Below are 97,950 nucleotides of genomic sequence, written 5' to 3'. Positions count from 1 at the left end.
GAAAATCTCACATATGGAACCTATTATGTGAAAGAACTCACAGCACCGGAAGGTTATCAGTTATCTAAAGAAATTAGAACAATTGAAGTGAATGGAGATATTGAGCTAACAGAGGGATTTGAAAACGAAGCAATCAAAGAGTCAACAGGATCCATTCAATTTACCAAAACTGATAAGGATACAGGTAATGGATTGCAGGGAGCGATATTTGGTCTTTACGATAACAAAAATTGTGAGGGAGAGCCGAAGGCTAAAGCGACATCTGATGAAAAAGGTCTAGTAAAATTCGAGCAACTCACATATGGCACATATTATGTGAAGGAACTCACAGCACCGGAAGACTATCAGCTATCTGGGGAAATCAGAGCTGTTACAGTAGATAAAGAACTTGTAACTACAGGTAAGTTTACCAATGAACGAATTAAGGAATTGGTAGGAACGATCGAATTCACCAAAGTGGATAAAGAAACAGGTGAAGGCTTAGAAGGAGCAGTCTTTGCTCTCTACGATAATGCGGAATGTCAGGGAGAGGCAAAGTATAAAGCAACGTCTAACGGCAATGGGTTGGTAAGATTTGCAGATGTCCGATATGGCACATATTATGTGAAGGAAATTAAAGCACCTGAAGGCTATCAGGCTTCCGATACAATATTGCCAATTGAAGTGAATAGTAGCCATCTAAATTTAGGTAAAATTGAAGACGAAGCACTAACTGGAGCGATCGAGTTCACCAAAGTTGATAAAGAAACAGGTGATGGGTTAGAAGGAGCAGTCTTTGCTCTCTACGATAATGCGGAATGTAAGGGAGAGGCAAAGTATAAAGCAACGTCTAACGGCGATGGTTTGGTAAGATTTGCAGATGTCCGATATGGAACATACTATTTGAAGGAAATTAAAGCACCAGAAGGCTTTCAGGCCTCCGATAAAATCTGGCCAATCGAAGTGAATAGTAGCTATCAAAATCTAGGTAAAATTGAAGATGAAGCAATCAAGGATCCAACAGGATCTATCGAACTCAAAAAAATCGATTCCAAAGATAAAAAAGTTCTTGAAGGAGCAGAGTTTGAACTCTATCAGGATGGAAAGGTCATTAAGACAGGAAAAACAGATAAAAATGGTAGTCTGAACTTTGAGAACTTATCATATGGAACCTACGAGATTAAAGAAACGAAAGCTCCAAAAGGATACCAGCTTTCAGATGAAGTGAAACATGTTGAAATTAAGAGCGATAAAAAAGTAGTTATTGAATTTGAAAATACGCTCATTAATCAATCTATAATGCCTGAATCACCAAGTGATAGTGAATCACCTAATCAACTAGTTGATTCAGATTCCAATGCAATTTCTTCTGATGAAGTTATGACTGGATCAGACAGTAAACAGCAGACAAGTGAGGGCATGTTCCTTAATGGGCTACCGCAAACAGGTGATGCTCTTACAAGGACTTTAATTGTACTTGGTCTTATTTTAGTATTCGCGGGAATTATATTCTTGACTAAACGCGCGAAGAACTGATTGAGTCCATATGAAAAAAATTGGTGGTTTGTTATTACTGGTTGGTATTGGTTGCTTGCTGTATTCTTTTTACATTGAAGAAAAGCAAAAAGAAGATATTAATCAATTACAATCAGCATTAGAAGCAATTCAAAATACGGATAACTTGGCTGATTCAGAGTCAATCAAAGAAGAAGTGAGCACATCTTTAAATATCGATGAAACAGATCTTTCAGATGTTCTCACGCTTACTATCCCATCCATTAATTTGGAGGCACCTGTGTTGCCGGAAACAACACAGGAAAGCCTGGATGTTGCCTTAACCCAGATTAAAACGAACCAAGTACCTGGACATGATAATTTCACTATTGCTGGCCATAATAGTGCGGTATATGGAAGACATTTTAATCGTCTGAATGAAGTAGGAAAGGGGGATGTAATCTATTTAATAGATGGAAAGAATGAATTCGTTTATCAAGTTAAATCAAAAAATATTATAGATCCTCAAGAAGTAGAAGTATTAAATGATACCCCGGGAAAAAGGGAGATAACGTTAATTACTTGTACATTAAGTGGAACTAAACGAATTGCGGTAAAAGGACAATTAATTTCAAGCAAATAAACATAAAATAAAGACTTCTATCTCTTAGACAGATAGAAGTCTTTATTTTGTATACACCCTTTTGAGTAAAAAAACAGACACAAAGTAAAGGAGTACACCAGGTTTGTGTCTGTCTTATATTAAATTAAACAAAATTTTCGATTTGTTTCGTTTGAATTGATTCTTTATTATCTTTCGGAACAAATCGCTCCGTAAGTGCTGAGATAGCGCCATCACCTGTTACATTGCATGCTGTTCCAAAGCTATCCTGAGCAAGGTATAACGCAATCATGAGGGAAAGCATATTGTCAGAGAAGCCGAGCATGGATTCTAATAAACCAAGTGCAGCCATAACAGCTCCTCCTGGAACTCCCGGTGCCGCTATCATTGTGACACCAAGCATTAATATAAATGGTAGCATTTGTGTAAAGCTGGAATCCGTCCCCTGTAACAGCATGACTGCCATCGCACAGCTAACGAGAGTAATGGTACTACCGGATAAGTGGATAGTTGCTAATAGTGGAACCGTGAAGTTTGCTATCTTTTCTTTAACGCCCATTTTTTTAGTCCGATCCACAGTAACAGGAATCGTTGATGCGGAAGACTGCGTTCCTAAAGCTGTAAAGTACGCCGGTAACATAGTCTTAAGCATTTTAAATGGATTTTTCTTAGAGGCTGCTCCCGCAACTGTATACTGTATGACTAACATAAACAAATGTAAAGCAATGATCATCACAAATACTTTAGCAAATACGCTTAGGATAGACGCAATTTGACCGCCCTGAGTCATGTTTGCGAATATACCAAAGATATGAAAAGGTAGAAGAGGGATAATAATCGTATTAATTACCTTTACGACAATCTCTTTGAATTCTTCCATTACATTCAGAAGTGCCTCTCCTTTGATAGAAGCCATCCCCACACCAATTGTAAAGGCTACAAGCAAAGCCGTCATAACACCCATTACAGCAGGCATTTCAATTGTAAAATATGGAGTGAGTAAAGCTTCCTCAGGATTTGCAAAGCTTTGAGCAGTCTGGTTTTTTAATATAATTGGATACAATGCTTTGGCAACGAAAAAAGCTATTAAGCCAGCCATTATTGTAGAAGCATAGGCTAAGCCAGTTGTGATACCAAGCATTTTACCGGCACCTTTCCCCATCATTCCAATTCCTGAAGCAATAAAACCGATGATAATAAAGGGAATGATAAATTCTAAAAAGCTGCTAAAAAGCCCGTTGAAAGTAGTGAAAATACGAAGCATCCAGGCTGGGGCAATCATTCCTATACCAATACCGAGAAAAATAGCCAATATAATCTTGGGTAATATACCGAATCGTTTCATGGTGTCCTCCTTGTAAATACAGTTGTACTCTATATGTGGATTATACAGAAAAATGAATTAAAAAGTAACCTTTATGCTTAAAAAGAATAAAATAATATTTTTGGTTGGTGGTTGAAGTTAAATCTCTTAAATTTGGGATATACATATTGGTTAAATAATATAAATGAAAAAGCTATAGGGGGAGCAGAGATAACGTTTTTTAAATTCAATATATTTCCATATAATGATATAATTGATTGGAGATATATAATCATTCTCTATTCCTTCATCTGTTTTTGCACTTTAAATAGTGAGTGATTGTGTGTATGAAAGGAGGAGAAAAATGCTAGGGATTCTGGAGTTTCAGTTAATCAAAATTATAGTTAATATCTTCGTTATTCTCGCTATCTTTTGTTTTGCCCTCCTTTTTACGAAGCAAGCTGAGTATGTTGAAAGCATAAAAAGAAGTGCGATTACCTCTGAAGAAAAGAGAAGTTCCCTTATTAAAAGAATGGCTTATGGCGCAGTTTTAGCTATCATTACTATTTTAATTGAGTATATCTTGGTTTATTATCTGTCGGGTTATTTTGAAGTAGAGATTAACGAATTTAGTTTTATATTCAGTATCTTTGTTTTGTGTTTTTTCTTAATGATAGGAGTGGGCCCACAGGAATATACTGAACCAACCACTAATAATTATTGGGTTAGACAAGAGTTATACTGGACTCTCAGCAATAAAGAATTTGATATATTGGGAAAACCATTTTTAATAGGGGCTGTAACTTTTTTTCTCATCCATTTAGTTTACTTCATCGCCTAGCTCCTCATTGTTTGATCTAATTATGATATTCTATCCGCCTCCATCTAGTCTTCTTAAATGGTAAATAGTCATTTCTTGTATAAATCCGTTCCAATGACCTATGGAGAATCTTAATTATTTTTGGTAAAAATATATAATTATATATAGATAGAATGGTTTATTTAGGTTTTAAAGGTATAAAAAGTTAATTGTATATATTGCTAATTTTTTCATAAACTGATAATATTAGGACGTTGTTATTTTGGAAAGCAAATATTCAAATAGTTAGAGTCTTTCCAAGCAGATAAAAATTGACCACTATCCCACGGGAAGTTAAGGCCATACGGACAGCCGGGTCAAATGCCGACAGGCAACATTAGTTGCCCTATTGATTGAGTTAGAAGCTCAAATTTTATAAGTTGGTTACTTTATAACCAGTACGACATAAATCGTGCAAAACTTGTGAAACGGTCAATAAGAGTGGTAAAAGTATTTATTTGCTATTTAGACTCTGATCTCCTTTTTAGGTATGTTGAATATTAAAAAGCTTTTCAGACATAAAATTCATTGGATTTTATGTGTGGCAATATGTCTGTTTTTATATATGCTTTTTAATAGGATAATAATATCTACAAGCAAGTGATGTGCAATGAAATGCGCGTACACTTGCTTTTTTGTTGTCTTTTAACTTTTTTAATTAATATAAATCCCCCCATAAAGTAAAACCAAAGGGAAGTGTGGAGAATTTTCAGCGAGAGGAAGTTTTGTGATGAATGAACAAGGAAGATTATTTCGTCTTTCGCAGGGGCGGGCGCCTATTTATGAAGCATTGGAAGAGTTCAAGAAAAAGCGGATTGTTCCTTTTGATGTACCCGGTCATAAACGCGGGAGAGGTAATCCTGAATTGACAGCTTTTTTGGGTGAGCAAGCGGTTAGCGTGGATGTAAACTCGATGAAGCCGCTTGATAATCTCTGTCACCCGGTGTCCGTCATTAAAGAAGCAGAAGAATTAGCAGCTGAAGCATTTGGTGCTGCACATGCATTTTTTATGGTGAATGGAACGACATCTGCCGTACAGGGGATGGTCCTGACAGCTTGTAAAGCGGGAGATAAGATTATTCTTCCCCGAAATGTTCATCGCAGTGTCATCAACGCACTTGTTCTATGTGGTGCCGTGCCGGTCTATGTAAATCCGGAAATGGATAAAAATCTAGGAATCGCGCTTGGTATGTCTCTCAGCCAGGTGGAAAAAGCGATTAAAGAAAACCCAGAGGCTAAAGCTATCTTGGTCAATAACCCAACCTATTATGGAATCTGCTCAGATTTACGAGGGATTGTGAAGCTTGCCCATCAGCATAATATGCTTGTTCTTGCAGATGAAGCACACGGAGCACATTTGTACTTTGGAAAAAACCTACCCGTGAGTGCCATGGCTGCTGGTGCAGATATGGCTTCAGTCAGCATGCATAAATCCGGGGGGAGTTTGACGCAAAGCTCATTTATGCTAATGGGACCCTCTGTGAATGTCGGTTATGCAAGGCAAATTGTTAATCTGACACAAACGACTAGCGGATCGTATTTGTTACTTTCAAGCTTAGATCTTTCCCGAAGAAATCTAGCGTTAAATGGAGAGCGGATTTTCGATGATGTTATTAATCTTGCAGAATATGTGCGGAATGAAATCAATCAAATTGGTGACTATTATGCCTTTTCGAGAGAATTAGTGAATGGAGATAGCATATTTGATTTTGATGTAACTAAGCTCTCGGTACATACATTAGATATCGGACTAGCGGGAATTGAGGTATATGACTTATTGCGAGATGAGTATGATATCCAGATTGAATTTGGAGATATAGGCAATATTTTGGCCTATGTATCTGTTGGTGATCGGAAAAGGGACGTTGAACGTCTGATCAGTGCCCTTTCAGAAATACGCCGCCGCTATTCAACTGATAAATCAGGTCTGATTACACAAGAATATATTGATCCGGAGGTTGTGATTACACCGCAGGAAGCATTCTATGCGGATAAAGAATCATTGACTCTGTGTGATACAGAGGGACGGGTGTGCAGTGAGTTTGTGATGTGCTATCCTCCAGGAATTCCAATCCTTGCACCAGGTGAAAGAATTACGAAAGAAATTATTGAGTATATTGACTATGCAAAAGCGAAAGGCTGTTCCATGACAGGACCGGAAGACCTTGCTATTGAACGTCTGAATGTACTGAAGGGAGTGTGACAGCATGGAATTATGGTTTCATGAACGTAGCACGGCAGAAGTAAAACTTTCCATCAAGGTGGACAAACATTTATACAGTGAACAGAGTGAATTTCAGCGGATTGATATTTTTGAATCGAACGAGTTTGGGAGATTTTTGACCCTGGATGGTTATATGATGATGACTGAAAAAGATGAGTTTATCTATCATGAGATGATTACCCATGTACCAATGGCTGTTCATCCAAATCCTCGGAAGGTTTTGGTCATTGGTGCGGGAGATGGCGGTGTTGTGCGTGAGCTAACCCGTTATCAACAGATTGAACATATTGACATGGTGGAAATTGACGAAAAGGTAGTAGAAGCCTGTAAAAATTATTTGCCGTTAACAGCTTCCAAGCTTGATGACGAACGGGTTCATATTCATTATGAGGATGGGCTGAAATTTGTTCGATCCTGTGAAAATCAATATGATTTGATCATCGTGGATTCAACCGACCCATTCGGACCGGGTGAAGGCTTGTTTACGAAAGAATTTTACGGTAATTGCTACAAGGCCTTACATGAAGACGGAATTATGGTGAATCAGCATGAGAGTCCGTTTTATGCAGAAGACAGGGCAGCGATGCAAAGGGCGCACCAACGGATTATCGACTGTTTTCCAATTAGCAGGGTATACCAGGCACATATCCCTTCCTACCCATCCGGCCACTGGTTGTTTGGATTTGCATCCAAAAAATATCAACCTCTTTCAGATTTAAATCAAGAGGCTTGGAAACAGTTGGGTATTAAAACACGCTATTACAATCCTAATTTACACCGTGGTTCCTTTGCTTTGCCAACGTATGTAGAGGAGCTGCTGAAGGATGTGGAAGATATTCCATGAAAATCTTCTAGTGTTTAAAACAAGTAGAAAGAAGTTTATTAGATAAATAAATAATAGATTGGAGATATGAAAAATGGGAAAAGCACTGATTATTGGTTGTGGCGGAGTAGCCTCTGTGGCGATAAACAAATGTGTACAAAACAGTGAGGTCTTTGAAGAGATTTGTATTGCAAGCCGTACTAAGTCCAAATGTGATGATTTAAAAGCTAAGCTTGACGGCGGTAAGACAAAAATTACAACGGCTCAGGTGGATGCGAATAATGTGGATGAGCTAATTGCTTTAATAGAAGAAGTAAAACCGGATATAGTTATGAACCTTGCCTTACCATATCAGGATTTAACGATTATGGATGCCTGTCTTGCAACTAAAACTCATTATATGGATACAGCTAATTATGAGCCTGAAGATACAGCGAAGTTTGAATATAAATGGCAATGGGATTACCGTGAGCGCTTTGAAGAAGCGGGTATTACTGCACTGTTAGGTAGCGGATTTGATCCGGGCGTTACAGGTGTATTCTCAGCCCATGCCTTAAAACATCATTTTGATGAAATTGAATACATTGATATCTTGGACTGTAATGCAGGTGACCATGGATATCCTTTTGCAACAAACTTTAATCCTGAAATAAATATCCGTGAAGTAACAGCAAACGGGTCCTATTGGGAAAATGGCCAATGGGTAGAAACAGAGCCGATGGAAATTAAACGTACGTACAATTTCCCTGAGATTGGTGACAAAGATATGTATCTATTACATCATGAAGAAATTGAATCCCTTGCGTTAAATATTCCTGGCATTAAGCGGATTCGTTTCTTTATGACATTTGGGCAAAGTTATCTCACTCATTTAAAATGTCTTGAAAATGTCGGGATGACATCTATTGAGCCAATCGTATTTGAAGGGAAAGAAATCATACCTCTTCAATTTTTAAAAGCAGTACTTCCAGACCCTTCTTCACTTGGTCCGCGTACAAAAGGAAAAACGAATATTGGCTGTATTTTCCGCGGTAAAAAAGATGGGAAAGATAAAACGTATTATGTGTACAATGTTTGTGATCATGAAGCATGTTACAAAGAAGTCGGATCACAGGCCGTTGCTTATACAACAGGAGTTCCAGCAATGATTGGTGCGATGATGGTTATGAACGGGACTTGGAACAAGCCTGGTGTTTACAATATTGAGGAATTTGATCCAGATCCATTTATGGAAGCATTGAATAAATGGGGACTTCCTTGGCAAGAAAGCTTTGATCCGGAGTTAGTAGACTAAGATGCGCTTTGAACAATTACCAACACCATCTTATGTGGTAGATGAAGGTCTACTCGAGAAAAACCTGAGAATTTTAAAGGGTGTAATGGATCGGACCGGATGTAAAATTATCCTGGCACAAAAAGCATTTTCTATGCATGCAATGTATCCGTTAATCGGTCAATATTTGAGTGGGACTGCTGCGAGCGGATTGTATGAAGCAAAGCTTGGCTATGAGGAGATGGGAAAGGAAAATCATGTGTTTTCCCCAGCCTACCGTGAGGATGAGATAGATGAAATTATCTCTATTTGTGATCATATTATCTTCAATTCCTTTTCACAGCTTGAGAGATTTGGGGATAAAGTAATCCAGGCAGGTAAAAGCATAGGCCTCCGTATTAATCCAGAATGTTCGACTCAAGAGGGCCATGAAATCTATGATCCATGCACTAGAGGATCCAGATTTGGGATAACGGCTGAGGAATTTCGTCCAGATTTGCTGGAAGGGGTATCGGGATTACATTTCCATACGCTCTGTGAACAGGATTCGGATGCCTTGGCACAAACCCTGGATGCTGTCGAAGAGAAATTTGGGAAATGGCTGCCGCAAATGGAATGGATTAATTTTGGCGGGGGCCACCATATTACAAGGGATGGGTATAATATCGGCCTGCTGGAGGACTGTATTACCCGTATGCAAAAGAAATATGATTTGGAGGTTTATCTTGAACCGGGTGAAGCAATTGCTCTTAATGCCGGATTTCTTGTGACAACGGTTCTAGATACATTAAAGAATGATGTGGAAATTGCGATCCTCGATACTTCAGCGTCCTGCCATATGCCGGATGTGCTAGAAATGCCATATCGCCCTCCGCTTCTCGGTAGTGGTGAACCCGGTGAAAAGACATATACGTACAGATTAGGCGGTCCAACCTGCTTAACTGGAGATGTTATTGGAGATTATTCTTTCGATCAGCCGTTAAAAAGTAATGACCGATTGGTTTTTGGGGATATGGCGATTTATTCGATGGTTAAAAACAATACATTTAACGGAATGGCCTTGCCGACAATTGCTGTACAGGACAAGAATGGTGAATGCCGCATTTTGCATAAATTTAATTATATGGATTTTAAAAATAGACTATCTTGAATTGAAAAAGCCAGATTCCAATGTGAATCTGGCTTTCTTCTATAGAAAAATATTATATAGAAGAAACTCGTATATAAGTTTTCTACAATTCGATTAAAGAGGGATATGTTTGAATGTAAAGGTGTTTTTAATACTTTTGTAGAATTACTTTAAATGAAGAAAACTGAAAACTAGTAAGGGGTTGAGGCAAAATGGATAACAATGAGGTTATCATGATTGAGGAACGAAGTAATAGTAAAATGAATTTTCCATTTATCTTAAAGAGTGTTGGGATTATTGCATTATTAATTACCGTTATTTCCTTAGGTGCAGGGTTGTATAAATTATATGTGTATGAAAGTCCCTATAGTAAAGAGAAAATGATCGACCAAGGATATGAAGAAATTTTCAATGAGAAGAAGGCTGTTAATGCATATAATTTATATGATGTGCAGAATTTATCGGTGAATGCCGGAATGGCTACAGCGTATTTTACATTAGCAATTTTGTTTAGGAGCTTTTGTAATGGCTGAAATGATTAAACGTAATGCAAGATTGACAGTAAATAAATCGGTTTTATAAAAGATAATATATTTTTGATTTTAATACATAGGTGATACAAAGGTGTATTCAAGGTGCTATCTCAAGCCTATCATACACCTATGTCATAGCTATCCCAGGTTAAAGGTGTTGAATAGAAGTTCCATAGTCTCCACGGAGGCTATTTTTTATTTGATTATCGTATATTCATAGATTAATTGAGCGAAAAACGAAGTGGATTGAGCGAATTACAAAATTATTGAGCTTACTCATCAGAATATGAGCGAAAATGAAGATTATTGAGCGAAACAAAGATTTTATGAGCGAATATTTATTGTAATGAGCGGAAATTTTAGGCTATGTGCTATTTAAAATATAAATGAGCGAAACTTATAATCTTTGAGCGAATTATAAGTAATAGGGTATTAAGCAAATACTGGATAAGTCTATGTGAAAAGGGTAATGGAATAGTGTCCAGTTATTTTGGAACTAGATTTTTGTGACTATCAAAGGAGGATATACATGTTTAGAAAATCAGGTTTCATTTCCTTAGTGGCTGCTCTATTTTTAGTATTGGGAGCTTGCTCTCAATCTAATGAGGAAAATAAGCCACAGGAGAATAATAAAGAATTAAATAATGATACACAACCACAGGATGAAGAAGTAGATCATCATGACGGTATGGACCATTCAGGTTCTGGTGAGGTTCCGGAAGATTTAAAAGTGGCTGAAAATCCCACTTTTAAAGTTGGAAGCCATGCAATCCTTAAAGATGGACATATGGAAGGTATGAAAAGTGCTGAAGCCACCATCATTGGAGCTTATGACACAACCGCATACAGCATTTCTTACAATCCGGCTACAGGTGGGGAAAGGGTGAAAAATCATAAGTGGATTATTCATGAAGAAATAAAAGATAGTGGAGAGGAACCTTTGCAGCCTGGTGCAGAAGCCATTACGACTGCCTCTCATATGGAGGGAATGAAGGGTACTACTGTAAAAATTGAATCAGCTCAAGATACGACTGTTTATATGATTGATTACAAACCAACAACAGGTGGGGAAAAAGTAACTAATCACAAATGGGTGACGGACGACGAATTGGTGCCTGTTGAATAATTGCTCGCGTTATCCGTGCCAAACGTTTAGTCTGTTAAACCTTAAAAGGCACCTATCATACTGGTAGGTGCCTAAAATAATATCCTCTATTTAAACTCTTTAATAGCTTTATCTTTTCATAGGTAAACGAAACATAAACGTGCTTCCATTATCTAATTCACTTGATACATCGATGGTTCCGCAGTGCAGACTGACAATCCATTTTACAATCGACAAGCCAAGACCTGTATTGCCGTTAGAAGTTGAGGTCCGAGAAGAATCGATGCGATAAAAACGATCCCATATTTTATTGATATGCTCTGGACTAATGCCAATTCCATTGTCCGAAACCTCACCTATCACATGATTATCCTGCTGATATAATTTAATCTTTACATATCCGCCAGGCTTTCCATAGGCAACCGCATTCGTAATCAGGTTCATAAGTAATCTCATGATTAACGTTTGATCTGCTTTTATGAGTAGATTATCCTCTAGGTCTGTATTTATCTCAATATCAGCTTTATCAGCCATATAGGTTAATTCTTCAGCTACCATTTCTGTTAGCTCACTAATATTAAGCCTTTCAAATAGAAAATGGTCCATATTCTGCTGATCGACTCTGGCCAGTAAAAGTAATTGCGAAATGAGAGAGGACATTTTTTTGGATTGTTTTAGAATGACCTCAAGGGATTCCTTTACTTCTTTTGAATCATTAATTTGAGATAAGGCGTATTCAGATTGAGAGATGATGACAGAAGTTGGTGTTCTTAATTCATGAGAGGCATCAGAAGTGAATTGTTTTTCATTCTCAAATGAAGATTGCAATCTATCGAACATTCGATCAAAGGTCTGTGCCAAAGCATTAATTTCATCATTTGATTCCTTAAGGTTAATACGTTTTGATAAATCTTGTCCATCGTTAATTTCGCTGACTGTATCAATCATTTTTTGTACGGGACGAAAGGCTCTTTTCGTAATAGAATATCCGCCGGCAGCTGCTACAATAATAAGGAATGGAAAAGCAATTAGCGTCACTAGTAAAATAGTGTTCATGGCAGACGATAATTGATCTAATTGATAAACGCCACGAATCCATATCTCATCATTAAATTTTTTATATGGGTGATCATATAATAGCCATTCCTGTCCATTCTGTTCAATGGTTTGAAGTCCATCCTTCTTCATTGGTGTGTCCCCGTTAAATCCAGATGGAACATTCCCTTCCAGTAAAGTACCGTTTTTATCGTAAATTAAAAGAGTAACCCCATCATCATAATACTCAAAATCATGATCTACCTCTAAATGTCCGTTTTCGTAATCTATATCTCTAAAACCTTCTTTTACAGATTCCTCGAGTTGGTCCTGGATATTTAACAGAAGAATTTTATCGGAAGAGGCCAAAATAATACTTAATACCATTGCCATAATAATTACAATCAGGCCGGTATACCAAAGCGTGATCTTCATTTTAATAGATAGTTTTCTCATGACTCTATCCTCAATACGTAGCCAGATCCTCTAATGGTATGGATAAGCTTGACCTCAAAATCCTTATCTATTTTCTTTCTTAAATAACGAATATAAACATCAACGATATTCGAACCGCCTTCATAATCATAATTCCACACATGCTGTTCAATATTATCTCTAGACAATACAATATCTTTATTGCGAATCATATATTCCAAAATCGCAAACTCCTTGCTGGAAAGGTCAATATTTTTACCCTGCCGCGTTACCTTATGGGTATTGCAGTCCACTACTAAATCGCCCATTTCATAAACGTTGGATGTGTTGCCTGATTGCCGGCGCATTAACACCCGTATTCTGGCCAGTAATTCATCGAAGGCAAAAGGTTTAATTAAATAATCATCCGCGCCTAAATCCAGTCCTTTGACTCGATCTTCAATCGTATCTTTTGCGGTTAATAATAAAACAGGAGTACGATTTCCTTCATCTCTTATATGCTGCAAAACTTCCAGCCCATTTACTTCTGGAATCATAATATCCAACACAATCAAATCATAAGAAGCCATGGAAATATAATCGAGTGCATCAGCTCCATTTCCACATGCGTCTACACTGTAATTTTCCACTTTCAAACGGTTTGCGAGAACGTTTTGTAAATCTTTTTCATCTTCGACTATGAGAATCCGCATGTTTTTTCTCCTTTTCTTCTATTTAATATATTTTACTATAATTCACGTTTATTAAAAAAAGATGAGAAACCATTCTTTATTTATTAATGTTCCTTTAATGTTTACCCATTATGATGAAGTCAAGATCAAGGAAAAGAATAAAAGACAGGAGGGGAGTCGACATAATTAATGGAATGAAAATAAGTGCCTGTTTTGGTCAAATGGTCTCATGTTCTTCGTAAATTAAAAATCTTAATCAATTTTATTGACCAATTAGACCAGTTTGAAGATTAACTAGAAAAGGAAATTGAATATAAACGATAAAAAGGAGAGATAGACATGCTAACAAAATACAAAAACATGGTAGTAGAAAATAAAAAGAAAATAATAGGCAGCTTTATTGCAATCGTTATCCTAGGAATTGCGATAGTAGGTGGGTATGTTGGTATGGGTTATTACTACGCAAATAAGAACGATAACTATACAGAAGCACAGATTAAAGAAATTGCTTTGGAGCAAATTGATGGAGAAGTCATCAGCGTTCAAAAAGAATTCGATTTGGAAGATGAGCGTATTACCCGTTCTGAATACGTATACGATGTTGAAATTAAAACTTCAGAAAATCTTTTGAAAACAATCACTGTAAAAGGTAGAACAGGTACTATAGAGATTGAAGATGATTTTGACGATGATCATATTTCTCGTTCCGAATATGATAATAAAAATTAAATTCATGAAAATTTCGTAAATACAACCAACGTAAGAGGAAGAAAAGGTCTAATTGAATTAAATAGATTTAGAAATCAGGAGACTCCACCAAAAGAATTATCTATTTGGGAGTCTCTTTTTTTGAAATGAATAAGTAAAATTCTGGTATTATGATATAAAAGATATTTGGATACAGGGGGAGAGGCTATGTACCAATATTTTAATGGCTTAGTCATCCGGGAGGGGACAGAAGGAGTCCCGGCTGAAAGTGTAGAAACTCTTTTTATAGATGCAGGCTGGGCGAGAAACACACCGGATTGGCAGAAAGAAAAATTCTCATTAATATTTGAAAACTCCACCTGGGCTTATACGGTATGGGATTCCAACCGAATGATTGGAATGGTTCGGGTTATTTCGGACAAAATAATGGTCGCTACTATAATGGATTTAGCCGTTTTAACTGAATATCGTGGAAAGGGTATTGGTAAAAAATTAGTTGAACTATGTGTTCAAAAGCTTCCTCATGGAGATTGGTTCGCGCATACGTCTGCTGATAATTTCAGTTTCTATGAAAAGTGTGGATTTGAAGTCAAAGACCTATCCCAAAATGGAACGTGCGTTTATTATGGATATATACAAGCCCGAAAAGAGGGGCATAGATAAATAAAAACAAAGCTAACACCAACTAGAATCACAGAGGATTTAGGGTGTTAGCTTTATTTAGTTGATTCTATTTGGTCCCGTTTCTCTGAATCATTCCAGTTTACTGTGTTTTTTTCAAGAAGAATGAAAGAACGACATTTATGATAGCTAAAATTAAACTGATCTTAAATACAAATGATGAACCAGTAGCTGCAGCAGTTGTTAAATCATTGGCTGCACCGGATAAGTAATCAGCTTGTTTCATAGAGAATAGAGATACCATTACCGCAATACCAATAGCTCCGGCTACTTGCTGAGACGTTTGTGTAATGGCAATACCATCTGGATAATATTGTCTAGGCAATGCGTTTAGTGTGTTTGTTTGTACGGAAGCTAAGACCATACCAACACCTAACATCATCACAATATGTGTCAATACCATTATCCAAAGAGCAGTATCTGTTCCATACGATGCATACAGTCCATATCCAATGACAACAAGGATTGTACCTGGAGTAATTACGGCACGCGGTCCGTATTTGTCGAATAATTTACCAATTAACGGTGCAAGTACACAGTTGATTAAACTGCCGGGAAGCATCATTAAGCCTGTTACAAATGCTGAAACGATAAGGGCCATTTGCATATACATCGGTAAAACAACAAGCATGGATAGCATGTTAAGGAAGGTAATAATATTCATTACAAGACCTAATACGAACATTGGATACTTAAATGCTTTCATGTTTAACATTGGGTGTTCCATCTTAGTTTGACGGATGCAGAAGAATACCAGTGCAATTAAGCCAACAATGATGCTCCCTAATACGGTTGAACTTGTCCAACCAAGATCTCCGCCGACACTCACACCGTATACAACACCGCCAAAACCAATTGTCGATAATACGACGGATAAAATATCAATGGATACATTGCGAATTTCGTTGACGTTCGGAATAAATTTATAGCCAAAGATTAAAGAAAATAATAAGAATGGAATCGTAAACCAGAAAATCCAATTCCAAGATAAGGTGTCTAAAATCATACCGGCTAGCGTTGGTCCAAAAGCAGGGCCTGCTAAAATAACTAATCCCATTGTTCCCATGGCCGCTCCACGTTTATTTGGAGCGAATATAGTGAAAATAACACTTTGTGTTAACGGTAGAATAATAGCTAATCCTGCTGCTTGTATGACACGGGCTGTTAGAAGCACGCTAAATACCGGTGCCAATGCAGCTAAAACTGTTCCGATAAGGGAGAAAAATAAAGACGCCATGAACATTTGGCGTGTTGTGAATTTTTGCATTAGAATACCTGTAACTGGTACTAAAATACCAAGTGTTAAAAAGTAGCCTGTTGCCAACCACTGAATGGTTGTTGCATCCACACTAAAAATCTGGCTTAATTCTCCTAATGCTATATTTAAAGCTGTTTCACTAAAAAGTCCGACAAATCCTGCTACCAAGAGGGCAGCCATTATCGGTCCCGTTTTGATTTGTTTATTCACTTGTTATAACTCCTCTAAAAATAAATTATTCGTAATTTCGAGATTGCTCTCAGAGAGAAACGCATTTGTAGAGCAAAAATCCCCCTTCATTGGAAGCCTCATCACTAAAGAAACAGGAGAATCCAGAATCTTCCGAAAAAAGATTCGATAAAACCTTTGATTATAAAATTTTCTCAATTAAAATCAGACTCTTACAAACATACATACTTAAACTATATTAGGGTGAATCTTCACTCACCTATATTTGCTAACTGTAAAGCAAGTCATTGTCTCTATGTTTTTTAGTCATTGATTCGTTGTTAATCACTCCACTTGGGCATTAATTATTGATAATTTGAGATAAATCCAGTATTCGCAAGTAGAATCATACTTCTTTCAAATGGTGAGAGAACGAAACTTTTTCTATATTTCGTAGGATCCAACACCTGTATATCCTTTTGGCGGGATAGTCCATTGCATTCGAAATAATCAGCAGTTTTGTATCCCTCCTGTTAGTACACCTCCACCATACTAACCAGTCAGTCTGTTTTTCACTATAACAAAATATTTCTTCTTGTGTAAGTAATTTGTTTTTTTTGTGACAATATTTTTTATAATTGATCTTTTTATGGATTAGGAGTGTTATGCATGAGGGTAAAAAAGAAACCTTTCTATACCAAGGATGAATCAGTATATAAATCTATTTGAAATGTATCCTCTTACATGTATAGCAGGGTAAACACGCACTAAATTAGGAAGTGGATTGTATTTTTAGGTAATTCATATACTGAATAATATTATTTCAAAATAATAAAAAGCGATGGCTAGATTAACTGGTTAGTAGTGATGGTTTCATACAGGGGGAAGTTTATTCTATCTAAATTAAACTATTGAAAAATATTCATTGATAGGCAGTTCCCAATTTATTATCCTTTGAATACCTATTTCAATACTGACCACCAAGAAAATATTAAATAAAATCATCCTGTGATACATTATTATTTAAGATGTAAAATATTTGAAATTGTAGTGATAATGAGGATATTTCCAAATAGATAATTCTACTTACCTGACCAGTGGATCCCTCATTGTACTTTGGCAAATAAAGTGTCGACAGATAAGTTAACTGAAGCATTTCACTATTGTCTGAATAGCCATCAAACCATAGTAGGCGAGATGAGAGAAGTTGCTCTTATTCAATTGGCTGATGAGGGTATAGCCAGTGTTCATGTACCGATTATATTCTCGAAAAAACTAGGTTTGTCAGGTCAAAGATATTAGGTGTATTGCATGCATTAACGCAAATAGATACAGATAGTATTCGTTCAACGTTTTAAGAAAGGTATACATAAATAAGCGAATTGTAAAAAAGGGGATGTAATGACCGAATGGCTCAATGGGAAACAAGAATAATTGAAACATCTCGAGGTGATTTTGAGATTTTTGTTAAAGGTGAAGGGTTTCCACTTTGTGTTACTCATCATTACTCAGAGTTTAATGATACAGGGGATTACTTTGCCGAGGCCTTTACTAAAACAAATAAAGTATTTCTAATAAACTTAAGAGAAGCTGGTAATTCAGAGAAAGCTTATGAGCCTTATCAGCTAAGTATGTTGGAAACGATATTTGATTTAGAGGCCATTCGTGAAGAATTAGGATTTTCTAAGTGGGGGTTTGCAGGGCATTCAACAGGAGGTATGTTAGGGATTATTTATGGGATTTACTATTCAGAACATCTTGCCTTTACTATAATCGTTGGTGCAGCAGCGAGAGAGTATATGACGTTTTCTGAGGATTGCATTTATAATCCCAAGCATCCTAGCTTTAAGAGGATGCAGGAATTAAACGAATTCTTAAAGCGTAAGGATATTCCATCAGGTGAGAGAAATAAACTTAAAATAGAAAGGACAAAACTATCCTTACTTGTATCTGAAAATTATAGTAAATATTTTTCACAAACTATTTACAAAGGGATATCTGCAAGTAGAATGAACTATTTTAATAGAGAAGTTCAAGTTTATGATGTTACGAGAAAATTGGCATTCATACATACTCCGACGTTAATAATTTGTGGAAGATATGACGTACAATGTCCAATCATGTATTCTATGGAACTTAGGGACTCTATACCAAATTCAAAATTAGTTATTATGGAAGAAAGTAATCACTATCCATTCCTAGAGGAAGCTCAAAAATTTAATAAGGAATATCATGTATTTATAAACGAAAAGGTTCTGCTTTCTGATTAAATAAAGTACATCTTTAAAAACTGTATAGAATAAAAAAAGGATTAACGGCATTAGGAGTCGAAAAGCTATAGTAATAGGTTGTTACTAGGACATAAGGAGTATGGAATCATGCTGAAAACTTTGCGTTATGTTTTTTCAACGTTAGTTTTAATATTTGTATTATACGGATTTATTACAAGAAGCTTTGCGTACCAACCATTTATGATTTTCTTCTTAGGGTTAATGATGTTAATCATTGGATTAGAAGAATATCAAAAAGGACGAAAACTGATTAGTTGGGTGGGGGTAGGTGGTTTTTTATTTGCTATGTATGTAGCTATTGAAGGTTTTATATTGAATCAACAATCTGAGGTACTGCAGTAGTACTTTTTGGAGCTTTCAGATTTATGATCAATATGTGTTCACTTCTTACATTTCAGATTATATTGTGAGTAATCATATTGTTTAGAGATCTGTCATAAACTGATCCATATCCGAATTAGTAAAAACCCCTAAAATAAATTGACAAGAAAATGTACTCGTGTTAAATTTATCCTTAATTAAAGAATTTTGAATTCAAGATAAATGTATTCGAATTAAAATCTCGAATTCAAAATAAAAATATATTGGAGGAATAAAAATGGCGAAATATATAGTTGACCAGTCTCATTCAACAATTGGCTTTGCAGTGAAACATATGATGGTATCAAAGGTAAAAGGAAAATTTGATTCGTATACAGCAGATATTGAAGCCACGGATTTGACAGATTTGACAACAGCTCAAATTGCATTTCAATTTGATCCAGCAAGTATTAACACTTTTTCAGAGGATCGTGATACACACTTGAAATCTGCTGAATTTTTTGATGTGGAAGCATATCCGACAATCGAATTTAAATCTACAAGCATTACAAGAGCTGGGGATGACTATAAAGTAACTGGTGATCTGACTATTAAGGATGTAACAAAGTCAGTTACATTCGATGTTGAATTTGGCGGAAAAGGGAAAAATCCTTGGGGAGTTGAAGTATACGGTTTTGAAGGGGACGCGAAGATTAACCGAGAAGATTTTGGTCTTACTTATAATGCAGCACTTGAAACGGGCGGCGTTTTAATTGGTAAAGATATTAAAATAGAAATAGAGTTAGAGATTAACCCGGCAGCATAAGTTTAAGTGTTCTTCTAAAGGGAAAGAAGAAAGAATGATGATGTCTTCTAAAGTGGGTAATTTAAGAGTGAATCTCCTCTTCTTTTTACCTGATATCTCGAATTCGAGATAAATAGTTAATGGGGGTATAGGTATGATAGTGCATGAATTAAGAGGATTGCATCACGTAACTGCCATTACGAGCAGTGCAGAAAAAATTTATGAATTCTTTACAGAAGTTCTTGGTGTACGTCTGGTGAAGAAAACCGTCAACCAGGATGATATTAAAACGTATCATTTATTTTTTTCAGATGATGTCGGCTCCCCGGGTACAGATATGACCTTCTTTGATTTCCCTGGTATCCCAAGAGGAATCCATGGAAACAATGAAATTTCGAAAACATCTTTCCGTGTTCCAAGTGATGGAGCTCTAGATTATTGGATTAAACGGTTTGATAAATACAATGTTAAACATACAGAAATTCAAGAATGGTTCGGTAAAAAAACAGTGTCTTTTACTGATTTTGATGATCAGTCATATCAACTAATTTCTGATCAGAATAATGATGGAGTAGCTACCGGAACGCCTTGGCAAAAGGGTCCTGTCCCATTGGAATACGCTATTACAGGATTGGGTCCAATATTTATTCGTACCTCTAATTTCGATTATTTAAAAAAACTAATGGAAGAGGTTTTGTTGTTTAGAGAGCTAGACAGCCATGAATCTTATAATTTGTTTGAAATGGGCGAAGGAGGCAATGGAGCACAGGTTATTGTAGAACACAATACAACTCTTCCACAGGCACAACAAGGCTTCGGTACAGTTCACCATGTGGCATTTCGCGTGAATGACCGTTCAGAGCTGAAGGATTGGCAAGTACGTTTGCAGGCATTTAATATACCCAATTCTGGCTATGTAGAACGTTATTATTTTGGTTCACTCTATGCAAGAGTGGCACCGCATATTTTATTTGAATTTGCAACGGACGGTCCTGGATTTATGGAGGATGAACCATACGAAACTCTTGGAGAAAAATTATCCTTGCCGCCATTTTTAGAAGAAAAACGAGAACAAATTGAAAGTATAGTTCGATCCATTGATACGGTTCGCAGTACCTTAACGTTTGAAAAAGAATACTTGTAAAGAGTAAGAACAGCATAATCAGCCATACATTATAAACAACTAAGCGAGGTGAAAATCCTCAAGGATATTTATTGTATAAGAAACTAACTCAGGGCTAATCGAAATTTTCGATTAGCCCTTTTATTTGTAATAGTAAATCCAGTTTTCTATTTAAGTAAATTAGATTATTTAAAAATTGTTACAATATTTTTGTAACTATTACAATTTTATTTAAATTATACCAAATTCATGTTATGATATCTGAGTTAACAAATAAAGCCATTTTGATTAAATTTTATTTATTTTAGAATAATTTGAAACCGTTTGCGTTTAGGGGTGAGAGTATGGCGGTAGATCCGAATGCACCAATTTTTAATATGGCAATGCGCACAGCAGATATGCTCGTTAAAATGTTTGGGCCGCGCTGTGAAGTGGCGGTACATGATTTTGCAGATTTAAAAAAATCAGTTGTCTATTTAGCAGGAAATGTTACTGGAAGAGAAATAGGCAGTCCATGTACGGATCTAGTATTAAATGAATTGACTAAACCTGTATCTGACATAGAGGATATTCCAAACTATAAAACCAGACTGATAAATGGAATCACAATGAAATCATCGACCATTTTTCTACGGGATTTAGAAAATCATGTTATTGGGGCTATTTGCATTAATTATGATATTTCAATGATGATTCAATACGAGGCAGAAATTCAGGATTTCATTTCTTTCACTGAAACTGAAGAGAAATCTGAAAACTTTTATTCGACCGTACAGGAAGTCATTCAAGATATGGTTGATCAAGTTTTATCCGGCTTTAAGAAAGCGCCATCCATGCTGAGTCTGGAAGAGAAAATAGAATGTGTAAGATTATTGCAGGAAAAAGGTGCTTTCCTTATTAAAGGTTCAACAGACTACTTAGCATCCGTTTTAGGAGTCTCGAAGTTTACAATCTATAATTATTTGCAAAAAATACGCACACAAATAGATTACCAATTAGAATATCAGGTGAAGTAAAGGAATCTATTACTTGTTGCTTAAGGTTTTGCACTATTTAGCTAAGCTTCTAATAGAATAAAAGCGATGGGGCTTTGTGAAATTACCAGAAGAAAATTTAGCTAACTAAAAAGCAGATTGAAAAAGGAGAAAAACATAATGAAGTATCGATCAGCATTTGATATAATTGGTCCGGTTATGATTGGCCCATCCAGTTCACATACAGCAGGAGCTGCCAAAATAGGAAGAGCAGCCAGAACCATATTTAGCAAACAACCAAAGCGAGCAATCATTTCGTTATACGGTTCTTTTGCAAAAACCTATAAAGGTCATGGAACAGACTTAGCCTTAATTGCTGGTCTACTGGATTTTGATACCTTTGATGAGCGGATTCCAGATGCATATAAATTCGCGGAACAGGCAGGAATGGAAGTTCAATTTCTGGTTGAAGAGGCTGTAGTTGAACATCCCAATACAGTTAAAATAAATTTGTTTGATGATGGAGATAAAAAGTTAGAATTAGTCGGCATTTCCATTGGTGGTGGAACGATTGAAATAACTGAAATAAATTCGTTTAAATTAAAGCTGTCAGGTGGGCAGCCAGCTATATTGGTTATTCACAGGGATCAATTTGGGCTGATATCATCGGTTACAAGTGTATTAGCTGAAAATGAGATTAATATCAGCCATATGGAGGTTTCGCGTAAAGAACGCGGAGACATCGCAATTATGGTTATTGAAATGGATCAAAAGCTTGATGAAGGAATCGTAGAAGAGCTTAGTTCATTGCCAAACGTAAACCATGTAATCCGTATGTAAAATTAAATATTGACAGCAAGAGGAGGAAAGAATATGTTTCGAAATGTGGCCGAGCTTGTACAGCTGGCGCAATCCAATAATGTTAAAATTTCCGAAATTATGATTAGGCAGGAAATGGAAGTGTCCGAGCGATCAAGAGAAGATATTATTGCTCAAATGGATGAGAACCTCGCAGTTATGGAACGGGCGGTAGAGAGAGGTCTTAACGGTGTTAAATCTCATTCTGGATTAACCGGAGGAGATGCGGTGTTACTACAAAACTATATTAATTCAGGTAAATCTCTATCTGGTAAACTTTTATTGGATGCTGTCAGCAAAGCAGTGGCAACCAATGAAGTAAATGCGGCAATGGGAGTTATTTGTGCCACACCGACAGCAGGTTCAGCCGGTGTTGTTCCCGGTACATTATTTGCCGTCAAAGAACAGCTTAATCCGACTAGAATGGAAATGATTGAATTCTTATTTACTACAGCGGCGTTTGGTTTTGTAGTAGCGAATAATGCATCCATTTCTGGTGCAGCAGGAGGTTGCCAGGCAGAAGTTGGATCAGCTAGTGCCATGGCGGCAGCTGCCATAGTCGAGATGGCTGGTGGAACACCGCAGCAATCCGCAGAAGCTTTTGCAATTACTATGAAAAATATGCTTGGTCTTGTATGTGACCCAGTTGCTGGGCTCGTTGAAGTTCCGTGTGTTAAACGAAATGCGATGGGAGCTTCAAATGCAATAACAGCAGCTGACATGGCGTTGGCGGGTGTAACAAGCCGTATCCCATGTGATGAAGTAATCAGTGCGATGTATGAAATCGGAAAGTCCATGCCATCTGCATTACGGGAAACAGCAGAAGGTGGACTTGCAGCCACTCCAACAGGTCGCAGATTGGAAGAAGAAATCTTCGGAAAACCAAAAGCTAAATTAGTAGATTACTTGTTGGCAAAATAATGAGAAGCGCCTGTCCGCATCAGGTTAAGATGCAGGCAGGCGCTTTTTAATTGTTTGGGATAGTGATTCTGAAATTGAATGCGATGGAATTCATTAATCCTCTTTATATGGATCAATAATCATGTAAGGTCTCATCATGTCATAATCTTCATGTTCTAGTACATGACAATGCCAAACATACAAGCCGCTGTATGGGGAGAAACGCATGATCAAGCGAGTAATCTCTCCAGGAGGGACAGCTACTGTGTCTTTCCAACCGTATTCATTTGGCTTTGGAGGCTGTGCAGGTCCAGTAAAGATAATGGTTCGGTCCTTGTTATAACGCTCCAAATCAAATGGTCGGCGATCAAGTATTTGAAATTGAATTAAATGAATATGAATCGGATGAGTAACGTTGGTTAGATTCATTAAACTCCAAATTTCAGTCGTATCTAAGCGTGGTTTTTCTGTCACTGGATCCATCCACATTTTATTATCGAGTAAAAGCAGAGTACGGCTGTATTGGTCGGTGGTACTTACCAATTTGAGGTTGCGAATGGCTGAAATGTTGCTGTGTTTTAAAGAGGGTATATAAGATAATCTGGTAGGAATACGGCTTTTGTCCTGGCTGGAAAGTGGCTGATTTACCCTGAATTGAAGGATATCGCCTGTTTGATCAGCTGGGTCTGCATTAGGTCCAAGATTATTTTTTAGTGTGATGGTTTTGCCTTCATATTGGCTGAAATCGATGATGACATCCATTCTTTCTGCAGGTTCAATAAGAATGCTATCCATCATTACTGTTTTTGGTAATAAACCGCCATCAGATCCAATTTGATAAAAAGATTGTCCGGAATCAAGTTCCATTTGGTAAGCTCGTGTATTCGAACCATTCAAAATACGGAAACGATATTTACGTGGCTCCACTTCTAAAAACGGCCATACTTTCCCATTTACAAGAATAGTGTCTCCAAGAAAGAATGGTCTGATGGAAGGATTTGGTGAACCTTCGGCAGGATTATTCGGCTGGCTTGGGTAAAATAAAGAGCCATCTTCATTGAATGTCCGGTCCTGTATCAATAGGGGAATTTCAAAGGAACCGCTAGGAAGTTTCAACGATTTTTCTTGTTCATCTCGAATAATATACATCCCGGCAAGACCGGCATATACATTCAATCTGGTAATGCCCATGGCGTGGTCATGATACCAGAGGGTAGCTCCACGCTGATTGTTTGGATATTCATATACTTTCCTTGTGAAAGCTTCGCCAACTTCCTTGAAATTATTTGTAAACCAGGCATCCGGGTATCCATCACTATCGGGGCGGGTTTCGCTGCCATGTAAATGTGTAACTGTTCGAACCTCCGGCATATGTTCTAAATGATGGAATGTTTTATCAACAGGAAGAAAGTGCTTGTCGGGAAGATTATTCTTCCATTTAACCTTTACAACCTCTCCCTGCTTGGCTTCTATAGTAGGGCCGGGATATTGGCTATTATAACCCCATAAGCGAGTTGGCGGTAAATCTCGGTGTAGCTTTTGTTTAAACTCCTGCATTCTTACTTCATAATACGTTCCGTTTCGACCAGTCTCCTGGGGATTCAGGGTTTTCATAATTTGGAGTGGATCCACGAACTTTTCCAGTTTTGGACTCATGTTGTCGGTCTCCTTTTTACAATATACATTAGACTATGATGAACAGGATGGTTTGAAATGGTCATTTGGACCAGTAAAGAGAGATAAATTAGTGAGAATAGCGGAGCGGGGATCGTTTAAAGAAAAAGTATTTAAAATTTTTAGCAATAAAAAAGGGAACAACAGACTGGCTGAAGTTCCCTGAATCTATTTATTTGAGTACCTTCCACAAATCAGTTCCAGTTGAGAATGATGAAGCAATAAATGAAACCGAAAATGAGAAGACTGCTGAAATGCCTGCTTAATTTTGCTAAAATAAGGGTAATTATGCTGAAGGAGCTTAGAAATGGCTATCCAAATCTTTATATTAAGCAAACTGATGGAGGATAATAATTATCCTTATAAATTAAAAAAGCAGCTTTCAGAGCCAATTCCATTGGATCAATTAGGTGGATTAACAGAAAGCAAACTGTACTATCACTTTGAATCGTTGGTTAAACAGGGATTGGTTGAACAAGTAGAAATTATAAAAGAGGAACATCGTCCGGATAAACAAGTTTTTGCGATTACAGATAAGGGACGTGAAGAGCTTCCTAAGAAAATATACAAACTGTTAGAAAATGCTGAGGATATCAGTGATATGATAGTAGGTATAGCCAATATCAGGTATGTCGATCGTGATCGGGTTCTAGCTATTCTCAACAAGAAATCAGAGCATATCCGTACTCATTGGATGCATATCAAAAATTTTGAAAAAAAGGTTGAAGTAGACGAAGAAAACAAGAACCTTGTAGAGTTTATAGGGGAGTATGTGACTGCTAGAGTAGATCATACTATTTACTGGTTGGAAGAGTTAATCAAACATATCAAACAGGGAAAAATATAAATTAACAGGACTATAATTTTTTTGAAAATCACAAAATATTTGGAGAGTTTAAGGCGCCACAAATGTTAGAGTCTACTAACAATTGTGGTGCCTTTTATATGCTGCCTATTAAAGTGTTGGCGATACCTATCTAGAAGGAGAGGTGTTCTGTAAAAATGAAATATAGATTGGTCAGCTTCTCACCAATAAACTCCTATATTTTATTTCTACTAAAATTGGGCACAAAGATTTTCTCATTTATAAAGGTACATATATTTATGGTTCTTTTATCTACTTCACAGAATTATCATTCACCATACAACATTAGATAACTGCTGTTTTTAAAAATTCTGGTAGAAATATAGGATAAATTTCATGTATTTTTTTTGAAAAAAGAGGTTTAAAACTTAGAAATACCATATCATTTGCAATCTTTTTAACCTGTAATTTATAGTAATAATAGAAGTTGTTTATAATTATTATAGATTGAAATTAATTCCAAAGATGGTACTCCTTAATACTGTATATTCATCATACAGGGGTTATAAGGAGAGCTATTAAAAGAGGAGGTTTTCAGTATGGCAGAGAACAAAGATCATAATGGTTCAAAGAAAGAAGAAATGAAACGCGAGACTTTGACAACTCGTCAGGGCCATCCAGTAACGGATAACCAAAATATCCGCACAGTCGGAAATCGTGGACCTGCAACACTTGAGAACTATCACTTTATTGAAAAGATTTCCCACTTTGACCGTGAGGAAGTACCTGAGCGTGTCGTTCATGCTCGTGGTGCAGGAGCATTTGGATATTTCGAAACATATGGAAAAGTTGGCGATGAGCCAGTAGAAAAATATACTCGTGCAAAAGTATTTTCCGGTGCTGGAAAACGTACTCCATTAATGGTTCGTTTCTCTACAGTGGCAGGTGCAAAAGATTCATCTGAAACAGCACGTGATCCACGTGGATTTGCTGTTAAAATGTATACAGAAGACGGTAACTGGGATTTGGTTGGGAACAACCTTAAAATTTTCTTTATCCGTGATGCAATGAAATTCCCTGATATGATTCATGCATTTAAAGTGGATCCAGCTTCAAACGTGGCAGATCCTAGAAGGATGTTTGATTTTGTTTCCCGCACACCTGAAGCAACACATATGATTACATTCCTATTCTCTCCATGGGGTATTCCAGCAACATACCGCCACATGCAGGGATCTGGTGTAAATACGTATAAATGGGTAAATGATAAAGGCGAAGCAGTGTTGGTTAAATATCACTGGGAGCCAAAACAAGGAATTCGTAACTTGACACAAGAAGATGCAGATTCTATCCAGGCTAAAACAACTGCCCATGCAACACAGGATTTATATGAAGCGATTGAACGTGGAGAATACCCTGAATGGGAGTTATATGTACAAATTATGGAGGATGATTATCATCCTGAACTTGATTTTGATCCTCTTGATGATACTAAACTATGGCCAGAGGACAAATTCCCATGGTTGCCAGTTGGTAAAATGGTATTAGATCGTAATCCGGTCGATTATCATGCTGAAATTGAACAAGCTGCCTTCGGTACTGGAGTTCTTGTTGATGGTATGGATTTCTCAGACGATAAAATGCTGCAAGGACGTACATTCTCCTACTCTGATACACAACGTTATCGTGTAGGACCGAACTATCTTAAATTGCCAGTGAATGCACCAAAAGTGCCAGTTCGCACTAATCAGCATCGCGGCCAAATGGATGTTCGCGATCCAAAAGAATCCGGAGATAATCCGCATATTAACTATGAGCCATCTATGGTTGGCGGATTCCAGGAAGCAAGTAAAGAAGAACGTCCGCAACACCGTCCAACATACAATGCTGCAGTCATGAGTGAACCAATTGACCGTCCTAACAACTTTGGTCAAGCAGGTGAAACATATCGCAGCTTTGAGGATTGGGAACGTGATGAGTTAATTAACAACCTATCCAATGCTCTTGCAATTTGTGATAAACGTATTCAAGATGCCATGGTGGAATACTTCACTCAAGCAGATGAAGAATATGGACGCCGTGTAAGAGAAGGCATCGAAATGAAAATGAAAGAATTAGCAGAAATGAAGGAAGAATCTGCAGTACCAGGCCGTGAAGCAGGTAAATCCAGATTCGGTCAAGGTACGGCAGCAGCAATGGAAGCAACAAAAGATGCTGTGAAGAAAAGCCATGAGGCTGATCCATATTAATAGATGGACTAAAAGAAACTGCCAGTCAATTTGACTGGCAGTTTTTTAATGACGATTTGTTATTGAAGCAATAGAAGTAGTTAGAGATAAATGATAGAAAGAGAGGATTCCCTTTATTAAATCGCCTTCCCAATATGATAATTAGGAACTTTGGTTTTCAGAATCTTCATACATGATTTCGTTCATATCTTCAATCAATTGCTTCAAGTCTTCCTGATGTCTTAATGCAGCAAAACGCAAAGAAGATACAAATAGAGGATAAATATAAGTGAGGCTGATAAATTCTAGATAATCATTGAGATTACTGGCCTCTTCGGGATCTATAGCCACCCCTGTTGAAATCATATAATCATAATCTTCTTCTGCAGCATAAGCGATTTCAAACATTTGGTGACCAGCATCATTATTAGCTTGTTCTGCCACTTTTTCGATTTCCTCCATTAAATAATCAATATTGACGCTTAAATAGAGGGCAGCTTGCGGAAGGAAATTATAATCAGCATAGAGTACTAAATAACCGTCTCCTTCACCTTCTTCCCAGATTGGATACAGGGTAGGTGATATTCCCGGAAAAGGAAAATCGGGTATTTCCTCAAAATGGAAATATGTTTGCTTAGCTCTTTTTCCATAGCTTACTAGATCTTCATAAGTAATCTCCTCAGCCAGCTTGCCACTAATAGAATTTCCTTGGCCAGTTTTAATCATCGCCTTTTTCATTAGCCTTCCACTCCTTTATAATTCGTTTTATCCTCTTTTTCAAGGGTACTAATCATAGGAAATATAGAACGTGTACTTTGGTAATAATTTAAAACTACTGAGGTTTTTATCTCTACAAGCGTTTTAAAAAGCTAAAAACCTAACCTAAATAAACGTTTCCTTTAGATTTTTTCTTTGGTTAGGAAGGAATGGTTTTTTAGTGATTAGTAATGTGTTTTTATTAGCAGAGCAAAATCGTTATTCCAAATATCCTCTTGTTTATTAATATATGTAATATTATGACATCAATAAAAACAAATATAAATAGAATCTAAGAAAATAAACGGACATTATATGTGATATTTAACAAAAATAGATAATATTATATAATATATTTAGAATTCAATTATTTTGAACTTTTATCATTGGTGTATAAAAGGAGAATGTAGGAATGAAAAGTTATGGAGGCTTTTGGATACGTTTTTTAGCTAGTTTGTTAGATGGAATTATAGTGGGTATACCTTTTTCAATCTTTCTTATTTATGTTTTTGGAGTAGCAGATGATGGGACGCTAGATATTGTTATCAATGCAATCTATGGAATTTATAATTTGATTCTTCCTCTTGTATGGGATGGATATGTCATTGGTAAGCGTATAATGTCAATCCAGATACAAAGAATGGATGGAGAGAAGCTAACGTTTGCTACGGTATTCGTCCGAGAAATAATTGGGAAGATTATATTGGTAGCTGTCACTTTAGGTTTAGTAGCCATCATAAGTGTATTTATGGTTGCATTCAGAAAAGATAAAAGAGCCGTTCATGATTTGATGGCTGGTACTTGTATTGTTAAGAATGGCTAATCATCTTGCAAAATAATTTGAATTAAAAGAAGGAGTCCAAAGGGGCTCCTTTTAAAATTAGGCAAAAGCTTTTAAGTGAAATGGAGGTACTGATCATTGGTTTTTGTATATGGTCCCTATACAATCTGAGAGAAATATTGTAAATCAATTGTTGGTATTTGCTGGCTTGCCAAACCTTGTGAGGGCTCTTTCATTTTTTAAATGACTATAAATGTTAGCAATTACAGATATATAAATCTGCTATTATGTTAAAATATTCCTGTATAGAAATAGTGTACAGGAGCTGAAAATAGATGAAGAAAGCTTTATTTGCAATGATAGGATTATGGTCCATTTTCTTATTGATGGGATGTAATTCGGAAGAGGAAAGTAAAGAAGAAGGACAGGATATAAGGGAAATGGTTCAAGAATATAGTACAGGGAGTTTTGAGAATGTCTCTGCGTCCATTACATCACATAAATTAATTGTAAAGGATGATAAGGAGAAGTCTTATGATCTTCCTGAGGAAGAGTTTTTTGTTTCCATTGCACCCTATGTTAAAGAGACTCATCCATGTGAAATCCACAGTTTAACAGGCTGCCAGGGGGAAATGGTTAATAAGGATTTCAATGTATATATTCAAGATGAAGATGGCAAGGTCATTATTGATGAAGCGATGACTTCCTTGGAAAATGGGTTTATAGATATATGGTTACCACGGGACAAAACATATCAGGTAAGAATTAACTATGGAGAAAAAACATCAGAAACGACAATTTCCACCTTTAAGGACGATAATACCTGCATTACTACAATGCAATTAATATAGGTGTCTATTCAAAAATATATTTGAGAGTTAGTATCCAGTGATTTAAAAAAGTAAATAAATTAGATACTACAACTAAAAATTCCAGTTAATATAAAAAGATACCACCCTATAAGCAAAAGTAAAATCCGCCCGTTCGAAAAGATGGGCGGATTTTTTTAATAATGCTGGTATCTATTTGGTTACAGTGCTTATAAATCATTTAACGAAATAATATCCCCACTCGAGGCGTGTACACCATAGTGACAATCTAATAGTCCGCATAATATATATTTATTTTGCTGAGAATCAAAGACATAACGAGGTGTCAGTTCAAAATGATCTTTAATTTTTTGATAAGCTTCGTTTTTATTAATCAAAACTTCTTCTGAACAAGAAAAATGGTCAAATTGTTCAATAAATAGTTGATTATCTACGTAATTAATAGCTTGCAAACTCTTCGCATCAAAAATAACCATAAGCTTTCTATGAAAAACACATTTAGTGTCTTCTTGATTTAACCGTAATATTGCGTGGATGTATCCCTGATCACGGTGCAGAGTTTTCAATGTCCAATTTCCTGATTCATTTGAATACATCTGGCGCAAAAATTCAGTGACCCCTACTATACAATTTTCTTTCTCAGCTTTACTAATTGGAAATGAATCCGGGCTCTGCTCATTGGATATAGCTTGTTCGAATGATACATCCCAACTCAAATTAAGTTCCTGTCTTTCAAATGGTTTTAGGCTGGGTTCATCCCAATAAATAGATTTATTTATTTCCAAGGGTCTCATATCTCTGTTGAAATCAAATGGGATGACAGATTTCTGTTCGTTAGTAACATAAATTTCTTCCATGCCATAAACGGGGATGAGTTGTTCCGATTCAAAGGATGGGAAATTGAGTAACTTTAATTGGTTCCATGCAAGGTGTTCTATTGATTCAAGAGATAGTGTGTATGCTTCTTTCTTTACCATATCATTGGATGGAAATAGACCATATTTGGAGTAGAGGGTGAGGTTACCATTATGATCTGTAATTACTTTAATATGACCTGAGGGAGATAAATATATATCATCAAAGCATGCTTCAAAGTTAAATTCCCCATTTTCTTCTTTATGAAATTTAAAGTGCTTCCCATATGACAAACCAGTTTCTTGTTCAATCCAGTTTACAACGGTGTCTCTATTAACTTCAGTAAATCTAATACCATTTGCAAAAGATATATCGCCTACAAAAATTACTCTCTCATATTTTAGGCTATTGAGATCTAATTCAATAACTGCAGTACCCACAGGGTTAAGATCATCTTCCTCTTGTTCCTCCGCATGATTAGGAAACCACTCCATCTCAAGGAAATATACCGTCTCATTTAAGATATTTAACTTGCGAGACAATGAATGTCGTTTCAGATAATAGTTATCCAAACCAAATTTAATATTTGTAGAATCAATTAATTTGTTTATTTTTATATTCATATTTTGCACCTACCCCTTTATAAACAAAACGCATATTACTCTAATTATACAGAAGAGTGAGCTTTGGGTTGTATATTAATTGTTCTGCAATTATGAGTTATGACAGTAATTCATATAAAACATAGATAAATAGTTGGAATTAACTATTGACGCAATGTTTGGATAAATTGTAAGATTATTCTTAATCATTAATTTGATAAAAATACTCGGGATTAAAAAATTTAGCGGTATTTGAGGTGTTCAAATGACAGAACGATTTTATGACCAATTAAGTAAAGACTTTGAGGAGATGGTTTCATGGAGGAGATATTTACATCAAAATCCGGAATTGTCATTTCAGGAGTCCCACACTGCTAAATTCATTGCAGATAAGCTGCGAAGCTTTGGGATCAACGTGAAGGAACAGGTTGGAGGAAATGGAGTGATTGGTGTTATTGAGGGCAATCAACCTGGAAAAACCATTGCCTTTCGAGCTGATTTTGATGCTTTACCAATCCATGATGAAAAGAACGTTGAGTATAAATCAAGTGTTGACGGAGTCATGCACGCTTGCGGTCACGATGGACATACATCGGCTTTACTTGCGGTAGCGAGAGTATTAAACAATCATCGCAATCAATTAAAAGGGAAAGTAGTTTTATTATTTCAACATGCGGAGGAGAAACCACCAGGCGGAGCAAAATTTATGATAGAAGACGGTGCTTTGGATGGTGTGGATTTCATCTTTGGTGGGCATCTGGCGACTGATTTGCCTGTGGGGAAGATTGCAACAAGACCGGGTCCTGTCATGGCATCTGTTGACGCTTTTAAAATCACCTTGCAGGGGAAAGGAGGACATGGTGCAAGACCGCATCAAACTATTGATAGTGTAGCAATTGGGAGCAGGTTGGTTACTCATCTGCAGGAGATCGTCAGCCGCCGCGTTGATCCAGTTGAACCGGCTGTTGTAACGGTTGGAAGCTTTCATGCAGGAAATGCCTTTAATATCATTGCAGATTCGGCTGTTTTGGAAGGAACTGTTCGTGCTATGAATTCAGGAGTCCGTCAACAAATCGAGTCCGAGATTCGTGCCATTCTGGATGGGATAAAGGCTGCTGACAGAATAGATTATTCGTTAGAGTATCTCCATGGATATCCTGTCCTGGTCAATCATAAAGAGGAAGCCTTATTAATTGAAAAATTAGTGAAAGAAACGATTTCTTTTGATGCTTTTGTTGAAAAAGACATCGTCCTTGGAGCGGAGGATTTTGCTTATTATCTGGAAGAGAGGCCAGGGGCATACTTCCATGTTGGAGCGCATAATGAACGGGCAGAAACACAGTACCCTCACCATCATCCGCGATTTGATTTTGATGAAAAGGCATTGCTGCAGTTAAGCCGTATATTTCTACAATTAGCCAATCATTATTTAGTAACAGACTAGGGGGAAGATTAATGTTTCAATTTGACCATCTTGTTCACTTTGTTAATAGTCCAGTAGAGGCAATAGAACAGTTTCGCGATGTTGGCTTACACGCAGTTGAAGGCGGTAAGCATGAGAGTCTAGGTACATATAATTCTCTTAGTTATTTTGATTTAAGTTACATAGAATTGATCGGTGTCTATGACAAAGAGGCAGTAGTGTCCTCCTCTGATATGAAATATAGCTTAAGGGAAACATTGAAGAACGATCAATTCGTAGAAGGATTATCAAGAATCGCGCTGCGTTCCAATGATTTAGAAAGTGTTGCGGAGAGGTTTCGTCAACTTGGATTGGATGTATATGGCCCACACCCAATGAGTAGAAAAAGACCCGATGGAAGTGTGGTCAGCTGGAAGCTATTATATGCAGGGAAACAGGGAGAAAAACTAGATTTACCATTCTTTATTGAATGGGATCAAAAAGACGAAGAACGCAAGCACGATTTAATAGAGCGATCTGTCATCGCAAAGCATGAAAAAGGTGACATTCATTTATCATATGTAGGATTTGCTGTTCAAAAGCATGATGAAACTGCAAAAAAATGGGCTAATTATTTAGACTTGCAGGAAGGAGAAACCTTTTTTGATTCTTCATTGAATGCTACTGGGAAAAGGCTGCATGTAAAGGGTGGAGATATTGTTTTATTTAGCCCGAATGGAGAAGGCCGTGTATCTGACATTTTAAATGAAAGAGGAGAAAAGCCATTTTTAGTCCAATTTAGCGGTGCCGGACAGGATGAAGAGGTCCAAATTTCTAAAGCAATCTATAGATTTTCAAAATAAATGAAAGATAAGGGTGGGGACCTATGAAAAAGCGCACATCAAACTATATAATCGGAATTCTATTACTGGTTGGTGTATTATTCATCACTGGTTGCGGAAAAGAAAGTTCAGGTAACGCTTCAAAAAATGGAGATAAAGAGATTACGATTGGCTATCAAAAAGGGAATACACTACATATTTTAAAAGAATCTGGCTATCTGGAAGAAACCTTGAAGGAAAAAGGGTACAAGGTGAAATGGGAAATGTTCACTCATGGCGGAACCTTGTTAGAAGGATTATATGCTGGTGCCATCGACTATGGACATGCTGCTGACGGTTCCGGAATCTTTGCTCAAGCCTCCGGCAAACCACTTGTATATGTAGGGGCAGATGCGCCAAATCCTGAAGGTGTTGGACTGATGGTTTTAAAGGAATCCGGAATTACTTCTATTGAACAGTTAAAAGGGAAAAAGATTGGAGTTTTAAAAGGTGGTAATCATCATTATTTAGCGGTACTGGCGATTGAAAAGGCCGGTCTGTCGGTTGATGATGTGGAATGGGTATATCCTGAGGATGCCGCGCAGGGAAGATCCATTTTTGAAACGAAAAAAGTGGATGCATTAGCATCCTATGACCCATTCTTTGCTGCAGCTGAGGTTGAATTAGATACAATCACTTTTACAGAAAATGTGGATTATCAATATCCCAATCGTACGTTCTACTATGCAACACCAGACTTTGCGAAAGAGCATTCAGATTTAGTTGATCTTATTTTAGAAACAACGGATAAATCAGACAAATGGGCAAATGAAAATAAAGATGAAGTAGTCAAGATTATGTCCAAGGCATTGGGGATTGACGAAAAGATCGTGAAAAAGCAGCTGGATCGTCGAACCTTCGGAGCAACGAAATTGACCCAGGAGATTGTGGATACACAGCAAAAACAAGCTGATAAATACTTTGAAATTGGTTTGATACCGAAAGAACTTGATGTTTCTAAAGATATGCCAATCAACTAAAAAGGAATGAAGACAATGAATCATAAAATAGTTAGGAATATGGAGCCTTGGATTATTCCAGTTATTATCCTGATTGTCTGGGAAGTCGTCGCCAGATTAGAAATCGTTAATGCTTCCCTTTTTCCTGCCCCTATTAGTGTATTAATTAGTGGATGGGAGTTACTCGCGAGCGGTGAATTGGTCACTCATATTGGGGCAAGCTTAGGGCGCGCTGTTGTTGGAATGGTGATTGGAGGACTAATTGGTTTTGCGCTTGGTATATTTAATGGCCTTTCAGACCGCTCCTACCGTTTAACAGATACGAGCATTCAAATGCTACGTAATATACCGCACTTAGCATTATTGCCGCTTGTCATTGTTTGGTTGGGAATCGATGAAGGTGCAAAAATATTTCTGGTTGTATTAGGTGTTTTGTTCCCTGTCTATGTCAATACGTTCCACGGCATTCGTAATGTAGATCCAGGATTAGTTGAAATGGGGAAAATGTATAAATTAAAGGGATGGAGATTATTTAAGGAAATTCTTCTGCCCGGTGCACTTCCTTCCATATTCGTTGGTTTACGATATGCTCTCGGTGTAATGTGGTTAACCTTAATCGTTGCTGAAACAATTCCAACACAAGTAGGAATTGGCTATCTAGCAACGAATGCAAGGGAATTTATGCAAACGGATATCATTATTTTAAGTATTGTAATCTATGCGTTACTGGGTAAACTGGCAGATATCATTGCCCAATTAGGTGAGAAAAAAGCGCTGAAGTGGAATGTAAGCTACAACAAATGATGAAGGAGGTGGTAAGAGTGAGTAAGCTGGCAGCTGTAAAGTGGGAGAGTCAGAAAGATATAGTTAATGATCAGGCGATTCAGATTGAAATCAATGACGTTAGCAAGCAATTCGGTGACAAAGAGGTATTAAAAAATATAAAGCTAACCATTGAAAAAGGAGAGTTTGTAGCCATCATTGGGAAAAGCGGAAGCGGAAAAAGTACGCTTTTAAGACTTGTCGCAGGACTAGAGACTTTAACGAGTGGGGAACTGCTATTTAATGGAGTAGCATCCAATCAATCAACCGCCAATGTGACGATGATGTATCAGGATTCAAGATTATTACCTTGGAAAAAAGTTGTGGATAATGTAGGGCTCGGTCTTGATGGGAATTGGCAAGTAAAAGCAGAGGAAGTCTTGGATGCAGTTGGCTTATTATCGTTCAAGGATCAATGGCCGTCTACCTTATCAGGAGGACAAAAACAACGTGTCGCTTTAGCACGTGCTCTTATTCATGAACCATCTTTACTTATGCTGGATGAACCATTAAGCGCTCTTGATGCATTTACAAGGCTCGAAATGCAAAACTTAATCGAAACCCTTTGGCAGCGTACTGGATTTACTGCTCTACTCGTCACTCATGACGTAAGAGAAGCCATTCGTCTGGCAGACCGCATCATTCTCATACAGGATGGTTATGTATCAATGGATGTAAAAGTCGATGCACCTAGACCGCGACAATTTACAGACAATAAGTTAACGTTATTGGAGGATAAGGTCCTGCAGCGGATTATGCAGGGGGAGTAGGAAATATTTTGGGGAATTAATTTGAGTGCTAAAGAGATAAACCGTATAATCAAGCGACTAAAGTGTAGAACAATATAAAAATGCTATTATATTAGTTACTGTAATATAGATTTCCCCAAAAGTTAGAGTTGAATTCTGACTTTTGGGGATCATTTTGTTTGGAGAGTCTTCTTCTACTTATCTTGTATCATCATGTAAAGCTCTGGAAAGTAACTTAAACCAGAAGCTGTATGTTGCTGTTTCTCTTGGTTAATCAGTCTAGAACGTGGAATATCAGAAAAACAGGTTTTTGACTGGTGCGTATATTCGGTATATCTTCCAGCACTGTATGCCAATTACTATGCAGTAATCTGTTGTTATGTCCTGGATAGTTAAAGTGCTTTATCCTGACTCTTTACATCCTCATTAAGTGCATCGTATTTGATGACTCCGTTTTCAGCCATGAGGATATAATTGTCTGGATTGGCTGGGTTAAGCAGGAACACAAGGTATTCCGGTCCCAGTTCACCACTAAGTTTAGCTATTGAGTCAGCCAGATAGTTCCAGTCGTCCTTCGACATTTTACCGGTTAAAATCATTTCCATTTCCACAATAAAGTTCGGATCGGTCGGCAAGATAAGGAAGGCTTTTAATTGTTCATTGTACTCCACCTTGGCAATTCCTTGATAAGCGTCCTGAAGGATTGTCAGTGCGACTTGAGGGTCAATGGACCCCTTTTGTACTGGGGGAGGGGCTTCCTCTTTAGGCTCCACGGCTGGGGGAGTTTCTTCTTTAGGTTCCTCAATTGCAGGTGCCTCTTCTTTAGGTTCTTCTTTAGGCTCCTCTACTGCGGGAGCTTCCTCTTTAGGTTCCACTGCTGCAGGAACTTCTTCTTTAGGCTCTCCCTTCGGCTTAACTACCTCTTCTTCACCACAAGCAACCAACAGACCAACAAGACCAGCAAAAAGAATCAGTTTTTTCAAGCTATATTCCTCCTTCTGAAAATACGTTATTCAGATAGGGGTTGTTTTGCTCATCACTTTCGACTATTTCGGAACTGCTTGTTTAAAACATTTTTAGCTAGATGCTTCATATAAGAGTGTTCGTGAAAGGAATAACTGATGAGAAAACAGAGTATTCTAATTCAAAGTGATTTGCTACTAACGGCCTTCTTTTAATAAAAGTAGTATAATATTGTTTGGTAGGTGATGAAATGGATAAAAAATTGGAGAGACGCAAGAGGATGGTTCAAGCTGCTAAAGAATTATTTGCAGAGCATGGTTTTGAAAAAACAACCATGCAGAAAATTGCGGATGAATCTGGTGTAGGGGTGGCAACTCTATTTCGTTATTTTCCAAAAAAAGAGCATTTAATTATTGAAGTTATAAAAGAAGTCATAGAACAACAGGTACCTATTTTTGAAAAAATTATAGAATCTAACAAAACGGGTATAGAAAAGATGGATGACGTGCTAACTGCTTATATTATGTATATAAACGAAGAAAATAGCATATCATCAAAACTGTTGGAAGCTTTCGAAGTTTATATTGCATTTATCCAAATTGAAGTTGGATTGCTAGAAGAAATACATAAGGCCTACGGGAAAATTAGCGGCATCATTTTAAAAATTATTAATGAAGGTAAGAAGGATGGAAGCATACAGCTTTCACAAACCAATGAAGTGATTATAAGTACGATCATGAATATGTTCGGAACTGCTGTAAAGAAATATTCATTATATTCTTTAATACCAGAGGATGTTTTTATCGCTGCTCCTAAAAAGGAAAATTTGATTATAGTAAAGGACATAATTCTATCATACTTACAAAAAGGGGAATAATAAGGGTTCTTTTTTTGAGATGTATGGTCCATTACCAGCTTTACTATAATATAAGGAATAATTTATTTTAAAACTCGTCATTATATGATGAGTTTTTTTCGTTGGAATAGGGATAAAAGAGAAATCAGCTGGTAGCCTGAGAGTAACATTAAGGAAGGTTTTATTTATTATCGAACGCTAAATTTTATCATTTTTTAAACTGTATAGTTTCTAGGCAGGTGATTAAAATCATTGGAAGATAATATTTATTACGATTTCTAAACTATGAAAATAAGAAAAAAGACGCGTAATTACGTCTTTTTTCTATCTCTTTAAGATAAACGGTCTAAAATGTTTATTTTACTGTATTAATTTCCAGTAATTTATCCACAATTGCATCTGTTAGTTCCTGTGCTGTCTGGGGAACAAATTTGGTTAATATTTGATTGACCATTGCACCCATCATACCGCCAGCAGTGATATCAAGATGTCCTGACATTTTCGTTGTATTTTCGTCAATGACTTCCGCACGGAAATAGCCACCGCCATTAAAGTTATCAGACAAACCTTTTAGATCAAAAATTACTTCGGATGGTTCATTCCATTCTTTAATATCAATTTGAAGCTTAACTGTCTTTTTCATAAATCCTAAGTCACCCTTGAAAGCCCAAGTAGATTGGCGTTCACTTAAAATTTCATGGTCGATATATCCTGGAACAAGTGGAGCCCATTTGTTCATGTCATGAACAAATTCCCAAATTGTATGAATATCTAATGGTACTTCAACTGTATGTGTTCCTTGTGGCATGATCTGCACCTTCCCGTTTCTGTATGATTGTTTTATATGGTTTTTGACGTAATTGAGTTAAAAAATTTTTGTTCCATTTATATTATGAATTGGCTGCGTGCTGTCCAGCTAAGAAGCCAAATACCATAGCAGGCCCGATTGTTCCGCCTGCACTTGGATAAATTGGACCAAGTGGATTTCCTGAAGCATTTCCGGCAGCGTATAAACCTTTAATCGGTTCCCCATTAAAGTTAACAACTTGTCCATTTTCATTAATTTTTGGCCCACCATTCGTACCGAGTGCACCTAAATAGATAGGTAATGCGTAGAATGGACCTTTTTCGATTTTGCCTAGATTTTTCTCAGGACTTCCGCCGCCATTTGTAAGGGCTTCAAATTGTATCGTGCCGCGGTGGAAATCAGGGTCTTCACCTTGCTCACAATATTCGTTCCATTTTTGAATCTCCATTTCTAAACCGTCTGGATCCACACCAATTTTTTCAGCCAGCTCGCGAATAGAATCAGCTTGATCTACCCATTCCGGTGCAGGGTCACCAGGTGCCATTGTAATAATGAGTTCGCTATCTTTTAGCTGTTGGTCAAAAATCATCCAGTTAGGTCCTTTGTTTGGAAACTCTACTTTTACTGGATCATAATTAAAGAAAGCTCTTGGCATATCGTTATAGGTTGTTCCTTCATGGACGAATCGGCGTCCGTACTTATTCACGATGATTGAGTTTGGACCATTACGGCCACCACCAAGCTGCGCCATTACATTATCTTCATATTCAAATGTTGGATCCACCATTGCTGGATACCACCATGCTTCACTCATATTTTCAAGTGCAGCGCCAGCCTTCATAGCCATCAAGAGTGCGTCTCCTTCGTTACCAGGAGGTGTGACTGGATGAGTGAACTCTGCTTTTAAGAAAGCTTTGACTAATTGTTTATTCCATTCAAATCCGCCTGATGCAAGGATGACTCCTTTGCGTGCAGCAAAACGTAGAATTTCACCATCTTTTGTTTCAGCGACGATTCCAACTACTTGTCCATCCTCGTCCATAATTAGCTCTTTGCCAGCTGTTTCTATTAAGGTTTCGACACCGCGATCCAAGCATGCTTTAAATAAAGAAGCAACTAATGAACGACCCATAGTAACAATATTATTTTGCATACGCTCAGCCACTAACTGGAAGTCAATTCCTCCAACGGCTCCGCCTTCTTCTAATGTCAGAGGAGGGAAAATTGGATTTTGACGAACTAATGAACCCCATTCTCCAATCTCATTTAAATCAAATGGAGCTGGGTCTAATGAACGTGTCCCATGTTTTAGTGCCTCATCCATACGTGCGTAATATTCAGGATAAGATTTTGGAGAAACAAATTTGACGGGTGTATGATCATCCAAAAACTTAATGATTTCATGTCCTTTATCTACAAAAGTTTCAATCATAGAATCATCTGCTCGGCCAAGTGCTAAGCGTTTTATGAAATTTATAGCATCTTCACGATTATCTTCATACCCTTTTTCTTTCATATAATGATTAAGTGGAATCCAAGGAACTCCACCTGAAAAAGCAGTTGTTCCACCGATTTGATGGGTCTTTTCTAACACAAGAATCTTGGAACCGCTTTCAGAAGCGGCCACAGCAGCTGTCAAAGCGGCGCCACCAGTCCCTAAAACTATTACATCTACTTCTTTGTCCCAATTAGTAGGTATTTTACTAGACAAAAAATCATCCCCTTTGCCATTTTTGATAGTGACACTATCAATAAATTGATTATCACCGATAATTCTAATTATTTCAAGTTATTTGTCCAATTTGTGAAAATAATTAGAATAAGACATATATTGGGATGCCATGAAATATATCTTTTTGGTTATATGATAGAAGGAATGTTAAAAGGGTAAGTGGTATAACCATGAACTAAGGTTGTTTAAATGGTGAATAGGTGAAATTTTAAATGATAAGGATAGGGGGCCTGAAATGAATAAGAAGCGGATTATATGCTATCTAAATACTTGGGAAATTTAAGGCGTCTGACTCCAATCGAGTTAAGGAGCCTTTTTGTTTTTTCTAGAGATTTAAAGAAATTAAAACTGCGAAATATTGTCGTCTGACAGGTGAAAGGAGAGAATTTGCCGAATTTATCATAATAGGTTTTTATCGATAATTAAGGAACTGTATTCTTATCATCAGCCTACTTGTTAAAATAGCAGTTCCTAAAGGGGAAATGAAATATAATGACTGAAAATTGTAAGCTAGGGAAAATAGAAATATTTTTACCGGATGCATCTATTTCGTATTTCTTTATTGATGAGGATTTAGCTGAATTGTTTAAAGTGGAAACAAATAATGAGGCAGCAAAACTCCTCCGTAAGACAGTAAGAGAGAAGGTTGAACCCAAGATTTACAAGCGTATTGAATTTGATTATGAATCAAGTGCAGTTACAGTGCGAACTTCTCATGCAGAATTGATGCTGGAAATAGCAATCATCATAAATGAACTTACTGATGTTACTTTATCCGAGGAAGAAAAAAGTGCGGCCAAACATCAATTACTTTCACATAAAAGACCAAAGAAACAAAAATGGAAAGTGGGAGACATATTTCAAATCCCTTTAGATAATGGTACATATGCTTTTGGGCAGGTAGTATGGAAAAGCTATACACACCCAGTTTGTGGGTTATTTGATTTAAACCACTCCGAAGCTCCAAGCTTAGAAGAAATTATAATTAATCCCTTTATTTCGATACTCTCACTAACGCCGACTTCATTAGATAATCACAATTGGAGGGTACTGGGAAATAGGAGTGTAAGAATTCAAAAGGAGGAAGTTCCTGAAGAATTTAACGGTTCCGAATGTAGAGGTGCCATGAACTTTACAAGCGGTGTCCTTGAGGATTTAGCGAACGCATTCTACGGAATCACGCCATGGAACGTCTTTGCTGATGAGGATTATCATGACAAAATCCTGTTGCCAGCCGTTAAACGACCTTTAACTGCTAAGGTGTTATCAGCAATAGAAAGACAGATTTATCGAAAAGAGAATGGGTGGGATGAATCATAATCCAAGCAGTGCGAAATTCAATTTATATAAGCTTAGATAGTAGATAAGTAAATGAGGTGGGACAGTGGGGGTTTTTATAGACATATATTCAGTTAAGCACATTGGATCAGAGAAATATGCCAATAATTTTTTTGATTTAATGAACAAAAATGGGTTGAATATAGAGAAAATCGGTTTATTTGAACCGGTCAAAAAGCCTTTTTCAATTGAAGAGGCCATTGACATGTGGGCGAAGGAAGAACCTGGAATATATGACATAACAGCTGATAAAATGATTGGAAAATCAGGCGGTATGTTAGGGAAGGGTAAAGGATATTGGTTTGATACTCATTGGTGGGTGCATCCGACAGAATTAAGTTTAAACTACCTAACTATTTATTTGAATAAAAAAGTATTTAATCAAATAAAGGATGATATATTTCAATTATTTGAAGAGTTAGTGGATGGCTTCGATGCTATCTATGGCTATGTAACTGAAGATAGAGCAGAGGAAAGGCAGCATATTACTGGGACATTGAAAGAAAGAATTCCAGGTGTCTTTTGGCTTAATTACTTTTCTCAGGTCTTTGTAGAATACTTGAATAATGGAGGTTCACTTTATGAATTTCCCTGGTAAAAAGTAAAATCAGTTACAAATGAAGGGATTATCACTCAATTAACTAATCATCCCTTTGATCAAACCATAGTCGCTTTGGAAAATAAAGCACAAGAACAATTTGGGTTGAGTAAGTTCAATGGAACTGCAAAAGATTATCCTAAAATACTTATGCTGTAGGTATAATCAAACCAAAATTATTAAGTATTTGGGATGAACTAACCCGTTATATCTAATCATCTATACACAACGGACGCCAATCTTGTAAAAATATTTAAATTTATTGAGCCTGTGCTTGTTATTTAATTCATATTCAAATATAATTCCTCTGTTAATATATTAAGTATTGTGGAGGACAATATGAATTTAAAAGGCAAGAAGATTTATTTAGCAAGTGGTTGGTTTAACGATAATCAGGCACAGCGACTTTCCAAAGCAGAAGAAGTTCTGAGAAATATGGGCTTTGACGTATTTAGTCCAAGAGAGCATCAATTTAAGGAATATGTGTACAATACACAGCCTTGGAGAGATGTAGTTTTTAAGAATGATGTAGACCATGTAAAAGATGCAGATCTCATTTTCGCGATATATGATGAAACGGATTCTGGGACAATGTTTGAGATTGGGTTAGCTTATTCAATTGGTAAACCTATCTTTGTCTTCCACGAGAAAGAAGAATATTGCAACTTAATGATCACAGAATCATTGCAAGCTTATTTTAAAACGTGGGAAGAAGTGCAGAACTATGATTGGACTACTTGCCCATTGATTCGTTTTGAAGGAGAAGTAGAATAAGCATTTTTGCTAAGTAGTAAACTATTAATAATATGAATATCATTTAAATAAAAGCTGGTCTAAGACTGGCTTTTTTTATTTATGAAGCAAAAATATCATTCGCTATTTTCCCAAGACATTTGAAAGAACAAGATGAAACTTATGTCTGCATTATCGTTAATTTTCAGGAAGTAGATGATTAATATGGAGTATTAACATGATGTCCTAAAAATAAATTTCAAAAAGATAGAGGGAATAAATCTACAAGTAGATTTATATGAATGAATTATAAATGAAGAAAAGTTTAGAGAGAGGGTGGGTCTTGTTAAATCAGATTCTAAATACACAGCTAATCCAGTTTAAGGATCATTTGAAAACATGGGAAGAAGCTATTCGATTAGCGGCTGCTCCTTTGATAGAAAATGATTCTATTGAACAGACGTATGTAGATAAAATAATCAGTACTACGAAGGAACTAGGTCCTTATTATGTACTTGGCCCAAACATTGCTTTGCCTCATGCAAGACCTGAATTTGGTGTTAAACAGATAGGATTAAGCATTCTTGTCATGAAAGAACCCGTATGGTTTTCGGATAAAGAGCATCATAAGGTTCAGCTAATCATTGTACTGGCAGCAGTGGATGAGCACTCACATTTGGAAGCACTATCTGAATTGGCAGCTGTCTTAGGTGATGAAACGAATGTGAATCAACTGATCCATTCCAAATCCAAGGATGAATTTTTAAAGCAATTATTTTCATTTATACAATAGGAGGCAGCATGATGAAAATATTAGTTGTCTGTGGAAACGGGTTAGGAAGCAGTTTTATTGCAGAAATGAATGTAAAGAAAGCTTTGCGTGAAATGAACAGGGAGGCAGAGGTAGGGCATACCGATTTAACATCCGCCAGGGCGGAGACAGTAGATTACTATATTGGTTCACCTGAAATCATGGAACAGTTAGAGGGAAACGGCAGAAAAGTCATTCCGCTCATGAATTTATTCAACGTCGAAGAAATCAAAGCTGTTTTAGAAAAACACCTGGAGGAAATATAAAATGGATTTGATTGTAGATATATTAAGCACCCCAGCGATTTTGGTTGGATTATTTGCTCTGATCGGTTTATTACTGCAGAAAAGACCAGCTACTGAGGTTGTATCTGGAACATTGAAGACAATTATGGGCTTCCTGATTATTGGTGCTGGAGCAGCTGTCATAACGGGTTCACTCAATTTTTTTGGGAAGATGCTTGAGAAGGGCTTCGATATTGATGGTGTTATCCCGAACAACGAAGCGATCGTGGCGATGGCTCAAAATGCTTTTGGTATGGAAACAGCTCTAATCATGCTGTTAGGTATGATTGTTAATATCCTCTTAGCTCGCTTCACTCCTTTTAAATATATATTCTTAACAGGACACCATATTATGTTTATGGCCTGTTTGTTAGCAGTCGTATTATCAACAGGCGGACTGGATGGAGCAGGATTAATTATAATTGGCTCTATTATTCTAGGATTATTAATGGTTTTAAGTCCAGCCCTTCTACAGCCATTTGTTAGAAGGATTACAGGTAATGATGAGATTGCAATCGGTCACTTTGGTTCATTCGGATATTGGGTTGCTGGAATGGTAGGTAAAGGAGCGGGGAATAGAGCACAGTCAACAGAAGCGATACGAGTACCAAGAAGTTTAGGATTCCTTAGAGATACATCCGTCGCAATCTCTTTAACTATGTTAGTTATGTTCTTTATCGTTGCGATTGCTGCTGGTCCAGCTTATATTGAAAATGAGTTAAGCGGCGGTCAAAACTTTATTGTGTTTTGCATTATCCAAGCAATCACGTTTGCTGCAGGTGTTTATATTATTTTAGCGGGTGTTCGATTATTATTAGCGGAAATCATTCCTGCCTTCAAAGGGGTAGCGGACAAAGTTGTGCCTTATGCTAAACCGGCATTAGATGTACCAGTGGTTTTCCCTTTCGCCCCTAATGCAGTCATTATCGGTTTTATTTTTAGCTTTCTCGGAGGTATTATCAGTATGTTTTTACTTCCGCTATTTGGCTTGACAGTAATTGTTCCCGGTCTAGTTCCACACTTCTTCTGCGGAGCAACAGCTGGTGTATTCGGAAACGCTACCGGCGGAAGAAGAGGAGCTATGTTAGGTGCATTTGTTAACGGTATTCTAATCAGCTTCCTGCCAGCATTATTATTACCGGTGTTAGGAGACTTAGGTTTTGAAGGTACAACATTTGGCGATACCGATTTCGCGATTGTGGGTATTTTCTTAGGTTATTTAATGAAACTACTTATGTAAATGAAAATTATAGAAACCTTCGAAATGCAGAAGAAGGGAATATGAGATGAAACGAAAAAAAGCAACTACATTATAATTTGTAGTTGCTTTCTTTAAGGTTTAGAATGAAAAGTCTTGCGTTGTAACAGGTATTCTGTTGCTGTAATCATCACTAGCGCTTTTTTTGCCCGTTGGTGTGCCATAACGATGTTTGAGCATTTAGCATAAGCTTGGTCTAGTACATTCTTGACCTCTTGCCGTTTATCTTCTGCGATTTTATCTGGAAACCAATCATTCGCAAATCCTGTAATCATATATAATGAAATTACTTTTTCGGGGAATGATGTTGTATCACGATTGTCCAGTTCATCTATTACTCTTGCTAAATTAGTGTTTGATTTGAGCAGGCTGTAATAGCTTGCTATTGCCTCATATAAAGCATCCAGCTCTTGTTTGTGATGTAATGCTTGGAGTGTAGTCACCGCTTCTTCAATCGTATCAAACCAATCATTTATCCCTGAAATTAAACAGCCGGTTTGAGGGTCTGCTAACCCATATCCACTCATCACTTCGCAATCTGGATAATGCTTCAACAATTCACTTTTTGTCGTAAATATATCACCGTAATAGGCGTCTCCTAATGTATCGTATACTTTATTGGCATAGAGGTGGATCAGATTTCCCTCTTTCATTTCCACTACCACTTCTAGCTTCTCCATCTTTCATTCCTTCTTTCCTATAGGTTTTAAATAGGATCGCAGCTATATTGGAAATTTGTTTTATAAGTATGTATCAAAAAAGAAAGGTTATATATTAACTTTACCTTCTGTTTAATTGTTTTGTATAGAGACAAAATATTACTAATAGACTGATTCTTTAAGAGAATCGCCGGTGCAACTAACTAGTTAGGAATTATAGAGAAGTAGTGAAATTTAATGTAAATATGTGGTTAAATGAATGGGGAAAGGGGTTAGGAACATTCTTCTACTCAAAAAATAATGTGGGGTAATATCTATATTTAAAATTACAAAGGATCCGTCTGGAAAAACATACCTTGAGCTTATTGAATTGGCTTTTGATATATGTGTTGAGTTTCATTTAGTTCTTAGAAAGGATATGGGAGACTTATCTAAATTTGACCCCATTCTACGAAAGTTTGATCCATCATTTAAGCTTATGAAAGAGCAATCTGAATGGGCGAGTAACATTTTAGGAGATAATCAAACTGCAAAAGTATACTATTTTTCCACAGATGAACATGCTAAAAAAACAGTTTTGGAACTATCCAATTCTTTATTTGGTTGGGTTTTCCCTAACTTACCAGAAGATTTATCATTTTTTAAAGAAGGAGAGGACTGGCTAGCAACTAATTCTCATGAATCAGAGTGCTATATAATGACATCTGATAAAAATGAAATAGCCAAAATCAATGCAATTAAAGGTTTAACTTATGAAATAGAAGAAGATTGATGTCCATGAAAAAATACTTTACTTCTTTAGCAGAGCCTAACGAAGGCACTTAGCTATTTACAAGGGGATGAGTCTAACCGGAAAACAAAAAAAGGCTCAAACCCCTGATGCCATTGGGCTTAAGCCTTCCTAAAGTGTATGATCCCGACTGGGTTCGAACCAGCGACCCCCACCCTGTCAAGGTGGTGCTCTCCCAGCTGAGCTACGGAATCACAATACTATATAATTAACAATATTTAATATAAAGGGTAAGTCAGTTAAAGTCAAGATGAATTTTTGTTGCAGGATCTTTCTTCCATATAGGGACACAAAGTGATCCTTTAAATTTAGGGGAGGAACTTAACCTCTATCCACACTTAATCCTCATGAATCTCATCAGAGAACCTCCAGATTAAAGTCTGTAATAATCATCACCAAGATCTGTCTAGTAATTGCTGATTATGAACGCAAATTTTGTCATTCGGTTGGTATTTTTTGTATTTATTAAAAATTATAAAATTTTTCTGTTAATTCGTTTGACAGAATTTACTAAAGATGATATTTTTAGTATACATTAGTTCTTTATAAAGAACTCATGACTATTGATCTATGAATTATATGGAGAAGTTTGAAAGAACAGATTGTAATTTGGATTATATCTGTCACATAGAGATGTAATTCAATACAATATAAGGATGACATGGGCCCTGTTTTGCTCTTGTTGTTCTAAATAAAGAACATATACATAAGGGGGTGAAGGAATGAAAAAAGAATGGCAAACACCAAATCTTGAGGTTCTTGATGTAAAAATGACTTTTGATGGTGGAGAAGTATACGGCGGTAAAAAAGGAAGCTGATTGTACAGAAAAGGAAAAAGCCCTTATACAAATTTATCGTATAAGGGCTTTTTTAAAAATTGGAGTGATGAAGTTGGTTCAGGCATTGAAACAGATGGTGTACCAAGCGTTTGGATTTACAATCTCAAGTGAGATGAAGCTGCCAGAGTTAATTCAGATTGAAGAATCAAAATCTCCATTAGATATCGTCATAAAATATGAACATTTAGCAGATGAATGGAACTGTGCTCAGGAAAAAGAAAAAGGATACTGGGTTCAAGACAATCGTGTTTTATTTGAAATTGATCAGGTAGCCATCTTTGCGGTTGATTCTGGTAAAACAATCAGCATTTCACCACATCTTGATTCAGATGAAGATGAAATTAGGCTCTATGTATTGGGGACATGCATGGGAGTTATTCTGATGCAGCATCAATTGTTGCCTTTCCATGGAAGTGCCATCGTATTGGATGGTGAAGCGTATGCCATTGTTGGCGAGTCAGGTGCCGGAAAATCAACACTTGCTTCAGCCTTCATGAATCAGGGATATAAACTGTTAAGTGATGATGTTATTCCAATATGTTTTACCGGGGATCGACCCATGGTCATTCCATCCTATCCATCTCAAAAGCTATGGCAGGAATCATTGGATCATTTTGGAATGAAATCCTCGAATTATCAACCTTTATATGGAAGAGAAACGAAATTTTCAGTACCTGTAGGGAAAAGTTTTCTACAAAAATCTGTTCCGCTCGCAGGGGTCATTGAACTGTTGCCAGTTGATACGAATACGATTGGCATTACTCCGGTTAAAGGGCTGGAACGTCTTCATACCTTGTATAAGCACACGTATCGTAATCTTTTTTTGAAACCGCTTGGCTTAATGGATTGGCATTTCAGGCGTTCCGCTGAATTAAGTAATCAACTGGCAATCTATCAGCTGAAGCGACCAATTTCAACATTTACGGTTCATGATTTAGTCAAAATAATTAAAGAGGTAACCGAAACGGGGAAGGGGAGTAAACAATGAGCAAGCCAACAGAAATGATTGACGCCAGGAAATATGTCCAAAAGGATGGCAATGTAGTCAGTGATATGGACGGGGAGAAAGTGATGCTAAGTGTCCGTAATGGTAAATATTACAATCTCGGTGAAGTTGGAGGCTTAATCTGGGAACTGATGAATGAACCTAAGTCAATCAACGAGCTTGTGGATCGGTTAACAGAAGAGTATGACGTTAGCCCTGAAGAATGTGAAAGTCAGGTTCGTTCATTCCTGGATATGTTGAAAAAAGAAGAATTAATTGACTAAATCATTACTTCCTAAGGAGTTTTGTTTATGAACCTCATTCAGAAAGCTCGAACCTTACTGTCCTTAGATAGTAAAACCTTCATGATGTATGTAGAAGCTTATTGTTCCTTAGGAGTAGCCAGGATACAAAAGAGTTTGCCCTTTTCAAAAATTGCGCCTAAATTGGGCAGAAAAATGGAAGAGACACCATTAACCTATGTGCCAGCCCATGCTGAAATCCTGGAGTCAGTGTCCAAAAGCTTGGAGACGATGAGCAGATATACGTTTTGGGAAAGTAAATGTCTTGTTATGGCGATTGCAGGAATGAGAATGCTGGAGCGGCGCGGTATTGAAAGTACTCTTTATATGGCAACAGCAAGAGATAAGGATGGAAAGATGAAGGCTCATGCCTGGCTGCGGAGTGGATTATATTTTGTAACTGGGGCCAATGGGAAGGAAGGATACACAGTAGTGGGAACCTTCGCGAAAAGAATGGGGGATCAGAAGGAGGAAAAATGATGGATAGACAACCTTTGCACATGACCGGTTTTTCCAAAGAGCTGAACCTAATGCTCGCCTTGATTAAAAATGATAGGGACTCCGTAAAAATTTTATTAAACAGTTCAATCAATTGGTATGTATTTCTGGAGGTTGTGAAACAGCACCGATTGTTTCCGATTATTTATATAAAATTAAATGATGGGTTCGGTAAGGAAATTCCTCGGGAAATACTGGCGAAGCTTAGAGGCCTTTATCAACAGAATACCTTTCAAATGATGAAAATGAGTGCAGAAATGGAACATTTATCAGATTGTTTTCAAAAACAGGAGATTCGTTGCTTGTTTCTGAAGGGGCCTGCGCTTGCACATCAGCTCTATGGGAATTTAACAATGCGTACTTCCAATGACCTTGATGTGTTAATTTCCCTTAAGGATTTTAAAAAGGCAGATGCCATTCTGATCGAAAGAGGATATGAAAGAGATGAATATAAACGTTCTGTTTTAGGGGATTGGAAATGGAAAAACCATCATGTGGAATATATGCATCCCGATACTTTACAAAAGGTAGAGCTTCATTGGAAGCTGCATCCGGGCGGAGCAAAAGAGCCAAGCTTTGATCAATTATGGAATCGGAAGCAAGCCAGTACTTTGACAAAAAAACCAACGTATTTACTTGGTACAGAAGATCTCTACTTATTTTTATTGATACATGGAGCCCGGCACGGTTGGTTCCGGTTACGCTGGCTGATTGATCTGGCTGATCTGTCGAAGCAAATCACAGATTGGCGATTGATTAAAAAGATGAAGCAACGCTATCAGGTTTCACATATCGCTGGTCAGGTTGGATTGTTGGCAGAAGAATTGTTAGACACGAAGCTTCCGCTTTACGGCCATGTGACGGAGCGGTCGTATCGGTTGGCTGAAGATGCCCTGTTTTTAATCATAAACGAGATTGATATTCATGATGATAGACTTTCGAGGCGGTTTCGCAAAAGGGCTGATGACTACTATCAATCTATTATGACGAGAAGGCAAAAGGCCTTTCGATTTTACGGAGCGCTGTATCCTTGTATTGATGATGCCAAGACATTGCCATTGCCAAAATCGCTTCATTTCTTATATTTTCCGCTGCGACCGTTTTTGTGGATGTGGAGGCAGCTCGTTTAGTTAGGGGAGATCACGGGTGAAATCATTATGGATATTTATCCAAGAATTAAGAACGTATTCAGGTAAAATTTTATATGTGAATTTACTTGGTATGGTAATGGTTAGTTTTATAGAAAGCATTGGTATTCTTCTGCTCATTCCGATCATTGAGATGAGCGGCATGCTTGGCCAATCAGGCAAGTCATTGCCCTTTAGTGAACTATTTTCAGTTGTTGATGAGATTCCTGTCTTCATTGGATTGGCGATTATTTTAGTTATATACGTACTAATTATTACAGGACAGAACTGGATTCAAAAGAAATTAACGATTCAAAACAGAATGATCTACGTGGGATATACCAATCATATGAGATCAAAAATATATCAGTCCTTGCTTTGGGCTGACTGGTTGTTTTTTTTGAAGAAGCGACGTTCTGATTTATTGAACAGCTTAACGGATGAATTGAACAGGGTGAGCGTGGGCATCAGTCAGTTTTTACTTCTGGCTACCTCTGTCGTTTTTACGATTATTCAAATTGGAATTGCATTGTGGTTGTCTCCTGAAATTACATTTTTCGTATTATGCTGCGGGGCCGTGTTGGGTCTGTTTTCGAGAAGATATATTAAAAAGTCAGAAGCAATTGGAAATCAGACAACAGAAGTCGCCAGATCCTATTATGGTGCGATATCCGATCATTTGAATGGTATGAAGGAAATTAAAAGTAATTCATTGGAACATACGATGAATAACTGGCTAAGCGATTTCAATGACCGATATACACATGAACGCATGCAGAATGCAAATGTACAGGCACAATCTCAATTTTTTTATAAATCCTCACAGGCTTTGCTAGTTGCCCTTTTTATCTATTTATCTCTTAATCTGTTTCATTCTGCACCTGAAGAATTGCTAGTGATTGTTTTAATTTTTTCAAGATTATGGCCAAGGTTTACAGCGATTCAGTATAGTATGGAACAAATTGCATCAGCCCTTCCTGCCTTTGACTCATTAATAAAGCTGATGGAGGATAGTCGGTCTTCCAGTGAATCCCCTGCAGAACAAGGGAAGTTCTTTCATATTGAAGGGGATCTTACTTGTCAAAATGTCTCCTATCGCTATCAGGCAGAATCGGAGACCTATGCATTAAAAAATATCAATCTCACGATCCCGTTTCAATCTACGACAGCCATTGTCGGACGATCCGGGGCTGGCAAAAGTACATTAATAGATTTGTTAATGGGTCTATTAATAGCAAATGAAGGCAAAATTTTTATTGGTGATATTGAAGTAAATGAAGAGAACAGATACTTATTCAGGCAAAACATCAGCTATGTCCCACAGGACCCATTCCTGTTTAATGGAAGTATCCGGGATAATTTTATGTTAATTTGTCCAGAAGCAAAAGAGGAGGATTTATGGGAAGCGCTTGAATTTGCTGCAGCCTCTCAGTTTGTTCGTAAATTGCCGAATGGACTGGATACATTAATAGGAGATCGGGGAGTTCGTCTCTCTGGTGGAGAAAGGCAAAGGCTTGTGTTGGCAAGAGCGATTCTTAGAAAACCATCTGTACTCATTTTGGATGAAGCAACAAGTGCACTGGATCAAGAAAATGAATCCAAAATCCAGGATGCGCTCGATCGATTAAAGGGTAAGATGACCATCATCATTATTGCCCATAGGCTGTCAACAATCCGCAATGCAGATCAAGTACTAGTTCTTGATGAAGGAAGGATTGTTCAGACCGGGCGATACAAGCAGCTTGCCGCTGAAAAGAAAGGAGTATTCAGCCATTTGCTTGGCTCTTAAAGCATTTTTCTGGAATTGTAGGAGGAGTATAGGATGGCAGTGAGAAGATTGGGGGGAGTGGAATGAATCCTGGAAAGTCAAAAGAAATCAATGTACGGGAATGGATCAGGGTTTTAAAGAAAAGGTTTTGGATAATTGCCATTTTTACAGTCATTACATTTGTTTGTGGTTTATTCTATATCAAATGGTTTACGACTCCACTCTATCAATCTTCAGCAACGATTATCATCGAAGCGGATGCTGACCTCAGGAATACTCTTCAGGTGATTATTAAAGACTCGAAAGTTATGGAAAAAGTAGGTCAAGATCTGGGTCTTTCGATAAGTCCGGAGAATTTGGCCGCGAAGATTTCCGTAACGAGTATTGATAATTCACAGGTAGTCAATATTGGTGTGGTTGATTCTAATCCTGACCAGGCAGCTGCCATTGCTAATACAACAGCTCAAGTATTTAAAGAAGAAGTGCCTAGCATTATTAATTTTGATAATGTTCATTTTCTATCAGAAGCAAAAGAAGATCCAACTCCTATCAATGAGAACCAAATGAAGCTAATCATTATGGCAATAGGTCTGGGAGTGATTGCCGGGATAGGAATTGCTTTTTTGCTTGATACACTTGATCATTCCATTCGCAGTACAGAGGATATAGAGAACTTGATTGGAATCCCTGTGGTTGGAAGGATTTCGAAGATTCAACGAGTAAAAGGCAGTTCAATAAGCACACAACGACAAAAAGCCAAGGTTAGCCACAGGGGTGAGAAAGTTTAATTATGAATAAAATAAAACCACTTGAAATGATTAGCGAAAAGCTAGTTACATTGTCGATGAAAAGATCACTCGTATCTGAGGAGTTTAGAGAAATACAAGCAAATATTCATTTTTCAGAGGAGGGGGCAAATTGTCGGGTTATTCTAGTTACCTCACCATCAGAGGGGGAGGGTAAAACCACCATTGCTTCCAATCTGGCTATTTCTATGGCTTTACAGGGTGAAAGTATCTTATTGATTGATGCAAATTTAAGTAAACCAGCTATTCATTCCTTGTTTAAAATTCGTAATACCATTGGGTTGACTGATTTATTAATGAGGGAGACAACTTTGGGTCAAGCAGTCTATCCTAATTGGGTGGAAACATTGGCTATATTGACTACAGGGGAAAAGCTACCAAAAGCGGGATTGTTAGGCTCCGATGTGATGGATGAAATTTTATATGAAGCTACTGAAATCTATGACAAGGTCATTATTGATTCTGCTCCAATTTTAGAGGCAACCGATACGAAACTGCTGGCTCATATATGTGATGGTGTATTACTGGTTATTCAAAAGGATCGCACTTCAATAGAAGACGCATCCCAGGCACGCAAGATGCTGGAAATGGCCAAAGCAACGGTTATTGGGGGAGTCTTAAATAAATAGGATTTTTTTTAATCCGGTGTTCTTTATATAGAATTATTAGTGCTTGTAATGGAATCGGTACTTTTGGTGATGTCTCCTTACCACTATCAATGGAGGCACTCGGTCATCTTGTGGGTGTTAACCTTAGACGCCAGTCGTCGGGAAGGTGATGTGAGGATGGGTTTGATGCCCTATTGATTTTATGTAAAGGATTAGTCCGTACCCATGAAGTAGTTCTCGGTGGAGTGTCTTCATAATAGATTCATTTTTTGTCCATTTTATAACACCGGGTAAAGACCTTACTTATATGATTGAGCGGCATATAAGTAAGGGCTTTATGACGGATAACAAGCGAAGGAGGGGAAAGCATGAGTTATAAACAACGGTTTTGGATTTTCGCTCTTATAGATTCATTTATGATCCTGACAGCCATTCTTTATGGCACATTTTTGATAAATGCATATATTACGGTTGATTTAAAGGATTTATTGTTACTTGCATCTATGGTAATCACCGCTACCCTATGTTTTTCGGTGGTATTCAAGCTATATAAAAAAGCATGGGAATATGCAAGCATTGAAGAATGGTTTGTTATTTTTAAAACAGTGTCCTGTTCGATTATCACAGTCGCTATTCTTCAATTTATTTTTATGGATCATGTATTCGTTCGTTTGCTTGTTACAGTTTGGCTATTGAATTTAACGTTAATGGGTGGGGCACGTTTAGGCTGGCGGCTATTCAGGGACTCTGTTCTAAAGCCTGGCCAGACAAAATCGCGAATCTTAATAGTCGGTGCTGGTTCTGCTGGAATGATCGTTGCCAGCCACCTGCAAAAAATAACAGATTCCCATGTTCAGCCGATAGGATTTATTGATGATGATTCTGCCAAACAGCATCTACATATCCTAGGTATCCCAGTATTGGGGAAGACGAAAGATATCCATTCTATTGTGGAAGCATGGCATGTAGACGAAATTATAATAGCCATTCCATCCTTGCCGAAATCAACTTTATCGCAGCTGTATCAAATCTGTATAAGTACAAATTGCATAACGAAAATGGTACCTGCTCTAGATGATATTTTATCCGGGAAAGCTCCGATTAATGAGTTTCGTGATGTACAGGTTGAAGATTTGTTGGGACGAGATTCTGTTCAGTTGGATACGGAAAAGATTGAAGAGAACATCCAAAACCAGGTCATTCTGATAACAGGGGCAGGTGGTTCAATAGGCTCAGAGATTTGCCGGCAAATAGCCAAATTCAAGCCTAGGCAAATCATTCTTCTGGGGCATGGGGAGACGAGTATCTATCATGTTGAAATGGAATTAGCTAACGTGGAGGGATCATCCGATATAGAGATTATTACCGAGATTGCGGATATTCAGGATTTTAATAAGATGATGTCTGTGATTGGGAAGCATTTGCCCGATTTAATCTTCCATGCAGCTGCTCATAAACATGTTCCTTTAATGGAAAGGAATCCGGATGAAGCAGTTAAGAATAATTTGATTGGAACGAAGAATGTAGCGAGAGCTGCCAACTGGCATGGTGTTAAAACATTCGTCTTAATTTCTAGTGATAAAGCTGTCCATCCAACAAGTGTAATGGGGGCGACGAAACGGTTGGCTGAAATGGTTGTTCAAAATATGAATTATGACAGCCCGACAAAGTTTGTCGTAGTCCGTTTTGGCAATGTGCTTGGTTCACGCGGCAGTGTCATCCCTTTATTTAAAAAACAAATCCAGGCAGGAGGACCGGTTACGGTTACACATCCGGATATGGTTCGTTATTTTATGACAATCCCTGAAGCATCCAGATTGTGTATTCAGGCAGCTGCTCTTGCTAATGGCGGGGAAATATTTGTTCTCGATATGGGTGAACCGGTTAGAATTGTAGATTTGGCTAAGAAACTAATTACATTAAGCGGATATACGCCAGAAGAAATTGATATTCAGTATACAGGAATTCGTCCGGGTGAAAAATTAGTCGAAGAATTGCTGGATCAGAATGAGATCCTGCGAAATCAAGTGTTTCAACATATTTATATTGGAAACTCACAACCGATTGATATAGAACTGATTAATCAATTGATACGAGATTATCCTGCACTCACGAACGAACAGCTAAAAAAGCAATTATTTATGCTGACTGATTATAAAAAGCCAAGGGCTGCCCGAATGGTTATGGAGGGATGAAGCGATGACAAAAACGATTTTGTTCTGCGCAACAGTCGACTATCATTTTAAAGCCTTTCATCAGCCGGTTATGAAGTGGTTTAAGGAGCATGGATGGAAAGTTCATATAGCAGCGAGCGGTAATCTAAACCTTCCTTATGTGGATAAAAAGTATACCATTCCTGTGCATCGCTCCCCCTTTCATATCCAAAACCGTTCTGCATATCTTGAGCTTGCATCTATTATTGAACGGGAAAACTACGAAATTATTCACTGCCACACACCAATGGGAGGCTTGCTTGCCCGACTGGCAGCCAGAGAAGCAAGGAAAAAAGGGACCACTGTCATTTATACGGTACATGGATTTCATTTTTATAAACACGCGCCATTCGTAAATTGGCTGGTTTACTATCCGATTGAAAAATGGCTGGCGAATTATACGGATTGCCTAATTACGATTAATGAAGAGGATTATGGGCTTCTCATGCAGCACCCATTTAAGGCAGGGAGAATCGAAAAAATAAATGGAGTCGGTGTTGATATAGAAAAATTCACGCCAATTGGGCACGCGGATAAAGTAGAGAGAAGACAGAGCTTTGGTTATTCTGCAGATGATTATCTATTATTTTATGCTGCTGAATTTAATCGGAATAAAAATCATCAGTTTCTGATCCATGCCATAGCCCGTTTAATAGTGTCAATTCCTAATGTAAAGCTTTTGCTTGCGGGGGATGGAGAGTTGCTTGAGGAATGCAGAAATCTAACAGAGAGATTAGAGATTTCAGATCATGTAGAATTCCTTGGCTTTAGGAATGATATAGATAGATTTTTACCGATCTGCGATGTCCTCGTATCCTCGAGTCACCGTGAAGGGCTTCCGGTCAATGTAATGGAAGGGATGGCTTGCGGGCTGCCTGTAATCGCTACACAGAATCGAGGTCATAACGAACTGGTTCGGGACTCTCAAAATGGCTGGATTGTCGAACAAAATGATAGGCAGACTATGGTCGATAAACTGGCCGAACTTTATTTCAACCCAGTAATGGCATCTATGATGGGGACCAAAGGAAGAGAAATCATGGAGAGTTCGTACAGCGTGGGGACAGTGTTGCAGCAAGTGAGCAGAATCTATCAATCTTATATGACCGGAATGGGGGAGGAAGTGTGGACAGCCCAATAAGAGTATTGCATGCAGTGGTGAATATGAATCGTGGCGGTGCTGAAACATTTATTATGAATCTGTACAGGAATATGGATAGAAGCCGCATTCAATTTGATTTTTTGACATGCAAGCCAGGGGTGTTTGATCAGGAAATAAAAGAAATGGGCGGAATCATTCATCGAATTCCTTATATTTCAGAGGTTGGCCCATTTAAATATCAAAGGTTATTAAAGGATTTTTTTTCGAATCATCCTGAATATCAAATACTTCATTCCCATTTGGATAAGATGAGTGGGATGGTATGCAAGGCGGCAAAAAAAAGCGGAGTATCCATCCGTATTGCCCATAGTCATAATACCGAAAGTGAAGGAAATCGGGCAATTAAATTATTTAAATGGTATTCCGGTACGCTTGTTCAAGCATTTGCCTCTCATTATATTGCTTGTTCGAAGAATGCAGCAATATGGTTATTTGGCAAATCCTCTGCAGCGGCAACGATTATCAAAAATGGGGTGGAGAGCGAGCGCTTCTTATTTTCAGAAGATAGGAGGCGTCTCGTTCGGCATAAACTGAATCTGATGGATGATGAGTTTGTATTCGGACATGTCGGAAGATTTCATAGTCAAAAGAATCACGCATTCCTGATTGAGATATTTGCAGAAACCTTGAAGTCTTACCCTAAAGCAAAACTGATTTTGGCTGGGGATGGGCCGTTGCGTAAGCGAATCGAACGTCTGGTTTTTGAAAAGGGGCTTAGGGACCATGTGCTTTTTCTGGGGATTCGGGAGGATATTCCCGACCTTTTACAGGCATTTGATCTCATGTTATTTCCCTCCTTTCATGAAGGTTTACCGGTCACAATCATTGAAGCACAGGCTGCCGGTCTTCCTTGTATTTTGTCTGATCAAATCACTCAGGAGGTAGATTTGGGTGTCCAGTTAATTCGGTATGCCAGATTAGCCGAGATAGACGAATGGCTAAATAAAATACGCTATTTTGCGAAGAGGGATACTGATAGGAAGGTACAGGAAAGAACGCTGACTGATAAAGGATATAATATCCGTTTTACTGCAGAATGGATGAATAAATTTTATATGAATCTTCTCAATCCTGTAGATGAAAAGAGGGATGGCGGTGTCCGAATCTCCTGAAATATTGACTATATTTACGCCAACCTTCAATCGTGCCTATTGCTTAGGGACCTGTTACGAAAGTCTGAAGAAGCAAACATGCAAGGATTTTAGCTGGTTGATTATCGATGACGGGTCCAATGATGGGACAGAAAAACTGGTCCGTTCCTGGATCGAGGAAAAAGTCGTGGAGATCCGTTATGTTTATCAGGAGAACCAGGGTATGCATGGGGCTCATAATACAGCGTATCAATTGATAGATTCAGAATTAAATGTATGTATTGACTCTGATGATTATATGCCGGTGGATGCGGTTGAGAAAATCATCTCTTTTTGGTTGAAGTATGGCGGGGAGCATGTGGGTGGCATTATCGGACTCGATGCCTATCCTGATGGAACTATCATTGGGACAAATTTGCCCGGCCATATTGAACAATCTACATTATTTGATCTCTATCATAAGCATGGAATGAAAGGAGATAAAAAACTCGTCTACCGGACATGCCTTACGAAAAAATATCCGTACCCATTATTTCAGGGTGAACGATATGTAGGACTTGATTATAAATACTACCGGCTGGACTGTGAATATGAAATGCTTTTGATGAATGAAGTCTTTTGCTGTGTTGAATATTTAGAGGATGGATCAAGCCTTAATATGCTCTCCCAATACAGACGTAATCCAAAAGGATTTGCCTTTTATCGAAGAGAACTAATGAAGCTTCCGATGGCGGGAATGCTATTTAAATTCCGTCAGGCGATTCATTATGTATCAAGCAGTATGCTGATTAGGGATAAACGATTCCTGCTGGATACACCTGAAAAATGGCTGACTGGATTAGCCATTCTGCCCGGACTTTTACTCTATACCTATATCTTAAGAAAAACGGCAACCTAGACGGGTCTGTCTTTCAGGTGGGGAAAGGAGACTGTTATGACAGTATTATATGCAAATTTGGCATTGGTAACGATGTTTGCCTTGATGGCCAGGTACTATTCACTGGATTTAGGTCTTGGTTCAATGCCAATCAGGCCAAGCAAGCTATTCACTCTGCTTGCTCTTCTAACCCTCGTATTTGTCTCGGGATTACGTTCAAATATTGGTGATACCTTTTTTTATATGCATGCCTACAAAATAAACAAAATAGATTGGGCGTATATTTTCGAAAATAAAGACATTGGGTTTGGAATTCTGCAAATGCTGCTTCAGAAGATTTCAATGAATCCGCAGCTGTTAATTTTTATGACTGCCTTGATCACGAATGGTCTTATTATCATAGTGCTCTATAAATACTGCCGTTTAATAGAAATAGGCTTGTATGTATTTATCACAAGCGGTCTCTTTTTAACTTCCATGAATGGGCTGCGACAGTTTTTGGCTGCAGCCATTTTATTTATGGGAACTAAATATTTGATAGATGGTAATTGGAAAAAGTATGGTTGCATTGTATTGCTGGCTTCAAGTATTCATATGAGTGCTATTATTATGATTCCAATCTATTTTCTGGTAAGAAGCAAGGCGTGGTCTAAAACGACGTTATTGCTTCTTTTTTTATCTGTCATTCTCGTACTCGGGTTCAACTACTTCTCCGAACTGTTATTTTCAGCATTGGAATCCACTCAATACGGCCACTATCAAAGCTTCTCTGAGGGTGGAGCCAGTATGCTGCGTGTACTTGTCACCTCCGTGCCTCTTTTGCTGGCTTTTATGGGAAGAGACCGGCTTAGAGAGCTATTTCCTGCTAGTGACGTAATTGTAAATATGGCCGTGTTAGGTGCTGTATTTATGCTTGTCTCTACACAAAACTGGATATTTGCCAGGTTTTATTACTATTTTGGTCTTTATCAATTGATCTTGATTCCATGGGTCGTTCAGTCATTTAGAGAAAGGGATCGAAAGCTGATTTACTTTGGAATTTTATTTTTTTATTTTGTTTTCTTCTATTATGAGACAGTTATTTCTCTTGGTATTGAGTATAAAAGTCATTTATTCGGCGGGTGATAGGATGAAAAGAGTTTTGCATATTGTGAGTGCTCTTGAGAGAGGCGGTGCAGAAATGATGATTATGAATATCTATCGCAGAGTCAATCATCAAGAGCTTCAATTTGATTTTGTTTCACACGGCTTAAAAGAGGGAGATTTTGAAGAAGAAATCAGGAAGCTGGGCGGCAGAATATACCGGATTAATAGTCTGGGAAGAGCTGGGCCTGTTGCTTATGTAAAAAAACTTATTTCCATCATAAAAGACGGCCATTATGAGGCTATCCATGTACACACCGATTTTCAGGGAGGTGTGGTGGCCTTTGCCGCTTTTCTGGCAAAGGTGAAAATTCGAATCTGTCATTCTCACTGCACCAGCTGGAACAGAGGAGAACATGGAATACAGGCTTTAGGGCTGCAGGCTTTAAAGGGAATGATTCGAGTATTCGCAAATCAATATTGTGCATGCAGTCGGGAAGCTGGCCGGTTTTTGTTTGGCAGTAAGTCTCGGATGAACATACTTAACAATACGATTGATGTTGCAAGCTATCAAACTTTGAATCAGGTTGATCGGCAACTGGAAAGGAGTAGGCTGGGTATTCCGGCAGAGAGTATCGTGATTGGCCATGTGGGACGTTTCTCCGAATCTAAAAACCAATTGTTTATTCTGAAGCTTCTCCACCACCTTCATCAAAACGGAGTAAAGGCTACAGCTATCATAGTTGGGGATGGTCCGTTAAAACAGAAGACAGAGGCAGAGGCTGAAAGATTGGGTTTGGCAGACGTGGTTCATTTTCCTGGAATAAGGGGAGACGTTCCAAAATGGATGTATCTCTTTGATGTCTTTGTCTTTCCATCTCTTTTTGAAGGGTTTGGCATCGCCGCTCTTGAAGCACAATGCGCGGGAACACCATGTATTGTGTCTGATGGTGTTCCGGCTACGGTCGATGTAGGGTTGGGATTAGTAACCAATCTCAGTCTTGAAGAATCAATCCATAAATGGACAGAAGCGATTAGAGGAGCTGCTGCTCAGCAGAGATTGTCATTGTCAGTAATCCATGAATTTCTTTTACAAAATGGCTTTGATGTGGAACATAGCGTACGACAATGGGAAGAGCTGTATATGTCGTATGAGTTAAGGTGATTTGGAATGAAGAAAAAACTATTATTTATGACTCAGTATTTACAAACCGGCGGTGTGGAGAGAAGTCTGCTTGCCCTTCTTCATCAATTGGATTATGAGAAATATGAGGTTGATTTGCTTTTATTCGATTACAGTGGGGTTTTGTTTTCGCAGGTTCCGCGTGAGGTGAACCTATTGCCGCCATTATATGATACATTCTCGATGCCCTTAAAGGAAGCCATTCCTCATTTGGTGCGGGGCAAACAGTATTCTCTTTTAGCCGCCAAGCTATTGTCAGCATTTGTGGGGAGGATTTCCAAGGGAGTTGGGACAGCAGCAAGGTGGTCTGTTTACCGTCATACACTTCCCGTGAGCGATAAAATGTATGATGCAGCTGTCAGTTATCTTGATTTCTTTTGTAATTATTATGTGGTTGAGAAGGTAAAAGCCAAACAAAAAATCGTCTATAACCATATGGATTACCACTACAGTATGGGACAGGGCTGGCCTGCGCCTGATTTGGATGGAAGGATATTTGCAAAAAGTGATTGGATTGTATGTGTATCTCAATCAGCCAGTCACTCGTTAACAGAATACTTTCCGGAGATATCCAATAAGATAAAGGTCATTCATAATAAAGTTTCGCATGCAGCTATTCTAAGACAGGCAGAGGAACCGGTGGAGCTGCCGGGTGAGAAATTCGCAGAAGGATATACATTCGTTACAGTGGGCAGATTGGTTGAGGAAAAAGGGATATGGGAGGCATTGGAGGCTTGCAGAATGCTCGTGGAACGTGGAATGCAGTTTCGCTGGTATTGGATTGGAGATGGACCGGAGATGAAATCTTTAAAAAAGAGAGTGATGGAGTATGGGCTTGAGGACAGTTTTCACTTGTTAGGGGAAAAAGCAAATCCTTATCCTTATATGAAAAACTCCTCCGTATATGTACAACCTTCACGAACAGAGGCGCATTGTGTTGCGGTAGAAGAGGCGCTTGTGCTGGAGTGTCCAGTTGTAGTGACAGATATCCCTTCCTTTCGTGGGCAGCTCAGGAATAAGCAAACAGGCATAATTGCTGAGAAAGGGCCAACTGGATTGGCCGATGCCATTGAACAATTATGCACATCTCGCGAGCTATTTATTTCGCTTAAGGGAAATTTATACAAGAGGAACAATCAGCAATTGAACCAGCTCCATCCGTTGGTAGATTTATTGGAAGGATAATTTCCTGTCATTTTTATTTCTTACTTTATCTTCGTGAGAATATCTTTGCATTCAGGAGGATTGCCAAGAAAGTGAGGCAAAACCATTTTCACTTCATTCCTGCCGAACGTTGTGAAACATAATTCCTCTAAAAATCCTTGCAAATGAGGTGCAATTAATTGAAAAGAGTATTTGACTTCAGCATGGCTCTGGCTATGCTGATTCTTTTATGGCCATTTATATTCATTCTGGCCATTGTAATCAAATATAAATTGGGATCGCCCATTCTATTTAAACAACAGCGTCCCGGTTTATATGCAAAACCATTCCAGCTTTATAAATTCAGGACAATGAAAAATGATTGTGATGAGCATGGGCATTTACTACCGGATGAAGTACGGCTAACCCCCTTTGGAAGCTGGCTCAGGAAATATAGTCTGGACGAGTGGCCGCAGTTGTATAACGTGCTGAAGGGTGAACTGAGCTTTGTTGGGCCAAGGCCTTTATTAATGGAGTATTTGCCCTATTACACCGAAGAAGAAGCGAAACGCCATTTGGTTGTGCCTGGTATAACAGGCTGGGCTCAAATCAACGGCCGTAATAACATTAGCTGGGAAGAAAAATTCGCATATGATCTATGGTATGTCAATCATCATTCCTTTTGGCTGGACTTGAAGATTTTATTCCTTACCATTAAAAAGGTTATTCATTCTGAAGGTATTACCAAAAAAGGAATGGCGACAGTAGACTATTTTGAACGCCCGCTGAAGGAGTGAGTGAAATGAATTTTGCAGTTATTGGCCACGGAGGACACAGTAAAGTGATCAAAGATTTAATAGAATCTAGTGGGAGTAATCAGATTATTGCCTATCTTGATGATAAGTATGAATTGCTCGACACCATTTTGGATTTGTACATTGGTCCTGTTCATTCGATTCCTTTTATTTTGAACCAGTTTCCAGATGTCAAAATTGTCTTGGCTATCGGAAACAATGCGACACGAAAAGCGATTGTGCAGAATCTTACTCTTCCGGAGGATCACTATTGTACTCTAATTTCTGATCAGGCCGTCATTAGTCCTGGTGCTCGAATAGATGTAGGATCTGTTATCATGCCGGGTGCCATCATCAATTCAGATTCGAAGGTAGGCAAGCATGTGATTGTCAATACGGGAGCTATTATTGATCATGATTGTAGGATTGGGGATTACGCCCATGTTTCACCAAAGGGATGTTTAACCGGATCAGTGACACTTGAAGAAGGTGTGCTGATTGGGGCCGGAGCCACTGTTATTCCAGAAATAAAAATCGGTAAATGGTCCCGTATAGGAGCCGGAGCAACGGTTGTTAAGGATGTTCCGGATTATTGCAGAGCTGTGGGTGTACCCGCCCGAGTTACTGAAATCAAAGAAGGGGGTGGAACCATTGCAGACGGTGGCTAATAAAAAAAGAATACCCCTGGCAACACCTCATTTAAGCGGTGAAGAAATGGTTTTTCTACATGAAGCTCTGGATGATAATTGGATTGCTCCTGCCGGACCACATGTAGATGCGTTTGAGAAAGAAATTGCTGAATTTGCGGGGGTGAAGGGCGCGGTAGCTGTCAATTCAGGGACAGCGGCGATTCATTTAGCGCTTTCTTTAATGAATGTGGGCAAAGGCGATATTGTTTTTTGTTCATCACTTACCTTTATAGCCAGTGCCAATCCTGTGATTTATCAGGGTGCTGAGCTTGTATTTATTGATTCTGAACCGGAGACTTGGAATATGTCCCCGGAGGCTCTTGAAAGAGCGCTTGAATTCGCAGTGAAAAGGAATAAACTTCCTAAAGCTGTTATTGTGGTGGATTTATATGGGCAAAGTGCAAAGATGAATGAGATTTGTGAAATATGTTCTAAATACAGGGTGCCCATTTTGGAGGATGCAGCGGAGGCTCTTGGTTCCTTTTATCATGGTCAATCATGTGGAAGCTTTGGAGAGTTTGGCGTATTTTCCTTTAACGGTAACAAAATTATCACCACTTCAGGTGGAGGTATGCTTTTATCTAATAATACTGAGGCTCTTGAGCGGGCAAAATTTTTAGCTACGCAGGCAAAGGAAATTGCGCCCTATTATCAGCATAAGGAAGTCGGATATAATTATCGGCTTAGCAATATATTGGCAGGAATAGGGAGGGCGCAGTTTGAGGTTTTACAGGAAAGAATTGATAGAAAGAGATTAATCTATGAGATGTATCGGTCAGCTTTATCGGAGATCGATGGTCTAAACTTTTTGCCGGAACTAGAACATACTGTATCAAATCGTTGGTTGACAGTCTTCACTCTGGAACATAAGGATGCAGTTACCCGTTGCTTGCAGGCGTTCAAAAATGAAAATATTGAAGCCAGACCGATGTGGAAACCATTGCATATGCAGCCACTATTCAAAGATGTAGATTACTTTACCCACAAGGATGATGTGTCTATATCTGAACAATTATTCAACAAAGGCATTTGTCTTCCATCAGGTACCAATATGACAGAAGAGGATATGGAACGAGTAATTGACTGTTTGCGGATGGCCTTAATGAAGTAAATAATCTGAGCTAAAGAGGTAGAAAAAAATGATAGGGAGAAATATACAGGATTTACGCAAACGTAAAGGAATGACACTGACCCAGCTAGCTGCAAATGCCGGAATATCTAAATCCTATTTAAGCAATATTGAGAGAGGAGTGAATCAAAATCCTTCAATTGAAGTATTGAAAAGGCTGGCTTATGTTTTGAATGCAGATTTAAAAACATTATTGCGCGTACAAGAAAGTGATGAAAACGATGAAAATCTGAATCAGGAATTAATCGATCTAATCGAAGAATTAAAGACAACCGTAATTGATAAAGAGCAAATGGATGAGTATCGGGCATTAATTGAGTATATTAAGTGGAAAAGTAAAGCGTAAAATAGCTGTTTCTATTTGAGAAGCGAAGGATTGAAGTAGGATGTTGAAACAGAAAAAGGTGAGTATCATTGTACCAATTTTCAAGGTGGAGAAGTATTTACCGCGCTGTATTGAAAGTCTGATTGCCCAAACCTATCAAAATATCGAAATTATCCTGGTCAACGATGGCTCAAAGGATTCCTGCGGAGAAATTATTGACTATTATGGCGAACGTGATCATAGAATCATTCCGGTTCATAAAGAAAATGGCGGTGTCTCAGACGCGAGAAATACAGGAATGGATTATTCGAGCGGTGACTACACATTCTTTGTGGATGGAGATGATTGGATTAATCCGGCCCTGGTGAAAAGGCTGGTTGATAGAATAGAACAGGATAACGCAGATATTGTACAAACATCCTATTATTACGCATATAAGGATTATCTGCTGTATGATGAACGTTTTGAAAAACGGAACGATCCGCCAACTGTATTGGATAACCAACAACTAATGAAGGAGCTGGTTGTTAATCAAATCGTGAAAAACTTTGCCTGGGGAAAACTTTATAAAACAGAATTAATTAGAGATATCCCCTTTCAAAAGGGGATTTTTTTTGAGGATGTATTTTGGTCGCATCTCGTGATGCAAAGGGTGAATACTTACGTAATTACACATGAACCTCTTTATTATTATTACCAGCATGCAGAGAGTATCGTTGCTTCCTATTCGAAGAAAAATTTGGACTTTCTTCAAGGTTTAAAACAACGCCATGAATTTTTAGAGAAATATTACAGCCATCTGGTAGATGAATCTTATAAGGAAATGGTAAAGGCTCATTTAATTCATTACCAGCTGCTAGTAAGGAATAGAAAAACAGATTTAAGCGGAATGTATCGTACGGAGATCAAACTGTATATTGAAAAGAACTATGCACGATTACAAAAGGCGGTAGCTGAAAATAAGGAGCTCAAGCTGGATTTGACTCTTTTTCAGTTTCATCCCTCTTTATATATTCTATTTCTGGCCGTAAAAAAGGGCATGCGAATGATGCGTCTTCTTCCAAGAACTAAAGGGCTCAAGCGAATCATGACCGATCGGAAGGATAGAGGGGTAAGCGTATGAAGAAGGTATTATTTGTGATTGATTCCTTAAGTTGTGCGGGTGCGGAAAAGAGCTTAATTACACTATTGTCTCTAATCGATTATTCCAAGTACTCGGTGGAATTACTCTTATTTGCTTATGGAGGTCCTCTTGAAAAATTGGTGCCTGCTGAGGTAAAGCTCCTGCCGCCCCTGCCATATATGCGTTTTACGAATCTAAGCTTTATCGAGGCTATAAGGTATGCCATAAGTCATAGGGAATATCGAATGCTTTGGTCAAGAATCGCCTATTCGGTCCGGCTCAGATTGAGACCCTATAATAATCCTCAACTGGCGAGAATTTTTTGGGAGAGTGTATCAGGAAGGTTTAAGTCACGTTCAGAAAAGTATGATATCGCAATCAGTTACGCACAGGGAGTTCCTAATTTTTATGTAGCTGAAAAAGTGGAGGCTAAACGAAAATTCAGCTGGGTGAATGCCAGTTATGACCTTAATCCGAACGAAAAAAAGTATCAGGATAAATTTTATGAGCACTATGAAAAAATTGTGGTTGTATCCGATACGGCAAAAAGCATATTTATTAAGACTTTCCCTCAATTCCTTGAAAAAGTCGAGGTTGTTTACGATTTGATTGATGACACAGAGATAGAGTGGAAGGCAGAAGATGCCATTGTAGAGGATTATCCATTCAATAATGGATTTACACTATTAACGATCGGGCGTCTGGAGTATCTAAAAGGACTAGATTTGGCTCTTGAAGCATGCAAGCTGTTAAAGGAGGATGGGGTACAATTTCGTTGGTATGTTCTTGGGAAAGGGCCATTACAGGAAGAGATTGAGGGCTTTATTAAAAGAAATGGACTAGATAATCATTTTGTTTTGCTGGGGGTTACAGAAAATCCATACCCCTATATCAAGCATGCAGATTATTATGTACAAACCTCAAGGACTGAAGGATATGGATTGGCTATCGCTGAAGCGAGACTTCTCAATATACCTGTTGTTTCTACGAGGTTTGAATCTGTTCATCTACAAATACGGCATGGGATTAATGGGTTAGTTGTTGATATGAATCCGAGAGCTATTTACGAGGGGATTAAGGAATTAATGCAAAACCCGCTGCTTTGTGAGCAGATGATTGCTAACTTGCAGATGGAGAAAAAGGGAAACAGTGAGAATATCGACCGTTTTTACCGGTTAATTGACTGAGCCGCCACTACTTGAAGGATGAGAAAGATGAGAACTGAGCATTCAATTAAAAATATGTATATCGGTGTAAGTACACAGGTCATTATTGCGATACTTGGATTTATTTCAAGAAAAGTCTTTTTAGACAGTCTGGGGCTTACCTATCTCGGTATTAATGGCTTACTTACAAATGTACTTGCCATGCTCGCGCTTGTGGAGAGCGGGATTGGAGCGGGCATCGTTTATAGTTTATACAAACCACTTGCTGTGCAGGATCGTCCTAAGATTATCGCTCTCATACAGCTGTATAAAAGAGCCTATGCGGTTTTAGCAGGGATTATATTTATAATTAGCCTTATCTTTTATCCTTTTTTAGGCTATTTATTAAAGGAACATGATGTAGGCATGACAATTACCATTGCCTACTTTCTTTTTGTGGCCAAAAATGTGATTGCCTATTTGAATGCTCACAAAGTATCCTTGATTACTGCTGATCAAAAAGAATATGTCATCATGCGAGTTAACTTTCTTTTTCAGCTGCTTGGATATGCAGGGAAAATTGTAATATTACTATGGACCGAAGATTACCTACTCTATTTGATCGTGGAGGTTGGGTTATTCCTTATTCAAACACTTATAAACGGAAATATCGTGAATAAACGTTATCCCTATATTAAAACCAAAATTCGCTATTCATTGGATGAGATTGAAAGAAAGCAGCTGATTACGAATATCAAAGCTTTATTTCTTCATACTATATCAGGCTTTTGTGTAACGAGTACGGATAATCTATTAATCTCTGCTTTTATTGGAGTTACGGTAGTTGGTATTTATTCAAATTATACGATGATTATAGGGCAATTGGGGACCATCATGGCCCCTCTTTTAGATGGGTTTGGCGCCAGTGTTGGTAATTTAATTGCTCTCGAGAATAAAGAAAAGCGGTACAGCATTTTTCGAATCACTTACTTTTTAAACTTTTGGATTTATTCGGTTGGTGTCATTTTTTTATACTGTATGCTTGAGCCATTTATTAATTGGTGGCTTGGAAGTGGTTATTTATTAGATTCCTTGACCTATATCCTTATCCTGGTGAATTTTTATGTAACGGGGATGAGAGCTTCCATCTTAATCTTTAAGGTAAAGGGCGGTCTATTTGTTCAGGACCAGTATTTTACTTTGTTAGAGGCTGGTGTGAATTTAATTGCTTCTTGTTTATTGGCGATGTACATAGGATTGCCTGGCATTTTCCTTGGGACTCTCATTAGTACATTAACAACCGTTTTTTGGAATTCACCAAGGCTTGTATATAAGCATCTGTTCGATAAACAAGTATTTTCGTATTTTAAGACTTATACATTCTACGCTTGTTTAACGATTGGAACAGGCATACTTACCGTATGGGTGGCAGACTTAATGGTTCTTGAACAGACTTTCTTTTCTTTAGTGGCAAGAGGCTGTATTAGTGCCTTCGTGCCTTGTCTTGTGTATATGGCCCTTTTTTATAAAACGAATGAATTTATTTATATCAAAGATGTAGTGTTACATGCTCTCTGGAGAGGGAAGGAAGTAAAGCTCTCTAAATTCTTTATAAAATAATGAAAAGGTGATGGTATTGGGTTTGTTATCTGTATGCTGCTTGCTTATTATAGGAAGCAGCTTAATTTTATGGAAACGAAAGATTATCGTCGGCGTATGGTCAATTAAAGTTTTCTCATCCACTTCTATCGTCACAGAAGAGCCGGCTGAAAAAGTACTGAAAACCCCAACATTAAAAGCCACGGATGTAACAGATTTACCGGCTGAGTTCATTGCGGATCCGTTTATTGTCGTCCGAAATTCTACCTATTATATGTTCTTTGAGGTGTTGGATAAATCGACTATGAAGGGCGTCATCAGCTTTGCTCAAAGTGAGGATGGCCATACATGGAAATATGGACGGATGGTATTGCGTGAAAACTTTCATTTATCCTATCCGTATGTATTTGAGTATGGAGGAGAGTGCTATATGATACCGGAAACGATTGAAGCGGGTAAAATCCTCCTTTATAAAGCGAATAAATTTCCAGATGAGTGGGAGGTTGTTTCGGAATTAGTTAATGGAGAGTATGCAGATCCCAGTTTATTTTATTACAATCAAAAATGGTGGATGTTTGCGAGTAAACAGGGACAGCTGCACCTATTTCATTCCAATAATTTAATGGAAGATTGGAGCGAGCACCCAAAAAGCCCTCTGATATGCAATAATCATCATGTTACGCGGCTTGGTGGTAGAGTGATTGTTGAGAACGACAGAATTTATCGTTATACGCAGGATGGAAAGCCTACATATGGACGTGCCGTCAGAGTATTTGAAATTACAGAACTTAATGATAGCTGCTATGAGGAGAGAGAGATTAATCTTGTCTTACATGGCACAAAGACGAATGACTGGCGGAAGGATGGAATGCATAGTATAGATCAGGTGAAAACGGGCGAAAATCAATGGCTGGTCGCTGTCGATGGTCATAGACTCGAGACTCGTCCTTATTTGTTGTGGAAATTAGATTATATGCGTTATAAATATGGGAGTTGGCTCTGGAAGAGTACTTTTGCGTTTGTGGTCATCTAATTCATTCTGTGGAGGCTTAGTATTGAAAAGGCCATATTTCCAAGTCGTATTTTGGTTGTTCCTGATGATACTGTTTTTATTAATTTGGTTCCTATATCAGCAATGAATACTGAAATTCAAAAACCTCCCGCTATAAGACGGGAGGAAAGACCTGCGAAAAGCCTAAGCCTGGCTGAGTAAACTGGATAAATCGTTCCTAATGATATCGAGCCGATCTTCCATAAGGACCTGTGGAATCTTATAGCCGACAAACAAGGGAGATACAACAAAGCGTGGGATGGCCTTGCAAATAATCAAGTCGTGAAAATGGTAAAAGAAAAGGTTATAGCTGGTGCATCCCTTATGGAAACCATCCAAAATATAACGGACCAGGATTTGAAGCTTATCAGCAAAATCATCAATCTCATCTAAAGTGTTCAATATTAAATTAAATTCAGTAAAGCCGATAACTGGATACTTAGATACATTTAACTCAATACCGGATTTCTTGTAAACCTCTGTGCCCTCAAAATCAATCATAGCCATATTCTTATGGTAATCTACATGTTTCATCCCAATGACTTGCATATGGGCATGCTGAATGCTGCCGCCTGAAAAGGGACCATGATTCTTAAATAAGATAACGGACTCATACTCACCAGTCTTCTCGACTTCAAGCCATTTGGCAATACTGAAGCGTATTAATTCACGCATATGCTTTTGTTCATATCCCCTTATATCTTCATGACATTGATTGGTTTCAATGATGACCGTTTGATAGGTATCCAGAAGGGTGGGATATTTATTCATCAACCAAATGATATCTCCCTTTGTCTCAAGAATATCGGTAAGCTCATCTCTTTGGCAAAAGGGGCAGGCTGCTGTTTTATTACGGATAGTTTCAGGCTTTTGACTGCCAATTGTACTTGAAAAATATAATTGTTGCTGATCCATACTTGCACCTACCTCGTTAACTGTTAAAACTCGATATGTTTATTATAAATTAAAGATATGTACGATTGTATCTTTTTAACCATATTATAGAAATAAAAAATGTGTAAAAATACATAAAAAACTGTCGATAGTAACAATGAATATATATCTTTAGTTGATTAATTATAAAAACATGGACGGTGAGTAGTGAAATGGATTTCGAGTATAGAGATCAATATGTACAAGGAGAAATAGGTGATGTGATTGTCTTCAAAAGAGGAAATTTATTTATCTTTGGAGAAATTATAATACTGAGGGAAGCTTCGTGTATTGTGGAAATTTCTAAAGAATATGCAGACGAATTGAAACTCAACACAACCAGAACAGTTGTCAGACATGGTAATTATAAAATTATTGAGACCACAAAAATTCGTGCAAGAGTATGTGAGCAACAAATTAATGCATCCAGTAATCAGGTTTATCATTAAATTAACAAAGCTCAGGAAGTGATTGTAAAAGAACCAGACGTGCAATGAAATCATCCTTGAACATGTCTTTAAAGTTTTTAAAACCATTTAAGAAGGAGACAAGATATGAAAATTAATTTATTCGTCTTTTTAACCTCTACCAGGGACAAAGAAAATAATAGAAGCGAAATGATGATGAAAACAGTTGAGTCAACTATCCGTCCGGTAATAGGAGACATAATTGAAGATCCTGGGTTTGATCCCGGATTTCACAATGGATACGAGGTTGTGAAGGTGACTGTTAATTATGAGAATAATGAATGCTATGTATCTCTTAGCCCAATGGCAATTGAATTAGAGGAAATTAGTTTTAATGACTATATAAATAAGCTTACAGCTAATGGATGGGAAATCGTTTCAAAAGAGGATGTATCAATTAGCTAATTCTCAACTATGATCTTTATACATACTATGGCTTCATGTTTAAATTAAAGGACCGCGATTGGTCCTTTAATCATTTAATATATTTTTATCTCAAGGCCTGTTGGTTTTTTCTTTTGAAAGGAGTTTGATATTCAGTAAAATTAAATGTCAGTTCAGGAAGAGATTCCGGTAATAAAGTAGAAACTACATAGTTAAAGCTCATGTGCCCATCCATACCTCCGCCGCCTTTTACTTTGTAATCATATTCCTCTCCCAACGATAATTCCCAAAAACGTATTAATGGCCAGAATATAACTTCAATAGAGAAGAGCTCCTGTAAGATAGGAGACGGTTTTCATTGTGAATATAAGCACATATAGATAGGAAGTACCAAATTTATGTATTTACTAATGGTAAAATTTGTTATTATGGTAGAAAAGAGACAAGGTTGAGAAAAACAAAAAAGAGGGATTTTATGAAAAAACTAATCATAGTAGCATGCAGTTTGCTTTTGTGTGCTTGTAGTGGATTTGCTGGTACACCAGAAGAAGCCTTAGAATCATATTATTCAAAAGAAGATAAATTTAAAATGACAAAAATATTAAATTCAACAAGTGATAATCAAAAACAAGGCTTTTACGTATTGGAAGTGGAAGCGAATAATAAAACGGAATGGGCTGTGGCATATGTAGGATGTAATGATTTATATTGGTATGTAAAAGACACTATTAATATTCCTATACCAAAAAGTGAACATGATACAAATTCATCCAAAACAAATACTTTTGTTGCAGGAGTGAGTAATGAAACGGCAGTAGAAAATGATAAAAGAATGATTATGCCTATTCCTGATTATGAATATTTTGTTTGGGTTGAAAGGCTTGAAAAAGAATAACATTTCTATACTCTTTCTAATAAGAAGGGAACCAGGTCAGCCGAGCTAACAGGAGAATAGCTTTTGTGTGTGAAACACTTAACGTTATTCAGTACTAGCAGTTTGCTATCATCCATTAAAGGGGCAATCACATGATGAAAAGAGAATGTGATTGCCCCCTCTATGTGCTATTAGATTAAGCACCAACCTTCACATGGTCGGTGTCAGGCTGATTGGTTAAATCTTTCTTCTGCAGCATCCACATAAGTCCTGCTGAAATGAATCCGAGGGATCCAATTACCATCCAGGCTGATGTAATCGAGTAAGCTGCAATAAAGCTTCCCATAATCATTGGACTTGTTGCATATCCGGCGCCAATTACCAGTGGAAGAATACTGCTTACTCTGCCTCTGTGCGAAGCTGGTGTTTGATTAGCGATAAAGGTCGAAGCATTGATCGCAATCATGATTTCTCCAATAGTCATGATAAAAATAGATACATAGAAGAAAGGAAGAATCGTGGTGAAGGCGAGCATACCAAAGGCAAAAGCATAGCACAAGGCTCCGGTAGCTATCACTTTTATAGGCCTTATTTTATTTGTCAGTTTCGTAATAATCGGCGTAAACGAGATAACCAATATACCGTTAAATGCGGCAAGTGTTCCGTAATAAGCTGCACCAGAATCATTAAATAGCTCCTCTAAGTGCAGAGGTATGGTAAATGCCCATTGTGCGTATTCAAATTCAATACATAATAGAATAAAAGCGAACATAATTAATATAGGCCTTGCCTTCAGCACTTTAAAAACAGATCCTTCTACATGTTGCTCAAGGTTTCTTTCCGTTTTCTCTGTTACCGAAATATGTTTGGTTTTTGTCTCTTTTATAAAAATAAAAATCAATGTTGTAGCTAAGAGAGTAGCGATACCATCTATGATGAAAACAAGATCTAAATGATTTTTATATAGTAGACCGGCCATAATTGGACCAACTGCAAAACCTAAATTAAAACCCATATAGGTTAATGAATAAGCACCCTTCCGATTCTCTGGGGTAGTTAAATCCGCCAATAGTGCATCGTAGGCAGGTGAGCACAAAGCAAAGAAGAGTGATGATAACATAAGCAAATAGGCCATGGTCATCGAAGGCTCTATTAAACCTATGGATATAACGGTTATGCCTCCTAGACCTTGTGAAACAACAATAATAAATTTTCTTCCCAAAGTGTCTGCCAGCTTTCCGCCTAAAATCATACTTGGTGCAGAAATAACGCTGACTAAAGTAACATATAGTCCAGCTTGGGCACTATCCATGCCAATCTTCTGGGTGAGGATTAAAACAAGTAACGGATGTACAAACCCTCCCAGACTATTAATAATTCGCGCAAAGAATATGATATAGATTTCTTTGGGTAACCCCCGATATGGACTAAATAAATTTTTGAAAGACTGCATAATGCCTCCCTGATTCCTTAATTAAATTCCAATAATTTCTATTTTAATAGATAAATAAGTAAAAGAAAATGACTGTTTAAAAAATTTAAAATATTTTGAAGTTTTATAGGAAAATATTGGTATAATGGTGTGTGAAAGATGATAGTTTCAACCAGAGAGAAGGTAAGCAGATGGAGTTTTTTAATGTATTGATTCCGGTATTTGTTATATTTGCTTTAGGATTTATAGGCGAGAAGAAGATAGGGTTTGATCCGAAAACGATTTCAACGATGTCCCTTTATTTAATGACACCCTTACTGGTGTTTCAAACATTTTATACTAATGAACTGACGTTAGATTATCTTTATATTGTTATTTACGCGTTTGGGCTTTGTATAGCACTTATTATCTTTGTATGTTTTATTGCCTTTATAAATAAATACAACATAAAGGAAACCTGCGGACTTATTCTTGGTTCAGTTTTTATGAACAATGGTAATTATGGAACACCTGTCGCGTTATTGTTGTTTGGGGCTGCCGGATTTGATTATGCCATTATCTTAATGGTCACCCAAAGTATTGTGATGGCGACAATTGGGGTATATGTAGCGGCGCGAGGAAGCGATATAGGCGGAGGGATTAGAGATACACTTGCAATAGTAGTACGTATGCCTGTTGCATATGGAGCGATTTTTGGACTGTTATTTCAGTACACGGGTATTACCGTTACTCATTCCTTAATGACTACCATTGATTTAGTTGGAAGCGCTGCTATTCCGACAATCATGCTTGTTTTAGGCATGCAGTTGGCTAAAATCAGCCTAAAGAATATTGAATATAAAAAGGTTACGTATGCATTAATCATTAAATTGGCAATGGCACCGCTTGTAGCGTGGGGAATTTCAATCCTCTTGCCAGTTGATTCCTTGCTTAAACAATTAATGATTATCATGGCGGGAATGCCGGCTGCTGCAAATACGACGATGTATGCTATTCAGTTTAATACAAAGCCGGAATTTGTTTCGGTTTGTACATTTATAAGTACAATACTTAGCTTAATCACATTACCAATCATTTTTTATTTTGTTTTATAGTGAGAAGGATTTATTAGATAGTGGAGTGCATAAAATGGGATTAATTGAATCAATTTATATAAATATTAGTTGTCCTGCGGAAAGGATGGTATGGGGAATGAATAGAAATAAAGTATGGATCCCAGCGCTTTTAATGGGGGTAAGCTTGGTAGTATGTATACTAGCACTTATCCAATCAGTCAACTCAGATCCTCAAAGGTATCCATTATTAGGCTTGATCCCCTGTGCTATAGGTGCAGCTTCTTTTCTATATATTAATAAAATTGCTCATAAAAAGTCTATGGTTCTATGGTTTACTCAGATATTAAATATAGCATTTATGATATTTCCATTGATAACCCTTCTATACTTTATGTCCTCTAATTAGATTTATAAATTATTGACCTCTTGCTTTTGAGGTCTTTTTTTTATGCTATAAATCTTATTAACTATAAAAATATGGTAAATTTTATAAAAAATGAAACTTTTATCCAGGATAAACGGTCTAATAGATAGAGAGAAAAAACAGGGGGTGCCGCATGCATGAAGATCTTTCTTTAGTACAAAAGGCTATAAAAGGGGATGATACAGCATTTTTAACTTTATTAGATCTTCATAAGGAACAGCTGTATCGAATGGCCATTGTCTATTTAAAAAATGAAGGGGAAGCTCTGGAAGCTATCCAGGAAACGACTTTTCGAGCATACCGTTCAATTAAAAAGCTGCGAGAGCCATCCTATTTCTCCACATGGCTTGTAAGAATTTTATTAAACGTTTGTTCAAATGAATTGAAGGCCAAAAAAATACACCATCATTTCATTGGACAGGAAATGGTCCATACGGATGACTATGGTCAGCTTGAAATAGAAGAAGCTCTCATGTTCCTTGATGAACCATCACGTGAAATGATCGTATTAAAGTATTTACGGGACCTGCCCATACGTGAGATTGCCGAGATATGTGAATGCCCGCAAAGTACGGTTAAAACCAGACTTTACAGAGGCCTTCGGAAGCTCAAGGAACTAATGAAGGAATCGGGAGGTGCCCGCCATGTATGAAAAAGAGAGACAAGAATTATTGGATTTAAAAAAACAAATGGAATATGTGCCTGTACCAAACGAAAAAGTTTCCGCAGCCATTCACTCAGGCTTTAGTAAAGCAAAACACAAGAAGAGAAAAAGACTTATAAAATATTCAGGATTGGCAGCGGCTGCTATTGTACTCCTGTCTTGCATTAGCCTGGTGCGAGTATCACCGTCCTTTGCAAATGCCCTCTTGTCCATACCGGGCGCAGAAAAAATTATCAATCTAATCCGAAACGATAAAGGCTATATGTCTGCTGTGGAGAATGATTTTTTACAGGAAATTGAACTTAAAAAAGAAAGTAATGGCGTAGAGATTACCGTTGAATCATTGATTGTCGATCATCATGATTTAGTTGTTTTTTATAAAGTAGAGGCACAAGAAGAAAGGGAGAATATAAGTATTCGCAATATTGAACTGATTGTAGATGGAAAGGAAAAAGATGAACTCTCTATTGTATACTATCCATCTTCATCTATGGAGGAAGAGAACTCTACAAGTGTAAGATTTAAATTTGATGAATCGCTGAATGAGGAAAGTGATATTAAAATTTCATTTGAAGTTGATCAGAGCGATAAGTTATTAAATACATTCCATTTTCCCTTATCCATTGATCACTCTATCTATAAGAATCAGCATAAGGAAATACGGATAAATAAAACAGTTAAAGTAGATAATCAGGTTATCACTTTTACAAAAGTGGACACATACCCGCTGAGTATGGTTATAAGTATTAGCTATGATAAGGCAAATACAAAGCGTATTTTTGTCCTTGAAAATGTAAGGGTTGTTGATGAGAAAGGTGAAGAGTGGGGAAATGGGAACAGTGGAGTAATGGCTTCCTATATAAATGACGATGAACATTTAGTTTATATAGAAAGTAATTTTTTTAATACTTCAAAGGAGCTTTATATCGTATTTGACGGAATCCATGCATTAAATAAGGAAGATGTTACGATTCAAATTGATGAAAAAGACGGTCATCTTTTAAAATACCCAGCGGATGGAATCATTCAGTCAGCAAAAATCGAAGGGCGGGAAATCGTTGTTCAGCTAGATACTCCTGATAATCATAATGGTTTGAATATTGGATTAGTCACAGATGGAGCCGGTAATGATATTACCGGGCACAAACAGTCGTTCAGGTCAAGTGAAGGAATAGAGAGAAAAGAAGTAAGAGTGGAATTTCAACCTGAAAAAGTAACAAAAGGCCCAATTCATTTGGAAATTGGCGGTTACCCGCTTACCCACAAACAACAAGTCAAGCTCCAAATAAAATAATGGACCAAAATTGTCCTCAGTGATTGTTGGCCAATTTTATCATAAAAGTCACCTCAGGAGCTTATACATAATAATAGGAACGGAAAGGGGGAAATCGATTGAAAAGGAGTGCCATCATAAAAGGAAATTATCGATATTCCCTAAAGAGGGAATGGGATGATTACAATTTAAGAAAAGCTGTCTTTGTTCTTTTACACCCAAGCGAGGCTGATGACAGGGTGGATGACCGGACGACTATGCGCTGTGTTTCATTTGCTAAGAAATTAGATTGCGGCTCTGTGGAATTGGTAAATGTATTTGCGTATCGTAGCAGGGGATGGAGAGATCTCAGGAATCTGTCCTTGGAGGAGGCTACAGGCCCTGAGAATCGCTTCTATTTAGAAAATGCCTTACACAGCGGTTCCGAAATTATCGTTGGCTGGGGAGAAAACTGTACCATCCTTCACAAAGATTATCAGGAATTATCGGATTGGTTTAAGGGATATGATCCTAACTGCCTGGGTACAACAAGAGATGGGCATCCCCTGCATCCGTTGTTTGTAAGAAGTGATACGACAGTTCAACCCTATCTCTTTCCAAATGTAAGTTCGTTTAAACCGTCATGACAAAGGAGCTGTCGATTCGTTTCGACAGCTCCTTTATAGATAGATAAGTAGTTTTTGAAGCAGGTGGCGGAGTTGGTAGTTCAGTTTCGTCTGTGCCATCGTCAACAGGAGGCTCAGGTTCTTCTATCCCATCATCCGGATTTCCACCGTCTTCTTCCTCTTCTGGTTCAGGTGGTACAGCAGGATCCGGGGCAGGTTCAGTAGCCGGTGTCTCAGCTTCCGGTGTTTCAGGTTCAGTCGCAGGTTGATCGCCCGAAGGTTTGTCCGATTCTTCCTCTTTATTCGTTTCTTCTTTATCTTGCTCGTCTGACTCGTTTGCTTCTTCTTCTTCTTCTTCTTCTTCTTCTTCTTCTTCTTCTTCTTTTTCGTCTTTAGTCCCTTCTTGTAGATTTTTTATAATATCCTTTAATTCCTCTTCACTTTTATCTTCCATCTGGCTACCGACGCCTGAATCAAAACTAAATGAGAAGTTAGGCAAGTTAGAGAGATTCAGGAACAAATCATAAACATTCCTGCACTGACACATTATTTGAATAAATTAAAACCCGCAGGAAATGAGCTGCGTAATTTTCAGCCTATTTATATAGAGGATGCCACATATGGTTTTCCTGAAAAATTTATTAAGCAATTTAATCTTGTATCCCTGTTAATTGTCCCTATTTATGTTCCGGAAGAAGGTAAGATGATTGGCGGAATTTTACTAGATAAAGGGCCAGGGCGGAAATTTGAGCGGGATAGGAGCTTGTATCCCGCATTAATGAAATTTGGGCAAAGTGCAGGAGAGCTATTGCTTAGGTTTACGAACCCTGAAAATTCTGTAACACAGAGTGATTTGGAGCGTAAACTATTATTTTCTCCGCGTGAGGTTGATATTATTAAGTTATTGGCTGCAGGAGCATCTACAACAGAGGCAGCTGTTCAGCTTTATTTAAGTGAGTATACAGTCAGAGACTATATTTCGACTATTATGAGAAGGTTGGATGCCAAAAATCGAACAGAAGTAGCTGTAAAGGCTATTAGAATGGGGATTATAGATTAGAAATATGGAAATAAGAGGATCATAGAAAATACTTGGATAGTTTAGATGTTTTATTAAAATAATAAAATAGGTTTGATTCGCCAATAATCACGGGATTTTAGCTTAATTTTCTTCTTCTGTTAAAAGTAATTTACATTTATTTTACTAAATAAATTACCTTTTGTAAGTTTTTTTATAGAATCGAAATTATTTATACCCTATTATTACAAAATAAAAACTTGTAACATGTTTTTGAAACATAATTGTAATATTACTATAACTTATTTGTTAAATTAGCATGATATACTTATCCATGTTAGATAAATAGATAAATAGAAATGGTATGAAAGACCCGATAAATTAAAAAACTAGGAAGCAGGTAATATCTTAATGATGAATAAAAGAATTATTGCGCTAAGTACGGCTTTATTGCTTGGGTTCAGCAGTTACATAGGCATTCCATCAGCAAGTGCTGCAAAAGACCCGGCCAGGCAAGCTGAGGTTGATAAAGCTCAAGCTGCTTTAAATGAGGTACAAGCTGAAATCTCTACTCTTAATACTCGTATTTCTCAAATAAACCAGGCTGTTAAAGATAATCAAAGTATGATTAATAAAACAGAAGAAGATATAGTCAAAACGGAAAAACAAGTAGAGACTTTAGATAAAGAAATTGCCGAACTGGAAGAAAAAAATGAAAAACGCCAAGAAATTTTAAAGAAGCGTGCTGTTACATACCAGCAAACAAATGGTAATGTCAGCTATTTAGAGGTCATTTTTGGATCTACTAGTTTTGGAGATTTTATTGAACGAATCGGAGCAGTTTCAACAATTGTTAAAGCGGATCGTCAATTAATTGATGAAATTCAGGAAGATCAGACGAAACTTGAGGATAAACAAGCAACTGTGGAAGACAAGCTTGCTGGCTTAAAGGATATGAAAACAGAGCTTGTTGGAATGCAGCAGGATATTAAGCAACAACAAAATCAAACAAATTCCTTAAAGGAAGAGCTTAAAGCTAAGGAAGAAGAAAGCCAACGCCAATTGGCAGAAGCCAAAGCAAGAAATATCGACATCGTGGTAGAGCCAGTTGTTGTAAAAGAAACTTCCAATGTAAAAGAGAAAGTTGAAAAGATCGCTAATACTCAAAAAGAAGAAACAACAACTAAAGTGAATTCCAGCTCTAAAGAAGAAGCTGTAAGCACTTCGAAGAACGAACAAACTAGCTCTAAACCAGCTAATTCAAACTCTTCTAATAAGAAGCCAAGTTCTACTAATAGTTCTACCCAAAATAAAAATATTCAAACCGTTATTACTGCAGGCAATAAATATATTGGGAACTCCGTCTATGTATTCGGCGGCGGAAGAACACAAGCTGATATTGCAGCAGGACGCTTTGATTGCTCCGGTTTTGTTAGCTGGGCATTTAAACAAGGTGGATACTCAGTACCAGCGAGCACAGATGCTCTGAAATATGCAGGAAGACAGATTCCAACAAGCCAAATGCAACCGGGAGATATGGTTTTCTTCGATACGTATAAAAAAGATGGCCATGTCGGCATTTATGTTGGCGGTGGAAAATTCATCGGTTCCCAAAGCTCTACTGGTGTAGCAATTGCCAGCCTTAAAACAGGGTACTGGAAACAAAAATTTAATGGACGTGTAGTGCGCGTTCATTAATCAATAAAAAGCTTGATAGGGAAGAGACGTCATGATTAAAGTGACGTCTCTTTTTCTTTTATGATCAATTAGTTTACGAATGGAGCTTTAAGAGTAATAAAAAATAATCTAGCTTTAATACCAGATTAAAGGACTTACGGAAATCCTTAACAAAAAATGAGACGCCAGTAAGCCAATTAATTGCTTACGAGGCAGCCTCATTTCTTGATTTATCATTAAATTTTTATCGGAGCATGATTAACCAATAATCATGCCTGCAATAGCAGCACTTAAACAAGATGCCAATGCGCCGGCAATAATCGCTTTTATTCCTAAACGGGCAATGTCCGGTCTGCGATTTGGTGCTAGCTTGCCAAGTCCACCGAGTAAGATTCCAAGAGAAGAAAGATTGGCAAACCCGCATAATGCAAAGCTGATAATGACAACGGCTTTATCTGACATTGTATCAATCATTGGTGCAAAATTACTGTAGGCAACAAATTCATTAATGACGAGTTTTTGACCGATGAAGTTTCCAGCCTGCAGAGCTTCATTCCACGGAACGCCAATTACAAAAGCTAATGGTGCGAATATGTAACTTAAAATTAGCTCGATGGATAATTGATCAAATCCAAACCAACCGCCAATATACCCTAACATACCATTTAACAATGCAATCAAGGCGATAAAAGCAAGCAGCATAGCTCCAACATTTAAAGCTAATTGAAGACCTGTTGAGGCTCCGTTTGCAGCTGCATCGATTACGTTTGTTGATTCTTCATCTTTTGTCATCTCAAAGCCTTCCGCATCCTCCTGGCTTTCTTCGGTTTCCGGAATCATGATCTTAGAAAGCAATAGTCCCGCGGGTGCTGACATAATACTGGCAGCAAGTAAATAATCCAATGGAACACCTAATAAAGCATATCCTACTAATACACTTCCGGAGACAGAGGCTAACCCACATACCATGACAGAAAACAATTCTGATTTCGTTAATTTCTCAATGAATGGTTTTATTACGAGAGGGGCCTCCGTACAACCTACGAATATATTGGCAGTTGCATTAAATGTTTCTGCATTTTTAGTACCCAATAGTTTTGAAAGGGCACCACCAACATATTTGATTACGAATTGCATAATTCCTAAGTAATATAAAACAGAGATTAAGGCAGAGAAGAAAATAATGATTCCTAAAACATTAAATAAGAAAACATGTGTAATCCCGGATTCTGGTGTATAAAGTCCACCAACCAGGAAGCTGATTCCTTCATTAGCATAACCAATCGTGTTGTTTACAACATCGGTTACTTTCTGAAAGGCTGCTCGTCCAAGCGGCCATTTTAAAACAATGAATGCAAAAGAAATTTGGATAATTAGTGCCACGACAACTGTACGGATATTAATATTTCGTTTGTTAGTGGAAAGAAGAAAAGCAATGCCTAAAATACAAATAATTCCTAACAAACCCCATAGATAATTCATTATGTCACCCCATGATTGTATTTTTTACATAAAAAAAGAAAATTGTTACTATTATACAAATTGTTAATATAACAATCTAATGTTTATATTGCAAGCAGAGTGTACTGAAATAGTAGTATTTCGGAATGAATAAAAGAAAACTGTATGGAGTATCTCTTTTTTTGTGTAAAGCGGTGTATGGAATCTATGTGAGGAGAGGATAAAATCACCTCTTAAATAAGGTGCCCTGAACTTTAATAGTACATACAGATACACTCGAAGGGAACAAGAAGTCAAGTTCCCTTCTTAATAGGAGAGGGGGATTAATCTCTGAATAGTAAATCGGAAGATACAGGCTTTATATCTAATTCTCTTGACCAAACAGATAGTTGTCCAACGTGATGTATTTCATGAGTGATGATGTGGCGGAGGATTTTTCCATAGGTGAAGGAAAATGTATGCCCGTTTCTATTCGTTATATTCAGTATCTTATTGTCCATTTGTGAATCCCAGGGGTTTATAAATTCTGTAGTGAGTTTTTTAATTTCATTAGAAAAGTCTATGACATCTGTCAATTCAGTAATAGTGGTGAGATCTCTGACAACGACTCCTGATCCTTTCATTTGATTAATCCATATTTGTTCACAATCAATGACATGATATAAATTATGTAATATACTGCCCATTCCCCCGATGCGTTTTTTTATCAATTCCTCACTAGAAACGTTTTGACACCATTTAAACCAGTCTTCTCTAACTTGCCAATTGTATAAGAACATTTGAAGCATACTATCAGTCCTCCTCATCCGAAAACGTTTTTCTGTTATAAGTCTAATATTCAACACATAACTCCAAAGTGAGAATACTAAAGTTACTCTTGTACAGTAATTATCTATCTCTGTAAAGAAGAAGGTGTCCTGGATTTCCTGCCAGGACACCTTTTTGGGTAATTAGTTTTTCACTTTGATTGTTTTTGCTTTGCTTGTGTTTCCTGCTTTATCCTTAGCCGTTACAGAAAGGGAAGTGCCGGCTTTTTGTTTTTTGATTTTGACCGTGTAGTTCCCTTTGCTGTTGGCTGTCGCAGTACCAAGAGTTTTGGATCCTGCTTTCACAGTTATTTTCGCACTTGGTTCTGTTTTACCGGTAACCTTTGTAGAACTTGACTTGACCGTATTAACAGAAGGTGCGGATGGGGCTGTTTTATCTGCGACTTTAACGTTTTTCGCTTTACTTGTATTGCCAGCCTTATCTTTGGCAGTTACAGAAAGGGAAGTGCCAGCTTTTTGTTTTTTGATTTTGACTGTGTAGTTTCCTTTACTGTTGGCAGTAGCCGTACCAAGAGTTTTGGAACCAGATTTCACCGTCACCTTCGCACCTGCTTCTGTCTTTCCTGCTATGGCTGTTGACTTGTCAGATACCGTATTGACTGAAGGTGCAGAAGGAGCTGTTTTATCGGCCACTTTAACCGTTTTCGCTTTGCTTGTATTGCCAGCTTTATCTTTCGCAGTTACAGAAAGGGAAGTGCCAGCTTTTTGTTTATTGATTTTGACGGTATAGTTTCCTTTGCTATTGGCAGTAGCTGTACCAAGAGTTTTGGAACCAGCTTTTACCGTCACTGCTGCTCCAGCTTCTGTTTTACCTGTTACGGTAGTTGATTTATCCGAAACAGCGTTAACAGAAGGACTAGAAGGAGCGCTTTTGTCTGTTACTGTGATCGTTGTTACTTCGCTCACTAATCCAGTTTTCGGATCTGTAACAGTAGCGTATAATTTAGTACCCGCTTTTAGTTTGGTTTTTAAATCTACTGAGAATTTACCATTTTCCGCTGTTGTAGATAGCGTTAAGTTCTTTTTGTCTGTGATGGTTACTTTTGAATCGGATGGAGCAGTACCTGTGATTTTAGTGCTGGCATCTGTTACTGTATTTACAGATGGTCGAACCGGTACAGGAACTTTATTAATTTCAATTGTCTTCGTAACATGGTGTCCCGCAATATCTTCAAGAACGAATTCATATTCATTAACACCTTCTTCTATTTCAAGTTCTATTTCCTTAGATATAGAGTAAGGTGCGTATACAGGTAAATCTCCCAGATCATTAAACGTGTTTATTTCTTCATTTCCGTTCACGAGTAACCGCAGTGCATTATAGTTGTCGTTAACTTTTACCTTAACCTTTTGGCTTTCGCCTGGTGAAAATGCTTTATAGTCAATATCAATGGTAGGTTCTTTTGTATCAATGAAGATTTCTCTGTTAAAATCAATCTTGTTGCCGGCTACATCCGCTCCATAGAATCGAATGTCCTTTTTACCTTCCTTAGAGAAATCGAGAGTATCCTCGAAGTAATATTGTTTAATTTCTTCATCCCATTCAAGAGGTAGGCTTTGTCGTTTTCCTTCATATTCAACCCAAACATAGTCCATCTCAGAATCGTCCGTTACATATCCATCGATTTCAACATTCAAATAATCATAGACTCCAAGTGGTGCCGGTGTCCAAGAGACAATGTAAGGAACCTTCTTATCCAATAATGATTTAGCACCACGGTTACCTGCATAATCATGTGCTATAACGTTGATATTATCTCCGTTCTTCACTTCGACAGGGGTATCATCGCTATACTTTTGATCCGTTAAATTAACACTATAGGTATTGTTGTTATTTGGTTCCACATAATTTTTTAGTGTTTTACCGTTAACGGAAAGCTCGATATATTTAAGACCTGCCCCGGCTTTTGTATCCTCTGCTTTAAAAGTGACAGTTTTAGTTGCATCATCATATTTAAGCTCTGATACAGTTGGCTCTGTATTATCGACCAAAATCGGCATTTTAAATACTTGAGGTTCTTTGCCTTCAAAATCAATCGTTGATTTAATTTGGTAATAGTACAAGCCTTCCTGGACTTGTTTATTGTTTACTTTGCCATCCCATTCTGTTAAGAAGTCGAAAGTGACAACAGAGTCGGCTGCATAATTCTTTCTTTGGTACTTATCAGTCGTTATTTTACGAAGGGTGTTACCATCTGTATCGGTAATACTGTATTCCACTGTCTTACTATTTCGTAAAAATGATAGGGCTGGTGCTACGGTATCATTATGGTCATCTCCATTTGGTGAAAAAGCTATTTTAGAAGGATCGACAATTTGGTTCTTATCAAATGGGCTAACACCGTAAAATTCACCAGTATATGAATCAGCGAGACCTGTATATCCGTAGAATGAGTTAGCATCATTATTCATTGGGTCAATAATGTTTGCCTTGTTCCAATCGCCTTTAAAACCAACGAATGGTACGGATAGGGTAGGTAATGAATCTTCTACATTTTTGGCTTTTAAGAAAACAAAGCCTTCGATAAAGTATCCGTTTTTCATTGCTTTTTCTAAATCAGCTTTGGCATTTTTTAAATCGATTGTGATCGTGAAATCTTTTGATTTTCCAGCTCCAATGGTAATTTCACTGTCGGATGCAACAATCGCTTTTTTGATTTCCTGAGGAGTCAAATTATTAAATGTATATCCGCCTGCCACATATAGAGCGTCAGAAAGCACGCTGGTATCAACTGTATAGGTTGCATCTTTCTCACTGAAGTTAGTAGCTGTCAGTGTGAAGGAGAACTTATCAGTTGAAATTTCTTTTAATGTGACTTTTCCTTCATTAGTTCCCTTGGCTACAACGTAAACTGGTGAAGTGACTGCTGAATTTAATTTCATTACACCTGCACCTTGGCGGCGTGGTGAATAGTATGTCGTGCCAGCAGGATCTTTAATAGTTTCAGATGTGTTCATCAATAAAGTTTTAGCGCGCTGAACTTTATCCTTGCCTGTTAGGTTCGGGAAAGTTTTTTCTACATACTCTAAAACAAGAGCTGAACCGCCTGATACATGGGGTGCAGCCATGGATGTACCACTCATAACTCCGTATTTATTATCATTTAATGTGGAATAGATTTTTCCACCAGGTGCCGTAATTTCTGGTTTGAAATCTAAATTTGGCGTTACTCCCCAAGAAGTAAAGGTCGACAATTGACCAGCTGTACCATTTTCAAGTTGAATCATTTCCCCGGTAAATTTAACTTTGCCAATGTCACCGGCTGCTTTGATTTTCTCTTCAAACATGGTGCCATCACTCACACGTAGTGAAACTAGTGGAATGGTAGGGCTGTTTAAGGCCATGCTTACAAAATCGCCATGTGCCGGTGTTCCTCTGACAATAACACCAATTGCACCTGCAGTTTCTGCTTGCTTTTGGATTTCTCCATAGTTTGGAGCAGCGCCAGTTCTGACAGCAAAGACAATTTTACCCCTTACATCCTTGTCCTTATATCGATCTGGGTGTCCATCTCCTACATAAACGACATCCTGTTCATTTGTGCCAAAAACATCTAGTGGCAGAGGAGAGGACTGTGTTTTATATCCAGCCGGATAAGTCGTTCCGCCTATTGTTAATTCGAATTTGTCTACAAATACATGCGTGTTTTCTAATGATGCGACAGAAATTGAATCTTTGGAAACGCTTGGTGAACCGACAAGTCCTATATCAGGATTGATTGCAAGAGGATCTGCATATCCATCAGAGATTTGTGCAGAATTCCCTGCTGAGATTGACATCAGCACACCATTATTTACTGCTCTTTCCACTGCTTTTTGTTCTGGATCTTCCGGACTTTGGAATCCTGCGGTTGATCCTAGACTCATATTAAGCACATCTGCACCAAGCAGGAGGGCGTCATCAATAGCCTTAATGTAAATATCGCCCCAAGTAGAAGGCATAGCAGCATCATTGCCAAAAACTTTTAAAGCCAATAATTGTGTTTCAGGGGCAATTCCCTTAATACCACCGGCATCTTTAGAGCCATTGGAGCCAACTGTCCCGCCTACGTGCATTCCATGCATGGATGCATCAGGCCCTAAATCTAATATTTCCTGGTTTTTATCATAATAATTATATCCATATGGAACTTTTGTAGTGTGATACTTTCCTGGGAGATTATTCTTGGATACAACTGAGTCTACATCAGATTTTTTTAATTTAGCTTTACTTTCATCAGTCAAAATCATATCTTTATGGCTAGGATCAATTCCAGTATCAATAATACCGACAACTGTACCCGTACCATTGTACCCTCTGACCCATGTTTCTTCAGCTTTAACAATATCTCCACTTGATACCATTTCTGGTTTTACTTTCGGTCGTTCATATTCATTGGCAATATAAACGGAAGAAACAGTGGAAATACTCTCGATTTTTGAAATGTCCGAAGCCTTCACTTCACCGCTGACTCCGTTTGCAACAACAGTAAAGGAGTTTTCCACATCAAACTTTACGCGTTTTTTATTAACAGAGGAAAGAAAATTGGATTGTTGATCTTTAACTGTGGATTGTAATTCCGATTGTTTTGATTTAGAGAGTTCTTTAAACATAACACCTTGTTTAGTGGCGTAATCAATTGCAGGGCTACCTTCTAGTTCTACAATAACCCGTACCTTTTCATCTGGGTCATATTTACTTACATCCAGTTTCTTTTTTACTGTGTTACTAAAGGGCTTTAGTTTAGTATTTTCATATGTATTAGCGCTCGCTGTTCCTATACCGATTAATAAGTTAGATAAGAGTAATACTAGTGATAGTAAAGCAAAAACTACATTCTTAGTATTTTTGAAATGCAAAGCTCCAACCTCCCCTTCATTTGTCAAAAACTTAAAACTACAAAATCCCTCCCTTGGTTATCAATAATGGAATATAAGGTAAATAACTTACTATCTACCACACTATTAATTTAACACCATGATTATAAATAGTCTTTTTAATTTTTTGATTTTTCAAAAAATGGTGAATACGTCTTAGCTTATTATTGGATTTATACTCGAAAAAAAGAGAAGAGTGGGTAGAAACACATAGGAGAGGATAAGTAGAAAAGTACGAATTTATAAAACATACAAGGCCAGATTAACTTGTGAGAGACAAATAAGAGGAGATATCGGACATTTATTAAAGAAGACCTGAATGGTCAACCAAAAAATCAGAGTTTAATGGACTCTGAGTACGTATTCTTTAAAACTAGATTATTTTTCGATACATCCCGACAGAATGGGGAGCGGTATATTCAAAACCGAATTTCAGATAAAGCTTGTCAGCTGGAATATCTGCTATTAAACTGATGTATGCTCCAGGGGGCACATGGTTATTTAGATAGTCTGTCAGATTTTCCATTATTACTTTACCTAATCCCATTCCTTGCATATCGGGGCTGACAGCTATATCCACTACCTGATAAAAACAGCCTCCATCTCCTATAATTCTGCCCATCCCAATTAGCCTTCCGTTTTCTCTAAGAGATACGGCAAAGATTGAATTCTTCAGTGCGATACCAGCGGCCTGTTTTTCTTTTGGACTCAATCCCGCAGCTATTCGCAAATCTATATATTCCTGAGGGCTGGGTGTGTTATGTATAATTTCAATTCCTTTCTCCATAATATCCTCCTTTGTTTGCATACTACTAATAGCTTACTATACTTCTTTACCAGGTTCTTAGCCATTGTCCTTGAAATAGTCATCTCAGCACTAGCTGGATAGGATTTTCTTCTCCAATTGTAATACTCGATTCCCTAATTATTTTTTGCGCTATTTTTTTGGAAGCAGTACTACAGGCTCTTTTTAATAGTCCTAGTTCAGCTACGCCTCAAGACCTAGCTGGGAATCAAGCTCAGGGTCGTTATAAAGAATATTCTTCCAAGCTAAACTAAAGACATAAGGAGGGAATATCAATGAAAAATCTCGGATTGATCTTAATTGTGCTGGTGGCTGGTCTAATCGTGATCGGTAATATTGGTTCCATTATTACATTGGCCATCACATTAGCTATTTTGTATTTTGCCGTGAAAGGCTTCATGAAGGCAGATACAAATGTGTCGAAAGTGGTTTGGGGAGCAATTGCGGTCATTACATTATTGGCTTCAGTTGGTAATATACCTGCGCTAATTGGCTTGGTGGCTATGTATGTTCTTTATTATCTATATAAGGAGCATAAGCAGGAAAAGGACTATGTGAGTCCTGATGATCCATTTACAAACTTTGAAAAAGAATGGGAACAATTAAATAAAAATTTTAAATGAGGAGTGTGCAGGAAACATGGCAAATTTATTTACTCGTATGAAAAATTCGGTGGAAGCAGATCTTCATGATTTAATCGATAAGCAGGAGGAGCGGAATCCAATTTCAAAATTGAATCAATATTTGAGACAATCCGAAAGAGAGGTTGAACAGGTCCAACAACTAATACAGCGTCAATATCGATTGAAAGAGGAAATGAAGCGTGAATTAACGGTTGCTAAGGAAATGGCTGATAAACGTAAACATCAGGCTCATATTGCTAAGGAAGCAGGTGATGTGAGTGAATTATACGAATTTGCCATTAAGGAACAGGCGGTTTATGAGGATCGTTCAGCCAAAATTGAACATCTGCTTGTGCAAATTGGCCTTGATTTAAAGCAGCTTGAAGAGAAGTTTACTTTAATGAAGCAAAAGCTGAAAGATATGCATATAAAGAGACTTGAGCTGATGGGACGGGAAAATATTGCAAAGGTCCATCATAAAATGGACAAATTAATGGAGTCCGGTAAAGATGCAGTAGAGAACGAGGGGCAGCAATCCTTAGAAATTGATGATTATATGACGCAAATAGAAAATAGAGTGAAACCCAATTATTATGAAGCAACGATTGATACCCGCATTGCAGAAATTGAAAAAGATTTAAAAAGGAAGGAAACAGTGAATTAAAAAGTGGTATTCTAGTATGTAGGACGCAGTATTTTGCTGCGTCTGTTTTAGATTAGTAATCAGCAGGTGTTCATCTATGATGAATGACAGATAGGGGGTAGGAATATGCAGAGATATAAAGAAGGCCATTGGGCAGAAAAAATAGTAATTGCTATTTTAATCATTGCTTTAATTGAAATTATCTTTTTTCGCTTTCATGAAATTCTTTTTAGCATATTATTTTCGGGAATTTGTATTTATTATGGCTATTCCCGTTATTCTAAACTATTTGGGAAAATGATATTTTGGATGGGTATAATATCAGGTCTTATAGGCTTAATTAATCTATTCATTGTCAGGCTCATTTTCTTTATTCTTCTTCTCTATTTTATTTCTCAACATCTTCAAAAGAGACGTGAACCTATTCAAATCAAACCTAAAGAATCGTTTGAACAGGAAAAACAGAATGGTGAAATATCTAAGCCTGTGATTACGAATAGAATTTTTGGAAGTCAGCAAACTCCTGAGTACGTATACGAATGGAATGATCTGAATGTGATAAGCGTATACGGAGATACTCATATCAATTTGAGCAATACAGTCTTACCTAAGGAAATATCAGTCATTTCGATTCGGAATGGTATTGGGGACATTGAAATATTTGTACCGTACGATGTTGGTGTGCAAATATCCCATACCTGTTTATATGGAAAAGTGCGTTTATTAGAAGAAAAGGAAAAAGAGCTTAGAAATCAGCAAATTATGTATAGGTCAGAAGGATATAACGAGGCTAGCTATAAAATAAAGGTCGTTACTTCGATTGGTGCTGGCAATTTGGTGGTGAAGTGGATATGAGTATACTAAAACGCCAATTACTGATCTGTATATCAATCTCTCTACTGCTATTTTTAACTATATTCTTATGTTATTATGTAATCTTTTTCTCCTCTGATTGGACTCCTCTATATGAGAAGAAAATCTTTAATGTGCCATTTCTGTTATTTGCGCTAAGTATTGCCCTGTTGTTTGGTGTCTTGTTCGGAATTGCAAGCGGGTTATTCTATAAATCTGAAATAAATCAGTTAAATGATACATTACGAAGTGTGAACCTCGGGGAAAACCTTTCGGAAAAAGAGATTAAGACAAAGGAGTTATCTGAATCTGTCGAGAAAGTAAAACAAATCCAGACAGTCCTTCTTGATCAGGCAAAACGTTCTCAGGCTCTGGCTACTGAAAATTCAGTGGAACAGGAAAAACGAGTTCAGGCAATGGTTAAAGAGGAGAGAAACAGATTGGCCCGAGAACTTCATGATTCTGTCAGCCAACAGCTTTTTGCTGCTTCCATGCTTATGTCAGCTATCAATGAATCAGGTGGGGATGAAGAGACAAGGGAGAAAAAACAGCTTAGGATGGTTGAAAGTATGATTCAACAGTCCCAATTAGAAATGCGGGCCTTACTTTTACATCTCCGTCCTGTACATTTAAAGGATAAAAGCTTGAAGGAAGGCGTAGATAATCTTTTGAGCGAACTCAAACAAAAAATCCCTTTTACGGTAAAATGGAAGGTAGAAGATCTGGAATTGGAGAAAGGGATTGAGGATCATCTATTTAGAATCCTCCAGGAATCCGTTTCGAATACATTACGGCACGCTAAAGCACAATTATTGGAAGTGTATATTATTCAGCATGAACGTTCTTTAATTATGAGAGTGATCGATGATGGTGTTGGATTTACCGCAGATGAAGCAAAGGCTGGCTCTTACGGGTTGCAAAATATGAAAGAGCGGGCGATAGAAATTGGCGGCATTCTAAAGGTGGTTTCGGTACCAAAGCAAGGCACGCGAATCGAAGTAAGAGTACCATTAGTGAATGTAGGTGAGAAAGTATGATAAGAGTATTGTTTGTAGATGATCATGAGATGGTTCGTATAGGTGTTTCTGCTTATTTATCTTCTTTATCCGACATTGAAGTGGTAGGGGAAGCGGAAAATGGACTTAAGGGTGTCGAAATGGCATTGAGCCTAAAGCCTGATGTAATATTGATGGATTTGGTGATGCCAGAAATGGATGGAATTGAGGCAACCAAGCAGATTCTTGCGAAGTGGCCGGAGGCAAAAATAATCATTGTGACGAGTTTTGTTGATGATGAAAAAGTGTACCCTGCTCTTGAAGCAGGTGCAATCAGCTATATGCTAAAAACATCGAAAGCAAGTGAAATAGCAGATTCGATACGCGAAACCTATAAGGGGCAATCCGTTCTGGTACCGGAAGTGACAGATAAACTCATGTCTAAATTTAGGAATGCAAATAAAAGAGATTTGCACGAAGATTTAACATCTAGAGAAATGGAAATTTTATTATTAATGGCGGAAGGCAAGACGAACCAAGAGATAGCAGATCAATTATTTATTGCACTTAAAACAGTTAAAACGCATGTGAGCAATATATTAGGTAAACTTCAGGTTCAGGACCGTACCCAGGCAGTAATTTATGCTTTCCATCATAAATTAACAAAATAGATTACCGATTGAATGAGTATGCTAATCAATTGTGTTAAGATCATTTATGTTATGATTTTTAATAATAAATAGTAAAGCTCAACTCCCACTGTTCTATTACAAATGGATTTGAGCTCTTTTATTTTATTGGTGGGTATATATTCAAGTATATAGTGAGTTGGGTATTCCATAATCAGAAATAGATTTTGTTGGTAGATTCAGCTGTAGAATCTATCAATATCAAAGGAAAGATAATATATAAATCCATTTTAGTAAGTAGTCTTTACTGCAGAATAGTGTAGGATACTATCAGATGGGAATAACAATATATCACTCCCTTGTCGATAGAAGAGGGGATTTTTTGTGTATTTTTTAAATTTCCATAGAAAGATAGTTTCGTATTCGGGTAAGATAAATAATGTAAAGGAGCAGAAAGAAGGTATAAAATGATTGATCAAGCACAACAAGGAGTTAAACAAAAATTAAAGAAGGAAAAAATATGGACAAGAGATTTTGTCTTCATTTGTATTACAAACTTCCTGATCTTTTTAGGTTTTCAAATGACCTTGCCGACAATTTCGTTGTACGTTAAACATCTCGGTGGAAGTGACCAGCTTATAGGAGCGGTTGTCGGGATTTTCACATTTTCAGCTTTGCTGATTAGGCCCTTTGCCGGCAAGGCATTGGAAACGAAGGGAAGACGAATTGTTTATTTCGGAGGTTTAATTGTTGTTATCCTTACCCTAGGCTCATTTGGCTTTATGGCAAGTATTGCTTTGCTGTTCATGATGCGGATTATTCAAGGATTAGGTTGGGGAGCATTAACTACAGCTACTGGTACGGTTGCTTCAGACTTGGTTCCGGCATCAAGACGGGGTGAAGGAATGGGTTACTTTGGGCTGTCCGGAAATATTGCGATGGCTATTGGGCCATCTCTTGGTCTTGCTTTGGTTGTTATGATGCCATTTAATCAGTTTTTCTTAATTTGTGCTATTCTAGGAATTATTGCTCTGCTGGTAGCAACGCAGATTAAGTTCAAGAAAGCTGAGAAAGTGACTGTCCAGCCAACTGGTAAGAAGATACTGGATCTATATGAAAAAAGCTCGTTAAAACCATCCATACTGGCATTTTTCATCACATTTACTTTTGGGGGAATAGCTACTTTTCTTCCTTTATATACAACACAAAAGGGAATCGATGGAATCCAGTGGTATTTTGTTATCTATGCATTATCTGTTATGTTGACAAGAACGTTTGCCGGGCAATTATATGACCGCAAAGGGCACAAGGCTGTATTTATACCGGGGACATTATTAATTTTTATTGCTATGCTATTACTATCCTGGCTGCCTAGTACGAGCATGATGTTGTTTGCGGCTTTTCTTTATGGATTTGGCTTTGGTAGTGTTCAGCCAGCCTTGCAGGCATGGGCAATTGATCAGGCTCCTCAAAATCGAAAAGGAATGGCTAATGCTACATTTTACTCGTTCTTTGACTTAGGTATAGGGATAGGAGCCGTGATTTTCGGACAGATTGGACATTCATTTGGCTACAGCAGCATTTATATGACAGCGGCTGTGTCCGTATTCATGTCGATGATTATTTACGTACTTATAACCCGTGAGAAAGCAGTTCGCTAATTGCTTAATTACGTATAAAAATCCAGGTGAGTCATTGATCACCTGGATTTTTATATAGATTTTCTTTTTTCTTTTTTTACGGGATGAATGTGATTGGAAGAGGATATAACCCCCAATAAAATAGCGGCGAATCCAAATCAATTAAAAACCATTTCGTATCGCAAAAAGAGCAGCCTGAGTACGGTCCTGCAGCTCTAGCTTAGACAGGATATTGGATACATGAGTTTTTACCGTTTTCTCGGTTATGTAAAGTGCTGAAGCGATTTCTTTATTGCTTTTGCCGTTAGTGATTTCCTTGAGAACTTCCTTTTCTCTTTGAGTCAATGATTCTAACGAAGTCTGCTTGGATTTATTCGTTTGCATAGCTGTCATTAACTCTGCCGTAATTTTGGAATGAATATAGGTTTCTCCGTTTACTGCCTTTTTAATAGCTAGGATTAGTTCCTCTGGGTCGCTTTCCTTTAATAGATAGCCACTGGCTCCCGCATCCAGGGCAGGAATGGCATGGTCTTGATCTGACATGCTGGTGAGGATTAAAACTTTCACATTCGGTATGGTTTCTACAATGTGTTTTGTTGCCGCAATTCCGTCCATTACAGGCATTAGTAAGTCCATTAACATAATTTCGGGTGTCAGATTTTTGGCCAGTTCAATTGCTTCCTTACCGTTTGTTCCTTCTCCAATTACACTCATATCTGGATGGCTGTTTAATAATAGTGCCAGCCCTTTCCTAACGACATGGTGATCATCCACTAAAACAATATTTATCGTCATTAAAATTCTCCTTTAGTATGGCAATTCTACCGTTAAACTGGTGCCGGAGTTCTTACTGCTAATTATGCTAAATTTACCTTGAAGGGCTGTTACGCGTTCTTCTATACTTTTGAGCCCGATGCTCGGCATTCCCTTTGCTGATGAAATATCGAATCCTACTCCGCTATCTTCAACCGACATGATAATATGATTTTGTTTGTATTCAAGAGATAGTAAGACTTCTTTTTGACCGGAATATTTAATCGCATTATTGAAGGCTTCCTGCCCAATCCTCCATAAGTTTTCTTCGATTTTTGAAGGGAGAGATCCTGTCCCTTTCACCTGAACGATAACCTGTAAACCGAGTATTTCAGCGTATGATTTGAGGGCGCAAACGAGTCCGTTTTTCAGTCCATCTGGCCGCAATTGCCAAATCAATGCCTTCATTTCAGCCTGTGCATGCTGTGACATCCTCCCAATTTCAGCAAAAATCTGTTTAATGGAATCCTCTTTTGATAGATTGGTTCCGGCTTTTGATGTCACATTAATAGAGTAAAGTAATTGATTTACAGAATCATGCAGGTCCCGTGCCAAGCGATTTCGTTCCTCTGCAACTTTCAGTTCCTGCTCCCGTTTTGTTAAATGGATTCGTTTCAAGGCATTTCCGATTTGATAGGCTATGGATTCTAAGAGACCCAACTCTTCTGCTTCAAATCTTTCTTTATTCGTTACGGCTACGTTTAGTACACCGAATTTTTCATCCCCAGCTGATAAGGGAACAGTAGCATGGTAAACAAGGCCATAGGTGTCACCCCATTGATTCAATCTTGCATTTTCCAACCGCTTGCATTCCATAATGTTCGAAGCTTTATGTAGATTATCCTTTAAAAATTTATTCACACACCAACAGTCACCTGTACACATGGGCTCATAATCAGAGATTTTTAAAGCAGGCGGCAGACCCTCGGAAGCAGCTAATTTGTAATTGCCCTGTTCGTCAATAAGAAAGATCCAGCCGGTTTCCAAGGAGGTTATTTTTAGAAGCTTCTTTAATACTTGAGTCAAAACCTCGTTTAAATCAGTGCCTTCATTTAATGTTTCAGCGATTTCCTTCAATATATGAATCTCTGAGAGAAAAATTTTACGGATCACCTTAGTCTCCTTAAAAAATGTTTTGTTATTATTATACATTTTTTATGGGGGAGTACTACTAAAGATGTAGCTTAAATCCATCTAACCTCCGAGGGCGTGGATGTCTTTTTGCAATACCCTATAAGTATAAGATTCATTAGGAGGTATAAATCATGAAAACAGTTGTGATTACAGGAGCATCAAAAGGTTTAGGGAAAGCATTGGCCCTAGCCTTTGCAAAACAAGGATACAATCTCGCCATTTGTGCACGGGGAGAAGAGCGGTTACATGAAGTAAAATTATTGACTGAGGAATTGGGCAGTACAGTTTTGGCAGTAAAAGCGGATGTTACAAATCAGCGTGATATTGAAGCTTTTATATCCATGACAGAAAGCAGATTTGGTCAAATTGATGTCTTAATTAATAATGCTGCAGTACTCGGGCCTAGCCCGATGCCGCTCTTACTGGATTATTCAGAGGTTGATTTCATTTATGTTATAAAGGCAAACACCTTAAGTCCATTTATGGTCACAAAACGTGTTCTTCCTGGAATGCTTCAGCGTAATGAAGGTTCGATTATCAATGTCACTTCAGAAGCTGGGCAAATAGGGTATGCAGGATGGGGCCTATGGAATCTCGAAGT

At 37.6% G+C, this 97,950-nt stretch carries 96 protein-coding genes, 1 tRNA gene and 1 pseudogene (1 of these 98 cut by a window edge); 76 read left to right on the top strand and 22 right to left on the bottom strand.

From position 1 onward, the window contains the following. Nucleotides 1-1,515 (top strand): SpaA isopeptide-forming pilin-related protein (locus tag AC4D4B_RS08920; protein ID WP_490999711.1); only part of this gene is annotated, 1,515 nt, incomplete at its 5' end. Between the two features lie 10 nt (nucleotides 1,516-1,525). Next, the gene (locus AC4D4B_RS08915) at nucleotides 1,526-2,116 is read left to right on the top strand and encodes a class D sortase (RefSeq protein WP_490999710.1); all 591 of its coding nucleotides are present in this window, start codon (nucleotides 1,526-1,528) and stop codon (nucleotides 2,114-2,116) included. A gap of 124 nt (nucleotides 2,117-2,240) precedes the next feature. Here the strand turns inward: AC4D4B_RS08915 and AC4D4B_RS08910 are convergent, their stop codons facing one another. Next, entirely contained in the window at nucleotides 2,241-3,440 is a 1,200-nt protein-coding gene (locus tag AC4D4B_RS08910) for a dicarboxylate/amino acid:cation symporter (protein ID WP_490995391.1), read from the bottom strand. Between the two features lie 322 nt (nucleotides 3,441-3,762). On the opposite strand from AC4D4B_RS08910, the gene AC4D4B_RS08905 reads away from it, so the two are divergent. The 7 genes from AC4D4B_RS08905 (at nucleotide 3,763) to AC4D4B_RS08875 (ending at nucleotide 11,365) form a co-directional block, all read left to right on the top strand. Continuing rightward, nucleotides 3,763-4,239: a hypothetical protein gene (locus AC4D4B_RS08905; RefSeq protein WP_490999709.1), complete on the top strand. Its 477-nt coding sequence runs from the start codon at nucleotides 3,763-3,765 to the stop codon at nucleotides 4,237-4,239. Nucleotides 4,240-4,987: 748 nt separating this feature from the next. Next, nucleotides 4,988-6,460 (top strand): aminotransferase class I/II-fold pyridoxal phosphate-dependent enzyme, encoded by a 1,473-nt coding sequence (locus AC4D4B_RS08900; RefSeq protein ID WP_490999708.1) that lies wholly within the window; start codon nucleotides 4,988-4,990, stop codon nucleotides 6,458-6,460. 4 nt (nucleotides 6,461-6,464) lie between these two features. Continuing rightward, nucleotides 6,465-7,325: a polyamine aminopropyltransferase gene (gene speE / locus AC4D4B_RS08895; protein WP_490999707.1), complete on the top strand. Its 861-nt coding sequence runs from the start codon at nucleotides 6,465-6,467 to the stop codon at nucleotides 7,323-7,325. 73 nt (nucleotides 7,326-7,398) lie between these two features. Continuing rightward, nucleotides 7,399-8,598, top strand: coding sequence for a saccharopine dehydrogenase family protein (locus tag AC4D4B_RS08890; protein ID WP_490995388.1), 1,200 nt, complete (start codon nucleotides 7,399-7,401; stop codon nucleotides 8,596-8,598). 1 nt (nucleotide 8,599) lies between these two features. Continuing rightward, nucleotides 8,600-9,727 carry a carboxynorspermidine decarboxylase gene (nspC, locus tag AC4D4B_RS08885; protein ID WP_490995387.1) on the top strand — a complete coding sequence of 376 codons (1,128 nt, stop codon included), beginning with the start codon at nucleotides 8,600-8,602 and terminating at the stop codon, nucleotides 9,725-9,727. 191 nt (nucleotides 9,728-9,918) lie between these two features. Beyond that, nucleotides 9,919-10,239, top strand: coding sequence for a hypothetical protein (locus AC4D4B_RS08880; protein WP_490999706.1), 321 nt, complete (start codon nucleotides 9,919-9,921; stop codon nucleotides 10,237-10,239). A gap of 529 nt (nucleotides 10,240-10,768) precedes the next feature. Further along, nucleotides 10,769-11,365 carry a YdhK family protein gene (locus AC4D4B_RS08875; RefSeq protein ID WP_490999705.1) on the top strand — a complete coding sequence of 199 codons (597 nt, stop codon included), beginning with the start codon at nucleotides 10,769-10,771 and terminating at the stop codon, nucleotides 11,363-11,365. Between the two features lie 108 nt (nucleotides 11,366-11,473). Here the strand turns inward: AC4D4B_RS08875 and AC4D4B_RS08870 are convergent, their stop codons facing one another. After that, complete coding sequence (locus AC4D4B_RS08870) at nucleotides 11,474-12,835, bottom strand: sensor histidine kinase (RefSeq protein WP_490999704.1); 1,362 nt, start codon at nucleotides 12,833-12,835, stop codon at nucleotides 11,474-11,476. Then, nucleotides 12,832-13,506 (bottom strand): response regulator transcription factor, encoded by a 675-nt coding sequence (locus AC4D4B_RS08865; protein ID WP_490995383.1) that lies wholly within the window; start codon nucleotides 13,504-13,506, stop codon nucleotides 12,832-12,834. The genes AC4D4B_RS08870 and AC4D4B_RS08865 overlap by 4 nt, the downstream gene beginning before the upstream one ends. Nucleotides 13,507-13,824: 318 nt before the next feature. Between AC4D4B_RS08865 and AC4D4B_RS08860 the strand changes: the two genes are divergently transcribed. Both AC4D4B_RS08860 and AC4D4B_RS08855 read left to right on the top strand, forming a co-directional pair. Further along, nucleotides 13,825-14,214 carry a PepSY domain-containing protein gene (locus AC4D4B_RS08860; RefSeq protein WP_490999703.1) on the top strand — a complete coding sequence of 130 codons (390 nt, stop codon included), beginning with the start codon at nucleotides 13,825-13,827 and terminating at the stop codon, nucleotides 14,212-14,214. A 186-nt stretch (nucleotides 14,215-14,400) separates the two neighbouring features. Continuing rightward, entirely contained in the window at nucleotides 14,401-14,856 is a 456-nt protein-coding gene (locus tag AC4D4B_RS08855) for a GNAT family N-acetyltransferase (RefSeq protein WP_490999702.1), read from the top strand. Nucleotides 14,857-14,956: 100 nt separating this feature from the next. On the opposite strand, the gene AC4D4B_RS08850 is transcribed toward AC4D4B_RS08855, so the two are convergent. After that, the gene (locus AC4D4B_RS08850; RefSeq protein WP_490995380.1) at nucleotides 14,957-16,342 is read right to left on the bottom strand and encodes a DHA2 family efflux MFS transporter permease subunit; all 1,386 of its coding nucleotides are present in this window, start codon (nucleotides 16,340-16,342) and stop codon (nucleotides 14,957-14,959) included. 1,074 nt (nucleotides 16,343-17,416) lie between these two features. Here AC4D4B_RS08850 and AC4D4B_RS08845 point away from each other — a divergent pair. The 8 genes from AC4D4B_RS08845 to sdaAA all read left to right on the top strand — a co-directional run bounded on the left by AC4D4B_RS08845 (nucleotide 17,417) and on the right by sdaAA (nucleotide 23,572). Continuing rightward, nucleotides 17,417-17,602, top strand: a complete 186-nt coding sequence (locus AC4D4B_RS08845; RefSeq protein WP_490999701.1) for a hypothetical protein — start codon at nucleotides 17,417-17,419, stop codon at nucleotides 17,600-17,602. Nucleotides 17,603-17,709: 107 nt separating this feature from the next. Continuing rightward, nucleotides 17,710-18,570 (top strand): alpha/beta fold hydrolase, encoded by an 861-nt coding sequence (locus AC4D4B_RS08840; RefSeq protein WP_490999700.1) that lies wholly within the window; start codon nucleotides 17,710-17,712, stop codon nucleotides 18,568-18,570. 108 nt (nucleotides 18,571-18,678) lie between these two features. Next, nucleotides 18,679-18,933, top strand: a complete 255-nt coding sequence (locus tag AC4D4B_RS08835; RefSeq protein ID WP_490999699.1) for a DUF3953 domain-containing protein — start codon at nucleotides 18,679-18,681, stop codon at nucleotides 18,931-18,933. A 256-nt stretch (nucleotides 18,934-19,189) separates the two neighbouring features. After that, nucleotides 19,190-19,717: a YceI family protein gene (locus AC4D4B_RS08830; protein ID WP_490999698.1), complete on the top strand. Its 528-nt coding sequence runs from the start codon at nucleotides 19,190-19,192 to the stop codon at nucleotides 19,715-19,717. A 133-nt stretch (nucleotides 19,718-19,850) separates the two neighbouring features. After that, a complete protein-coding gene (locus AC4D4B_RS08825; protein ID WP_490999697.1) occupies nucleotides 19,851-20,840 on the top strand; it encodes a ring-cleaving dioxygenase in 990 nt (329 codons plus the stop codon). 323 nt (nucleotides 20,841-21,163) lie between these two features. Continuing rightward, complete coding sequence (locus AC4D4B_RS08820; RefSeq protein WP_490999696.1) at nucleotides 21,164-21,835, top strand: helix-turn-helix transcriptional regulator; 672 nt, start codon at nucleotides 21,164-21,166, stop codon at nucleotides 21,833-21,835. A gap of 138 nt (nucleotides 21,836-21,973) precedes the next feature. After that, nucleotides 21,974-22,633 carry an L-serine ammonia-lyase, iron-sulfur-dependent subunit beta gene (gene sdaAB, locus AC4D4B_RS08815; protein WP_490995374.1) on the top strand — a complete coding sequence of 220 codons (660 nt, stop codon included), beginning with the start codon at nucleotides 21,974-21,976 and terminating at the stop codon, nucleotides 22,631-22,633. Nucleotides 22,634-22,666: 33 nt separating this feature from the next. Next, complete coding sequence (gene sdaAA, locus AC4D4B_RS08810; protein WP_490995373.1) at nucleotides 22,667-23,572, top strand: L-serine ammonia-lyase, iron-sulfur-dependent, subunit alpha; 906 nt, start codon at nucleotides 22,667-22,669, stop codon at nucleotides 23,570-23,572. A gap of 93 nt (nucleotides 23,573-23,665) precedes the next feature. Here sdaAA and AC4D4B_RS08805 read toward each other — a convergent pair whose 3' ends face one another. Beyond that, a complete protein-coding gene (locus AC4D4B_RS08805) occupies nucleotides 23,666-25,207 on the bottom strand; it encodes a multicopper oxidase family protein (RefSeq protein WP_490999695.1) in 1,542 nt (513 codons plus the stop codon). Between the two features lie 325 nt (nucleotides 25,208-25,532). On the opposite strand from AC4D4B_RS08805, the gene AC4D4B_RS08800 reads away from it, so the two are divergent. Then, nucleotides 25,533-26,072, top strand: a complete 540-nt coding sequence (locus tag AC4D4B_RS08800; protein WP_490999694.1) for a PadR family transcriptional regulator — start codon at nucleotides 25,533-25,535, stop codon at nucleotides 26,070-26,072. 557 nt (nucleotides 26,073-26,629) lie between these two features. Continuing rightward, nucleotides 26,630-28,279 (top strand): catalase, encoded by a 1,650-nt coding sequence (locus tag AC4D4B_RS08795; RefSeq protein ID WP_066101268.1) that lies wholly within the window; start codon nucleotides 26,630-26,632, stop codon nucleotides 28,277-28,279. Between the two features lie 141 nt (nucleotides 28,280-28,420). Here AC4D4B_RS08795 and AC4D4B_RS08790 read toward each other — a convergent pair whose 3' ends face one another. Beyond that, nucleotides 28,421-28,996: a hypothetical protein gene (locus tag AC4D4B_RS08790; RefSeq protein WP_490999693.1), complete on the bottom strand. Its 576-nt coding sequence runs from the start codon at nucleotides 28,994-28,996 to the stop codon at nucleotides 28,421-28,423. A 430-nt stretch (nucleotides 28,997-29,426) separates the two neighbouring features. Here AC4D4B_RS08790 and AC4D4B_RS08785 point away from each other — a divergent pair, with 430 nt between their 5' ends. Beyond that, the gene (locus tag AC4D4B_RS08785) at nucleotides 29,427-29,837 is read left to right on the top strand and encodes an RDD family protein (RefSeq protein ID WP_490999692.1); all 411 of its coding nucleotides are present in this window, start codon (nucleotides 29,427-29,429) and stop codon (nucleotides 29,835-29,837) included. A gap of 293 nt (nucleotides 29,838-30,130) precedes the next feature. After that, entirely contained in the window at nucleotides 30,131-30,646 is a 516-nt protein-coding gene (locus AC4D4B_RS08780; RefSeq protein WP_490999691.1) for a CueP family metal-binding protein, read from the top strand. A gap of 188 nt (nucleotides 30,647-30,834) precedes the next feature. On the opposite strand, the gene AC4D4B_RS08775 is transcribed toward AC4D4B_RS08780, so the two are convergent. Then, entirely contained in the window at nucleotides 30,835-32,103 is a 1,269-nt protein-coding gene (locus tag AC4D4B_RS08775) for a hypothetical protein (protein ID WP_490999690.1), read from the bottom strand. A gap of 244 nt (nucleotides 32,104-32,347) precedes the next feature. Between AC4D4B_RS08775 and AC4D4B_RS08770 the strand changes: the two genes are divergently transcribed. The 5 genes from AC4D4B_RS08770 to AC4D4B_RS08750 are packed head-to-tail and all read left to right on the top strand — an operon-like array spanning nucleotide 32,348 to nucleotide 36,916. After that, nucleotides 32,348-33,526 (top strand): M20 metallopeptidase family protein, encoded by a 1,179-nt coding sequence (locus AC4D4B_RS08770; RefSeq protein WP_490999689.1) that lies wholly within the window; start codon nucleotides 32,348-32,350, stop codon nucleotides 33,524-33,526. A gap of 11 nt (nucleotides 33,527-33,537) precedes the next feature. Beyond that, complete coding sequence (locus tag AC4D4B_RS08765) at nucleotides 33,538-34,347, top strand: VOC family protein (protein WP_490999688.1); 810 nt, start codon at nucleotides 33,538-33,540, stop codon at nucleotides 34,345-34,347. A 23-nt stretch (nucleotides 34,348-34,370) separates the two neighbouring features. Next, entirely contained in the window at nucleotides 34,371-35,345 is a 975-nt protein-coding gene (locus AC4D4B_RS08760; RefSeq protein ID WP_490995364.1) for an aliphatic sulfonate ABC transporter substrate-binding protein, read from the top strand. A 15-nt stretch (nucleotides 35,346-35,360) separates the two neighbouring features. Next, nucleotides 35,361-36,128: an ABC transporter permease subunit gene (locus AC4D4B_RS08755; RefSeq protein ID WP_490995363.1), complete on the top strand. Its 768-nt coding sequence runs from the start codon at nucleotides 35,361-35,363 to the stop codon at nucleotides 36,126-36,128. A 26-nt stretch (nucleotides 36,129-36,154) separates the two neighbouring features. Then, nucleotides 36,155-36,916 (top strand): ATP-binding cassette domain-containing protein, encoded by a 762-nt coding sequence (locus AC4D4B_RS08750; RefSeq protein WP_490995675.1) that lies wholly within the window; start codon nucleotides 36,155-36,157, stop codon nucleotides 36,914-36,916. A gap of 371 nt (nucleotides 36,917-37,287) precedes the next feature. Here the strand turns inward: AC4D4B_RS08750 and AC4D4B_RS08745 are convergent, their stop codons facing one another. Further along, entirely contained in the window at nucleotides 37,288-37,878 is a 591-nt protein-coding gene (locus AC4D4B_RS08745) for a hypothetical protein (protein ID WP_490999687.1), read from the bottom strand. A gap of 230 nt (nucleotides 37,879-38,108) precedes the next feature. On the opposite strand from AC4D4B_RS08745, the gene AC4D4B_RS08740 reads away from it, so the two are divergent. After that, the gene (locus AC4D4B_RS08740; protein WP_490999686.1) at nucleotides 38,109-38,735 is read left to right on the top strand and encodes a TetR/AcrR family transcriptional regulator; all 627 of its coding nucleotides are present in this window, start codon (nucleotides 38,109-38,111) and stop codon (nucleotides 38,733-38,735) included. A gap of 334 nt (nucleotides 38,736-39,069) precedes the next feature. Here the strand turns inward: AC4D4B_RS08740 and AC4D4B_RS08735 are convergent, their stop codons facing one another. Together AC4D4B_RS08735 and AC4D4B_RS08730 are read right to left on the bottom strand one after the other, a co-directional pair. Continuing rightward, nucleotides 39,070-39,522: an SRPBCC family protein gene (locus AC4D4B_RS08735; RefSeq protein ID WP_490995360.1), complete on the bottom strand. Its 453-nt coding sequence runs from the start codon at nucleotides 39,520-39,522 to the stop codon at nucleotides 39,070-39,072. Between the two features lie 82 nt (nucleotides 39,523-39,604). Next, nucleotides 39,605-41,233 (bottom strand): FAD-binding protein, encoded by a 1,629-nt coding sequence (locus tag AC4D4B_RS08730; RefSeq protein WP_490999685.1) that lies wholly within the window; start codon nucleotides 41,231-41,233, stop codon nucleotides 39,605-39,607. Between the two features lie 513 nt (nucleotides 41,234-41,746). Between AC4D4B_RS08730 and AC4D4B_RS08725 the strand changes: the two genes are divergently transcribed. From AC4D4B_RS08725 to ulaA, 6 genes are all read left to right on the top strand, one after another. Continuing rightward, entirely contained in the window at nucleotides 41,747-42,574 is an 828-nt protein-coding gene (locus tag AC4D4B_RS08725; protein ID WP_490999684.1) for an Imm26 family immunity protein, read from the top strand. 64 nt (nucleotides 42,575-42,638) lie between these two features. Beyond that, on the top strand, nucleotides 42,639-43,190 hold the full coding sequence (locus tag AC4D4B_RS08720; RefSeq protein WP_490999683.1) for a hypothetical protein: 552 nt from the start codon (nucleotides 42,639-42,641) through the stop codon (nucleotides 43,188-43,190). A 339-nt stretch (nucleotides 43,191-43,529) separates the two neighbouring features. Further along, nucleotides 43,530-43,964, top strand: a complete 435-nt coding sequence (locus tag AC4D4B_RS08715; protein WP_066101231.1) for a nucleoside 2-deoxyribosyltransferase — start codon at nucleotides 43,530-43,532, stop codon at nucleotides 43,962-43,964. 301 nt (nucleotides 43,965-44,265) lie between these two features. After that, nucleotides 44,266-44,715 carry a PTS sugar transporter subunit IIA gene (locus AC4D4B_RS08710; protein WP_490999682.1) on the top strand — a complete coding sequence of 150 codons (450 nt, stop codon included), beginning with the start codon at nucleotides 44,266-44,268 and terminating at the stop codon, nucleotides 44,713-44,715. Nucleotides 44,716-44,723: 8 nt separating this feature from the next. Next, nucleotides 44,724-44,999: a PTS sugar transporter subunit IIB gene (locus tag AC4D4B_RS08705; protein ID WP_490995354.1), complete on the top strand. Its 276-nt coding sequence runs from the start codon at nucleotides 44,724-44,726 to the stop codon at nucleotides 44,997-44,999. A gap of 1 nt (nucleotide 45,000) precedes the next feature. Continuing rightward, nucleotides 45,001-46,257, top strand: coding sequence for a PTS ascorbate transporter subunit IIC (gene ulaA / locus AC4D4B_RS08700; RefSeq protein ID WP_490995353.1), 1,257 nt, complete (start codon nucleotides 45,001-45,003; stop codon nucleotides 46,255-46,257). Between the two features lie 92 nt (nucleotides 46,258-46,349). Here ulaA and AC4D4B_RS08695 read toward each other — a convergent pair whose 3' ends face one another. Continuing rightward, nucleotides 46,350-46,955 (bottom strand): hypothetical protein, encoded by a 606-nt coding sequence (locus AC4D4B_RS08695; protein WP_490999681.1) that lies wholly within the window; start codon nucleotides 46,953-46,955, stop codon nucleotides 46,350-46,352. Between the two features lie 349 nt (nucleotides 46,956-47,304). On the opposite strand from AC4D4B_RS08695, the gene AC4D4B_RS08690 reads away from it, so the two are divergent. After that, nucleotides 47,305-47,706, top strand: coding sequence for a stage III sporulation protein AH (locus AC4D4B_RS08690; RefSeq protein ID WP_490999680.1), 402 nt, complete (start codon nucleotides 47,305-47,307; stop codon nucleotides 47,704-47,706). Between the two features lie 139 nt (nucleotides 47,707-47,845). Here the strand turns inward: AC4D4B_RS08690 and AC4D4B_RS08685 are convergent. Next, a tRNA-Val gene (locus tag AC4D4B_RS08685) sits at nucleotides 47,846-47,918 on the bottom strand. A 528-nt stretch (nucleotides 47,919-48,446) separates the two neighbouring features. On the opposite strand from AC4D4B_RS08685, the gene AC4D4B_RS08680 reads away from it, so the two are divergent. The 23 genes from AC4D4B_RS08680 (at nucleotide 48,447) to AC4D4B_RS08570 (ending at nucleotide 71,246) form a co-directional block, all read left to right on the top strand. Then, nucleotides 48,447-48,542, top strand: coding sequence for a paeninodin family lasso peptide (locus AC4D4B_RS08680; RefSeq protein WP_490999679.1), 96 nt, complete (start codon nucleotides 48,447-48,449; stop codon nucleotides 48,540-48,542). 67 nt (nucleotides 48,543-48,609) lie between these two features. Beyond that, complete coding sequence (locus AC4D4B_RS08675; RefSeq protein WP_490999678.1) at nucleotides 48,610-49,551, top strand: aldolase; 942 nt, start codon at nucleotides 48,610-48,612, stop codon at nucleotides 49,549-49,551. Further along, nucleotides 49,548-49,832 carry a lasso peptide biosynthesis PqqD family chaperone gene (locus AC4D4B_RS08670; protein WP_490999677.1) on the top strand — a complete coding sequence of 95 codons (285 nt, stop codon included), beginning with the start codon at nucleotides 49,548-49,550 and terminating at the stop codon, nucleotides 49,830-49,832. The genes AC4D4B_RS08675 and AC4D4B_RS08670 overlap by 4 nt, the downstream gene beginning before the upstream one ends. 27 nt (nucleotides 49,833-49,859) lie before the next feature. Further along, nucleotides 49,860-50,330, top strand: coding sequence for a lasso peptide biosynthesis B2 protein (locus AC4D4B_RS08665; protein ID WP_490995347.1), 471 nt, complete (start codon nucleotides 49,860-49,862; stop codon nucleotides 50,328-50,330). Beyond that, a complete protein-coding gene (locus tag AC4D4B_RS08660) occupies nucleotides 50,330-51,478 on the top strand; it encodes a nucleotidyltransferase domain-containing protein (RefSeq protein ID WP_490999676.1) in 1,149 nt (382 codons plus the stop codon). Before AC4D4B_RS08665 ends, AC4D4B_RS08660 begins: the two co-directional genes overlap by 1 nt. A 16-nt stretch (nucleotides 51,479-51,494) precedes the next feature. Next, a complete protein-coding gene (locus AC4D4B_RS08655; protein ID WP_490999675.1) occupies nucleotides 51,495-53,264 on the top strand; it encodes an ABC transporter ATP-binding protein in 1,770 nt (589 codons plus the stop codon). A gap of 62 nt (nucleotides 53,265-53,326) precedes the next feature. Then, the gene (locus AC4D4B_RS08650) at nucleotides 53,327-54,031 is read left to right on the top strand and encodes a YveK family protein (protein ID WP_490995344.1); all 705 of its coding nucleotides are present in this window, start codon (nucleotides 53,327-53,329) and stop codon (nucleotides 54,029-54,031) included. 2 nt (nucleotides 54,032-54,033) lie between these two features. Continuing rightward, nucleotides 54,034-54,678, top strand: coding sequence for a CpsD/CapB family tyrosine-protein kinase (locus AC4D4B_RS08645; RefSeq protein ID WP_490995343.1), 645 nt, complete (start codon nucleotides 54,034-54,036; stop codon nucleotides 54,676-54,678). Nucleotides 54,679-55,025: 347 nt separating this feature from the next. Beyond that, nucleotides 55,026-56,852 (top strand): polysaccharide biosynthesis protein, encoded by a 1,827-nt coding sequence (locus AC4D4B_RS08640; protein WP_490999674.1) that lies wholly within the window; start codon nucleotides 55,026-55,028, stop codon nucleotides 56,850-56,852. A gap of 4 nt (nucleotides 56,853-56,856) precedes the next feature. Then, nucleotides 56,857-58,011 (top strand): glycosyltransferase family 4 protein, encoded by a 1,155-nt coding sequence (locus AC4D4B_RS08635; RefSeq protein WP_490999673.1) that lies wholly within the window; start codon nucleotides 56,857-56,859, stop codon nucleotides 58,009-58,011. Beyond that, nucleotides 57,996-59,144 carry a glycosyltransferase family 1 protein gene (locus AC4D4B_RS08630; protein ID WP_490999672.1) on the top strand — a complete coding sequence of 383 codons (1,149 nt, stop codon included), beginning with the start codon at nucleotides 57,996-57,998 and terminating at the stop codon, nucleotides 59,142-59,144. The genes AC4D4B_RS08635 and AC4D4B_RS08630 overlap by 16 nt, the downstream gene beginning before the upstream one ends. Continuing rightward, nucleotides 59,128-60,021: a glycosyltransferase family 2 protein gene (locus AC4D4B_RS08625; RefSeq protein WP_490999671.1), complete on the top strand. Its 894-nt coding sequence runs from the start codon at nucleotides 59,128-59,130 to the stop codon at nucleotides 60,019-60,021. Before AC4D4B_RS08630 ends, AC4D4B_RS08625 begins: the two co-directional genes overlap by 17 nt. Before the next feature lie 36 nt (nucleotides 60,022-60,057). Next, on the top strand, nucleotides 60,058-61,125 hold the full coding sequence (locus AC4D4B_RS08620) for an EpsG family protein (protein ID WP_490999670.1): 1,068 nt from the start codon (nucleotides 60,058-60,060) through the stop codon (nucleotides 61,123-61,125). 4 nt (nucleotides 61,126-61,129) lie between these two features. Continuing rightward, entirely contained in the window at nucleotides 61,130-62,248 is a 1,119-nt protein-coding gene (locus tag AC4D4B_RS08615) for a glycosyltransferase family 1 protein (RefSeq protein ID WP_490999669.1), read from the top strand. Between the two features lie 6 nt (nucleotides 62,249-62,254). Continuing rightward, the gene (locus AC4D4B_RS08610) at nucleotides 62,255-63,451 is read left to right on the top strand and encodes a glycosyltransferase (protein WP_490995336.1); all 1,197 of its coding nucleotides are present in this window, start codon (nucleotides 62,255-62,257) and stop codon (nucleotides 63,449-63,451) included. A 158-nt stretch (nucleotides 63,452-63,609) separates the two neighbouring features. After that, the gene (locus AC4D4B_RS08605; RefSeq protein ID WP_490995335.1) at nucleotides 63,610-64,206 is read left to right on the top strand and encodes a sugar transferase; all 597 of its coding nucleotides are present in this window, start codon (nucleotides 63,610-63,612) and stop codon (nucleotides 64,204-64,206) included. Between the two features lie 5 nt (nucleotides 64,207-64,211). Further along, entirely contained in the window at nucleotides 64,212-64,871 is a 660-nt protein-coding gene (locus tag AC4D4B_RS08600; protein ID WP_490995334.1) for an acetyltransferase, read from the top strand. Continuing rightward, nucleotides 64,855-66,003 (top strand): DegT/DnrJ/EryC1/StrS family aminotransferase, encoded by a 1,149-nt coding sequence (locus AC4D4B_RS08595; RefSeq protein WP_490995333.1) that lies wholly within the window; start codon nucleotides 64,855-64,857, stop codon nucleotides 66,001-66,003. Before AC4D4B_RS08600 ends, AC4D4B_RS08595 begins: the two co-directional genes overlap by 17 nt. 28 nt (nucleotides 66,004-66,031) lie before the next feature. Further along, nucleotides 66,032-66,367 carry a helix-turn-helix domain-containing protein gene (locus tag AC4D4B_RS08590; protein WP_490995332.1) on the top strand — a complete coding sequence of 112 codons (336 nt, stop codon included), beginning with the start codon at nucleotides 66,032-66,034 and terminating at the stop codon, nucleotides 66,365-66,367. 40 nt (nucleotides 66,368-66,407) lie between these two features. Continuing rightward, nucleotides 66,408-67,469: a glycosyltransferase family 2 protein gene (locus AC4D4B_RS08585; RefSeq protein WP_490999668.1), complete on the top strand. Its 1,062-nt coding sequence runs from the start codon at nucleotides 66,408-66,410 to the stop codon at nucleotides 67,467-67,469. Continuing rightward, nucleotides 67,466-68,656, top strand: a complete 1,191-nt coding sequence (locus AC4D4B_RS08580) for a glycosyltransferase (protein ID WP_490999667.1) — start codon at nucleotides 67,466-67,468, stop codon at nucleotides 68,654-68,656. The genes AC4D4B_RS08585 and AC4D4B_RS08580 overlap by 4 nt, the downstream gene beginning before the upstream one ends. 27 nt (nucleotides 68,657-68,683) lie before the next feature. Next, nucleotides 68,684-70,234 (top strand): lipopolysaccharide biosynthesis protein, encoded by a 1,551-nt coding sequence (locus tag AC4D4B_RS08575; RefSeq protein WP_490999666.1) that lies wholly within the window; start codon nucleotides 68,684-68,686, stop codon nucleotides 70,232-70,234. Between the two features lie 16 nt (nucleotides 70,235-70,250). Continuing rightward, nucleotides 70,251-71,246 carry a glucosamine inositolphosphorylceramide transferase family protein gene (locus AC4D4B_RS08570; protein ID WP_490995328.1) on the top strand — a complete coding sequence of 332 codons (996 nt, stop codon included), beginning with the start codon at nucleotides 70,251-70,253 and terminating at the stop codon, nucleotides 71,244-71,246. Between the two features lie 162 nt (nucleotides 71,247-71,408). On the opposite strand, the gene AC4D4B_RS08565 is transcribed toward AC4D4B_RS08570, so the two are convergent. Further along, nucleotides 71,409-72,179 (bottom strand): DUF4931 domain-containing protein, encoded by a 771-nt coding sequence (locus tag AC4D4B_RS08565; protein ID WP_490995327.1) that lies wholly within the window; start codon nucleotides 72,177-72,179, stop codon nucleotides 71,409-71,411. Between the two features lie 191 nt (nucleotides 72,180-72,370). On the opposite strand from AC4D4B_RS08565, the gene AC4D4B_RS08560 reads away from it, so the two are divergent. Beyond that, on the top strand, nucleotides 72,371-72,646 hold the full coding sequence (locus tag AC4D4B_RS08560) for a DUF2187 family protein (protein WP_490995326.1): 276 nt from the start codon (nucleotides 72,371-72,373) through the stop codon (nucleotides 72,644-72,646). A 105-nt stretch (nucleotides 72,647-72,751) separates the two neighbouring features. After that, entirely contained in the window at nucleotides 72,752-73,069 is a 318-nt protein-coding gene (locus AC4D4B_RS08555) for a hypothetical protein (protein ID WP_490995325.1), read from the top strand. Between the two features lie 85 nt (nucleotides 73,070-73,154). Here the strand turns inward: AC4D4B_RS08555 and AC4D4B_RS08550 are convergent, their stop codons facing one another. Beyond that, the gene (locus AC4D4B_RS08550) at nucleotides 73,155-73,325 is read right to left on the bottom strand and encodes a hypothetical protein (protein ID WP_490995324.1); all 171 of its coding nucleotides are present in this window, start codon (nucleotides 73,323-73,325) and stop codon (nucleotides 73,155-73,157) included. A gap of 198 nt (nucleotides 73,326-73,523) precedes the next feature. On the opposite strand from AC4D4B_RS08550, the gene AC4D4B_RS08545 reads away from it, so the two are divergent. Further along, a complete protein-coding gene (locus AC4D4B_RS08545; RefSeq protein WP_490999665.1) occupies nucleotides 73,524-73,943 on the top strand; it encodes a hypothetical protein in 420 nt (139 codons plus the stop codon). A gap of 175 nt (nucleotides 73,944-74,118) precedes the next feature. Here AC4D4B_RS08545 and AC4D4B_RS08540 read toward each other — a convergent pair whose 3' ends face one another. Then, nucleotides 74,119-75,375, bottom strand: coding sequence for an MDR family MFS transporter (locus AC4D4B_RS08540; RefSeq protein WP_490995322.1), 1,257 nt, complete (start codon nucleotides 75,373-75,375; stop codon nucleotides 74,119-74,121). A gap of 170 nt (nucleotides 75,376-75,545) precedes the next feature. Here AC4D4B_RS08540 and AC4D4B_RS08535 point away from each other — a divergent pair, with 170 nt between their 5' ends. The 5 genes from AC4D4B_RS08535 to AC4D4B_RS08515 all read left to right on the top strand — a co-directional run bounded on the left by AC4D4B_RS08535 (nucleotide 75,546) and on the right by AC4D4B_RS08515 (nucleotide 79,396). After that, on the top strand, nucleotides 75,546-76,448 hold the full coding sequence (locus AC4D4B_RS08535; protein WP_490999664.1) for an AEC family transporter: 903 nt from the start codon (nucleotides 75,546-75,548) through the stop codon (nucleotides 76,446-76,448). Between the two features lie 34 nt (nucleotides 76,449-76,482). Then, a complete protein-coding gene (locus AC4D4B_RS08530; protein WP_490995320.1) occupies nucleotides 76,483-76,815 on the top strand; it encodes a hypothetical protein in 333 nt (110 codons plus the stop codon). A gap of 151 nt (nucleotides 76,816-76,966) precedes the next feature. Beyond that, nucleotides 76,967-77,485 carry a sigma-70 family RNA polymerase sigma factor gene (locus AC4D4B_RS08525; protein ID WP_490995319.1) on the top strand — a complete coding sequence of 173 codons (519 nt, stop codon included), beginning with the start codon at nucleotides 76,967-76,969 and terminating at the stop codon, nucleotides 77,483-77,485. After that, nucleotides 77,478-78,791 carry a DUF4179 domain-containing protein gene (locus AC4D4B_RS08520; protein WP_490999663.1) on the top strand — a complete coding sequence of 438 codons (1,314 nt, stop codon included), beginning with the start codon at nucleotides 77,478-77,480 and terminating at the stop codon, nucleotides 78,789-78,791. Before AC4D4B_RS08525 ends, AC4D4B_RS08520 begins: the two co-directional genes overlap by 8 nt. A 98-nt stretch (nucleotides 78,792-78,889) precedes the next feature. After that, a complete protein-coding gene (locus tag AC4D4B_RS08515; protein ID WP_490995317.1) occupies nucleotides 78,890-79,396 on the top strand; it encodes a DUF1643 domain-containing protein in 507 nt (168 codons plus the stop codon). On the opposite strand, the gene AC4D4B_RS08510 is transcribed toward AC4D4B_RS08515, so the two are convergent. Continuing rightward, a complete protein-coding gene (locus tag AC4D4B_RS08510) occupies nucleotides 79,383-79,829 on the bottom strand; it encodes a hypothetical protein (RefSeq protein ID WP_490999662.1) in 447 nt (148 codons plus the stop codon). The genes AC4D4B_RS08515 and AC4D4B_RS08510 overlap by 14 nt on opposite strands. 96 nt (nucleotides 79,830-79,925) lie before the next feature. Between AC4D4B_RS08510 and AC4D4B_RS08505 the strand changes: the two genes are divergently transcribed. Both AC4D4B_RS08505 and AC4D4B_RS08500 read left to right on the top strand, forming a co-directional pair. Then, the gene (locus AC4D4B_RS08505) at nucleotides 79,926-80,435 is read left to right on the top strand and encodes a response regulator transcription factor (protein ID WP_490999661.1); all 510 of its coding nucleotides are present in this window, start codon (nucleotides 79,926-79,928) and stop codon (nucleotides 80,433-80,435) included. Nucleotides 80,436-80,807: 372 nt separating this feature from the next. Beyond that, nucleotides 80,808-82,091, top strand: coding sequence for a C40 family peptidase (locus tag AC4D4B_RS08500; protein ID WP_490999660.1), 1,284 nt, complete (start codon nucleotides 80,808-80,810; stop codon nucleotides 82,089-82,091). A gap of 237 nt (nucleotides 82,092-82,328) precedes the next feature. Here AC4D4B_RS08500 and AC4D4B_RS08495 read toward each other — a convergent pair whose 3' ends face one another. From AC4D4B_RS08495 to AC4D4B_RS08480, 4 genes are all read right to left on the bottom strand, one after another. Then, the gene (locus tag AC4D4B_RS08495) at nucleotides 82,329-83,552 is read right to left on the bottom strand and encodes a NupC/NupG family nucleoside CNT transporter (protein WP_490995313.1); all 1,224 of its coding nucleotides are present in this window, start codon (nucleotides 83,550-83,552) and stop codon (nucleotides 82,329-82,331) included. A 302-nt stretch (nucleotides 83,553-83,854) separates the two neighbouring features. Then, entirely contained in the window at nucleotides 83,855-84,319 is a 465-nt protein-coding gene (locus AC4D4B_RS08490) for a DinB family protein (RefSeq protein WP_490995312.1), read from the bottom strand. Between the two features lie 162 nt (nucleotides 84,320-84,481). Next, nucleotides 84,482-89,197, bottom strand: a complete 4,716-nt coding sequence (locus AC4D4B_RS08485) for an Ig-like domain-containing protein (protein ID WP_490999659.1) — start codon at nucleotides 89,195-89,197, stop codon at nucleotides 84,482-84,484. Nucleotides 89,198-89,588: 391 nt separating this feature from the next. Then, nucleotides 89,589-90,002: a GNAT family N-acetyltransferase gene (locus AC4D4B_RS08480; RefSeq protein WP_490995310.1), complete on the bottom strand. Its 414-nt coding sequence runs from the start codon at nucleotides 90,000-90,002 to the stop codon at nucleotides 89,589-89,591. A 293-nt stretch (nucleotides 90,003-90,295) separates the two neighbouring features. Here AC4D4B_RS08480 and AC4D4B_RS08475 point away from each other — a divergent pair, with 293 nt between their 5' ends. The 6 genes from AC4D4B_RS08475 to AC4D4B_RS08450 all read left to right on the top strand — a co-directional run bounded on the left by AC4D4B_RS08475 (nucleotide 90,296) and on the right by AC4D4B_RS08450 (nucleotide 95,423). Continuing rightward, entirely contained in the window at nucleotides 90,296-90,643 is a 348-nt protein-coding gene (locus AC4D4B_RS08475; protein WP_490995309.1) for a lmo0954 family membrane protein, read from the top strand. A gap of 16 nt (nucleotides 90,644-90,659) precedes the next feature. After that, nucleotides 90,660-91,307, top strand: coding sequence for a PspA/IM30 family protein (locus tag AC4D4B_RS08470; RefSeq protein WP_490999658.1), 648 nt, complete (start codon nucleotides 90,660-90,662; stop codon nucleotides 91,305-91,307). Nucleotides 91,308-91,412: 105 nt separating this feature from the next. Continuing rightward, nucleotides 91,413-92,141: a cell wall-active antibiotics response protein LiaF gene (liaF, locus tag AC4D4B_RS08465; protein ID WP_490995307.1), complete on the top strand. Its 729-nt coding sequence runs from the start codon at nucleotides 91,413-91,415 to the stop codon at nucleotides 92,139-92,141. Then, nucleotides 92,138-93,175: a sensor histidine kinase gene (locus AC4D4B_RS08460; RefSeq protein WP_490995306.1), complete on the top strand. Its 1,038-nt coding sequence runs from the start codon at nucleotides 92,138-92,140 to the stop codon at nucleotides 93,173-93,175. Before liaF ends, AC4D4B_RS08460 begins: the two co-directional genes overlap by 4 nt. Then, nucleotides 93,172-93,804 (top strand): response regulator, encoded by a 633-nt coding sequence (locus AC4D4B_RS08455; RefSeq protein ID WP_490999657.1) that lies wholly within the window; start codon nucleotides 93,172-93,174, stop codon nucleotides 93,802-93,804. The genes AC4D4B_RS08460 and AC4D4B_RS08455 overlap by 4 nt, the downstream gene beginning before the upstream one ends. Before the next feature lie 425 nt (nucleotides 93,805-94,229). Then, a complete protein-coding gene (locus AC4D4B_RS08450; RefSeq protein ID WP_490999656.1) occupies nucleotides 94,230-95,423 on the top strand; it encodes an MFS transporter in 1,194 nt (397 codons plus the stop codon). Nucleotides 95,424-95,564: 141 nt separating this feature from the next. On the opposite strand, the gene AC4D4B_RS08445 is transcribed toward AC4D4B_RS08450, so the two are convergent. Both AC4D4B_RS08445 and AC4D4B_RS08440 read right to left on the bottom strand, forming a co-directional pair. Beyond that, nucleotides 95,565-96,197 carry a response regulator gene (locus tag AC4D4B_RS08445; RefSeq protein ID WP_490999655.1) on the bottom strand — a complete coding sequence of 211 codons (633 nt, stop codon included), beginning with the start codon at nucleotides 96,195-96,197 and terminating at the stop codon, nucleotides 95,565-95,567. 12 nt (nucleotides 96,198-96,209) lie between these two features. Further along, a complete protein-coding gene (locus AC4D4B_RS08440; RefSeq protein ID WP_490999654.1) occupies nucleotides 96,210-97,328 on the bottom strand; it encodes a GAF domain-containing sensor histidine kinase in 1,119 nt (372 codons plus the stop codon). A 152-nt stretch (nucleotides 97,329-97,480) separates the two neighbouring features. Here AC4D4B_RS08440 and AC4D4B_RS08435 point away from each other — a divergent pair. Next, nucleotides 97,481-97,950: pseudogene (locus AC4D4B_RS08435) on the top strand (SDR family oxidoreductase) (it continues 251 nt past the right edge of the window).

Source organism: Pradoshia sp. Z6_59 (assembly GCF_058267515.1).
The sequence above is the reverse complement of the archived record's forward strand: the minus strand, read 5'-3'. Positions and strand labels throughout refer to the sequence as shown.

What these genes read in the sequence shown, in the direction of transcription:
- AC4D4B_RS08670 (WP_490999677.1), top strand. Translation starts at nt 49,548, where the DNA reads ATGAGCAAGCCAACAGAAATGATTGACGCCAGGAAATATGTCCAAAAG.
- AC4D4B_RS08540 (WP_490995322.1), bottom strand. Translation starts at nt 75,375, where the DNA reads ATGCAGTCTTTCAAAAATTTATTTAGTCCATATCGGGGGTTACCCAAA.
- AC4D4B_RS08530 (WP_490995320.1), top strand. Translation starts at nt 76,483, where the DNA reads ATGGGATTAATTGAATCAATTTATATAAATATTAGTTGTCCTGCGGAA.
- AC4D4B_RS08645 (WP_490995343.1), top strand. Translation starts at nt 54,034, where the DNA reads ATGAATAAAATAAAACCACTTGAAATGATTAGCGAAAAGCTAGTTACA.
- AC4D4B_RS08695 (WP_490999681.1), bottom strand. Translation starts at nt 46,955, where the DNA reads ATGGAGAAGCTAGAAGTGGTAGTGGAAATGAAAGAGGGAAATCTGATC.
- AC4D4B_RS08870 (WP_490999704.1), bottom strand. Translation starts at nt 12,835, where the DNA reads ATGAGAAAACTATCTATTAAAATGAAGATCACGCTTTGGTATACCGGC.
- AC4D4B_RS08785 (WP_490999692.1), top strand. Translation starts at nt 29,427, where the DNA reads ATGAAAAGTTATGGAGGCTTTTGGATACGTTTTTTAGCTAGTTTGTTA.
- AC4D4B_RS08860 (WP_490999703.1), top strand. Translation starts at nt 13,825, where the DNA reads ATGCTAACAAAATACAAAAACATGGTAGTAGAAAATAAAAAGAAAATA.
- AC4D4B_RS08910 (WP_490995391.1), bottom strand. Translation starts at nt 3,440, where the DNA reads ATGAAACGATTCGGTATATTACCCAAGATTATATTGGCTATTTTTCTC.
- liaF (WP_490995307.1), top strand. Translation starts at nt 91,413, where the DNA reads ATGCAGAGATATAAAGAAGGCCATTGGGCAGAAAAAATAGTAATTGCT.
- AC4D4B_RS08590 (WP_490995332.1), top strand. Translation starts at nt 66,032, where the DNA reads ATGATAGGGAGAAATATACAGGATTTACGCAAACGTAAAGGAATGACA.
- nspC (WP_490995387.1), top strand. Translation starts at nt 8,600, where the DNA reads ATGCGCTTTGAACAATTACCAACACCATCTTATGTGGTAGATGAAGGT.
- AC4D4B_RS08740 (WP_490999686.1), top strand. Translation starts at nt 38,109, where the DNA reads ATGGATAAAAAATTGGAGAGACGCAAGAGGATGGTTCAAGCTGCTAAA.
- AC4D4B_RS08565 (WP_490995327.1), bottom strand. Translation starts at nt 72,179, where the DNA reads ATGGATCAGCAACAATTATATTTTTCAAGTACAATTGGCAGTCAAAAG.
- sdaAA (WP_490995373.1), top strand. Translation starts at nt 22,667, where the DNA reads ATGTTTCGAAATGTGGCCGAGCTTGTACAGCTGGCGCAATCCAATAAT.
- AC4D4B_RS08890 (WP_490995388.1), top strand. Translation starts at nt 7,399, where the DNA reads ATGGGAAAAGCACTGATTATTGGTTGTGGCGGAGTAGCCTCTGTGGCG.
- AC4D4B_RS08865 (WP_490995383.1), bottom strand. Translation starts at nt 13,506, where the DNA reads ATGCGGATTCTCATAGTCGAAGATGAAAAAGATTTACAAAACGTTCTC.
- AC4D4B_RS08475 (WP_490995309.1), top strand. Translation starts at nt 90,296, where the DNA reads ATGAAAAATCTCGGATTGATCTTAATTGTGCTGGTGGCTGGTCTAATC.
- AC4D4B_RS08705 (WP_490995354.1), top strand. Translation starts at nt 44,724, where the DNA reads ATGATGAAAATATTAGTTGTCTGTGGAAACGGGTTAGGAAGCAGTTTT.
- AC4D4B_RS08790 (WP_490999693.1), bottom strand. Translation starts at nt 28,996, where the DNA reads ATGAAAAAGGCGATGATTAAAACTGGCCAAGGAAATTCTATTAGTGGC.
- AC4D4B_RS08480 (WP_490995310.1), bottom strand. Translation starts at nt 90,002, where the DNA reads ATGGAGAAAGGAATTGAAATTATACATAACACACCCAGCCCTCAGGAA.
- AC4D4B_RS08905 (WP_490999709.1), top strand. Translation starts at nt 3,763, where the DNA reads ATGCTAGGGATTCTGGAGTTTCAGTTAATCAAAATTATAGTTAATATC.
- AC4D4B_RS08840 (WP_490999700.1), top strand. Translation starts at nt 17,710, where the DNA reads ATGGCTCAATGGGAAACAAGAATAATTGAAACATCTCGAGGTGATTTT.
- AC4D4B_RS08725 (WP_490999684.1), top strand. Translation starts at nt 41,747, where the DNA reads ATGACTGAAAATTGTAAGCTAGGGAAAATAGAAATATTTTTACCGGAT.
- AC4D4B_RS08875 (WP_490999705.1), top strand. Translation starts at nt 10,769, where the DNA reads ATGTTTAGAAAATCAGGTTTCATTTCCTTAGTGGCTGCTCTATTTTTA.
- AC4D4B_RS08675 (WP_490999678.1), top strand. Translation starts at nt 48,610, where the DNA reads ATGAAGTTGGTTCAGGCATTGAAACAGATGGTGTACCAAGCGTTTGGA.
- AC4D4B_RS08555 (WP_490995325.1), top strand. Translation starts at nt 72,752, where the DNA reads ATGAAAATTAATTTATTCGTCTTTTTAACCTCTACCAGGGACAAAGAA.
- AC4D4B_RS08635 (WP_490999673.1), top strand. Translation starts at nt 56,857, where the DNA reads ATGACAAAAACGATTTTGTTCTGCGCAACAGTCGACTATCATTTTAAA.
- AC4D4B_RS08780 (WP_490999691.1), top strand. Translation starts at nt 30,131, where the DNA reads ATGAAGAAAGCTTTATTTGCAATGATAGGATTATGGTCCATTTTCTTA.
- AC4D4B_RS08650 (WP_490995344.1), top strand. Translation starts at nt 53,327, where the DNA reads ATGAATCCTGGAAAGTCAAAAGAAATCAATGTACGGGAATGGATCAGG.
- AC4D4B_RS08575 (WP_490999666.1), top strand. Translation starts at nt 68,684, where the DNA reads ATGAGAACTGAGCATTCAATTAAAAATATGTATATCGGTGTAAGTACA.
- AC4D4B_RS08560 (WP_490995326.1), top strand. Translation starts at nt 72,371, where the DNA reads ATGGATTTCGAGTATAGAGATCAATATGTACAAGGAGAAATAGGTGAT.
- AC4D4B_RS08490 (WP_490995312.1), bottom strand. Translation starts at nt 84,319, where the DNA reads ATGCTTCAAATGTTCTTATACAATTGGCAAGTTAGAGAAGACTGGTTT.
- speE (WP_490999707.1), top strand. Translation starts at nt 6,465, where the DNA reads ATGGAATTATGGTTTCATGAACGTAGCACGGCAGAAGTAAAACTTTCC.
- AC4D4B_RS08715 (WP_066101231.1), top strand. Translation starts at nt 43,530, where the DNA reads ATGAATTTAAAAGGCAAGAAGATTTATTTAGCAAGTGGTTGGTTTAAC.
- AC4D4B_RS08445 (WP_490999655.1), bottom strand. Translation starts at nt 96,197, where the DNA reads ATGACGATAAATATTGTTTTAGTGGATGATCACCATGTCGTTAGGAAA.
- AC4D4B_RS08450 (WP_490999656.1), top strand. Translation starts at nt 94,230, where the DNA reads ATGATTGATCAAGCACAACAAGGAGTTAAACAAAAATTAAAGAAGGAA.
- AC4D4B_RS08835 (WP_490999699.1), top strand. Translation starts at nt 18,679, where the DNA reads ATGCTGAAAACTTTGCGTTATGTTTTTTCAACGTTAGTTTTAATATTT.
- sdaAB (WP_490995374.1), top strand. Translation starts at nt 21,974, where the DNA reads ATGAAGTATCGATCAGCATTTGATATAATTGGTCCGGTTATGATTGGC.
- AC4D4B_RS08680 (WP_490999679.1), top strand. Translation starts at nt 48,447, where the DNA reads ATGAAAAAAGAATGGCAAACACCAAATCTTGAGGTTCTTGATGTAAAA.
- AC4D4B_RS08820 (WP_490999696.1), top strand. Translation starts at nt 21,164, where the DNA reads ATGGCGGTAGATCCGAATGCACCAATTTTTAATATGGCAATGCGCACA.
- AC4D4B_RS08525 (WP_490995319.1), top strand. Translation starts at nt 76,967, where the DNA reads ATGCATGAAGATCTTTCTTTAGTACAAAAGGCTATAAAAGGGGATGAT.
- AC4D4B_RS08500 (WP_490999660.1), top strand. Translation starts at nt 80,808, where the DNA reads ATGAATAAAAGAATTATTGCGCTAAGTACGGCTTTATTGCTTGGGTTC.
- AC4D4B_RS08825 (WP_490999697.1), top strand. Translation starts at nt 19,851, where the DNA reads ATGATAGTGCATGAATTAAGAGGATTGCATCACGTAACTGCCATTACG.
- AC4D4B_RS08805 (WP_490999695.1), bottom strand. Translation starts at nt 25,207, where the DNA reads ATGAGTCCAAAACTGGAAAAGTTCGTGGATCCACTCCAAATTATGAAA.
- AC4D4B_RS08855 (WP_490999702.1), top strand. Translation starts at nt 14,401, where the DNA reads ATGTACCAATATTTTAATGGCTTAGTCATCCGGGAGGGGACAGAAGGA.
- AC4D4B_RS08755 (WP_490995363.1), top strand. Translation starts at nt 35,361, where the DNA reads ATGAATCATAAAATAGTTAGGAATATGGAGCCTTGGATTATTCCAGTT.
- AC4D4B_RS08765 (WP_490999688.1), top strand. Translation starts at nt 33,538, where the DNA reads ATGTTTCAATTTGACCATCTTGTTCACTTTGTTAATAGTCCAGTAGAG.
- AC4D4B_RS08510 (WP_490999662.1), bottom strand. Translation starts at nt 79,829, where the DNA reads ATGGAAGATAAAAGTGAAGAGGAATTAAAGGATATTATAAAAAATCTA.
- AC4D4B_RS08760 (WP_490995364.1), top strand. Translation starts at nt 34,371, where the DNA reads ATGAAAAAGCGCACATCAAACTATATAATCGGAATTCTATTACTGGTT.
- AC4D4B_RS08585 (WP_490999668.1), top strand. Translation starts at nt 66,408, where the DNA reads ATGTTGAAACAGAAAAAGGTGAGTATCATTGTACCAATTTTCAAGGTG.
- AC4D4B_RS08735 (WP_490995360.1), bottom strand. Translation starts at nt 39,522, where the DNA reads ATGCCACAAGGAACACATACAGTTGAAGTACCATTAGATATTCATACA.
- AC4D4B_RS08795 (WP_066101268.1), top strand. Translation starts at nt 26,630, where the DNA reads ATGGCAGAGAACAAAGATCATAATGGTTCAAAGAAAGAAGAAATGAAA.
- AC4D4B_RS08770 (WP_490999689.1), top strand. Translation starts at nt 32,348, where the DNA reads ATGACAGAACGATTTTATGACCAATTAAGTAAAGACTTTGAGGAGATG.
- AC4D4B_RS08900 (WP_490999708.1), top strand. Translation starts at nt 4,988, where the DNA reads ATGAATGAACAAGGAAGATTATTTCGTCTTTCGCAGGGGCGGGCGCCT.
- AC4D4B_RS08880 (WP_490999706.1), top strand. Translation starts at nt 9,919, where the DNA reads ATGGATAACAATGAGGTTATCATGATTGAGGAACGAAGTAATAGTAAA.
- AC4D4B_RS08660 (WP_490999676.1), top strand. Translation starts at nt 50,330, where the DNA reads ATGGATAGACAACCTTTGCACATGACCGGTTTTTCCAAAGAGCTGAAC.
- AC4D4B_RS08580 (WP_490999667.1), top strand. Translation starts at nt 67,466, where the DNA reads ATGAAGAAGGTATTATTTGTGATTGATTCCTTAAGTTGTGCGGGTGCG.
- AC4D4B_RS08665 (WP_490995347.1), top strand. Translation starts at nt 49,860, where the DNA reads ATGAACCTCATTCAGAAAGCTCGAACCTTACTGTCCTTAGATAGTAAA.
- AC4D4B_RS08775 (WP_490999690.1), bottom strand. Translation starts at nt 32,103, where the DNA reads ATGAATATAAAAATAAACAAATTAATTGATTCTACAAATATTAAATTT.
- AC4D4B_RS08495 (WP_490995313.1), bottom strand. Translation starts at nt 83,552, where the DNA reads ATGAATTATCTATGGGGTTTGTTAGGAATTATTTGTATTTTAGGCATT.
- AC4D4B_RS08460 (WP_490995306.1), top strand. Translation starts at nt 92,138, where the DNA reads ATGAGTATACTAAAACGCCAATTACTGATCTGTATATCAATCTCTCTA.
- AC4D4B_RS08640 (WP_490999674.1), top strand. Translation starts at nt 55,026, where the DNA reads ATGAGTTATAAACAACGGTTTTGGATTTTCGCTCTTATAGATTCATTT.
- ulaA (WP_490995353.1), top strand. Translation starts at nt 45,001, where the DNA reads ATGGATTTGATTGTAGATATATTAAGCACCCCAGCGATTTTGGTTGGA.
- AC4D4B_RS08455 (WP_490999657.1), top strand. Translation starts at nt 93,172, where the DNA reads ATGATAAGAGTATTGTTTGTAGATGATCATGAGATGGTTCGTATAGGT.
- AC4D4B_RS08800 (WP_490999694.1), top strand. Translation starts at nt 25,533, where the DNA reads ATGGCTATCCAAATCTTTATATTAAGCAAACTGATGGAGGATAATAAT.
- AC4D4B_RS08470 (WP_490999658.1), top strand. Translation starts at nt 90,660, where the DNA reads ATGGCAAATTTATTTACTCGTATGAAAAATTCGGTGGAAGCAGATCTT.
- AC4D4B_RS08545 (WP_490999665.1), top strand. Translation starts at nt 73,524, where the DNA reads ATGAAAAAACTAATCATAGTAGCATGCAGTTTGCTTTTGTGTGCTTGT.
- AC4D4B_RS08915 (WP_490999710.1), top strand. Translation starts at nt 1,526, where the DNA reads ATGAAAAAAATTGGTGGTTTGTTATTACTGGTTGGTATTGGTTGCTTG.
- AC4D4B_RS08600 (WP_490995334.1), top strand. Translation starts at nt 64,212, where the DNA reads ATGAATTTTGCAGTTATTGGCCACGGAGGACACAGTAAAGTGATCAAA.
- AC4D4B_RS08610 (WP_490995336.1), top strand. Translation starts at nt 62,255, where the DNA reads ATGAAGAAAAAACTATTATTTATGACTCAGTATTTACAAACCGGCGGT.
- AC4D4B_RS08535 (WP_490999664.1), top strand. Translation starts at nt 75,546, where the DNA reads ATGGAGTTTTTTAATGTATTGATTCCGGTATTTGTTATATTTGCTTTA.
- AC4D4B_RS08615 (WP_490999669.1), top strand. Translation starts at nt 61,130, where the DNA reads ATGAAAAGAGTTTTGCATATTGTGAGTGCTCTTGAGAGAGGCGGTGCA.
- AC4D4B_RS08620 (WP_490999670.1), top strand. Translation starts at nt 60,058, where the DNA reads ATGACAGTATTATATGCAAATTTGGCATTGGTAACGATGTTTGCCTTG.
- AC4D4B_RS08520 (WP_490999663.1), top strand. Translation starts at nt 77,478, where the DNA reads ATGTATGAAAAAGAGAGACAAGAATTATTGGATTTAAAAAAACAAATG.
- AC4D4B_RS08830 (WP_490999698.1), top strand. Translation starts at nt 19,190, where the DNA reads ATGGCGAAATATATAGTTGACCAGTCTCATTCAACAATTGGCTTTGCA.